The following is a 115,343-nucleotide window of genomic DNA, read 5'->3' on the forward strand; positions in this document are numbered from 1 at the left end:
GCCCTTGGGCCATGGCCACTGCCATCACCAGTTCCAGCTGCGCGACGCCACGTTGCAGGTGGCAGCCGGAGAGTTTGTCGGGTTGATCGGGCCCAACGGTAGCGGCAAGACCAGCCTGTTGCGCTGCGCCTATCGCTTCAGCCGGCCGGAACATGGGGAGATCAAACTCGAGCATCACAATCTCTGGAAACAGTCCTCGCGCTGGTGCGCCCAACGCATCGCCGTGGTGTTGCAGGAGTTTCCCGACGCCTTTGGCCTGACGGTGGAAGAAGTTGTCGCCATGGGCCGCACGCCCCACAAGGGCCTGTTCGACGGCGACAATCATGAAGACCGGCGCCTGGTGCTCCAGGCTTTGCAATCAGCGGGACTCGATGGCTTTGGCGATCACGCATTCTCGACGCTGTCAGGCGGAGAAAAACAGCGGGTAATCCTCGCCCGGGCACTGGCCCAACAACCGCAGTTGTTGATTCTGGATGAACCGACCAATCACCTCGACCCACGTTACCAACTGCAACTGCTGCAATTGATCAAACGCCTGGGTATCGGCACCCTCGCCAGCATCCACGACCTGAACCTGGCCGCCGCGTTCTGTGATCGCCTGTATGTGATCGAACACGGACGGATCGTCGCCAGCGGCACGCCCAAGGATGTCCTGACCCCCGCACTGCTGCGTGAGGTGTTCGGCGTTGAAGCGCTGGTGGACGAACATCCGCTGGCCGGCTGCCCACGAATCACTTGGATAACCCAACCATGACCTTGCGCTTCCTGCTGCTCCTTGCGCTGTTGCCCGGCAGCGCCCATGCGTTGGCCGAGGCCACTCGCTACCCGTTGACGATCCAGAGTTGCAACCGCCAAGTGGTGTTCCACGAGGCGCCCCGGCACGCCGTCAGCCATGACATCAACATGACCCAGATGATGCTCGCCCTGGGCCTCAAGCCACGCATGGTCGGCTACAGCGGTATCAGTGGCTGGAAATCGGTGACGTCGGACATGGCGAAGATCCTCGATGGCCTGCCGGAACTGGCCGCCAAGTATCCCTCGGTGGAAACCTTGCTCAATGCCGACGTCGATTTTTTCTTTGCCGGTTGGGACTACGGCATGCGGGTGGGCGGCGACCTGACGCCGCAAACTCTGCAGCCGCTGGGCATCAATGTCTACGAACTGACCGAGTCCTGCGCGTTCGTGATGAAGCGCCCGGCGGCCACGCTGGAGGACACCTACAACGACCTGCGCAACCTCGGCAAGATCTTCGACGTGCAGGATCGCGCCGATGGGCTGATCGCGACGATGCAGGCCCAGGTGGCCGAAGTCCGCCAGCACCTGCCGTCCGAACGTCCTCGGGTATTCCTCTACGACAGCGGCGAGGATCGAGCGATGACATCCGGGCGACTGGGCATGCCCCAGGCGCTGATCGACGCAGCGGGCGGGCGCAACATCCTCGACGACGTGGAAACCAGTTGGACCCGGGTCAACTGGGAGAACGTGGTGGAGCGCAACCCCGAGGTAATCGTGATCGTCGACTATGGCGAAACCACCGCCGAGCAGAAGCAGCAGTTCCTTTTGGATAATCCGGCACTGCAATCGGTGGATGCGATCAAGCATCGGCGCTTCATCGTGATCCCCTATGTACAGGCCACGCCGGGCATCGATAACGTGCTGGCGGTGCAAACCCTGGCGAAGGGTTTGCACCGCCAATGAACACTCGTCGCTATGGCGCGCTGTTGATCTTGCTCGGCGTGATGCTGCTCGTGTCGTGCGTGGTGTCCCTGGGCTTCGGGCCGGCGCGGGTGCCGGTGGGCGTGGTCTGGGACGTCCTGTTGAACAAGGTTTTCGGCGTGGGCGACGTCTATTGGACGCCGGGGCAGGAGCACATCGTCTGGCTGATCCGCGTACCGCGCCTGCTGCTTGGCGCCCTGGTGGGTGCGGGGCTGGCGTTGATCGGTGCGGTGCTGCAAGCGGTCACGCGCAATCCGCTCGCCGATCCGCATCTTCTCGGCGTGACGTCCGGCGCGACCCTGGGTGCGGTCATCGTGGTGCTGCATGTCGGCGAAATCATTGGCCTGCTCACCTTGCCCCTCGCCGCCTTCATCGGTGCATTGCTGAGCATGTTGCTGGTGTTGGCCATCGCCGCTCGCCAGGGTCGCCTGGAAAGTGATCGCCTGCTGCTGTGCGGCGTCGCGGTGTCGTTTGTGATGATGGCGGCGGCCAACCTGCTGTTGTTCCTCGGTGATCATCGCGCCAGTTCGGCGGTGATGTTCTGGATGCTCGGCGGCTTGGGCCTGGCGCGCTGGGAACTGCTGGCCGTGCCGGCCGCCAGCGTGGTGCTGGGACTGGTGTTGCTGCTGGGCATGGCCCGCCCGTTGAACGCGCTGATGGCGGGCGAGCAGACCGCCGTGACCCTGGGGCTGAACGCGGCGAAGGTGCGGTTGTGGATCTTCCTGATCGCGTCCTTGATGACCGGCGTACTGGTCTCCATCAGCGGCTCGATTGGTTTCGTCGGGCTGATGGTCCCGCACATCGCACGACGCCTGGTGGGCGCCGAGCATCGTCGGCTGCTGCCAGCCTGCGTATTGCTCGGCAGCCTGTTCCTGGTGTGGGTGGACGTGGCGGCCCGCACGCTGATCGCGCCGGAGGACTTGCCGATTGGAGTCGCTACCGCAGCTATTGGTGGACTGTTTTTCATCGGCTTGATGCGCCGACGATAAAAGCAGACTGACTCCCTCGCCACAGGTGGGTGTTCACAAGCAAGGTATCCAGGCTCTTCGCGCACGCCCCAATGTGGCGCGCCTCCTCGCACCAAGCCCCACATTGCGTTCGCTCATGGTGCATCGCCTCACATCGGTCCAGCGTCGACCCCGCATTTCCAAGCCTTTCCCCAACCGGGCACACCCCTTGCAAAAGCGCCTTCAGCGTCTGCATCTGCCATCCAGAAAAACACCAAGACCACGGAGATCGCACCATGAAGCGTCGTAGCTTGATCAAGGCTTTTACACTCTCGGCAAGCATTGCCGCGATGGGCATGGCCTGGTCCGTCCAGGCCGCCGAGACCATCAAGGTCGGCATCCTGCATTCGCTGTCCGGCACCATGGCGATCTCCGAGACGTCCCTCAAGGACATGGCGCTGATGACCATCGATGAGATCAACGCCAAGGGTGGAGTGAATGGCAAGAAGCTTGAAGCGGTGGTCGTGGACCCGGCATCGAACTGGCCGCTATTCGCTGAAAAGGGCCGCCAGTTGCTGACCCAGGACGAGGTCGCCGTAGTGTTCGGCTGCTGGACGTCGGTGTCGCGAAAATCGGTGTTGCCGGTGTTCGAAGAACTCAATGGCTTGCTGTTCTACCCGGTGCAATACGAAGGTGAAGAGATGTCGCCGAACGTGTTCTACACCGGCGCCGCGCCGAACCAGCAGGCGATTCCGGCGGTGGAATACCTGATGAGCGAAGAAGGCGGCAGCGCCAAGCGTTACTTCCTGCTCGGCACCGACTACGTCTACCCGCGCACCACCAACAAGATCCTGCGTTCGTTCCTGCACTCCAAAGGCGTGGCGGACAAGGACATCGAAGAGGTCTACACCCCGTTCGGCCACAGCGATTACCAGACCATCGTGGCGAACATCAAGAAGTTCTCGGCCGGCGGCAAGACTGCCGTCATCTCCACGGTCAACGGCGACTCCAACGTGCCGTTCTATAAAGAACTGGCGAACCAGGGCCTGAAGGCCACCGACGTGCCAGTCGTGGCGTTCTCGGTGGGCGAAGAGGAACTGCGCGGCATCGACACCAAGCCACTGGTGGGCAACCTGGCGGCGTGGAACTACTTCGAGTCGGTGGATAACCCGGCGAACAAGAAATTCGTCGACGCCTGGAAAGCCTACGCCAAGGCCAAGAACCTGCCGGGCGCCGACAAAGCCGTGACCAACGACCCGATGGAAGCCACCTACGTCGGTATCCACATGTGGGCCCAAGCGGTGGAAAAAGCCAAGTCCACCGATGTCGATAAAGTCCGCGAAGCCCTGGCCGGCCAGACCTTCGCCGCGCCGTCGGGCTACACCCTGACCATGGACAAGACCAACCATCACCTGCACAAGCCGGTGATGATCGGCGAGATCCAGGCCGACGGTCAGTTCAATGTGGTCTGGCAGACCGAAGGGCCGATCCGCGCCCAGCCATGGAGCCCGTTCATCTCCGGCAACGACAAGAAGCCTGACTATGCGGTGAAGAGCAACTGAGGCTTCTCCACACCGGCTGATCGTTCCCACGTTCTGTGTGGGAGCGATCAAATACGCAAGGCCTAGCATATGCCCACCGCCCTTTACCGCCTCATCCTCGCCCTGGCATTGCTGTTGCCATTGGCGGCCCACGCAGGCGACGCCGAAGACTTCGTCGCCGCCAATCCAACCCAGCAGGCCAAGCTCCTGGAGGCCTGGGCGGCGCAGCCTGACCCGGCGCGTGTCGAGCTGATCAACGCTTTGCAGCAAGGCCAGTTGACCGTCGACGGCCAACCCAAAACCCTGCGCCTGAACAACCGCTTGCGTGGGCTGATCGAAACCGCCCTCGCCAGCCACCAGCTGCTCGCCGTCGATGCCGGCGTACGCATGGTCGCCGCGCAGCAACTGCAAAAAAGCGCCCGCCCGGCGCAACTGGCCTTCCTCGACCGGCAACTGGCCGGCGAGCAGGACGAAGACGTACACGCCGCCCTGAGCCTGGCCCTGGCCAACCTGCAACTGGTGGATACCAACCCGTCCGTGCGCCTGGCCGCCGTCCGGCTGCTGGGGGAAACCGGCGATCCGCTGGCCCGCACCCGCCTCGAAGGTTTGCTAGAACCGGGCGTCGAAACCGATGCCGCCGTGCGCACCGCGGCTGAAACCAGCCTCGGCCAGGTCAAGCGCAAACTGCTGATCGGCGAACTGTTGGGCCAAGCCTTCAGCGGCATGTCCCTGGGCTCGATCCTGCTGCTCGCCGCCCTCGGCCTGGCGATCACCTTCGGCCTGCTGGGGGTGATCAACATGGCCCACGGCGAAATGCTCATGCTCGGCGCGTATTCCACGTATGTGGTGCAGATGCTGTTCCAGCGCTTCGCCTCGAACGCCATCGAGTTCTACCCGTTGATCGCCCTGCCGGTGGCGTTCTTCATCACTGCGGCCATCGGCATGGCCCTGGAACGCACGGTGCTTCGCCACCTCTACGGACGCCCGCTGGAAACCCTGCTCGCCACGTGGGGCATCAGCCTGATGCTGATCCAACTGGTGCGCCTGGTGTTCGGCGCGCAGAACGTCGAAGTCGCCAACCCGGCCTGGCTGTCGGGCGGGATCCAGGTGTTGCCGAATCTGGTGCTGCCGTACAACCGCATCGTGATCATCGCCTTCGCGCTGTTCGTGGTGGTGCTGACCTGGCTGTTGCTGAACAAGACACGCCTGGGCCTGAACGTGCGCGCCGTGACCCAGAACCGCAACATGGCCGCCTGCTGCGGCGTGCCGACCGGGCGCGTGGACATGCTCGCCTTCGGCCTCGGCTCGGGCATCGCCGGGCTTGGCGGCGTGGCCCTGAGCCAGATCGGCAACGTCGGCCCGGACCTGGGCCAGAGCTACATCATCGACTCGTTCCTGGTGGTGGTGCTCGGCGGCGTCGGCCAACTCGCCGGCAGTGTGTTCGCCGCGTTCGGCCTGGGCATCGCCAACAAGATCCTCGAACCGCAGATCGGCGCCGTGCTCGGCAAGATCCTGATCCTCGCGCTGATCATTCTGTTCATCCAGAAGCGTCCGCAAGGCCTCTTCGCGCTCAAAGGACGGGTAATCGACTGATGAACCAGCCCCTGATGCTCACGGCCACGCAAAAGGCCGGCCCCAAAGTTACGCTCATCCTCGGTGCGGTGATTCTGGCCGTGCTGTTGAGCCTGCCGTTGCTGTCGCTGTTGGCGGCGGACAATCCGCTGCACGTCTCGGCCTACACCTTGACCCTGGTGGGCAAGATTCTCTGCTACGCCATCGTCGCCCTGGCGCTGGACCTGGTCTGGGGCTACGCCGGTTTGCTCTCCCTGGGCCACGGCCTGTTCTTCGCCCTGGGCGGCTACGCCATGGGCATGTACCTGATGCGCCAGGCTGCGGGCGATGGCTTGCCGGCGTTCATGACTTTCTTGTCGTGGACTGAACTGCCCTGGTACTGGGCCGGCACCGACAGTTTCCTCTGGGCGCTGTGCCTGGTGGTGCTGGCGCCGGGTTTGCTCGCGCTGGTGTTCGGCTTCTTCGCCTTCCGCTCGCGGATCAAGGGCGTGTATTTCTCGATCATGACCCAGGCGCTGACGTTCGCCGGGATGCTGCTGTTTTTCCGCAACGAAACCGGGTTCGGCGGCAACAACGGCTTCACCAATTTCCGTTCGATCCTGGGCTTTGGCATCACCGAGCCGGGCACCCGGGCGGTGTTGTTTTTCGCCACGGTGTTGCTGCTGGTGGCGAGCCTGTTCATCGGCTGGCGCCTGGCCCGCAGCAAGTTCGGCCGGGTACTGACCGCCCTGCGCGACGCCGAAAACCGCCTGATGTTCTGCGGCTACGATCCCCGTGGTTTCAAGCTGTTCGTCTGGGTGTTGAGCGCGGTGTTGTGCGGCCTGGCCGGCGCGTTGTACGTGCCGCAGGTGGGCATCATCAACCCCAGCGAAATGTCGCCGACCAACTCCATCGAAGCCGCGGTGTGGGTGGCCCTCGGCGGGCGCGGCACGTTGATCGGGCCGCTGCTGGGAGCCGGTGTGGTCAATGGCATGAAGAGCTGGTTCACCGTAGCGTTTCCTGAGTACTGGCTGTTTTTCCTTGGGGCCCTGTTCATCGTTGTGACGCTGTACCTGCCTAAAGGCGTGATCGGGCTGCTGAAGAAAAGGGGCGAAGAATGAGAATCACACCTACAGCGGATTTCATGCTCGAACCCATTCTGGAGCCCAACAAGGACCAAGGCAGCAGCCGCGATGCGATCGGCCTCGGCCAGGCGGCCGGCGTGGGCCTGAACACCCGCCACGGCACCATCCTGACCCTGGAAGACATCAGCGTCAGCTTCGACGGCTTCAAGGCGCTGAACGATCTGAACCTGTACATCGGCGTCGGCGAATTGCGCTGCATCATCGGCCCCAACGGCGCCGGCAAGACCACCCTGATGGATGTGATCACCGGCAAGACCCGGCCCAGCCACGGCAAGGCCTGGTTCGGCGAAACCCTGGACCTGACCAGCATGAGCGAAGTGCAAATCGCCCAGGCCGGTATCGGCCGCAAGTTCCAGAAGCCGACGGTGTTCGAAGCCTTGAGCGTGTTCGAAAACCTGGAACTGGCGCTCAAGACCGACAAATCGGTGTGGGCCAGCCTGCGGGCAAAACTGAACGGCGAGCAGCACGACCGTATCAACGAAGTGCTCGATACTATTGGCCTCACCACCTCGGTCAATCGCGCCGCCGGTCTCTTGTCCCACGGGCAGAAGCAGTTCCTGGAGATCGGCATGCTGCTGGTGCAAGACCCGCAACTGCTGCTGCTCGACGAACCGGTGGCGGGCATGACCGACGCCGAGACCGAGTTTACCGCCGAGCTGTTCAAGTCCCTGGCGGGCAAGCATTCGCTGATGGTGGTGGAGCACGATATGGGTTTTGTCGGGGCGATTGCCGACCATGTCACCGTGTTGCACCAAGGCAGTGTGCTGGCCGAGGGGTCGCTGGAACAGGTGCAGGCCGATGAGCGAGTGATTGGGGTGTATTTGGGCCGATGAATCGGCCAGCGCCAAGCCGCAAGCTTCAAGCTGCAAGCTAAAAACAAAGCCGTGCACCGTCCCGCTCTTACTTGCAGCTTGAAGCTCACCACTTGAAGCTTAAAAAAGGAATTCCAATGCTACAAGTCCAACACCTTCACCAGTACTACGGCGGTAGCCACATCCTGCGGGGCCTGTCGTTCGACGCCAAGGTCGGCGAGGTAACCTGCCTGTTGGGGCGCAACGGCGTGGGCAAGACCACCCTGCTCAAGTGCCTGATGGGCCTGTTGCCGGCCAAGGAAGGCGCGGTGAATTGGGAAGGCAAGGCCATCACTGGGTTCAAGCCGCACCAACGGGTCCACGCAGGCATTGCCTACGTGCCTCAGGGCCGGGAAATTTTCGGCCGGCTGACGGTGGAAGAAAACCTGCTGATGGGCCTCTCGCGTTTTCCCGGCTCCGAGGCCAAGGAAGTGCCGGCGTTCATCTACGAATTGTTCCCGGTACTGCTGCAAATGCAGCAACGCCGTGGCGGCGACTTGTCCGGTGGCCAGCAACAGCAGCTCGCCATTGGCCGGGCCCTGGCCAGCCGTCCACGCCTGCTGATTCTCGACGAGCCCACCGAAGGCATCCAGCCGTCAGTGATCAAGGAAATCGGCGTGGTGATCAAGAAACTGGCCGCCCGTGGCGACATGGCGATCTTGCTGGTGGAGCAGTTCTACGACTTCGCCGCCGAGCTGGCCGATCAATACCTGGTGATGTCCCGGGGCGAGATCGTGCAGCAGGGGCGCGGAGAAAATATGGCAGCCGAGGGTGTGCGCGGACTGGTTACCATCTAGTCTGTAGCGTCACGACAATAATCAGAAATCATGAATCTACCTGTCTCGCCCTCAGCCTTGTTCACCCCCAGCTGGCATGCCGAACTGGAACTGGGCTATGCCCGATTCGGCGACTGCACACGCCCGGTCCAGCGCCGTCACAAAGGCCCGCTGCGGGTGCAAAAGCATTTGTATGCCGAAGGGCCCGAGGTGTGCCAGCACATCATCGTGCACCCGCCCGGCGGGATTGCCGGCGGCGATCGGCTGGACATCTCGGCCCACGTCGGCGCCGGTGCCTGGGCGCAACTGACCAGCCCCGGCGCGGCCAAGTGGTACCGCGCCACCGGCCCGGCGTACCAGCAACTGAAGCTGAGCGTAGCGCCCGGCGCAACCCTGGAATGGCTGCCCCAGGAAACCATCGTGTTCAGCGCGGCCCAGGCGGAACTCAGCACCGACATCGACCTGCAGGGTGACGCCCGGTTGTTCTACTGGGACATGGTTGCCCTCGGCCGGCCGGCCAGTCACGAGCGCTTCGATCTCGGGCACTTTCAATCGCGCCTGGATATCCGCCGCGACGGCCAGTTGTTGTGGCACGAGCGCCAGCGCATCGTCGGCGACGACGGCTTGCTCGACTCGCCCATCGGGCTGGGTGGCGACCCGGTGTTCGCCACGTTGCTGGTGACCGGCGAGATCGACGGCGAACTGCTGGGGCAATGCCGATCCCTGGGCCATGCCGTGCGCGGCGACCTGACGCAATTACCCGGCCTGCTCGTGGCACGTTGCCTGGCGAGCGAGGCGTTACTCGCGCGGGGATGGTTGATTCAATTGTGGCGTTTGCTCAGGCCGGCGCTGTTGGGAAGAGAGGCCATGCCGCCAAGAATCTGGAGCACGTGAATCTGCTTTCCCACAGTGGAATGTATTTACCGCAAAAACTTTATCTGCCCTTACTGGATTGCACATGGACCTGACCCCACGCGAAAAAGACAAGCTGCTGATCTTCACCGCCGGCCTCGTCGCCGAGCGGCGCCTGGCTCGTGGCCTGAAGCTCAACTATCCGGAAGCCATGGCCTACATCTCCGCCGCGCTGCTCGAAGGTGCCCGTGACGGCCAGACCGTGGCCGAACTGATGCACTACGGCACTAAGCTGCTGAGTCGCGAACAGGTCATGGAAGGCATCCCGGAAATGATCCCGGAGATCCAGGTCGAGGCGACGTTTCCCGACGGCACCAAACTGGTCACCGTCCACCAACCCATCGCCTGAGGCCGCGGCATGACTTATCACACTCGTGACGCCCGCACTGCCGACCTGCCGGCGATCCGTGACATCTACAACGATGCGGTCCTCAACACCACGGCGATCTGGAACGAACAGGCCGTCGACCTGGGCAATCGCCAGGCCTGGTTCAGCGCCCGGCAAGCCCAGGGCTATCCGGTGCTGGTGGCCGTCGACGCCGAGGACAATGTGCTCGGCTATGCTTCATTCGGCGACTGGCGGCCGTTCGACGGTTTCCGCCACACCGTGGAGCATTCGGTGTACGTCTGCCGCGATCAACGTGGCAATGGCCTCGGCCCGCTGCTGATGAGTGCGCTGATCGAGCGCGCCAGGGCTGGCGGCAAACACGTCATGGTCGCCGCCATCGAGAGCGGCAACGCGGCGTCGATTCGCCTGCATGAGCGAGCCGGTTTTGCCATCACCGGGCAGATGCCCCAGGTGGGCACCAAGTTCGGTCGCTGGCTGGACCTGACCTTCATGCAGTTGGTCCTCAATCCCGGGGCGCCACCGCCCGCCATCGACAAGGAGTGATACCGATGAACGCCGCCCAGTTGCGACGAGTCCACGCTGAAAGCTTCGCGCATTACCGCCAGGGCTTGATTGATCTGCTGCTCGACGCCGTGGGCTATGGCGCCAGTGTGGGGTTCATGGCCGACCTCGATGCCGACCAGGCCCGCGCCTATTTCGACGAGGTCCAGGCCAGCCTCGACCAGGGCGATCTGCTGCTCTGGGTGGTGGTCAAGGACGAGCAGGTGCAGGCCAGCGTCCAGCTCGCCCTGTGCCAGAAACCCAACGGCCTGAACCGCGCCGAAGTGCAAAAGCTGCTGGTACGTGGCGACGCCCGTCGCCGAGGCCTGGGCCAGCAATTGATGAACGCCTTGGAGCTCGGTGCCCGCCAGTACAAACGTGGCCTGCTGTACCTCGACACCGAGGCCGGCTCCGAGGCCGAGTCGTTCTACCGCGCCATGGGCTACACCCGCGTCGGTGAACTGCCCGACTACTGCCAGAGCCCAGACGGGACCTACACCCCTACCGCCATCTACTACAAAATTTTGGGGCAACCGCAATGATCCCAGGTCAGTACCAGATAGCACCCGGCGACATCGAGCTCAACGTCGGCCGCCGGACCCTTACGCTGAAAGTCGCCAACAGCGGTGATCGGCCGATCCAGGTCGGCTCGCACTATCACTTTTTCGAAACCAACGACGCCCTGGCCTTCGACCGCGCCGCCAGCCGAGGCATGCGCCTGAACATCCCGGCCGGCACGGCGGTGCGCTTCGAACCGGGCCAGAGCCGGGAAGTCGAGCTTGTCGAACTGGCCGGGTTGCGGCGGGTTTATGGGTTCGCCGGGCGAGTCATGGGCAGCTTGTGAATGACTTCAGCTGCAAGTTTCTAGCTGCAAGCTGCAAGAAAAAGCACTTCGCGGCGCTCCCACAATTTTGTTTTTACTTGAGGCTTGCAGCTTGAAGCTTGCGGCTCAGTTCCGAGGACCGAGGAAATGAAAATCAGTCGTCAGGCCTACGCCGACATGTTCGGCCCCACCGTCGGCGACAAGGTCCGCCTGGCCGATACCGAGTTGTGGATCGAAGTGGAAAAGGACTTCACCACCTACGGCGAAGAAGTGAAATTCGGCGGCGGCAAGGTGATTCGCGACGGCATGGGCCAGAGCCAGTTGCTGGCCGCCGAAGTCGTCGACACGCTGATCACCAACGCGCTGATCATCGACCACTGGGGCATCGTCAAGGCCGATGTCGGCCTCAAGGACGGTCGTATCGCCGCCATCGGCAAGGCCGGCAACCCGGACATCCAGCCCGATGTGACCATCGCCATCGGCGCCAGCACCGAAGTGATCGCCGGCGAAGGCATGATCCTCACGGCGGGTGGCATCGACACCCACATCCACTTCATCTGCCCGCAGCAGATCGAAGAAGCGCTGATGAGCGGCGTCACCACCATGATCGGCGGCGGCACGGGCCCCGCCACCGGAACCAACGCCACCACCTGCACCTCCGGGCCGTGGCACCTGGCGCGTATGCTCCAGGCCGCCGATGCCTTCCCGATGAACATCGGCTTCACCGGCAAGGGCAACGCCAGCCTGCCGGAGCCGTTGATCGAGCAGGTCAAGGCCGGCGCCATCGGCCTGAAGTTGCACGAAGACTGGGGCACCACGCCGGCGGCCATCGACAACTGCCTGAGCGTCGCCGATCAATACGACGTGCAGGTGGCGATCCACACCGACACCCTCAACGAGTCGGGCTTCGTCGAAACCACCCTGGCCGCGTTCAAGGGTCGCACCATCCACACCTACCACACCGAAGGCGCCGGTGGCGGCCATGCGCCGGACATCATCAAGGCCTGCGGTTTCCCCAATGTGCTGCCCAGCTCCACCAACCCGACCCGGCCGTTCACCCGCAACACCATCGATGAGCACCTCGACATGTTGATGGTCTGTCATCACCTGGACCCGAGCATCGCCGAAGACGTGGCCTTCGCCGAAAGCCGCATCCGCCGCGAGACCATCGCTGCCGAAGACATCCTCCATGATCTGGGCGCGTTCTCGATGATCAGCTCCGACAGCCAGGCCATGGGCCGTGTCGGCGAGGTCATCACGCGCACCTGGCAGACCGCCGACAAGATGAAAAAGCAGCGCGGCGCCCTGCCCGGTGATGGCGCCGACAACGACAATTTCCGCATCAAACGCTACATCGCCAAGTACACCATCAACCCGGCGATCACCCATGGCATCAGCCATGAAGTGGGTTCCATCGAAGTGGGCAAATGGGCTGACCTGGTGCTGTGGCGCCCGGCGTTTTTTGGCGTCAAGCCGACGTTGATCCTCAAGGGCGGGGCGATTGCCGCCAGCCTGATGGGCGACGCCAACGCCTCGATCCCGACGCCGCAACCGGTGCACTACCGACCGATGTTCGCCAGCTTTGGCGGCTCGCGGCATGCCACCAGCCTGACCTTCATCAGCCAGGCGGCTGCCGAGGCGGGGCTGCCGGAGCAATTGGGATTGAAGAAGCGGATCGCCGTGGTCAAGGGTTGCCGCGACGTGCAGAAAACCGACCTGATCCACAACGACTACCAGCCGAGCATCGACGTCGACCCGCAGACTTATCAGGTCAAGGCCGACGGCGTGTTGCTGTGGTGTGAACCGGCAGATGTGTTGCCGATGGCGCAGCGGTATTTTCTGTTTTGAACAACACAATTTTGTGGCGAAGGTGCTTCTGTGGCGAGGGGATAAATCCCCTCGCCACAAATAAGTCCCTCGCCACAGGGTTTTATTACTTCCTGAAATGACCGGGCTGGCCCAGCTTACAGATCGGTACTCTCCACCGGCGCATCCAGTTCTTTTTGCGTCAGCGACTGGATCAGTTCCGCTTCCTTGACCTTATGCTGCAAGCCCAGCGCATCGGATTGGCTCACGTAGTCCGATTCCTCCAGGGTGCCGGCGGCTCTTGCCTCGTCCAGTTCGATCTGGCTGTGGATCAGGGTGTCGTCCAGTGCCTGGAAGGTCGCCGCATTCTGCTGCCTCAAATAGTCGATCCAGAAATCGCGCCCCACGATCGACTGCAATTGTTGAGGGGAATCGTCCAAGGCCAGGACCTTGGCCGCCGCTGCGTCGAGCATGGTGCTCGTGACCTGGGCCATGTGGACAAAACGTCCGTCCGTGGGTTGCCCTGGCAGTTCCAGTCGTTCCTTCAGGCCGACACGGTAGGCCAGGCGGACCTCGACTTCCTCTATCTTCTGGATCAGACGGGCTTTTTCCCTGGCCGGGAGCCAGGCTTTGGCATTGATCGCATCGCGGCGCCCTTGAATATCCTGCAGTGCAATGCGCTCCACTTCGTCGAGACGAAACAGGCCCTTGGCGAGCCGGATCAGCGTGGCGCTCTCATCCGCCCCAACCGTCTGGCTCCTGGCGTTGTGGATCATCAACTTGATTTCCAGGTAACTGAACGACAACGAAGCGCGATCCTCGCAGGCCGGCGCGCCGGCCAGGTCGAATAATTCACGGCGCAAATCCGTCGAGGCACTCATCGCCTCCAGCATCTGCCAGACTCGAGCTTGCAGGTCTGGATAGTTTTCCTGGCCCTGATAGGACTCGACCAATCGATTCAACAGCTCAAAAAATTCACCGGATTGCGGTTCGCCTTTCAGGCTTTGCCATAACGCCCTCTTCGCTTCCAACTGTTCGGCGGGCAAATTGCGCGACCATTGCTCGACAGCGGAAAGTGAAGCCTCCCCAGAAGCACCAAACGCCATGGGCCTGCGCAACGCGGCCCATTCGGGATGCGTCTGCCAGAGATTCGTCCAGTAGTCATTCAGGCGTTGCACCGCCGCCGCGCTCAACGGATTGCCCTGAAGAAAAGTGACGCTGTTGAGGCGTGCCACGACCTGGGCATCCGCCGTTGGAGGCTCGATCAAACGGTCAGGTACGTCGGTCAACTGATTGTCGCGTAAATCGAGGATTTCCAGTGGCTGCTCATCCAGGCCGACGGGCCAGGTGTCGATCCCGGTTTCCTTGAGCCCCAGCGCCCGCAGGTCGGGCATGGCGCTGAAATCCGGCAGACGGCCCAGCGGGTTGCGATCCAGGTTGAGGATCTTCATTTTCGTAAGCCCGCGCAGAATCTCGATACTTCGAGGTGTCAGGCTGATCTGGTTCGATTTCAAATAGAGTCTGCTCACGCCCTTCATCGTCTCCAGCGCCTGTGGCAGGTCGGTGAACCTATTGCGCGACAAGCTCAACCAACGAAGAGCAGGGAAGCGGGTCAGGAAACTGTTGCAGGCTTGTTGCGACAGTCTCATGTCGCTCATTTCCAGCGAGGCTACATGGCTGAAGTCGGCCGACAGTTCAGGCAACGCCCCGACATTGTGCCGACTCACATCGAGCATGTATCCAACCCGGTCGCCATCCACCGTCGTAACGACCCGCGTCTGGCGCCTCCAACACCGCTTGATCTGCTCAGCCACCGCGCGCTTCACACCGGAGGGCACCACCTCGATATGATCGTCATCCACGGCGCGCATGACATTGGAAGCGACCCAGCGGTCCAGGTCGTGACGCAGCGTATCGAACTCGAGCTTGCGACGTTGAAGCTCCGCTACCGCACCATCACCCAATGACCGCAACAACGTCTGGATCTCTCTTCTCGTGTAATCCGGATACAGATCCAGGACCCGACGTTCCGGCGAAGGGCCAAGCCCCAGTCGTTCCCGCCAGCCGCTCATCGGGTAGCCGTACCGACCCGATGACAGGTGCATGGGCGACTGGAAGAACGGCTTGATCGGCGGCATTTTCAGTACTTGCGCCAGCGATTCCCGCGCCAGGGGAGCGGAACCGACAGCCTGCTTCAGAAGACCGGCCTGATGGACCGACGGCCGCCCCATGGCCAGGCGCTCGGCATCCGGCAGGGCATGCTGCAAGGCAGTGTAGACATCGCCCCAACGACTCAGATCGTTACCAACATTGTCGTAGGACTTGTAGAGCCCTTCACGCTTGACCACGATCTTGGGCTGCGTCGAGGCCTGCGGTCCGATGCTGTCAATGAGGGCACCTACCGAACTGTCACTGCGCAGTTCGATACGCACCGTGTCGCTCCAACCCGGCAGGGTCTTGAGGGTCGCCAGCACCAGGCGAGGCGTATCCGCCGTAGCCAGGGTCTCGTGATACAAGCCCTCATAGGCCCGGTTCAGACGCACCGTTCGCTGGAAATGGCGCAGCTCTTCGGCGATGCGTAGCGCAATGGGTTTGGTCTGGGTCGCATCGCTCAGGCGCCACTTGGCCATCTGCTGGAGTTCCTCGGCGCTGGCATGGCTCACGATCAGATCGATGGCCGCCGCCGGCACCGAGGGAAAGCGGGATTTGATCAGCGTCACCCGCGGGTCGCTGGAAATATCGTCCTTGGCGTAATGATCGTTGAACAGCTGGGCCTTTTCACGCACCGCCACTTCGGCGAGTTTTTTCCTGAACTGCTGGATACGGGCCGCCATGTTCGTCTTGGCAATGGCCGGGCTCGTATCGGCCAGCAGATCGCTGCCAGTCGCGTCCACGGCCTCGATCAGGTTCTTGGGAAACGACGAGGTGTGGACTTTCGTGTCGGCGATGATGACCTCTCGAACGGCCGCCCCATTGACCGAACCCGGATACTCCCAAAGGGCCTTGCCTGAACGATCGATCACCTTGAGTTTCAATCCGTCTGGCCACGGGCCGTAGCCGGTGAGCAGGTGCAGCTGGGTCATCGGATCGGCTTGTTCGAAGTGCAGCGGGTCTTCGCTTTGCAGGTGGGCAATGAACTGGTCCACTCGACGGGCGATGTTGAAGCGCTTGATGGTGTCGGCCAGCCATGCCGACGGCGGCTGGCCTTCAGCGTGCAGCTGTCGCAGCGCGTCCTCGGAGGTGCCGCTGGCAATGCGGATTTGCTCAAGCTCGGCGTCGCTGAAATCCTTGACGCCATGTCCCAAGCAACGCATCAGCGTCGCGCCGTCCCAAGCCCGTGGCCGTTCCAGTTCATGGCTCCACGCGCCGCTGCCGTTGTGCGTGAGTTCGGGTTGATAGGCATCGGGCCTGGATGGGTGGCGAATGCGAAAACGACGGGTTGCCGGATTCTCCTGCGCCTCGTAATAACGCCCGTCCAGCGCCACCAAGTCGCGGCCACCGACCCGGTGCAGGCCTTGTGCATCGGGAACCGAGGTCGCCTGTGGCCGCAGATCGCTCGCGTAGGGGCTCAGGCTGGGGCGCCACAAACGTGATTCGCCATTGGCCAACCGGACCGGTTCCAGCTGACTGACCGTGCTCGACCATTGGATATGCGGCAGCACTGCCGCGCCCGTGGCAACGAAGGCCGTGTTGAGGGCCACGCTGGAAAAATGCGCCCACATTTCCCGGGTCTCGCCCCGCTCGAACGCTTCGATGCTTTCGAACGCCTCGTTCAACATCTGCACCGCGCCTATCGCCAGCATCAGTGGCCCAAGTCCTGGCACCACGAAGGCGGCCAGGTTGAACACGTCGACGACCGCACTCAGGTAGCTGGCCAGCCGCGCCAGCCGCGCATTCCGGTCTTCTTCCCCGGTCGGGATCGCCACCGCGCGGGCGTCCATCCGAATTTTCTGGATCTGCGCCAGACGCAGCGTTTCCCACAATGAGCCCATGATGGCCACGTCGTCCATCGGCAGCGCCGGCAGTTTCGCCTTGAGTGGGTAATCGACCTCATCATCCTCCTGCCCGGAGGGTTGATAGAGGTGATTGAACTGCTTGAAGAACTCCCCCTGTTGGCGCACCGGCACGAATCGACTGAAGAAGCGTCGGTAATCGATCCCGTGCAGGCATCGCCGCAGCTCGGCCATGAATTCGCCACTGGAGGTGTATTCCTTGAGCGGGTGCTCGGGATCGCCCGGCAGGTAGGCTAAGACCCTCTCCACCCGACTACTATTCTGGCGGTCGGGACCGATCAGCAGAGGACCGACCAGCGTGCTACCGAACACTTTCAGCGAGGTGAACGTCACCGCTCGCCCATCGAGCTTGATCGCAGACTGGTCGCCGACCATATGCCGCAGCATTTGGTAGGCGGCCGGACTGATGTCGCCCTTGGCCCGGGCCACCTCGGTGCAAAGCGCCAATTGCTGTTTATGATGATCACGCAGTTGACGGTCCAACCGGCTACGAGCTTCGCTGTCGGCGGGTTGGACGATGGCGTCGATGTGTTCTTGATACTGGCGCCCCAGGTCCAATGTGCGGCACAGCTGGGCAAACGCTTCAGGTGCGATCGGCAGCGCCCCGGCGCGAAAGGCGTTCGCGGTGGGAACAACCTCGCCATCATAAAATGGACGTTCGGTGGTGATCAGGCTGCAATCGTCACAGTCGGACTTGAGCGTTTCGTCAGGCTCGAAATTGGCCAGCGCGGCTTCCAACAGCGACGAACCGTGGTACTCGTAGCGATCAACATGACTGCCAGCGTTTTCCACTACAAACGCGCCAAGCAGATCCCCCCGGCTGCTACGCTCGTACTTGCGGACGAAATAGACCTGGTTGACGTCCAGCGTACGTTTGAATGCTTTCTTGATCGCCTGGCTGAGCAACGGCTCGGCAAAGGCCCGGATATCCTGGATATCGCCCAACACATCGTCGATCTGGTTCAGGATTTCGCGGTAGCGGGAATGATTGTTCTTGAGGCGGGTTCTGGTTTCGTGGTCGGCCTTCACGTACCAATCAGGCAATTTCTCGAGCGCATGGTCGCTCAGCTCCTGCTGGCGTTGCACGATGGCACCGCTGTACCAACCGGGAATACGGGATTTGAGCAGGTCGAAATACTCGCCCTGGGGAATGGCGAGACGGGGGGTGAAGCCTGGCATATCGGGTCATCCTTGACGATGGAAAACCCGAGCCTATTCCCTGCGTCAGCGATGAGTGCGGTATCTATTTATCGCTTTTTCAGGTTTTTGCCTGTCCAGGCCCGATGCGGTGGGCAGCGCTGTCAGCCCACCCAGCGACCCAGTTGCTGGCGCAGCCGACGGTTCTCGGCGCGCAATTGCTGGACTTCTTCCAGCAGGTCCAGCGCCAGGGCGACGCCTTCCCATTCCAGGTCCAGGTCTTGCCGCAGCTTCGCGGCACGCTTGGCCAGGGTCAGTTCGTAATCGGTAAAACGCCAATCCGTCGGAGCCGCGCCGTGGGGTTCGAGGATGCCATGCTCGACGATTTCGATCACATGGACATCGGCCAGGGCGGCGGCTTCGCAGAATTCCACCAGGTTCAGTTCAATGATCGGGTTGTTCATGATCTGCTTCTCCCAATGCTTTAACTGTCGAGTCTAGCCAGGATTGTGGCAAGTCTGACTGTGGCGAGGGAGCTTGCTCCCGCTCGGCTGCGCAGCAGTCGTAAAAATCTGCCAACCGGTTTTTACTGGCGCTCCGTGTCGAATGTTTTGGGGCTGCTTCGCAGCCCAGCGGGAGCAAGCTCCCTCGCCACAGGGGTTGTTCACAAGCCGTTCATCACTGATCAGAAATTCTCCCGCGGATCGAACGCGGCTTTCTTCGCCAGTTCTGCCCACAGCGTCTTGACTGCTTCGTCGCTGGCCTTGGGCATCACGGCCTTGAGCTGCACGAACAGGTAGCCGCGCTCGCCGGCCTTGTTGCGCAAGCCGTGGCCCTTGGCGCGCATGCGCTGGCCGTTCTGGCTGCCGGCCGGGACCTTGAGGTTGATCTTGCCGGTGAGGGTCGGCACCGCCACTTCGGTGCCCAGCGCCAATTCCCACGGAGCCAGCGGCAAGGTGATGATCAGGTCCAGGCCTTCGACGTCGAACTTGGGGTGCGGGGCGAAACGAATGGTCAGGTACAAATCGCCGTTGGCGCCACCACCGACACCTGGCGCACCCTGGCCCTTGAGGCGGATGCGTTCGCCGTCGGTCACCCCCAGCGGGATCTTCACGTTCAGGCTCTTGCTGGTGTTGCTGACGTGCTGGCCCGCGGCGTTGTACTGAGGCACCTGGAAAGTGACCTTCTTCGACTCGTTCGACAGGGTCTCTTCCAGGAAAATCGGTAGTTCCATTTCCACGTCTTGCCCTCGACGGCCGGCGCTGCGACCTGACTGTCCGCCGCCGAAACCCGGCCCGCGATTACCGAAAATCGAACTGAAGAAGTCCGAGAAGTCCCCCGTGTCCTGGCCGCCGCCAAAACCGCCACGGCTCTGCCAACCCGGCGGCCCCTGGAACGGCTGGCCGTGCTGGCCGTAGCGGCGCAAGTCGTCGTACTCGGCGCGCTTGTCGGCGCTTTTCAGCGCTTCATAGGCTTCGGAGACGTCCTTGAACTTGGTCTCGGCGTCCTTTTCCTTGCTCACATCCGGGTGGTACTTGCGCGCCAGCTTGCGGTAGGCAGCCTTGATCGTGCTGTCGTCCGCCGTTGGCTCGACACCCAGGATCTTGTAATAGTCTTTGAAATCCATCTAAGCATCACCATCCGTTATCGATGTCGCACCGCCACGCACAGCATGCCCGGATAACCGGACAGCGGGTTGACCGACCTCAAGATTGGGACCGGGCGGCACGTCAGAAGTTTATCGGCAGCTGGTGGCGGTTCATGCGTCCGCCCTGTGCTGCCAGTCATGCCAGCAAGTTTGGGGGTGTGAAGCCGTCTTTCAAGGCCAGTGCTTGCGAATTAGCGGACAATCGGCCTTCGAATCCGCCTCGCACTGACATACACTGCGCGGCCGTTTTTTCAACTGGAACCCGAAAGACATGAAAAACGCATCCCCGGCCCGTGCCTGCGGCATCGACTTCGGCACGTCCAACTCCACCGTCGGCTGGCTGCGCCCCGGCATGGAAACGTTGATCGCGCTGGAGGACGACAAGATCACCCTGCCCTCGGTGGTCTTCTTCAATTTCGAGGAGCGTCGCCCGGTGTACGGCCGCCTGGCGCTGCACGAATACCTGGAAGGCTATGAAGGCCGGCTGATGCGTTCACTCAAGAGCCTGTTGGGCTCCAAGCTGATCAAGCAGGACACTAGCGTGCTCGGCACGGCGATGCCCTTCAAGGATCTGCTGGGGTTGTTCATCGGCCAGTTGAAGCAACGTGCCGAAGCCACCGCCGGTCGGGAATTCGAAGAAGTGGTGCTGGGCCGTCCGGTGTTTTTCGTCGACGACGATGAAATGGCTGACCAGGAAGCGGAAAACACCTTGGTAGACGTCGCCCGAGCCATTGGTTTCAAGGAAGTCTCCTTCCAGTACGAGCCCATTGCGGCGGCCTTCGATTATGAGTCGACCATCGAGAAAGAAGAGTTGGTGCTGATCGTCGACATTGGCGGCGGTACCTCGGACTTTTCCCTGGTGCGCCTGTCCCCCGAGCGCCGCATGCACGACAACCGTCACGCCGACATCCTCGCCACCGGTGGCGTACACATCGGCGGGACCGATTTCGACAAACAACTCAGCCTGCAAGGCCTGATGCCGCTGTTTGGCTACGGCAGCCGGATGAAAAGCGGCGCCTACATGCCCACCAGCCACCACATGAACCTGGCGACCTGGCACACCATCAACGCGGTGTACTCGCAAAAATCCACCCTGGCCCTGGCTAGCATGCGCTACGACATTGAAGACACCGGCGGCATCGACCGGCTGTTCAAGCTGATCGACCAGCGTGCCGGGCACTGGTTGGCGATGGAAGTGGAGGAAACCAAGATCCAGTTGACCCACGCCGACCAACGCCATGTCGCGCTGGACCGCATCGAGCCGGGCCTGAGCGTGGACCTGAGCCGGGCGCTGTTCGAATCAGCCATCGACGGCTTGCTGGAGCGGGTGCGCGGCAGCGTCACGCAGTTGCTCAACGATGCCAACGTGCGGGTCGATCAAGTCGACACGGTGTTCTTCACCGGCGGCTCCAGTGGCATCCCGGCGCTGCGCAACAGCGTCTCGGCCATGCTGCCCCAGGCGCGGCATGTGGAAGGCAACATCTTCGGCAGTATTGGCAGTGGCTTGGCGATCGAGGCGATGAAGCGTTATGGGTGAGAAGCAGCTTTGAGCTTGGAGCTGCAAGCTGCAAGTAAGAGCAGTCGGGCGGCGCGGCTGGCTTGAAGCTTGAAGCTTGAAGCTCAAAGCTCAAAGCTCAAAGCTCAAAGCTCAAAGCTCAAAGCTCAAAGCTCAAAGCTCAAAGCTCAAAGCTCAAAGCTTGAAGCTTGAAGCTTGAAGCTCAAAGCTTACAGCTGCCCCCCTACACCATCCCCACCTGCTTCAACTCGCTCTTGAGATACGCGTAGTAGATCGGTCCTGCCACCACTCCCGGCAGGCCGAACGCGGCTTCGAAGACCAGCATCGCCATGAGCAATTCCCAGGACTTGGCGCTGATCTGTCCGCCGACGATACGGGCATTGAGGAAATATTCGAGCTTGTGGATCACGATCAGGTAGCCCAGCGCGGCCATCGCCACCCAGATCGACAGCGACAAGGCGACGATGGTGATCAGCGTATTGGACATCAGGTTGCCGATGACCGGCAGCAGCCCCAGCAGGAACGTCATCACGATCAGGGTCTTGGTCAACGGTAGCTGGATGCCGAACAGCGGCAGCACCACCGCCAGGAAAATCCCGGTGAAGAAGGTGTTGAGCAGGGAGATCTTGATCTGCGCAAATACGATGTTGCGAAACGCCTTGACCAGCAGGTTCAGGCGATCGAACAGCGCGGCGGCCAGGGGTTTGCGCTTGGTCAGGTCGGGGATGCGCTGCAAGGCGACGATGGCGCCCAGCACCATGCCGATCAGCAGCGTTACGAACATGTGGGCCGCGTCCTTGCCCACCAGCTGCAAGTCGCTCAGGTGCTTGCTCATCCAGTCACCAATCGCCACCCGGAACTCGGCGGCGCTGGCCGGCAGATAGGCGTCGATGAAGGGCGGCAATTGCCCACGGGCGCGGTCCACCACGCCCATGAATTTATCCAGGGAAGCCCCAGGGTTCTCCGCTTCATGCAGCAGGAAACTGAAGGCACCGGCGAAAATCAGGCTGAGTACACTGACCACCAGCGTTCCCAGCAGCGCCACCGCCACCCAACGGGCGCGCCGGCCTTCGATCAATCGTTGCAGCTGCGGCGTGAGCATGTTGACCAGCTCGAACACCAGCAACCCGGCCAACAGGCTCGGCAACAGGCGCAGCGGCAGCACCAGCAACAACCCACCAAAAATGATCACCCAACTGATCACCAACAACACATGACGCTGAGAAAACGTTGGCATACAGCCCCAGAACAAAACGAGCGTGAAAGGATCGGCAGTCTGCCAGCGTTCGGCGGGCAGCACTAGGCATTGTATCGGCCGACCTTGGTCGGGGTTCAGGTGTTTTTCTGCCTCATGGACGCAGAACAATTCCAGATTTTATTTTTTCTTCAGGCATTCACTCATGAAGGTCTTGCGAGCATCGCCCTTCAAGGCCTGGGTGGTGGCCGTGGCGTTGCAGGTCTTCATGCGCTCCTGCGGCGTGCTCGGTTCGGCGGCGACCGGAGTGGCCTTCAGGCAGTTGCTCATGAAAGCTTTGCGTTCGTCGCCCTTGAGGGCCTTGGCAGTCGCGTCGGCATTGCAGGTGGTCATCTTGGTCTGTTGGGCCGTGGCGGCGAAGCCCTGGGAACACAACAGCAAACCGATCATCAACAAGGGTATGCGCAGCATCTTCATGGTGTTTCTCCTGGTTGCCGCCCGAGGAGGACGGCGATGAGGTGCAGTGTAGACAAAGCCCGTTACACCTTTCCAGATCGACTCTCGTGTCGCTGCTCGCGCTGAAGTCGCTAATGCAGCCCGGCGGCTAAACGCCGGCTGCCTTCAATCGTTCGGCATGCTCGACAAACAAGCGAATGGGTTCCGCGCCCTTGCCCACCAACCCCAGCGACTGATTGACGATGTCGAAATGGTCCAGCGGGTAGTCATCGCGGATGACCGTGCCCAAGTGCGAGCTGTAGCGTCCGACCATCCCGTCGCACTGCCCCGCCTCGCGCACGAAGGTGCGAGCAAACAACCGGCAACTGCGGTTCGTCCCGTCGAACAGGTTGCGCCCTTTATCGGTCTTGCCCGGCTGCAAGGTCCCGGACCAGGAGTAATAACGCACGCCACCGACTTCTTCCGGCCCCTGCCCACCCCAGGTTTGTGGTAACCCCTGTGGATAACGCTCGTTGAACAGTGCTACCCCGGCGGTTGTCAGCGAGGCATGGGAGGCTTGAATGTCGACCGGCAGTTTTGGCCCGCGATAACCGCTGTCCAGCAAGCTCATCATTGCGTTGATCAACCGCAACAAGGCGCTGAGCAATCGTCCTTTGGCGCTGTCGGCCGGGTAGTGGGTGTGCAGGTAATCCGCCAGTTCGGAACCGTGGTTGGTGCCGGCCACCGAGGTGACTGACGCGACCAGGTCCGGGCGCCTGGCGGCGACGTAGCGAGCAGTGAGAGCGCCCTGGCTGTGGCCGATCAGGTTGACCTTCTGCGCGCCGGTGTTCCGCAGGATTTCCTCGATTCGCGCCAAAAGCTGCTCGCCACGCACCTCGGAGGAATGCAGCGGCGAAACCTTCACCGCAACCACCACGGCCCCGCCTCGGCGCAGCGCCGCGACGATGCCATACCAGTACGGATACAACACCAGGCGAATGAAACCGAGCATGCCTGGAACCAGCACCAGCGGGTAGCGAGTGGCACAGCGCTGCGACATGGCGACATCCTTGAGGTCAAGAGTGGTCAGCATCGGTATCGATGATGACCAGTCTATGACACCCGGGTCACTTCAGCCTGCGCTGAATCCAGGACCCGGCGCTGGATGCCTCTCAGAATGTCCGCGCCAGCGCCAACAACCGCTGCTCGGCCTCGGCATAGGAACGGGCAAAGCTGTGCTCCGCCGACTCTTCTCCTTCGGCGGCCACCACCGTCACATCGCTGATGCCGATAAATCCCAGGACGGTACGCAGCCACGTGTCGGCGTGGTTCATGGCCTCCAGTTGACCACCGGGACCAAAGCCGAAATCGCCACGACTGGTCACGATCAAAGCCTTCTTGCCCAACACCAACGGTTCGTATTGCGAGACGCCGTTATCCAGGCGGTGATTGAACGTCAGGCCGATGCGCACGATCTGGTCGATCCAGGCCTTTATCCCACTGGGCACGCCGAAGTTATGCATGGGCGCGCTGATCACCAACCGCTCGTGGGCCATCAGCTCCGCCACCAAGGTGTCGCTCAAGGCCAGGTCGGCCCGCATGGTCAGCGGCCGTGCCTGCGGCTCGGGGTGGAACGCTGCCGCGATAAAGGCTTCGTTGACTGGCGCAATGACCGTTCGGCCGACTTCGCGGCGGGTCGCTTGGGACTGTGGATTGACGCCCTGCCAGGCGCTTATGAAAGCTTCTGCCAGACGCCGGGAATGGGACCGCTCACCGCGAGGACTGCCCTGCACCACAAGAATTGTGCTCATCTGTATAACCTCATCGTCAACTACAATTCGAACTGCTTGTAGCTTTAAGCTTGAAGCTCACAACTGCTTTCATTCAAATGAGCGTTAATGCACCTGGATGAGTTTTTCTCATTCATTGGAGATTACTGATGTTTGCCACCTTGCCCCTCAACGCCCTGCGCGCCTTTGAATCCGCCGCACGGCTGCTCAGTTTCAAGGCGGCGGCCCAGGAGCTTTCGGTCACACCGACGGCGGTTTCCCATCAGATCCGCTCGCTGGAAACCTGGCTGGGCTTGTCGTTGTTCGAACGATTGCCCCGCCAGGTACGACTCACCGAAGGCGGGCAACGCTTGTTCCATAGCCTTCACGGCGCCTTGCTGGAAGTCGCGCAAAGCGTGGATACCTTGCGCCCACAACGCAGCACCAGCCACCTGACGATTTCCACCACGGCCGCATTTGCCGCCCTATGGCTGGTGCCACGCCTGGGCCGGTTTTATGCGCGCCATCCGAGCATCAACGTAAGGCTGGACACCCACTGCGAAGTCATCGACCTGCATCAGGACGCCAGCGTGGACATGGTGGTGCGCTACACCCTGGACAACTATTCGAACCTGTACGGCCTATGCCTGTTCGACGAGCGCTTCGGCGTCTATGGCTCGCCCGAGCAAGTAGCGCTGGCAGCCGCGCAGCCGCCGACGCTGATCGGCGTACGTTGGCACAACTCCAAGCTGTACGCCCACGGCTGGGATACGTGGTGTGCCCAGGCAGGCGAAACCTGGCTGAGCCGCCAACCGTGCATGCGTGAATACGATGAAGAGCACTACGCCTTGCAAGCGGCCATTGCCGGACAAGGGCTGGTACTGGCGAGCAACATACTGGCGTCCGAAAGCGTCGCCAGCGGCCTGTTGGTGGGCTATCGCCCGCAGGTCCAGGTCAACGGCGCAGGCTACAGCGCGCTCTGCGTCCCTGGCCGTGAACGCCATCCGCCGGTGCGGGCTTTTTTCCAGTGGGTGGAAGAAGAAGCGCGCATGACCGGGCACGCCCTGAAAAATTCGGTAAAACTTTTCCAGGATCGGGTCACTCAGAATTAGAGCGATCGCGCCTACAGAGCGTGACGCCTAACCGGATCAGCCTCCAGGAGAACGAGATGAGCGACATGCACTTATCCGACGTCACGACCCTGCGCGAACGCGCGCGGCAAAATGTCCAGAATGGCGCGGTCACCGAAGGCTACAACGCCGATCGCCAGGAGATCATCCGCCTGCTCAACGAAGCATTGGCTACCGAACTGGTGTGTGTGCTGCGCTACAAGCGCCACTACTTCATGGCCACCGGCCTTAAGGCCAGCGTGGCGGCCAGTGAATTTCTCGAACACGCCAACCAGGAAAACGAACACGCCGACAAACTCGCCGAGCGCATCGTGCAATTGGGCGGCGAGCCGGAGTTCAACCCCGACCTGTTGACCCGGCACTCCCATGCCCAATACGTGGCGGGCAACACCCTCAAGGAAATGGTGTTCGAGGACTTGGTCGCTGAACGGATCGCCGTCGACAGCTACCGGGAAATCATCCAGTACATCGGTGACAAAGACCCGACCACGCGGCGTATTTTCGAAGACATCCTGGCTCAGGAAGAAGAGCACGCCGATGATATGGCCGATATCCTGGCCGACCTGTAATCGCTAGCGGGTTGGCTTGACCGTCACCGGCGCCTTGCCCGCTTTCATCTGCTCCAGCAGCGGCGCGCACTGGTTCGGCTCGCCGCCGCTGGGCGCCACCAACGCCAGCAACCCGGCCGCTGGCGCGGCGATTACACCCAAGGCCACCATCCCCGCCCCGCGCAGCATCAGCGGTACGGCCTTGACCCCCGCGGCGGGCTTGGCAAAGGTCCCGCGCACGTACAACGGTGAGCGCAGGGATATCAATCGCCAGCCTTTGGACTCCGGGGTGATGGTCAGGTCCAACTGCTCGGTGGCCATGTTCGCCGTGCCGTCGATGTAGATAATCGCGTTCTCGGTATCGAATACGAACAGCCGCGTTGTCGCCAGGCCGGTCTTGATGTCGAAGTCCGCCGCCGCGCAGTTGATCTTCACTTCCTTGTCGCCGAAGACTTTACCTACCACGTAATTGCCGACGTTGAGTCCGGCCAGTTCCATCAACTCCCGACTGATAGCGCCATCATTGATGAGCATCTTCAGCGTGCCATTGGACGTCCCCAGCAGGGCCGCGACCGAGTTACCGCGCCCGGAGAGATCGGCGTCGCCATTGAGCTCGCCGAAACTGGTTTTCATCGGCTCGAAGCCGGGAAATAGCTGCTTGAGCTTGAAGCCTCGCGCCGTCAACTTCGCCCGGCCTTCGAGCGGCTGGGTGTGGCCATTGAGGCGAATCTGCGCATCGAGCCGACCGCCGGCCACGCCAAAGCGCAGGGGCTCGAGGCTCAGTTGACCGTCGTTGAGCACCAGGTGCGTGTAGAGGTCGTTAAAGGGCAACTGCTCGCTGTGGACAATGCGCTTGCCGGTGAACTCCACGTCGGCGTCCATCACGCCCCAGCGTTCGGTGCGGAACTCCTCTACCGGCAAGACCTTGTCGGACGGTTGCTTGCTGGCGCCGCCCCGGGCTTTTTGTTCAGTGTTGGAGTCAGCACCGATCAGCGGTGCCAAATCGCTGAACAACAGCTGATTGGAGACCAACGCGCCGCTGAGTTTCGGTCGGGGCTGACTCGCGACATAGGCCAGGTCGCCATGGATATCGCTGTCGCCGATCTTGCCGTTGAACGCCTCATAGCGAAATTGCGCGCCGTCCGGCTCGTGGAGCTTGGCGATCAATCGACCGTCGGTGGCGTAGGGCGGCGAATCCGGCAGGGTGACGCCGGTCAGTGGATAAAGGTTGGCCAGGCTGTTGCCTGCCAGCTTCAAGCGCAGGTCAAGGGCGCCGAGGTTCTTCGGGTCAGTGAGAGTGCCGGCCAGTTCGATGCGGGTGTCGGCGATCTTTGCCTGGGCCTGCAACGGGAATGGTTGCGACGCATCCTGTAAGGCCAGCAGTCCGCCAACCTTGCCGGAACCGCTGAGCGCCTGGCCGTGGTACTGCCCGTCAACCTTGAAGGCGAAGGCATAATCCTGCGCCGCAGCGCCCTGCTCCCGGACTTTTTTCGCGGTTTTCTCGCCAACGATGTCGCTGAACGGAATCGGCTTGCCCAGCGGATCGATCAGCAGGTCGAGCCGGGTCTTGAGCGTCTGGTCATCGAGAACGACATGGCCCTTGTCGAAACCGATGGCGCCAATGTCCACCACCCAATTGGACGGCTCGGCCTGTGGGTCCTTTGGATCGAATTGAAACGTCCAGTTGGCGCGCCCGTCGGCCAGGCGCTGCAGATTGGCGTTGGGTTCAGTCAGGTCGATGCGCGGAATCTCCACCCGTTGGGCCAGCAGGGCCAAAGGCGAAATGCGCAATTCAACGCGCTTGAGCGTGGCCATTTGCGGTGTCTTCGACCAGTCCGGGTTGCCCAGGGTCAAGTCTTCGGCCACGACATGGGGCCAGGGCATCCACGCTCGCCACCGGCCTTCGGTTAGCTCGCGCCGCCACACCACCGCCAGGTTGCCATTGATTGCAAACGGACGATGCAACTCCTCGGACACCTTGGCGTTGAGCGCGGGCTTGATGCGGTTCCAGTCGAACAATGCAAGGAACAACACCAGCACCGCCAGCAGAACGACGAGGCAGGCAAGGCCCCAAGCAAGGATTTTCGAGGTGCGCGTCATGCACAAGGCTCCTGATGACAAACCAGCGTCCGGACCGCGACGCCTGGGCAACACGAACCTGGACCGGCTCGCTGCATAAATGATTGGACTGGCGAAACGGCCGACAGGTTTACCACCATGCGCAAAGAACGGCACGAAAAAACACTCCGGATCCTGACCAGGTCGTCAGCTACCTGTTACCGGCACCGCGCTATTGCGGGGCGCAAGTGAGTACAAACTACCCACTCTAGAGCAAAACGGCCCCTCCAAAAGGCCCGTTCTAGAGCCTTTCCGTCGAACAATCAATTCTGTTGATTATTACCATTGCGTTTATGAACTTTTATATCGACTTATCGAGAGTAGCATTGCCCTCGTACCCACTTTTTAGCCCTTCCGAGGAGCACCGATCATGAAACGCCAATTACTGATGAGCCTGTCCCTTTCACTGCTGGCCTCTACGGCTTTCGCCCTGCCAGCCTCCGAACAAGCCACACCCCAGGTCAAGGATAGCCAGTCTGTCTATAGCCAAACCGTAGCCGAAGGTGGTCGTGACCGCCTGGAAGAAAAAGGCTTGGTCGAGGACGGTTATGACCGCACCAAGCAGAATGATACCTTTGCAGCTGACGGTTCCGACCGTACTCCCGGCCAGACCCTCGCCGAAGACGGTTCTTCGCGCACTCCACAAGGTCAAACCCTGGCAGCTGACGGCTCCGACCGCACTCCAGGCCAAACCTTGGCGGCTGACGGGTCCGACCGCACTCCAGGCCAAACCTTGGCGGCTGACGGCTCCGACCGCACCCCAGGCCAAACCTTGGCGGCTGACGGCTCCGACCGCACCCCAGGCCAAACCTTGGCGGCTGACGGCTCCGACCGCACCCCAGGCCAAACCTTGGCGGCTGACGGCTCCGACCGCACCCCAGGCCAAACCTTGGCGGCTGACGGCTCCGACCGCACCCCAGGCCAAACCTTGGCGGCTGACGGCTCCGACCGCACCCCAGGCCAAACCCTCGCCGAAGGCGGTGGTGATCGCGTGATCGAACGCAACAGCACAGTGAGCTGAGCCCATGGTGGCCCGGAAAAAAGCCCGATTCCTTGAATCGGGCTTTTGACTTTTCAAGCCCCTCGTTTTCCAGCCTGAACCCCCTCTACCGTTCGACGACGGCAAAGCCGATTTGCTAGAGTGCATCGCTCCCATGACTCGGAAGTCAGTCTTGCGATGCTGCCCCGCGCCGAACAGAAACAACAGACCCGAAATGCCCTGATGGACGCAGCCCGCCATTTGATGGAGTGCGGCAGGGGATTTGGCAGCCTGAGCCTGCGCGAAGTCGCCAAGGCGGCGGGCATCGTGCCCACCGGGTTCTATCGACACTTCGATGACATGGACCAACTGGGCCTGGCGCTCGTCAGTGAAGTCGGCCAGACCTTTCGCGCGACCATCCGGCTGGTGCGCCACAATGAATTCGTCATGGGCGGCATCATCGATGCGTCGGTGCGGATCTTTCTCGACGTGGTCCACGCCAACCGCTCACAGTTCCTGTTCCTGGCCCGCGAGCAGTACGGTGGTTCACAGCCGGTACGCCAAGCCATCGCAAGACTGCGCGAGGACATCAGCTCGGACCTGACCGCCGACCTGGCGCTCATGCCGAAACTGCAGCACCTGGACCTGGCGGGGCTGAACGTGATGGCCGACCTCATCGTCAAAAGCGTCTTCGCGACGTTGCCGGACATCATCGACCCGCCCGCCGAAGCCCTGCCCGAACACCTCACCCCCCAAGCGAAGATTACCCAGCAATTGCGATTCATCTTCATTGGTCTCAAGCACTGGCGTGGGTTGGGCAGTACTGAATAACTGTCCGCATGCTTCCTCTGGGGGAGCGAGCCTGCTCGCGATGGCGGAGTTGACCAACCCTCTCGCTCCATCAGACATTCAAATCAAAAAATCGCAGCTTTCGGCAGCCGCTAGGCAATTTCTGTAGGAGCTGCCGACCGCTGTGATCTTTCGGTGCTTTTTCCCCGCCAAACCCTCGGACATTTCCTTCAATACGCCGGGCTGTTCATGAACTAGGCAGCGCTTTCGAGCGCCGCTAACCTCTATTCGTCATCGCAAAAAACGGTGACACGGACGTGCAAGTCCGGATTGGTACGCAATTGGTTATGGCTATTGACCGAGCATTTTTTTATGCTCGCGTCCGTTATGGCAATTGTGCGTGGGAGACCTTCGGGTTTGCCGGCGGTACCAGACCGGTCTTGCACACCTACGCACAGTTGCCACCTCTTCGAATGCAAGCGAAAGGATGTCGACCCAAACTCTGGTACATAGATATGGTCAAGCATTCACCGAATCCCCCGCAAAACGAACACAAATCCCGCGTCGAAAAACTCGAAGAAAAACGCCTCGAAGACGCCACCAACCGCGCCCTCGACTACTACCTGAAACCCCAGCCCGCCCCTTTGCCGGAACCCGACAAAGACCAGCTCTTCATCGTCTCCCCGCACATCGACACCGAAACCCTGCTCGCCAACGCCTCCGAAGACCTGCTGTCGATCAGCACCATCGCCGCCGACCTGGCCGACGACATCGACGAATCACGCCGCTGCATCGCCCTGGCAATCAGCCGCATGGCCGATGGAGTTCAGTTGTTGGTCGAGCGGGCATTGGATCATCTGGAGACCAAGGAGATGGCGGCGCCTGGCGCCAAGGGATACGCTTTGTTTTGATGCAAGCTGACCCGACGCCCCAAGCGAAGATGACCCAGCAATTACGGTTCATCTTCATTGGCCTCAAGCATTGGCAAGGGTTGGGCAGTACTGAATAACTGTCAGCATGCCTGCTCGCGATGATGGCGTCGGGTCAGTCAGCATTTGATGTTAATGATGCGCCGCTATCGCGAGCAGGCTCGCTGCCACAATGTCTTTTTATACCAGCCGCAAAATGGTGCACACCATCGCGATACGCACCAACATGGCACGCGACCTGGCCCATCGTGAAACGCCATCCCCAGATATTTCCTACGCCCTCTTCGATTGGCAAGCCCCTTGCTCTAAACACAGCATTGTTCATTGCTGGAAGCACTCCAATGCTGGTGATCCACCGCAGAATCGCCGCCCAATCGCACTGGGACGCCGAGTTGCACCTGACCTTCGATGCCCGCAGTAAAAGCCGCCTGCGCTGTTTCAGTGCCGAGGGTGAAGATGTGGGTCTGTTTTTGGAGCGAGGTCAGCCGCCGCTTTATGACGGTGAATACTTGCGAGCCGAAGATGAGCGCATCGTGCGCGTCTGCGCACGCCCCGAACAGTTGCTGCACGTCACCTGCGCCAGTGCGTTCGAACTGACCCGCGCGGCTTACCACCTGGGCAATCGCCATGTGGCGCTGCAAGTGGGCGACGGCTGGCTGCGCCTGCTGGACGACTACGTGCTCAAGGCGATGCTTGAACAACTCGGCGCCAGCGTCGAGGCCATCGAAGCGCCGTTCCAGCCCGAACACGGCGCCTATGGCGGCGGTCATCACCATTCCCGGCACGGCGATGAAGACTTCAACTACGCGCCGCGCCTGCATCAGTTCGGCGTGCGCACATGAATCCGGCCTGGGCGCTGCTGCGTCTGGCCAGCCCACAACTGCCGATCGGCGGCTACAGCTATTCACAAGGGCTGGAAATGGCCGTCGACAATGGCCAGGTCAAGACGCCTGACGATGCTCGCCGCTGGATCAGCGATCAAATGCTGCTGAACCTGGCGCGCTTCGAAGCGCCCTTGCTGCTGGCCCATTGCACCGCGGCGGCGGCCAACGATTGGGAGGCGCTGCTACGACTGTGTGGAGAGCACCGCGCCAGTCGGGAAACCCGCGAGCTCTATCAGGAGAGCCGGCAAATGGGCTACTCGTTGCAGCAATTGCTCGTTGGCTTGCCGGAGCTCGACAGCGCGGCACGGGGCTTTCTTGAACAGCTCAGTCTTGAACAGCTCAGCCTCGAACAGCGCAGCGAACCGCACCTGGCTCTGGGCTGGGCCCTGGCCGCCCGCGCGTGGCGCATCGAGCCGCAGGACGCCCTCGCCGCCTGGCTCTGGAGCTGGCTGGAAAATCAATTGGCGGTGCTGATGAAGACTTTGCCGCTGGGCCAGCAATCCGCCCAGCGCCTGACCAGCGAACTGTTGCCGTTGCTGCAGCAGGCCCAGCAGATCGCCTCGACCATCGACCCCGAACATTACGGCAGCGCCGCGTTTGGCCTTTCCCTGGCGTGCATGGCCCATGAGCGCCAGTACAGCCGCCTGTTCCGTTCCTAGGAGATACACATGAACACACAACCTCTGCGCGTTGGCATTGGCGGCCCGGTGGGATCCGGCAAAACCGCGCTCACCCTGGCCCTCTGCCTGGCCTTGCGCGATCGCTACAACCTGGCGGTAGTGACTAATGACATCTACACCCGCGAAGACGCCGACTTCCTGGTGCGCAACGAAGCCCTCGCGCCGGAGCGGATCATCGGCGTGGAAACTGGCGGCTGCCCGCACACGGCAATCCGCGAAGACGCGTCGATCAATCTCGAAGCGGTGGACCAGTTGAACCGGCGCTTTCCCGGGCTGGACCTGATCCTGGTTGAATCAGGTGGCGACAACCTGTCGGCGACCTTCAGCCCGGAACTGTCGGACCTGACGATCTATGTGATCGACGTGTCGGCCGGCGACAAGCTGCCGCGCAAGGGCGGACCGGGCATCTGCAAATCCGACTTGCTGGTGATCAACAAGATCGACCTGGCGCCGCTGGTGGGCGCCTCGCTGGAATTGATGAACAGCGACACCCAGCGGATGCGCAACGGCAAGCCTTTCGTGTTCAGCAACCAGAAAACCGGCCAGGGCCTGGAGGACATCATCGCCTTTATCGAGCGCCAGGGCCTGCTGACCGCCGCGTGAACATTTTCACTTTCAACAAGGAAGCTTTCTCCATGACATTCAAACGCACCCTCGCCGCCCTCGCTTTGCTGCTAAGCCCCGCGCTGGCATTCGCCCACCCGGGCCACGGCGATAACGGCCTGATCGCCGGGCTGGGCCACCCCATCGGCGGGCTCGATCATCTGTTGGCGATGCTGGCGGTGGGCTTGTGGGCCGCGCAACAACAAGGCGCGGCGCGCTGGGCGCTGCCGTGCACGTTCGTCGGCACAATGTTGTTCGGCGGCCTGCTGGGCTTCGAGGGCCAGGCTCTGCCTGCGCTGGAAAGCGGTATCGCGGCATCTGTATTGGCCCTGGGCCTGGCGGTGGCGCTGGCGGTGCGTCCTCCATTGAGTCTGGCGGTGGCAGCGACGGCATTGTTCGCGCTGTTCCACGGCGTGGCCCATGGCCTGGAGCTACCTCACATGTCGAGTCCGTGGGCTTATGCGATCGGTTTCGTCGCGGCAACGGCGGCACTGCATGGCGCGGGTTTCGCCCTGGTGCGGGTATTGCCACGGGCGGCCGCGCCCTTGGTGCGCTTGGCCGGAGCGGCTTCGGCGGCGGCTGGGGTTTGGTTGTTGGCAGGCTGACGCCTGCACGACCTTTATCGTGGGCAGGCTTGCTCGCGATATGGGTCGTGCAGGCGCATCTCTACGAAGTCGACCACTCTGCTACCATGTCGCGCAATCGCTCCCCAGCCGTGACGACGTTCGCCAATGCCTGATGCTTCCCGCCCTGCTCACCCGCCTGAATTGACTGCCCTGTTCACCACGGTGCAGAGGCATTTTCACGACGTGATCGTGCCCATGTGGCTAGGCCCGGGCTGGAATGCCGAGTTGGCATTGCCCTACGAATCCCTCGATTCCCAGCACACGCCGCTGCCGCCGCAACGTTACCGGGCCATGGCCTGTGCACGACAGTTGTATGTGTTCGCCAGCCTGATCGGAGAAGTACCGGATGCCGAAGAGCGGGCCGCTGCGTTGTTCCGCTCGCTGCAACGGCATTTCCATGATGCCGAACATGGCGGCTGGTTCTACAGCATCGATCCGCAGGGCGCGCCGCTGGATACCGGCAAGGATCTCTACACCCACGCCTTCATCCTCTTCGCCTGCGCTCACTACTGGAGCAAGGTTCGCGAGCCGCTGGTGGAGTCCACGTTGAATGCGGCGCTGGAAGTGATCACGCAACGCTTCGCCACCGGCGACGGGCTTTACGAAGCCAACCTGGGGCGAGACTGGGGGAGCCGCCAGTCCGGCCCGCTGCAAAACCCGCTGATGCACCTGGCAGAAGCGCTCCTCGCGACACTGTCGGTTCGCGACGATGCCAACGTGCGCCAGGCGTTGCTGGGCCTGTGCGATGGAATGTCCAAGCACTTCGTGCACCCTGGGCAGAAAGTCATCATGGAAAAACCGCTCAAGGCTGTGGATAACTGGTTCGAACCGGGCCACCAGTTTGAATGGTATTTCCTGCTGGCCTCATCGCCCTTGCTGCGTGATGGAAAACTGCAAACCGCGCTGGAGCGCAGCTTCAGCCACACCGAACAACTTGGCGTGGAGCCGCAGTCGGGCGCGGTGTGCGCCATGCTTGGCCTGGAGCCACAGGGGCCCGCGCGTGACGCCACCCAACGCATCTGGGCCCAGGCCGAGTATTTGCGCGCACTTACATTGCGTCCGGGAAGCGAAGGGCCTTTGTTGCGCCAGTTACAGGCGTTGCAGGAGCATTTCCTGCACCCCCAAGGCTGGAACGAATGCCTCGACGCCGGTGGCAACATCAGCCGCCGGGACATGCCGTCCACCACGCCGTATCACCTGCTGACCTGCTACCGCGGGCTGGCTGACTACCTGGCTTGACCTTAACCTGTGGCGAGGGAGCTTGCTCCCGCTGGGCCGCGCAGCGGTCCCAGAAAACTTACGACTGCTTCGCAGTCGAGCGGGAGCAAGCTCCCTCGCCACAAGAGCTCATCTGTTCAACTCGACGTAACGCCAGCGGTCAGGCCTTGTTGCGCTCGATGGCGAACCCGGCCCAGGTCTGGCTCACCGGCATCAATTCAAGGCTGTTGATGTTGATGTGCGCCGGCGCGTTGAGCACCCAGTAAATAGTCTCGGCGATGTCCTGCGGCTGGATCGGCTCGGCGCCGGCGTAGGTCGCGTTGTAGCGTTCCTGATCGCCGCCAAAACGCACCAGGGAAAATTCGCTTTCACACAAACCCGGCTCGATATTGCTCACCCGCACGCCCGTACCTTGCAGGTCGCAGCGCAGGTTCAAGGAGAACTGTTTGACGAACGCCTTGCTCGCACCGTACACGTGGCTGCCTGGGTACGGATAGTTACCGGCAATGGAGCCCAGGTTTACGATCCCGGCTCCACGTCCATGGGCGATCAGGCGCGGCAGCAACAGGCGCGTGCTGTAGATCAGGCCTTTCACGTTGGTGTCGACCATGGTGTCCCAATCATCGAGGTCGCACTTGGGCGCTGGGTCGACCCCCAGGGCCAGGCCGGCGTTGTTGATCAACCCGCGCAATTTGGCGAAGGACGGCGGCAGGTTGGCGATGGCGTCTTCCATGCCCTTGCGATCGCGCACGTCCACCACCAGCCCGTGGACTTCGGTCTGCTTCGATAACTCGGCGCAGAGTGCATCAAGGCGTTCTTCACGACGCCCGGTCAGCACCAGTTTCCAACCCGCCTCGGCAAAACGACGGGCACAGGCTTCACCGAAACCGGACGTCGCGCCAGTGATAAACAGGGTGTCAGACATGGTGTTCTCCTTGCTTGGGCTCAAAGCCATTGAATGGAAATCGGCCCACAGCATGCCCGGCCTGGCCCGCCAGGGGCAAGGCTTGAACACGTGCTTTTGGCGGCGACGGTGCTCAAAAAACAACCAGGTCTCTCGGAGCCTTGCCAAACAAGGGCTGCAGCGGGTTGCGCGCACCTTATCCACAGGCAGGTCCACAATAATCGGGGGCAAGTCCAAACACTGGAGGCCGCTGTGCATAAGGCTTTGCGGGCAATTTGGAAATTTTTTTCGCTTGACCGGGCAAGTCAGGTTGTGCAGCGCAGTTTCTCTGCTATAAGCCAAGGCTTGATAGCGCGATGGCTCCAAGCCAGCAACGACGGCACTCAGCGCGGTCTTTCCAGAGTTTAGTCACAGACTTATCCACAGGCTTGCGCACCGGCTATCGAGGCACTTCTGCCGCGCAGAAAACTGTTGACAATAGCCACTCCCGCTTGCGCAAAAACGCCTGATCAAAAAACGATCATACCGCTGAAAGCCACGCAGACAAAGGCTTACAGCCAGCTACTCCCACCTTACCCACAGCCGGCTCCACAGCAAACGGGGACAAGTCAAAACTGTGACAAAACAACTGTTTGCGGTGACTTTATGTCGCGGTTTCACAAGGGTTCAGGATTGTTTTCCACAATTGCCGAAGATGCCCAAAGGCTGGATCTGGGGGATAAAAAAACCGGCGATCACTCGCCGGTTTTTCATCGCAGCATCAACTCAATGCCCGCCCAGGTACGCGTTGCGCACCTCCTCGTTGGCGAGCAGTTCCTTGCCGGTGCCGGTCAGGCGGATTTCGCCGTTGACCATCACATAGGCCCGGTCCGACAGCTTGAGGGCGTGATTGGCATTCTGTTCCACCAGGAAGATGGTCATCCCGGTGGAGGCCAGTTCACGCAGGGTCGCGAAGATCTGTTTTACCACGATCGGCGCCAGCCCCAGACTCGGCTCATCGAGCAGCAACAACTTGGGCCGACTCATCAATGCCCGGGCGATGGCGAGCATTTGCTGCTCGCCGCCGGACATGGTCATGGCCCGCTGGTTGCGCCGTTCCTTGAGACGCGGGAACAGCTCAAACATGCGCTGCATGTCTTCGCTGGCGTATTTGTCACCGATAGGGATGGTGCCCATCAGCAGGTTTTCCTCGACGGTCATGTCGGGAAATACCCGGCGGCCTTCAGGTGACTGCGCGATGCCGTTGGACGCAATGTAGTGCGACGACTTCTGGGTGATGTCCACGCCCTGGTAGATGATCTGCCCGCCTGCCGCACGCGGCTGGCCGAATATCGACATCAGCAGCGTGGACTTGCCGGCCCCGTTGGAGCCGATCAGGCTCACCGTCTCGCCTTCGCCAATGTGCATGGACACTTTCTTCAGGGCCTGGATCGGCCCGTAGAACACGTCCAGCTCCTTGAGTTCGAGGATAGGTCCACTCATACCAATTCCTCTTCATCGGCACCCAGGTAAGCCGCGATCACCTTCGGATCGTTGCGAATTGCCTCGGGACCGCCCTCGGCGATCACGTTGCCGTGGTCCAGCACCACGATGTGGTCGGAAATGCTCATTACCATGCCCATGTCGTGTTCGATCAGCACCACGGTCAGATCGTGCTCGTCGCGCAGCAGCCGGATCATCGCGCTCAGCGCTTCGGTTTCCTGAGGGTTGAGGCCAGCCGCTGGTTCGTCGAGGCAGATGATCTGCGGACGGGTGCACATCGCCCGGGCGATTTCCAGGCGGCGCTGCTGGCCGTAGGAAAGCTCACCGGCCAGGCGGTTGGCGCAGTCCACCAGGTCGACCACTTCCAGCCAGTAGAAGGCGTGGTCCAAGGCATCGCTTTCCGCCTTGCGGTAGCCCTTGGTGTTGAGGATGCCCGCCACCAGGCTGCGGTTGACCCACATGTGCTGGGCCACCAGCAGGTTTTCCAGCACCGACATTTCCTTGAACAGGCGAATGTTCTGGAACGTACGCGCCAGGCCCGCGCGATTCACCAGATGGGTGCCACCGAACATCTTGTAGTACAGCCGGCTGGCGAAAGACTTTGGCGAGACGAAGTCGGTCGGGCGAAACGCTTCGCCCAACAGCTTGATGACGTCGGTTTGCTCGCCGCGCACGCTGAGCTCGATCTTGCCGCCCGAAGCCTTGTAGAAACCGGTCAGGCAGTTGAAGACCGTGGTCTTGCCCGCACCGTTGGGGCCGATCAGGGCGAAGATCGAGTTGCGCTTGACCTGCAGGCTGACATCGCTGAGGGCCTTGATGCCGCCGAACTGCATCATCAGGTTTTCAACTTTGAGTACGACTTCGCTCATGGCGCTACCCCCTTGCGCGGCGTCACACCGGTACGGCTGATACGAATCAGGCCACGCGGGCGCCAGATCATCATCAACACCATCAGCAGGCCGAACAGCAGAACTCGATATTCAGAGAAGCTGCGTAGCAGTTCCGGTGTGATGGTAAGAACAAAGGCGGCGATGACCACCCCCACCGTCGACCCCATGCCTCCCAGTACTACAATCGCCAGGATCAGCGCCGACTCGAAGAAAGTGAACGACGTCGGGTTGACGAAGCCTTGGTAACTGGCAAAGAACACACCCGCCAAGCCGGCGGTCGAAGCTCCGATGGTGAACGCAGAAAGCTTGACCAGTACATGGTTCAGGCCCATGGAGCGGCAGGCGATTTCATCTTCGCGTAGGGCTTCCCAGGCGCGGCCGACCGGCATCCGGGTCAGGCGGTGCTTGATGTAGAGCACCAGCAGCACCGTGATGAACAGCACGATGTAGATGAACAGGAATTTGAAATTAGGGTTGTAATCGATACCGAAGAACTCGTGGAAAGGTACGCCTCCGTCCCTCGCAATCTTGCGGAACTCCAAGCCAAGGAAGGTAGGCCAAGGCACTTGCATACCATTCGGCCCACCCGTAAACGACAGCCAGTTGTTGAGCACCAACCGGATGATCTCGCCGAACCCCAGGGTCACGATGGCCAGGTAGTCACCGTGCATTCGTAACACCGGGAATCCCAATATGCACCCCGCCATCGCCGCCGCAATGGCCGCCAGCGGCAATACGGTCCAGAAACCCAGCCCCAGGTATTGGTAGCCCAGCGCCAGGCCATAGGCACCAATTGCGTAGAACGCCACGTAACCCAGGTCGAGCAACCCGGCCAAGCCCACCACAATGTTCAGGCCCAGGCCCAGCAGCACGTAGATCAAGCCGAGGATGACCACCGTGAGCACGTACTTGTTGGCGAAAAACGGGAACACGATAGCAATCACGATCAGCGCGGGGATGATCCAGCGCAGGCGCGACTTGTAGTCTGGCGGCAACACGTGCACGCCGGAGCCGGTGCTTTCGAAACCCTGGAGGATCTTCAGTCCCTTGGGGGTTTGCAGGAACAGGCTCAGGGCAAAGCGCCCGACCATCACGATCGCCACCAGCCAGCCGACACGGGCCGGTTGCAGGTTGAAGCTGTAGCCGTCGAGCACCACGCCGACGATCGGCCCGAACACGATCAGCGAGATCAGGCCGGCCAGGATCGCGTCGATGACGCTCTTTTTAATATCAAGCGGTTTATTGGCAGCAGACATACTTATACCTTCGCCACGAGTGGGCGACCCAGCAGGCCTTGGGGACGGAAGATCAGAATCAGCACCAGCAGCGAGAAACTGAACACGTCTTTGTAGTCGGAGTTGATCAGACCGGCGAACAGCGACTCGGAGATCCCGAGGATGATCCCGCCGAGCATTGCCCCAGGCAGGGAGCCGATGCCGCCGAGTACCGCCGCGGTGAACGCCTTGATGCCGATGATGAAGCCAGCATAGAAGTCGAACGTGCCGTAGTTCATGGTGATCAGTACACCGGCCAGGGCCGCCATGGCCGCACCGATGATGAACACGTAGGAAATCACCCGGTCGGTGTTGATCCCGAGGATGGAGGCCATCTTGCGGTCTTGCTGGGTAGCGCGGCACATGCGGCCGAGCTTGGTGTACTTGATGATGTAGGTCAGCAGCGCCATGCCGGCGAATGCGGCAATCAGGATGAAGATCTTGGTGTAGGTGAGCTGCACGAAGCCGGTACCGATGTCGACGCGCATGGCGCCTTCGAGCAGTGTCGGCACACCCTGTTGGCGGGCGCCCTGGCTGATCTGCGCGTAGTTCTGCAGGATCAGCGAGATGCCGATGGCGCTGATCAGTGGTGCCAGTCGGGTGGAGTTGCGCAGGGGTTTGTAGGCGACGCGTTCGATGACCCAGCCGTATACCCCGGTGACCACGACCGTGAACACGAGGGTGCCAAGAATCATTAGCGGAAAGGATTCAATACCGAAGTAAGCCAGCAGAGCCAGACTGATTGCCGCGAGGTAAGCGGAAATCATGTAAACCTCGCCGTGGGCGAAGTTGATCATGCCGATGATGCCATAGACCATTGTGTAGCCGATGGCGATCAGACCATAGACCGACCCGAGGGTCAGGCCATTGATCAGTTGCTGCAGGAAAATACCATCCATAACGCAATCTCACGCAGTGAGAACCTGCACACCCAGGGCGTGCGGCTCTTCTAAGGAAAATACAGATTTACGTCGGAGCAATGCCAGGCGCGACCAGTGCTCCCTGTAGAAACCGGACTTGGCCGGGACCTACAGGGATTTGATCGATCGCTTCAGCCCTTACTTCTGTTTTTCCAGCTGGTGATACTTGCCATCCTTGTCCCACTGGTAGACCACGTAGTCGGAGACTTTCAGGTCGCCTTTGGTGTCCCATTCCTTCTTGCCCATCACGGTCTGGACCGGGTTGGCCTTGAGCCACTTGGCCGCATCTTCGCCCTTGTTGGACTTGGCGCCATTGAACCCGGCAGCCAAGGTCTGCACTGAAGCGTAGGCGTAGAGGGTGTAGCCTTCAGGTTCGGTGCCCTTGGCGCGGAATGCGTCTACCACGGCCTTGCTGTCTGGCAGCAGGCGCGGGTCGGCGCCGAAGGTCATGTACACGCCATCGACGTACTGCGGGCCGCCGGCGGTGGTGACCAGTTCGTCAGTCACGATGCCGTCGTCGGACATGAATTTCACGTCTTTCAGGCCCTGCTCGCGCAGCTGGCGTACCAGCGGACCGGCTTCCGGATGCAGGCCGCCGAAGTAGACCACGTCGGCACCGGCCGAACGGATCTTGGTCACCACGGCACTGAAGTCTTTTTCACCACGGGTCAGGCCTTCGTACAGCACAGGGGTCACGCCACGCTTGGCCAACTGTGCCTTGGTTGCATCCGCCAGGCCTTGGCCATAGGTGTCCTTGTCATGCAGGACTACGACTTTCTTGCCCTTGAGCACATCGACGATGTAGTCGCCGGCAACGATACCTTGCTGGTCGTCACGACCGCACATGCGGAACATCGCGCTCAGGCCGCGCTCGGTCACCTGGGGATTTGTGGAGCCAGGCGTGATGGCGATGATGCCGGCTTCATCGTAGACCTCGGAGGCCGGGATGGTGGAGGAAGAGCAGAAGTGACCGACCACGCCGGCCACCTTGTCCTGGTCAGCAAGGCGGTTGGCAACGGCCACGGCCTGCTTCGGTTCGCACGCATCATCGCCAGCCACCAGTACGATTTTCTCGCCGTTCACGCCGCCCTTGGCATTGATCTCGTCTGCCGCCGCTTGCGCACCCTTCATGTACTGCTCGCCAAATGCCGCGTTGGCGCCTGTCATGGGACCCGCTACGCCGATCTTGATGTCGGCCTGGGCAAACGCAGAAACACCCAACGCAGTTGCCACTGCGAGGGCCAGAAAGCCTTTCTTGTAAAACGTCTGGGACATGAGGTGGTGCTCCAAGGTTTTTTTTAGTTGGCACTGCGACTTCACTTCACTGAAAAGCTAAGAGCAAGGGGCGTGCCATCGGTTTTTTATTCTGAAAAAAGTCGCTGCTTTATTGTTATTTCGACTGTTTCGGGCCCTTTTTCACAGGGCGTGCAACCGTCTAAACCGCACGAGGTGCAACCTTTTCTAAACGTAGGTGAAACCCTCCATGAGCCATCATTGCAACCACCACACTAAACGGCGTGCAACCACTGTGTAACAACCTGCGTCACCTAACTGCACACTGTCGGTGCGCGGCTGCTACAACCCGCACCATAACAGGCTAGCCGCTGGACTGGAAAACGCCGCTGTTCGTAACACTTTTCAACAATCAGATGACGATCCGCAAGCACTGGCCCGCGTGATACAGCGAAAATCCCGTTTCATACAGACAGCTGCGCAGACCAACGCCAGCCAAAGGTTGCATCGGCGCAAAGGGGATCGGCAACGCCTTGGCATCGCCGTGGCACAGGTAGTCGGCAAAGGCCTTGCCGACCACGGTGCCGGTGGTCACGCCGCGACCGTTATAGCCAGTGACCGCCACCAGGCCGGGCGCCGGCTCGAACAGGCGCATCAGATGGTCGGGCGTGAAGGCGATGCAGCCGGTCCAGGTGCATTCCCACTCCACCGACTTGAGGTACGGGAAATAATGCTGCTGCACTCGGTCGGCCCAGGCCTTGAGGAACCAGGTCGGTTTGCGGTTGCCGTTGCCCAGGCTGCCCAGCAGCAAACGACCGTCCTCGTCCCGACGAATGCTGCTCAACACCTGGCGGGTGTCCCACGAGCCCTGCCCTCCCGGCAAAATGCGCCGGGCGGCCTCGTCGGTCAGCGGGACAGAAGCGACCTGATAGTAATAACCGGGGAAAAAGTTGCGCCGCAACTCGGTCCAATCACCCTCGGTATAGGCATTGGAAGCAATTACGACTTGCTCGGCCAGCACCGAACCCTGGGCCGTCTGCACCGACCACCGCTGGCCCTGGCGCTCCAGGCGCGTGACGGGCGAATGATCGAAAAGTTGGCCACCCAGTTTTTTCGCGGCATCGGCCAGCCCGCTGGTATAGGCCATGGGGTTGAGCGTGCCGGCGCGGCGGTCGAGCAATGCCGCAGCGATCTTGTCAGTGCCGGTGGCTTCGACGCAGGCTTGGCCGGTCAGCAATTCTACCGGGGCGCCACGGCGCTTCCATTGTGCTTCGCGACTGCGCAAATCCGCCTCGCCCCGGGCGTTATGGGCCATGTGCAGCGTGCCTTCGCGGCGCAGCTGGCAGTCGATGTTGTATTTGTCGATGAGGCTGAACACCAAGGCCGGCGCGGCCCCAAGCATGCGATTAAGCTGGCTGCCCACGGCTTCGCCGAACCCGGCCTCGATGTCATCTGGCGGGATCCACATCCCGGCATTCACCAATCCCACGTTGCGCCCCGATCCACCATGTCCGGCCCGATGAGCTTCCAGCACCGCAACGCGCTTGCCCTGCTCCAACAGGTGCACCGCCGCCGACAACCCGGTAAAGCCCGCGCCGATGACGCACACGTCCACCGTGACTTCGCCCTTGAGCGAGGCGTTGTCGGGCCGTTGTGGCGTCAGTATTTCCCACAGACATTCTTCGCGTAACGGCATTGCCGGCTCCTGGTCAGGAGCAGCTGCAAGCGACAAGCCACAAGCCGCAAGCTGGTTTGGCTTGTGGCTTGCAGCTTGCCGCTTGCCGCTGCTCAATCGAATGTAATTCCCTGCGCCAACGGCAACTCCAGCGAATAGTTCACGGTATTGGTCTGGCGGCGCATGTAGGCACGCCACGCGTCGGAGCCGGATTCACGGCCGCCGCCGGTTTCTTTCTCGCCGCCGAACGCTCCGCCGATCTCCGCGCCGCTCGGGCCGATGTTGACATTGGCGATCCCGCAATCGCTGCCCACGGCCGACATGAACTGCTCGGCTTCACGCACATCGGTGGTGAAAATGCACGACGACAGGCCTTGTGGCACCGAATTGTTCAGGTGCAGCGCTTCGGCGAAGTCCTTGTAGCCGACCACGTAGAGGATCGGCGCGAAGGTTTCGTGACGCACCACGTCGCTTTGCTCCGGCATCTCGACGATGGCGGGCGAGACGTAATAGGCATTCGCAAATTGGTCTTCGAGTTGGCGCTTGCCGCCAAACACTCGCCCGCCTTCGCTCAACGCCTGCTCCAGCGCGTCCTGCATGTTCTCGAAGCTCTGCTTGTCGATCAGCGGCCCGACCAGATTGCCTTCCAGCGGATGACCGATGCGCACTTTCGAATAGGCCGCCTTGAGACGGGTAACGATCTCTTCCTTCACCGATTCATGGGCGATCAACCGGCGCAGCGTGGTGCAACGCTGGCCCGCAGTGCCGACGGCGCTGAAGAGGATGGCACGCACGGCCATATCCAGGTCGGCGCTCGGAGCCAGGACCATCGCGTTGTTGCCGCCCAGTTCGAGGATGCTGCGGGCAAACCGCGCTGCGACTTTCGGCGCGACCTCGCGGCCCATGCGCGTGCTGCCGGTGGCGCTGATCAGCGCAACGCGCGGGTCGTCGACCAGCGCTTCGCCGGCATCACGCCCACCGATGATCACCTGGCTCAGGTACGGTGGGGCATCGGCAAAGTTGCTCAGCACACGCTCGAACAGTGCCTGGCACGCCAGGGCGGTCAGCGGGGTTTTCTCGGAAGGTTTCCAGATCACCGGGTTACCGCACACCAGCGCGAGGGTGGTGTTCCAAGCCCAGACCGCCACGGGAAAGTTGAACGCGCTGATCACTCCAACCACGCCCAGCGGGTGCCAGGTTTCACGCATGTGGTGGCCAGGACGCTCGGACGCAATGGTCAAGCCGTACAACTGGCGGGACAGGCCGACAGCGAAATCGCAGATGTCGATCATCTCCTGCACTTCACCCAGGCCTTCCTGGGTGATCTTGCCGGCTTCCCACGACACCAGCTCGCCGAGGTCGGCCTTGTACTCACGCAACAGGTCGCCAAACTGACGCACCAGCTCGCCGCGCCGTGGCGCCGGCACTTTGCGCCACAGGTCAAAGGCATGCTCCGCGCGGCTGACCTGCTGCTCGACTTCAGCGGCGCCTTCCCAATTCACGGCGCCGATGCGACTGCCATCGATGGGCGAGTGCACGGGCTGTGTGCCGTTCTGGTACAAGGCCGGGTTGACGCCCAGACGATCAAGCAATGCAGCAACCATGGGTAAATTCCTCAAGCGAGAGACAAAAGTGGGCAGCCGGACGATCACGGCTGATCAGGCCTGTAGTTGTAGCTGGCCCGAGACTTGCCAACAAACGACCTTTAAGCGAGATATCATTCCGTTTATTCATGCTGGCCGTTACCGGATAAGCAGAGCAACAAGAAATAAGGGCTGATCATGCTCAATAAACGCTATTTGCCATCGATTACAGCGCTACAGTGCTTCGAAGCGGTGACCCGTCACCTGAGCTTTACCCGCGCCGCCGAAGAGCTGAACCTGACCCAGAGCGCCGTCAGCAAACAGGTCGCGCAGCTTGAAGAACTGTTGCAGCACCTGCTGTTTCGGCGCGTGCGCCGACGCCTGCAACTGACACCGGCAGGAAACTTGTATTTGGGGGAGGTGCGAAAAATCCTCACCCAGGTTGAGATGTCGACCCATTACCTGCGCTCCTACGGTGGCGACACCGAAGTCCTGCGGGTCTCCACGCCTCCGACCTTCGGCGCCCGCTGGCTGGTTCCGCGGCTCAAGGGCTGGCGCCTGCGGCATCCGTCGATTCATCTGGACTTGTGCAGCGAGCACGAGGCCGACGACTTGCAGCAAGGGCGCAGCGACCTGGCGTTCTACTTCGGCCAGGGCTCCCGACCGGGAACCGAATCGTTGAAACTGTTCGGCGAAGAGTTGGTGCCGGTCTGCGCGCCAGGCAGCCTGCCGGACCGGCCCTTCACCGACCCGACGCAACTGGCCGACCTGGTGCTGCTGCAAAACGCCTCGCGTCCGCAAGCCTGGCACGACTGGTTCGACAGCCAGGGCTACCACACCGAACACAGCTACCACGGGCCGCGCTTCGAAACCTTCTACATGTGCATTCGTGCCGCCCAGGTCGGCTGCGGCGTGGCCCTGTTGCCAAAATTCCTGGTGGAAGAAGAGCTCGCCGACGGCAAACTGGTCATCCCTTGGCAACATGCGATGCCCAGCGCCAGTGCCTATTACCTGTCCTATCCGGAACATGCAGCGGATGTGCCCAAAGTACGACTGTTCGTGGAGTGGATGCTGGAGCAGATCGATAGCCCTGATGCGCCGCCATAGCGAAAGTTGCCCCCCGTGGCGAGGGAGCTTGCTCCCGCTGGGCTGCGCAGCGGCCCTAAAAAATTCTGTCAGATGAAAAATTCTGCGTCTGCTTCGCAGCCGAGCGGGAGCAAGCTCCCTCGCCACAAAAGACCCGCAAACGCTAAAAAATACTGGCAATAACCATCACGGTTATGCGCCACTAGCCCCTCCACCCCAACTGCCGTACGCCGCTGCCGCCGCAGCTATCTGTCTGGAGATTCCCGTTATGAGCGAGAGTGTATTTGCCGATCGCATCGTGCAGAACCTGCTCGACACCGATTTCTACAAACTGACGATGATGCAGGCGGTGCTGCACAACTACCCCAACGTCGAAGTCGAGTGGGAGTTTCGTTGCCGCAACAGCGAGGACCTGCGTCCGTACCTGGCGGAGATCCGCTTCCAGATCGAGCGCCTGGCCGAGCTGAACCTGAGCGCCGACCAGCTGAGTTTCCTCGAGCGCATCAGCTTCCTGAAGCCGGATTTCCTCAGGTTCCTGGGGCTGTTTCGTTTCAACCTGCGGTACGTGCACACCGGCATCGAAAACGGCGAGTTGTTCATCCGTCTACGCGGGCCTTGGCTGCACGTCATCCTGTTCGAGGTGCCGTTGCTGGCCATCGTCAGCGAGGTGCGCAATCGCTATCGCTACCGTGAGATCGTCCTGGAACAGGCGCGGGAGCAGCTTTATCGCAAGTTCGACTGGCTGGCCGCCAACGCCAGCGCCGACGAATTGTCCGAGCTGCAGGTAGCCGATTTCGGCACTCGACGCAGGTTTTCCTACCGAGTCCAGGAGGAAGTGGTGAACGTGCTCAAGCACGATTTCCCGGGGCGCTTCGTCGGCACCAGCAACGTGCACCTGTCCCGGGAGCTCGACATGAAACCCTTGGGCACCATGGCCCACGAGTGGATCATGGCCCACCAGCAACTGGGCCCGCGGCTGATCGACAGCCAGATCGCCGCGCTTGATTGCTGGGTTCGCGAATACCGCGGCCTGCTGGGTATCGCGCTAACCGACTGCATCACCATGGACGCCTTCTTGAAGGACTTCGATCTGTTCTTCGCCAAGCTGTTCGACGGTTTGCGCCATGACTCAGGGGATCCTGTCATCTGGGCGGAAAAAGCCATTGCGCACTACCACAAGCTGGGCATCGACCCGATGAGCAAGACGCTGGTGTTCTCCGACAGCCTGACATTACCCAAATGCCTGGATATTTTCCGTGCCTTGCGTGGTCGCATTAATGTGAGCTTCGGTATCGGCACCAACCTGACCTGTGACATTCCAGGCGTGGAGCCGATGAGCATCGTGCTTAAAATGATCAGCTGTGACGGGCAACCCGTGGCCAAGATTTCAGACGAGCCCGGCAAGACCCACTGCAAGGATCCGAATTTCGTCGCCTACATGCGACATGTTTTCCAAGTACCTGCCGCCCATTAAGGCACATCAAGCAAGGAGTGAATTCATGCAAGCCGTACAGCGTGAGATTGCTGAACAGCTCAAGGTCCAGCCACCGTTCGCCGATGACGCCGCCCTCAAGGCCGAAATCGCTCGCCGGGTGGGTTTCATTCAGGACTGCCTCGTCAACTCAGGGCTCAAGAGCCTGGTGCTGGGGATCAGCGGCGGGGTCGACTCGTTGACCGCTGGCCTGCTGGCCCAACGTGCCGTGCGCGAGCTTCGGGAAAAAACCGGCAATGCGGCATACAAGTTCGTCGCCGTGCGCCTGCCGTATGAAACCCAGTTCGACGAGCACGAAGCCCAAGCCTGCGTCGACTTCATCGAGCCGGACGAGCGTCATACCGTCAACATCGGCCCCGCGGTCAAAGCCTTGGCAAAAGAAGTCCTGGCATTCGAAGGCAAGGCCCCGGGTTCACGGGACTTCGTGCTGGGCAATACCAAGGCGCGGATGCGCATGGTGGCGCAATACACCATCGCCGGCGCGGAACAAGGCCTGGTGATCGGCACCGATCATGCGGCCGAGGCAGTCATGGGTTTCTTCACCAAGTTTGGTGATGGCGCCTGTGACCTAGCCCCGCTGAGCGGCCTGGTGAAAAACCAGGTCCGGGCCATCGCCCGTGACTTTGGCGCGCCAGAATCGCTGGTGGAAAAAGTCCCGACCGCTGATCTGGAAGACCTGTCCCCGGGCAAGCCGGACGAAGCGGCCCATGGCGTGACCTACGGCGAGATTGACGCCTTCCTGCATGGGCAACCCATTCGCGAAGAGGCGGCCAGGATCATTTGCGACACCTATCGCAAGACCGAGCACAAGCGGGTGATGCCTTACGCCCCATGACCGGACGCCCGCTCCCTTAGGGCTGTTTCGCCCAAAAAAAGCGCCCTGCATGGGGGCGCTTTTTTGTGTCTGAAAGGTCGGTTACTTCAGGGTAACAGTGCCTTTCATCATCGAGATATGGCCTGGGAACGAGCAGAAGAAACCGTACTTATCGCCGCCAGCCAGTTTCGAAACATCGAAGGTCACCGAGTCCTTTTCCTTGGCGCCGATAAGCTTGGTGTGGGCGATGATACGAGCATCACCTTCCTTCAGGTAATCCTTGTCGATGCCTGCCGCCAGGCCGTCAGTGGCGATCGGCTGCATGTCGGCCTCTTTGCTCAGCACCCAGTTATGGCCCATGACGTTTTTCGGCAAGCTGCCCGAATGGGTCAGTTCCACGGTAAATGTCTTGCAGCTCTTGTCGATCTCGATGGCCTTGGTGCTGAAGGACATCTGGTCGGTCGAGTCGATCGTGGTCTTGCACTCCGCTGCCATCAGTTGGCTGCTGGCCAGCGTCAACAGGGATACTGCAACAAGTTTGGCAAACATCGTGAATCTCCAAGGCATGGTTAACAAAATTCCGTCAAAGGGGAAGACTGCCTGAATTTGAGACAAGTTCCTATGACCTGAGTCAAAGATTGTATACAACTTAAGCCTATCAGCCTGATGGACATAATCAACCAGCCAGAAGTCTGACTCGCCCCTATGATCAGCGTCATCACCTCTTTGGAGCGCCCCTCATGAACCTCAACAGCCTGCTGTGCAGCTTGCTCGCCGCCTACGCCTGCGGCGCCAGTGGCACCTATGAAAAACCTCGCCGCGAGGTTTAATTCCTTTGCGCAATAAAGGACAGTTATCATGGAAAACCGCTGGGGCTGCTGGAAGTGAACGGTTTCTGCAGCAAACTCACCGGTTTTCTCGATCATATCGTCGGCGAGGGCTTCGTCCGCGCGCCCCATCGTGACATGCTGCAACTGAGCGAATCAGCGCACAATCTGCTCGACGCACTGGACGAATGGCAACCGTCGGTGCAACCAAAATGGGCCGAGCAAAAACCCAGCTAACGGCTCGACCCCGATACAGGGCAGAATACGCGCCGCTCAACCTCACCTTCGACCCCAGAGGATCGCCCATGGCTAAACCCAATTATTCCTTCGCCAAACGTCAGAGAGACTTGGCCAAGGAGCAGAAGAAAGAGGAAAAGCTTCAGCGCAAGAAAGCTACAGCTGAAGAGGAAGCCGCAGCACTGAACCCGGATACCGAAGGCGAAGTGACGGCAGAAGACGATGTTGATGCACCGAAAGACCAGGCGCCTGACGCCTGAGACCCTCAGTTCTGTGTCCAGGGCCGGCCGCCTCGCTGCCGGCCCTCACAGCTCCAGCGCCTTGATAATCGACAGGCGATAACCCACCGGCATGTTCTCCGGCAATGGCCCGGCTCGAACAGCCCGATCTCCTTGTGTTCATGACTGAACGTCGGCACGAAACCGCCCGGATTTCAGGACATTGGATCACGACTCCAACGGCATCACCGTCACTCGTACTTCGGGGTCGTGGGTACCGCCCCCCAGGATCACCCCGCGCAACGGCGACACATCGGAAAAATCCCGGCCCCAGGCCAGGGTGATGTGTTCCAGGGCCGGCTGCACATTGTTGGTCGGGTCGAAGTCCACCCAACCCAATACCGGACAGAACACCGAAACCCAGGCGTGAGAAGCGTCGGCGCCAATCAACCGCGCCTGGCCGGGTGGCGGCTGGGTCAGCAGGTAGCCGCTGACGTAACGCGCCGCCAGCCCACGGGAGCGTACGCAAGCCAGCATCAAGTGGGCGAAGTCCTGGCACACACCCCGGCGTCGCTCCAGCACTTCCACCAACGGCGTCGCCACTTGGGTGGCCTCCGCATCGAAGGTGAACTCTTCGAAAATCTTTTCCATCAGCGCGCGGACGCCCACCATCAAAGGTCGTCCCAGCGGAAAACAGCTCTCGGAAAACTCGACGAAATTGCGCTTGAGGTGCACATAGGGTGACTCGAAACGGTAGCGGCAGGCGTCCAGCAGCGGCGCCGGAAGTGGCCGACCGCTGTAGGTCAGCAGGTTGCGGGTCGACTCCCAGGCGGGGGACAGGCTGAAATCCAGGTTGGGCCGTGCCAGCACTTCGACGCTCAGGCGGGCATTGACCAACAATTCGTCATGGGGTCGCTCGAAGGCCAGTCGGGTCAGCGGATTGCCGAACACATCCTGTTCATCGCGCCGGGTGGTCGGCTGCGGACTGATCAGCAACTGCTGTTCGGTGCAACGCTGCCAGTCACAGGGTCGCGGCCACAGGTGGGCAAGTTGCTGGGCCAGGGACACCGGGCTGTCGTAGTGATAATGGGTATCGTGGAGAATCTGGTAACGGGCGTTCATCAGACGGACACCGTGCGCTGGCTGACATCATCGACGTGAGCAAAATGGCGCAACGCCAAGCGATCGGAAACCTGTCCGCTGACATCGGCCACTTCCTGCAACAGATCGGCCAGTCCATCAAGAGCGGCGCGCAGGCTGGCCTCGCCGAACAGGGGATTCTCCAGGCAGCGCAGGTCAAAGCGTGACAGGCGCGTCACCAGCTCCGGCAATGCGGTTTCCCGCGGTGCGCCGAAATCATCGTTCAGGCGTTTAAGGGTGCGTGCCACCAATTTCAATTGGAAGAGCACTGCGTGGGGGTTCTGTTCGTCCAGCAACAACAGATCGAGCACTGGAATCAACTGCGCCACCGCTAAGTAACGCGAGCGGTACGTGATGCTACTGTTACCCAACTCCAGCAACCACTCCAACCCGGCCTGATCGAAAACCGCCTCGCCCCGCAAGAATGCCGCCAGGCTGCTGCTAAGAAAATGCAGGCGCTCCAGGCGTCGACCGATCATCAGGAAGCGCCAGCCCTCGTCACGGGTCATGTCGTCCAGGGCGAAACCGGACAACGCGGCCAACGACATTACCAATCGATTGAGAAAATCCAGCAGCTCGCCAAAGTCCGGTTCGCTGGTCTCCAGCTCTGCGGCTTCGCGCTGCAATTCCACCAGCGCCTGCCAGTTCTCCCGGGAGAGTTTGCCGCGTACCTGTGAGGCAGCCCACTGCAAGCGCTGCAAGTTGGAGCGCAGGCTGAACGACCAGTCATCCCCCAGCAGCGCCGCCAGCAGGCGCTCGGGCAGCTCGCCCTCCTCCGGCAGCAGCATCAGGCTCTCGCCCAGCGACACTGCCGATAGCAGGGCCTGCGGGTCGTCGCCATCGACATAGCGCGCCAGCATGATCCGCAGCAGGCGCGCGCTGTCGTCGCAACGTTCGCAGTAACGGCCAAACCAGAACAGGTTTTCCACCACTCGGGATGGCAGGTACGGATCGCGTCGCACCAGGTCGTGGACGCCGACGGTCCGCTGGGCCTTCCACTGTTCGCCACCCGATGCGTGTTCACCCAGGATCCAGGTGTCCTTGCTGGCACCACCGCGTTGCATCGACACCACTTCGGCGTCGGCCTCGGCGGCCACGCGGGTCAGGCCACCTGGCAGGACCCGATAATCATCTTTCCCGGACACGGCATACACGCGCATGCCGATGGCCCGGGGCTGGATCCGCCCGTCTTCGGCCTGCCAGACTGGCGCCTGGGACAGTTGCGCCAGCTCCTGAGCGACGTAGGCATAGGGTCGCGCCTGCATGCGCGCCGCCAGTTGGCCGCGCTGCTGCTCGCTCAGGTCACGGCCGAACACCGGCGCGAAGCTCTGGGACGGAAACGCAGGCTTGATCAGCAACTGAGGCAGCTTTTCCAAGGCCTGGGCCAGCACTGGCGGCTCACCACACCACCAGGTGGCGATGGACGGCAACATCAGTTCCTCGCCGAACAGATACTGGTTGATCTTCGGCAGGAATCCCAGGAGCCCCGGCGATTCCAGCACGCCACTGCCCAAGGCATTGGCCACCAACACCCGTCCTTGGCGCACCGCTTCCAGCAGGCCCGGCACGCCAAGGGCAGAATCGGTGCGCAGCTCCAGCGGATCGCAGAAATCGTCATCGAGGCGCCGCATGATTGCGTGGACCCGTCGTAGCCCGCTGAGGGTCTTGAGATAGACCGTGGCATCCCGAACAGTCAGGTCGCCACCTTCCACCAGTGGATAGCCAAGCTGGCGCGCCAGATAGAGATGTTCGAAATAACTTTCGTTGAACCGGCCGGGCGTCAACAGCACCACCAACGGTGGCTCGCCATCGCAGGGGGCCTGCCGGGCGAGGGTTTCCTGCAAGGTGCGGAAGAAACCGGACAGGTGCTTTACCTTCAGGTCGCGATACAGGTCCGGAAACGCCCGGGAGACGATCATGCGATTTTCCAACGCATAACCAGCCCCTGAAGGCGCCTGGGTACGATCCGCAGTGACCCACCAGCGACCGTCGGGCGTACGCGCCAGGTCCACGGCATACAGGTGCAGAAAATCGCCATCGGGTGGGGCAATGCCCTGGCACGGCCAGAGGAAATTGTTGTGTCCGAACACCAGCTCCGCTGGCAACAGTCCCTCGCTGATCAGCCGCTGCGACCCGTACAGGTCGGCCAGCACCGCATTGAGCAAGCGTGCCCGTTGGGCGATCCCGGCCGACAGTAGCTTCCATTCCTGGGCATCGATGACGTGGGGCAGCAGGTCCAGCTCCCACGGCCGATCAGCGCCCTTCGGGTCCGCGTAGACGTTGTAGGTGACGCCGTTCTCCTGGATCTGCCTGGCCAGCAGTGCTTGACGCTGGACCAGTTGGGCCGGCGTGCTGCGCTGCAACTGGTCCAGCAGCCGCCGCCAGTGCGCACGCACGGCGCCGCTGCCATCCAGCAACTCGTGATAAGTACCCGTTGTCAGCGGGTAACGGTCAAGCAGGTCAGGCATGGAAAGCTCGGCAGTACGGCAAGGAAAGGTGAGACTAGCGCAGGCGCATGAGGCCCGGATAGGTGTGTTTTGTGTTTGATCCGGCCTGGTTTTCAGACTGCAATCATCGTGGCGAGGGAGCTTGCTCCCGCTGGGCTGCGCAGCGGCCCCAAAAATTTACGGTCGCTGCGCAACCGAGCGGGAGCAAGCTCCCTCGCCACGGTCTGGTTAATTTTTCAACGCGGCCTTAAAACGTCGCAGATCGAGAGTGAGCGCAAACTCGTCATCCACCGCCAGGCTGGGTATCGGAAGTTTCCCAGGCGTGTGTCCGATCCGGAAGAAACGCGCCATCCGCCGGCTCTCCGCTTCGTTGGCGTTCACCGGCAGGCTGTCGTAGTTGCGCCCGCCCGGATGCGCCACGTGATATTGGCATCCGCCCAGCGAACGCTGCATCCAGGTGTCGAGTAGATCGAAGACCAGCGGCGCATGGACCGGGATGGTCGGTTGCAGGCAATTGCTCGGTTGCCACGCGCGAAAACGCACCCCGGCGACGAACTCGCCCACCCGACCGGTGGGTTGCAAGGGAACCGGCACGCCATTGCAAGTCAGCAGGTACCGTTGCGGGGCCAGGCCGCTGAGCTTGATCTGCAAGCGTTCCAGGGACGAATCCACATAGCGCACCGTGCCGCCTACCGCCCCCTCTTCCCCCAGCACATGCCAAGGCTCCAGCGCCTGACGCAACTGCAGCTCGATGCCGTTGACCGCATAATCGCCGACCTTTGGAAACCGGAACTCCAAGTGCGCGGCGAACCACTCGGCGCGCAGCGGATAACCGGCGACATTGAGCTCGGCGATGACGTCAGCGAAATCCTGCTCGATGAAATGCGGGAGCAAGAAGCGGTCATGCAGCTCAGTGCCCCAGCGTGCCAGCTTGGCCGGCGCGTAGGGCTCGCGCCAGAACCGCGCGACCAATGCCCGCAACAGCAATTGCTGGGTCAGGCTCATGCGGGCGTGAGGCGGCATTTCGAAAGCGCGCAATTCCAACAGGCCGAGTCGCCCGGTGGCACCGTCCGGAGAATAGAGCTTGTCGATGCAGAATTCGGCGCGGTGGGTATTGCCCGTCACATCGATCAGCAGGTTGCGCAGCAACCGATCCACCAGCCAGGGCGCACACGCTTCGCCGGGCTCGGGCATTTGCGCGAAGGCGATTTCCAGTTCGTACAGCGAGTCGTTGCGCGCTTCGTCCACGCGGGGCGCCTGGGATGTCGGGCCGATGAACAAGCCGGAAAACAGGTAGGACAACGACGGGTGGTTGTGCCAGTAGCTGATCAGGCTGCGCAGCAAGTCGGGACGGCGCAGGAAAGGTGAGTCAGCCGGCGTCGCGCCTCCGAGGACGAAATGGTTACCGCCACCGGTGCCTGTGTGCCGGCCATCGATCAGGAATTTCTCGGTGGTCAGTCGGTTCAGCCGCGCTTGCTCGTACAGAAATTCGGTGCGCTCGACCAACTCATCCCAAGTTGCCGACGGCTGTACGTTGACCTCGATGACGCCTGGGTCCGGCGTGATGCGCAAATTGCTCAGGCGCGGATCGCTCGGCGGCTCGTAGCCCTCCAACAGGACCGGGCAATTGAGCTCCTCGGCCGTCGCCTCGATTGCGCTGACCAACTCCAGATAATCCTCGACCCGCTCCAGCGGCGGCATGAACAGATACAGGCGTCCTTCCCTGGCCTCGGCACACAAAGCGGTGCGGGTCAGCCAATCGGCCGATTCGTCGATCTTCGGCGCGCGCTCCTGCTCCAGCGCCGGCTCGCCGTGATCGGCCAGGTGCGAAGTGTCGGGCAACTCGGGCAAATCCTGATTCGGGTCGGTGGGATGGATGAACGGGTATTCAGCCGCCGTCACCCACGGCTGGGACGCCAGTGGCAGGCGATAGCCCAGGGGAGAATCGCCCGGTACCAACCTGCAATGGTTGTCGCGCAGGTACCATCGGCCGCTCTGCCATTGATTGCCCTTCGCGGTGCGAGCCAGTGGCAGGACCTGGCCGATTACCTTGTCCAATCCTTGATTGAAGACCTTGCGCAACCGTGCCCGCTCCAAAGGTTCTTCCAGCCGAGAATCTTCGGCCGTCACGTTCGAAGGCAACGTGCCTTCGCGCCAGAGGTAATAAAAATTATCTTCGTAGGCCGCAAACACGAATCGCGCGGGAATGTTCAAGCGTTCGGCGACGCTCGCCAGGAAACGTCCAGCGAGTTCGCCATCGGCGCCGTAGTCCTGCTGCTCGTCGGCAATCAACGCGTCGTTACGCCAGATCGGCACCCCGTCACGGCGCCAGTAGCAATTGAGCGACCAGCGCGGCAATTGCTCGCCGGGGTACCACTTGCCCTGGCCGAAGTGCACCAGCCCCTGGGGCGCGTAGTGCGCGCGCATACGCTGGAAAAGCTCGGCGGAGAGCCGGCGCTTGTCTGGTCCCAGCGCGGCGGTATTCCACTCGGCGCCGTCCGGGTCGTCGATGGAGACGAAGGTCGGCTCACCGCCCATGGTCAGGCGCACATCGCCCTCCAGCAGGTCGGCATCGATCTGTCGGCCCAGCGCCTGGATCTCGAACCATTGCGCTTCGGTGTATGGCTTGGTCACCCGCGGCGCCTCCCAGATGCGCTCGACGGACATTTCGTGGCTGAATTCGGACTCGCAAGGCTCCACCAGGCCACTGATCGGTGCAGCCGAGGACGGATCGGGACTGCACGCCAATGGGATGTGTCCTTCGCCGGCGAACAACCCGGACGTGGCATCCAGGCCAATCCAGCCGGCCCCCGGCAAATAGACTTCGCACCAGGCATGCAGGTCGGTGAAATCGACTTCCGTACCGGATGGGCCGTCGAGGCTTTTCACGTCGGCGGTCAGTTGGATCAGGTAACCGGAAACAAAACGCGCCGCCAGCCCCAGGTGACGCAACAGCTGTACCAGCAACCAGGCCGAGTCGCGGCAGGAGCCGGACGCATGCTCCAAGGTGTGCTCCGGCGTCTGTACGCCGGGCTCCATGCGGATCAGGTAACTGATGTCTTCGCTCAGGCGCTGGTTCAACGCCACCAGGAAATCCACCGCCGGCAGCGGGGTGCGGTCGATGCCGTCCAGATACGCCTGGAACCTGGGCGTCAGCGGCAGTTTTTCCAGATAAGGCGTCAGCTCATGCTTTTCGTCGGGGGCGTAGGTAAACGGAATTTTTTCAGCGTAGGGCTCGAGGAAAAAATCGAACGGATTGAACACCGCCATTTCGGCGACCAGATCGACTTCGACCCGCAGCTCAGCGGTTTTTTCCGGAAACACCAGTCGCGCCAGGTAGTTGCCCTGAGGATCCTGCTGCCAGTTGATAAAGTGCTGGTCGGGCGAGACCCTCAGCGCATACGAAAGTATCCGCGTGCGGCTATGGGGGGCCGGGCGCAGGCGGACGATCTGCGGGCCGAGCTCGACGGCGCGCTCGTAGCGGTAATGCGTGACATGGTGCAAAGCGACATGGATCGACACGGCGTGCCTCCTGCGGAGCCTGGGCGTTATCGAAAGCGGCGCAAGACTTATGCCATGCAGGCAGGTCGGACACTTTCTACTTCTACTCAAGGCAGTAGAGCACTAAAACCGCGCGATGCCTGTATTGATCTGCACAGGCCGCACATAAATGCGGCGCAGGCGCCGGCGGATCGACTCAGCGGCGCGGGCGCGAGGCTTTGGCGGACTTGATGATGCGTTCGCGTTGGTGGCGGATCTCCACGAGCTTGCCGCGCATTTCTCGGTGTCGCTTGCTGTTGAGTAACAGCAATCCCAGCAAGGGAAACAACAATCCAGTTATATAGGCGATGGGGTGCGGGTTATAGCCGTAGGTGGGAAGGACAGTGAAAAGGCACACCAGATAGAACACAACAATGCTACGAACACCCCAAGTTCGTCCTCTGATCATGACGAAATGACTCAACGCCAAAAGCAGGGATAGCATCAAGGCAATCAGAAAAGAATATTTTCCCCGTTCAGGATCGCCTCGAAAATAAGTACTTGAGGCCAATGAAATCGAAGCGGACAAGGCAAAACAGGCTAGAAAGAAAGCGCAGATGAAGGTCGGGAAATAGCGCGCAAGGAACGCGTTCAATGAATGCTTGCGATCCATTATTCAATTTCCTCATACAGCCCCACGGCGATGGTCTTCAGATTTCCAGACAAGCTACTGCCCGTCAGGCCGATAGCAGCCCCCAGAGAATCGCGAATCTGGGTCACGGTTGCATGGTTAATCTGAGTGGCCGTGAAACGCTTTGCTAGCGTCCCAGAACGTTGTCGAAGCTTTAACAATTTATTCGTCAGGCTTGGGTCCTTCAGCGTCAACAATTCTTTGGTCAATGCCTTTCGTTGTTGTCGGGTCAAACCTTTTGAAAGCTCATACCAACTTTTGCCGGTCGAGACTTTCCTGGCTTGCAGAAGTTTGAGCGTGGTTAACGTAGACGCTCCAGCCCCCAACAGCGATGCAGCATCCAGCACAGGCATCGCGTAGCGATACCAATCCTCACTGTCCATATCATCGTTAGCTGATGGATCGTTGAGCTCGTTGTACGTTCGCATGCCTCCAACCACGCACTGTGCCGTGCTCGCGGAGGCGGCAGTGACCCCAATGGCTGTGACGACCAAGCTAGCCCCAGCAGTAAACGGAACTGCGATAGTGCCACTGAACACCACAATCCATCCCAAAATGGCGCCAGCACAGGATAACGTCGTATTGACGGCCTCCCCTACCAAGCGAGACTCACGCGGGTTGTTCGTTACCTGGTCAGCAAACTGAGCCGGTGCAATATATTTCTGCGCCTCGCGCAAGATGATCCGCTTGGGCTTGATGCTGCAAATTGGCTTGAACTCACGCAACGTCACTACGTTGAATTCAGCGTCGATGTACACCACACCCGCGCCGACAATGCCCGGATCGGCATCAATGGCAGCGAACAGGCGCGGCAGGTTGATCAGGCTTTCGATGCGGCGGCGGGCCATCATCTGGGAGATGCTGTTGTCCATGCCGATGCCCGGCAAAGGAGTACTCATATGAATCGTCCTTGAGAATCGATGGGTGAGACTTTAATTGTCTGTGTGGGCCCCACAGGGTATCGGGATCGACACTGAAACCCGTGGCGAGGGAGCTTGCTCCCGCTGGGCGGCGAAGCAGTCCCAAATGAACTGGCGCAATCTTTCAGGCAGACCGCGCCAGCCGGTTTACGACGGCTTCGCCGCCGAGCGGGAGCAAGCTCCCTCGCCACAAAGGCTGTGTCCGGTTTGATTGCACTTAATTGACTGACATCGCCGGTCGCCACGATAACAAACGGCCAGCACCCTCGCTAGAAAGCAAAACGCCAGCACTCAAGGCTGGCGTTCTACGTTGTAGCTCTGGCGATCAGCGCGGCACGACTGGCTTGCGTGCGGGCTTGGGTCCTTTGCCCTTCGCCGCGTCTTTGCGCTCCTTGGCGGCCTGCTGGTTGCGGGCAAACGCGGCGGCCTTGGCTTGTTCGCGCTTGTCCCAAGGATTGCCGCCGTCGCTCGCGCGCGGTGGCAAACCGGTGTGCTGGGTCAGGATCTTGGTGGTTTCCTTGGCTACCTTGTGGCTGCCGGCTGGCGTCGAGTTCTTGCGACGAGCGCTCTGGTAGCTGTCGGTCGCCGGCTGGTGCAGCGGGATCAACTGGTTCTTGCCCGGCCCGATCAGGTCGGCGCGGCCCATGCGGGTCAATGCCTCGCGCAGCATCGGCCAGCCTTTCGGGTCGTGATAACGCAAGAAGGCCTTATGCAGGCGGCGTTGCTCCTCGCTCTTGACGATAGTCACCGCATCACTCTTGTAGGTGACCTTGCGCAGCGGGTTCTTGCCCGAGTGGTACATGGCGGTGGCGGTGGCCATTGGAGACGGATAGAACGCCTGCACTTGGTCGGCCCGGAAGCCATTGCCCTTGAGCCACAGCGCCAAGTTCATCATGTCTTCGTCGGTGGTGCCCGGGTGGGCCGCGATGAAGTACGGAATCAGGTACTGCTCTTTCCCGGCTTCCTTGGAGTACTTCTCGAACATCCGCTTGAATTTGTCATAGCTGCCAATGCCCGGCTTCATCATCTGGTTGAGCGGACCTTCCTCGGTATGCTCCGGCGCGATTTTCAAGTAGCCGCCGACGTGGTGGGTCACCAGCTCCTTGACGTATTCCGGCGATTCGACCGCCAGGTCGTAGCGCAGGCCGGAGGCAATCAAAATCTTCTTCACCCCTGGCAGTGCCCGTGCGCTGCGGTACAGCTGGATCAACGAAGAGTGGTCGGTGTTCAGGTTCGGGCAGATGCCAGGGAACACGCAGGACGGCTTGCGGCACGCGGATTCAATTTCTGGGCTCTTGCAGGCGATGCGATACATGTTCGCGGTCGGGCCGCCGAGGTCGGAAATGACCCCGGTGAAGCCCGGGACCTTGTCGCGGATCTCTTCGATCTCGCGAATGATCGACTCTTCGGAACGGTTCTGGATGATTCGGCCTTCGTGCTCGGTGATCGAGCAGAAGGTGCAGCCGCCAAAGCAGCCACGCATGATGTTCACCGAGAAACGGATCATCTCGTAGGCCGGGATCTTCTCCTTGCCGTATGCCGGATGGGGGATACGTGCGTAAGGCATGCCGAACACGTAGTCCATTTCTTCGGTGGTCATCGGAATGGGCGGCGGGTTGAACCAGACGTCGACGTCGCCGTGCTTCTGTACCAAGGCGCGGGCGTTACCCGGGTTGGTTTCCAAGTGCAGCACGCGGTTGGCGTGGGCGTAGAGCACCGCGTCGCCACGAACCTTTTCCACCGACGGCAGGCGAATCACGGTCTTGTCGCGGGTCATTCTCGGGCTGGCCAGGATTTGCACGACCTTGGCTTCGCTCGGGTCCTCGACCTGCCCCTTCTCCTGCTCGATGGCGCAGGCTTGGGTATCTTGGGTGTTGACGTACGGGTTGATGATCTTGTCGATCTTGCCCGGACGGTCGATGCGCGTGGAATCGACTTCGTACCAGCCTTGCGGCGTGTCACGGCGGATAAACGCGGTGCCGCGCACATCGGTGATGTCTTCGATCTTGTGGCCATAGGACAGCCGCTGGGCGACTTCGACAATCGCCCGCTCGGCGTTGCCATAGAGCAGGATGTCGGCGCAGGCGTCGATCAGGATCGAGTTGCGCACCCGGTCCTGCCAGTAATCGTAATGGGCGATGCGGCGCAGGGAGGCTTCGATGCCGCCGAGTACGATCGGCACGTGCTTGTAGGCTTCCTTGCAGCGCTGGCTATAGACCAGGCTCGCACGGTCCGGCCGCTTGCCGGCCAGGCCACCTGGCGTGTAGGCGTCATCGGAGCGGATTTTCTTGTCGGCGGTGTAGCGGTTGATCATCGAGTCCATGTTGCCGGCCGCGACGCCGAAGAACAGGTTGGGCTCGCCGAGCTTCATGAAGTCGTCTTTGGACTGCCAGTTCGGCTGGGCAATGATCCCGACGCGAAAGCCTTGGGCTTCCAACAGCCGGCCGATGATCGCCATGCCGAACGACGGGTGATCGACGTAGGCATCACCGGTCACGATGATGATGTCGCACGAATCCCAGCCAAGCTGATCCATCTCCTCCCTGCTCATCGGCAGGAATGGCGCTGGCCCGAAACATTCGGCCCAGTACTTGGGATAGTCAAATAACGGCTTGGCTGCTTGCATGTCGATGACCGGTATAGAAGATGAAAAATCGCGGGCGCGGAATATAGCACAAAATTTGACCAATTGTGGCGAGGGAGCTTGCTCCCTCGCCACAAAGGCGGATTAAGCGGATAGGTTATTCGTCGTCATCAAAATTGTAGCTGCCCGGCGCCAGGTTCTCGAAGCGCGTGTACTTGCCTATAAACGCCAGGCGGATGAAACCAATCGGACCGTTCCGCTGCTTGCCGATGATGATTTCGGCGATGCCCTTGTGCTCCGTTTCCGGGTGATACACCTCGTCACGGTAAACGAACATGATGACGTCGGCGTCCTGCTCGATCGCTCCGGATTCCCGCAAGTCGGAGTTCACCGGGCGCTTGTTCGGGCGCTGTTCCAGGGAACGGTTCAACTGCGAAAGGGCAACGACTGGGCAGTTGAATTCCTTGGCCAAGGCCTTGAGGGAACGGGAAATCTCGGAAATCTCGTTGGTGCGGTTGTCGCCGCTAGAGCCGGGGATCTGCATCAACTGCAGGTAGTCGATCATGATCAGCCCGACCTCGCCGTGCTCACGCACCAGGCGGCGGGTTCGGGCGCGCATCTCCGACGGACTGATACCTGCGGTATCGTCGATGAACAGCTTGCGGTCGTTGAGCAGGTTCACCGCCGAGGTGAGGCGCGGCCAATCGTCGTCTTCCAGCTGGCCGGAACGGACCTTGGTCTGGTCGATACGCCCAAGGGACGAGAGCATACGCATGATCAGCGATTCGCCTGGCATCTCGAGGGAGTACACCAACACAGCCTTTTCACTGCGCAGCACGGCGTTTTCCACCAAGTTCATCGCAAAAGTGGTCTTACCCATGGATGGACGGCCGGCGACGATGATCAGGTCGGATGGCTGCAGGCCGCTGGTTTTCTCGTCGAGGTCGGTGTAGCCGGTGGACAGGCCGGTAATGGCGTTGTCAGTGTTGAACAAGGTGTCGATGCGGTCGATGGCCTTGGTCAGCAGGTCGTTGACGCTGACCGGGCCACCGGTTTTTGGCCGGGCCTCGGCGATCTGGAAAATCTGCCGCTCGGCTTCGTCGAGAATCTCAGCGGCGGTGCGACCTTCCGGGTTGAACGCACTGTCGGCAATCTCAGTGCTGATGCCGATCAACTGGCGCAAGGTCGCCCGCTCGCGCACGATCTGGGCGTAGGCCTTGATGTTGGCGACCGACGGCGTGTTTTTCGCCAGTTCGCCGAGGTAACCGAGGCCGCCGACCTGGGATGTCTGGCCTTCCTTGTCCAATTGCTCGGCCAGGGTCACGACGTCGATCGGCATGTTCTGATCGGCCAACTTGGCGATCGCACGGAAAATCAGCCGGTGGTCATGCCGATAGAAATCGCCGTCGGAGACTTGATCGAGCACACGTTCCCAGGCGTTGTTGTCCAGCATCAGGCCACCGAGCACGGCCTGTTCGGCCTCGATGGAATGCGGAGGCACCTTCAGGGCAGCGGTTTGCAGATCGTATTGCTCGGGGGCGGTGATTTCGTTCATGGCCACGTCTGGTTATGAAAATCAGGAATTGCAGAAAGACAAAGGGCACGACCTGTAGACAGGATCGTGCCCGATGTTACCGACAAGCACCCGAGGGTACCAGCCGACAGGTGTTGCTTAAGCTGCTACCACGACAACGCGTACGGTGGCTTCAACTTCGGCGTGCAAGTGCACGGCTACGTCGAATTCGCCTACGTTGCGGATGGTGCCGTTCGGCAAACGAACTTCGCTTTTCGCCACTTCAACGCCAGAGGCGGTCAGTGCGTCAGCGATGTCGTGAGTACCGATCGAACCGAACAGCTTGCCTTCGTCGCCAGCGGTGGCAGTGATGGTCACTTCCAGCTCGGCCAGTTGGGCAGCACGGCTTTCAGCCGATGCCTTACGGTCTGCGGCGGCTTTTTCCAGCTCAGCGCGACGCTCTTCGAACGCAGCCAGGTTGGCAGCGGTCGCAGCGGTGGCTTTGCCGAAAGGCAGCAGGTAGTTACGGCCGTAACCAGCCTTAACGTTTACTTTATCGCCCAGGTTGCCCAGGTTGGCGATTTTTTCCAGAAGGATCAGTTGCATGTGAAAATCCTCTAACTTTTAACCTTCACCGTTCGCGTTGTCGGCGTCTTTCGGCGCCATACGACCGCGAAAATCAATCAGGCTGTCGACGATGGCCAGGACCACCAGCAACGGATAGATCAGCTGCATGAACAGCAACAACGTGACGTACAACCCCACCAGCCAGAACCTGGCCAGTCGCTTTTGCGCCACCAGCCCGTGAATCAGGGCCAGTGCGGCGAACACCAGCGGTACACTGCACAACGGCGTGAGCATGGCCATCTGCGGACCGAAGTTCGGCCCCAGAAGCATGCCCGCCAGCAGCAACATCGCCAGTCCAAGCGGGAAGCGGATGGCGCGAAACTCGCGACCAAAACCACCCGGGTTATACAACAACGCCTGCCAGTAGCGCCCGATAACCAGGCTCAGCACACTGACGATCTGCAACAAGGCCGCAATCAGGCCGGTCAGGACGGGGGCGATCAGGGACGCGAAACGCGCCTGCTCCTCTACCGACATCTTCTGGTAGAGATCACCGAGCGCCTCGGGCAGGATTTTTATCAAAGCCTGCGACAGCATCTCGATCTGGGGTGCGAAAGCCACCCCGAGCACCACTGAAAACACCACGCCTATCGCTATGCTGACCAGCAGCACGCGGTTCCAGGATTCGCTGGCGCGCAATACCAACGCCAGCGCCGAAGACCCCAGCAACACCATGAGTGCGCGCGGGTCAGCGGAATACATCCACCAGAGCAAAGCCGGCAGAAGCCCCAGAGCAAGAACGCCCAAGGCGTCCTTCAATCCGCGCCGCAGGAGTACAAGACTACCCGCGGCAGCACCCAACCAGTACAACAACGGCAATGCCGCACATCCAGCCACTACCAGAGTGGCCTGCACACGTCCCCGCATGATGAAGTCAGCTAAGGCGCGCATGCATTCAATCCCTTACCACTTGTCGACTGCCCGGTCTCAGCGGCCGTGGCTGTCGGTGTAGGCCAGCAGGGCCAGGAAGCGGGCGCGCTTGATAGCGGTGGCCAGCTGACGCTGATAACGAGCTTTGGTACCGGTGATGCGGCTTGGAACGATTTTGCCGGTCTCGGATACGTAGGCTTTCAGAGTGTTGAGATCTTTGTAATCGATCTCCTTCACGTCTTCAGCGGTGAAGCGGCAGAATTTACGACGACGGAAGAAACGTGCCATGTGATTGGCTCCTTAAAAGGTCCGTGGATTACTCGTCAGCGTTATCGCTGTTGTCGCTGTCGCTATCGCTGTCATCGCCTTCGGCGCTGTCAGAGTGCTCAGGACGGTCGCGACGCTCACGGCGCTCACTGCGGTTTTCTTCAGCCTTGAGCATCTCGGATTGGCCGGTGACGGCTTCTTCGCGACGGATGACCAGGTTACGGATCACTGCATCGTTGTAGCGGAAGTTGTCTTCCAGCTCGGCCAGGGCCTTGCCAGTGCACTCAACGTTCAGCATCACGTAGTGAGCCTTGTGAACATTGTTGATTGCGTAGGCCAGTTGACGACGGCCCCAATCTTCCAGACGGTGGATTTTGCCGCCGTCTTCTTCGATCAGCTTGGTGTAACGCTCAACCATGCCGCCGACTTGCTCGCTTTGATCCGGGTGGACCAAAAAGATGATTTCGTAATGACGCATGAATGCTCCTTACGGGTTGTAGCCTGCCGCTCAAAAACGGTCAGACAAGGAGTGAATGACACTTATGGACTTGAGGACGCTAGACACATAAGTGCCTGCCATCACAGCAAGGGGCGCAATTGTAGAGAAGGGCTCAAGGCGGCGCAAGGCAAATGAACAGCCGCAAGCAGCGAGCGACAAGCGGCAAGCTGATACCGCGATCAGCTCTGAACTTGCCGCTTGAAGCTTACAACTTGCGCGAAGCGGCTGTTTTGACGCCACGCTGGCGCTGGGCCTCGAACAGGCAGACACCGGTCGCGACCGAAACGTTGAGGCTGCTGACGCTGCCGGCCATCGGCAGCTTCACCAGGTAGTCGCAATGCTCACGAGTCAGGCGACGCATGCCCTTGCCTTCGGCCCCCATGATCAGGATGGTCGGGCCCGTCAGGTCCTGGTCATAAATGCTGACTTCGGCCTCGCCCGCCGTGCCCACGACCCACAAGCCGCGTTGCTGGAGTTTCTCCAGGGTGCGCGCCAGGTTGGTCACAGCCACCAATGGAATCACTTCCGCCGCGCCGCAAGCGACTTTACGCACCACGGGCGTCAACGTCGCCGACTTGTCCTTGGGCACGATCACCGCCAGCACGCCGGCGGCATCTGCCGAACGCAGGCAGGCACCGAGGTTGTGGGGGTCGGTCACACCGTCCAGCACCAGCAACAGGGGCGCGCCTTCGGTTCGGTCGAGCAGCTCGTCGAGCATCGCTTCGCCCCAGACCTGGCTCGGGCTGACTTCAGCCACGACGCCCTGGTGCACGCCTTCGACCCAGGCGTCCATCTCACGACGCTCAGCCTGGCCGACCGCCACGCGATTTTCGCCGGCCAATTCAATCAGGGTCTGCACCCGCGGATCGCTACGCCCCTCCGCCAACCAGATCTGCTTGACCCGCTTGGGGTGGTGACGCAGCAGCGCCTCCACGGCATGCACGCCGTAGATTTTCTCCAACTGACTCATGACTTGGCCTTGGGTTTACGCGCCCCGCCACTCTTGGCTGGGGCCGAGCCTGCTTTCGGCGGGCCTTTACGATGCTTGCTCGGTTTGCTGGTCGCCTTGTCCGGGGCCGACCTTGCGGCCTTTCCCCCAGACGACGCTTTACCGCCGTTCTTGGCTTCGGTCAGCAACGCCTGCTTCATTTCACGACTTTTGCGCAGCTCGGCGTTTTTCGCCGCTGCATCGCTCGGGCGATAGGCTTCGGCGGCCTTCTCCTTGGCCGGACCGCGACGCCCGGACTTGGACGGTGCCGGTTCGGCGGCGGTCTTGGCCGCAGGCGTCGCGGTTTCGGCACCGCGCTTCTTGCGACCAATCGGCGCGCTGATGGTTTTCTCGGCCATTTCGAAGTCGATCTTGCGCTCGTCAAGGTCGACGCGCATCACGCGCACTTCAACGGTGTCGCCAAGACGGAAGCTGCGGCCAGTGCGCTCGCCCGCCAGGCGGTGATGCACGGGGTCGAAGTGGTAATAGTCGCCTGGCAGCGCGGTGACGTGCACCAAGCCTTCGACGTAGATATCGGTCAGTTCGACGAACAGGCCAAAACCGGTCACGGCGGTGATCACGCCCGGGAACGATTCACCCACGCGATCCTTCATGTACTCGCACTTGAGCCAGTTCACTACGTCGCGAGTCGCTTCGTCGGCACGCCGCTCACTCATCGAGCACTGCTCGCCGAGCTGCTCCAGGGCTGCTTCGTCGTACGGATAGATGCGCGCCTTGGGAATGGTCATCGCGCCGGCACGCTTGACGTGCGGAGTGTCCATCTTCGAATGGATGACGCTGCGGATCGCCCGGTGCGTGAGCAGGTCGGGATAACGACGGATCGGCGACGTGAAGTGGGTATAGGCTTCGTAATTCAGGCCGAAGTGGCCTTGGTTATCGGCGCTGTACACCGCCTGGCTCAGGGAACGCAGCATGACGGTCTGGATCAGGTGGAAGTCCGGGCGATCCTTGATACTGGCCAGCAGGGCTTGGTAATCCTTCGGCGAAGGGCCGTCCTTGCCTTTGTGCAGGGACAGGCCCAGCTCACCGAGGAACGCTCGCAGTTTTTCCAGGCGCTCAGGCGGCGGACCGTCATGGACCCGGTACAGCGCAGGAATCTCGTGCTTTTTCAGGAATTCAGCGGTAGCCACGTTGGCCGCTAGCATGCATTCCTCGATCAGCTTGTGTGCATCGTTGCGAACGGTCGGACGGATTTCGGCGATCTTGCGCTCGGAGCCGAAGATGATCCGGGTTTCCTGGGTTTCGAAATCGATCGCGCCCCGCACATGACGTGCCGCCAGCAACACCTTGTACAGCGAATAAAGCTGCTTGAGATGCGGCACCACATCGGTGTACTCGCCACGCAGCTTGCGCGACTCGGCCAGCTTCGGCGTTTCCAGCATCGCGCTGACCTTGTTGTAGGTCAGGCGGGCGTGGGAGTGAATCACCGCTTCATAGAAGCAATAGTCGGTCATCTCGCCGGACTTGGAGATGGTCATCTCGCAAACCATAGCCAGGCGATCGACTTGCGGGTTCAGCGAGCACAGCCCATTGGACAGTTGCTCTGGCAGCATCGGCACCACGCGCTCGGGGAAGTACACCGAGTTGCCGCGCACCTGGGCTTCGGCGTCCAGCGCCGAGCCGAGCTTCACGTAGCTGGAGACGTCGGCAATCGCCACGTACAATTTCCAGCCACCGGAGAACAGGCGCAACTTGCCTGGCCTGGCTTCGCAGTAGACGGCATCGTCGAAGTCCCGTGCGTCTTCGCCATCGATCGTCACGAACGGCAAGTGGCGCAAGTCGATGCGCTTCTCCTTGTCTTTGTCCTCGACTTCCGGCTTGAGCTTGGCGGCCTCTTTCAGGACCGCCTCAGGCCAGACGTGGGGAATGTCGTATGTGCGCAGGGCAACGTCGATCTCCATGCCCGGCGCCATGTAGTTACCGACCACTTCCACGATATCGCCTTGAGGCTGGAAGCGCGGGGTCGGCCAGTGGGTAATCTTTACTTCGACGAACTGACCGACCTGAGCGTTGGCGTTGCGGCCCGGAGTGACCAGGACTTCCTGCTGGATTTTCGGGTTGTCCGGAATGACAAAACCGATACCGCCTTCTTCGAAATAGCGGCCGACGACTGTTTCGTGGGCGCGGGACACCACTTCAACGATCACGCCTTCGCGGCGCCCACGACGGTCCAGGCCGGATACGCGGGCCAGTGCACGGTCACCATCGAACACCAGGCGCATCTGCGCCGGACTCATGAACAGATCGTCGCTGCCATCGTCCGGAATCAGGAAGCCGAAGCCATCACGGTGGCCAGCGATGCGGCCCAGGATCAAATCGAGCTTGTCGACCGGGGCATAGGTGCCACGCCGGGTATAGATCAGTTGAGCATCGCGCTCCATGGCACGCAGACGGCGGCGCAGGGCTTCGAGCTGATCCTCGGTGGTCAGGCCAAACTCTTCGACCAGTTGCTCGCGGCTAGCAGGCGACCCCCGATCGGCGAGGTGCGCCAGGATCAGTTCGCGGCTAGGAATAGGGTTTTCATATTTTTCCGCTTCACGAGCGGCCTCGGGATCGAGGGACTGCCAATCGGCCATTAGAGAGTTTTCACCTTGTCTATATGCGGGTTAGTTTGGCATAGGCGTAATGAAACGGGAAATTTCAAGCGTCAGATGCCTTTTCTAAAGTCTTTTGACCGACCTTTAAAGCCCCGGATCGCACCGCTCGTGAAATTTAACGGTTTTTTTGCTCGCAGGGGTTTACAGTTAAAAACACGCTCCGTATAGTGCGCGCCATCGACGACAACACATGTTGTCGATACTGCCCAGATGGTGAAATTGGTAGACACGCCAGCTTCAGGTGCTGGTGACCGCAAGGTCGTGGAAGTTCGAGTCTTCTTCTGGGCACCAATTCAAAGCTTCGAGGTTTCGTGCCTTGAGCCTCTCAAAAACCCGCGAAAGCGGGTTTTTGCGTTTCGCCCCACTGGCTTTCCGTTTTGGCAATTATCAAAACAAAAACAGGGGTTTACAGATCAAAACGCGCTCCGTATAGTGCGCCACATCAACAGCGGCAACGCTGAAGATGCTGCCCAGATGGTGAAATTGGTAGACACGCCAGCTTCAGGTGCTGGTGACCGCAAGGTCGTGGAAGTTCGAGTCTTCTTCTGGGCACCAATTCAAGCTTCAAGGTTTCTAGCCTTGAGCCTCTCAAAAACCCGCGAAAGCGGGTTTTTGCGTTTCCGGGCTTAGCGCCCCCCTCCCTGACAATCTGCCAGACAAACCAGACTCCCCACTTATCGTCAAGACGCACATGAGAAACAATATCGTTTATCATTGTTACAAGTTTTTGCTACACGACAGTGAGGAACCCCGCGAATGATGTTTCGAACCACCCTGCGCCGCACCCTGGCCTTCACCCTGCTCAGCCTGACCCTCGCCACGCCCCTCACCGAAGCCGCCAACAAAGTGGAGCTGACCCTCTACAACGGCCAGCACAAAGAAGTCGGCGACGAACTGGCCAAGGCCTTCGAAGCCAAGACCGGTATCCACGTCAACGTGCGCAAGGGCAGCAGCAACCAGCTCGCCAGCCAAGTGGTCGAAGAAGGTGAGCGCTCCCCAGCCGATGTGATCTACACCGAAGAATCGCCGCCGCTGAACAAACTCGGCGAGCAAGGCTTGTTGGCGAAGATCGACGACGCCACCCTCAACGTACTGCCCAAGGACTATGTGGCCCGCGATGGCGCCTGGATGGGCGTGACCGCCCGCGTGCGCGTGGTCGCCTACAACCCCAAGCTGATCGACGAAAAAGACCTGCCGAAAACCGTCCTCGATTTCGCCCAGCCGCAATGGCAGGGCAAGGTCGGCTTCGTACCGACCAGCGGTGCGTTCCAGGAACAAGCCGTCGCCATTATCAAATTGCATGGCAAGGAAGCAGCCGAAGAATGGCTCACCGGGCTGCGCGCGTTCGGCAAGGTCTACAGCAACAACATGGTTGCCCTCAAGGCCGTGGAGAACGGCGAAGTGGCAACCGTGCTAGTGAACAATTACTACTGGTTCGCCCTGCAGCGGGAAAAAGGCCAGCTCGACTCCAGACTGCACTATTTCACTGGCGGCGACGCCGGCGGCCTGGTCACCGTCTCCAGCGCAGCTGCGCTCAAATCCAGCAAACACCCCAAGGAAGCCCAACAATTGCTCGCCTACATGGCCAGTGAAGAAGGCCAGCGCGTGATCACCCAGACGTCCGCCGAATACCCGCTGCACAAGGGCATGACGTCGGATCGCGGCCTCAAGCCTTTCAATGAGCTCGAACCACCGAAAGTCACCCCGGCCGACCTTGGCAACGCCGAAGAGGCACTGGAGCTGGAACGTGAAGTCGGCCTGAACTGATGACGCCTTCGCTGACTGCCGGCAATTACGTTCCACGACGCAAGCGCCCGTCGATTGGGTTGCTGCTTCCCGTCTTGCTGCTGGTGCTGCTGAGTGCTCTGCCGCTGCTGTACGTCACCGCAAAAGCCTGGCAAGCCGGCTGGACCGAGGCGCTGCATCTGCTATGGCGACCGTACGTGTTCGGCCTGCTGCGCAATACCCTGGCGCTGATGATCGGCGTCACGCTGGCCTGCGGCGTCATCGGCCTGTCCCTGGCCTGGCTGCTGGAGCGCAGCAACCTGCCGGGCCGCCGGGCCTGGGGCGTCATTCTGTGCCTGCCGTTCGCGGTGCCAGCGTTTGTCAGCAGCTTCACCTGGGTCTCCCTCAGCGCCCAATTCGAGGGACTGGGCGGGGCGATCCTGGTGATGACCCTGTCCAAATACCCGCTGATCTTTCTTCCCGTGGCAGCAACCCTGCGCAACCTCGACCCCTCCCTCGAAGAGTCCGCGCGCACCTTGGGGCAGAATCGCTGGGGCGTGTTCTTTCGCGTCACCTTGCCGCTGCTCTGGCCTTCGCTGCTGGCTGGCTCATTGCTGATTGCCCTGCACATGCTGGTGGAGTTCGGCGCGCTGTCGATCATCGGCCTGCAGACCTTTACCACAGCGATTTATCAGCAATTCGAGCTGGAATTCAGTAACGCCAATGCCGCCATGCTGTCGGCCGTGTTGTTGGCGCTGTGCCTGGTCCTGCTGTGGCTGGAGTTGCGAGTGCGCGGTAGGGGCCGTCATGTGCGCACCGGACAGGGCGCGGCGCGACAGCCCGAGCAAGTGCGACTCGGCGCCTGGGCAGTACCCGGTCAGTTGTATTGCCTGGCATTGACGGTCATTGGCAGCGGTATTCCGCTGGGGATGTTGGCGTACTGGCTGGCGGTGGGTACTTCCGCCGCATTTCCGGTGGCCGAAATCGGCGAGGCGCTGCTGTCATCGCTGGCGCTTTCACTTGGCGGCGCTGCGCTCTGCCTGATACTGGCGGTGCCGGTCGGCCTGCTCGTGGTACGTCATAAGGGTCGCCTGGCGCTATGGGCCGAACGCCTGCCCTACTTGCTGCACGCCCTGCCAGGGCTGGTGATCGCCCTGAGCCTGGTGTATTTCGCCCTGCATTATGTACCGGCGCTGTACCAGACTTCAGGTCTGCTGCTGATTGCCTATGCGCTGCTGTTCCTGCCGCTGGCCCAAGCGCCGGTGCGTACCGCGCTGAACAAGGCTGCGCCGCAGCTGGAAGAGGCCGCGCGAACATTGGGAGCTTCGTCGTTCAGCGCGTTCCGTCGCGTGACCCTGCCGATCATCTTCCCGGCGCTGGGTGCGGCGTTCGCGCTGGTGTTCCTGGATGCGATGAAAGAGTTGACCGCCACGCTGCTGCTCAGCCCCACCAGGCTCAACACCTTGGCAACAGCCGTATGGGCACATACCTCAAATGTTGAGTTCGCAGCAGCTGCGCCTTATGCGGCGCTATTGATCCTGGTGTCGGGGCTGCCGGTTTATCTGCTGACGACGCGGATGTATCTGAGCCGCTGAAACGGCCATCGCAAGCAAGCTCGCGCCACAAGACAACCCTGTGGGCGAGCTTGCCTGCGAAAGGCCAGGGCAGGCTTTTCGATCAAGCTCTGAACTGCCCCAGGCTCGCTTTCAACTGCGCCGCCAAGCTGTCCAGCACCTTGCCGCTGGCAGTGGTCTCGACCACGGCCTGGGCGGCTTTTTCGGCCTGGACATGAATGGTTTCCACTCGGCTGCGCACCGCTTGCGCGCCTTGGGCTTGATGCGCCGCTGCCTGGGTCGCCAGGCCGATGGCCGCATGGACCTGCTCGACGGAGGCCTGCACCGACTGCTGCAACCGCGCGCTGTCACGCAGCACCAACAAACCCTCGCTGGCCTGGCGCCCGGCCTGGCCAATCGCAGCCACTGCTTCACGCGCACCCTGTTGCAAGGCCACGATATGGGCCTGGATGTCGCCGGTCGAACTCTGGGTCTTGCTCGCCAGCGCCCGCACCTCATCCGCCACCACCGCGAACCCACGTCCGGTTTCCCCGGCCCGCGCCGCCTCGATGGCGGCGTTCAAGGCCAGTAGGTTGGTTTGCTCGGCGATACCATGAATCACGGTCAGCACCACTTCGATCTGCTCGCTCTGCTGGGCCAGCCGCTCAATGACTTTCGCCCCGGTGTCGACCTGCCCGGCCAACGCCTCGATCAAACCACCCACCTTGGCCGAGGTACGGGTGTTTTCGTCGGTAGCCTTGCGAATCTCCACCACCTGCTGCAAGGCCGCCTGCATTGCATGGCTTTCCGACTGCGCTTCGTCGGCCATTTGCGACAGCGCCCGCAGGCTCTCGGCCACTTCATCACGCTGCATCCCCGCGGCCTTGTCGGCACCGGAGTTGCGCAAGGTCATCGCGCCAATTTCCTGGCCAGTGCGCTGGGCCACGTCCCCGGCTTCGCGGACGATCGGTTGCAACTTGTCGACGAAGCGATTGACCGCCGAAGCCATGTCGCCGATTTCGTCCTTGCTGTTGATCTGCACACGCTTGGTCAGGTCGCCCTCACCCGCCGCCAGGTCGTTCATCGCAGCAATCAATAACTTCAAGCGATTGACCACCCGGCGCCCCAGGACCACAGCCAGCAACACCAGCACGCCAAAGCCCACCAGCGCCAGGCCCAGGCCGATACGCCAGCGCAAGGTTCCTGCGGCCTCTTGCACGGTAGCGGCGGTGTTGGTCTGCATTTGCGTAGCGGTAGCCTGCGCCGAACCCAGGCGGCCGCGCATGGCGGCGGCGCTGTCGGCAGCGGCTCCCTTGAGGCTGTCGCCCACCAGTTGGTCGCTGCTGGCAATCAACGCAGCAAAGCGTTGGTCGAGGGCCTTCAGATCGGTCTCGACGGAGGCCGTCGACACACCCATCAATACCTTGCCGATTTCCACGCCGTTGGGGTTGATCGAAGCTTCGAGGTAATACACGGACGGATCGTTCTTCGCCGCATCCAGCACTTTGTCCAGCGCTCGCTCGCCCTTGCCCTTTTCCAGCAAGGCCTTGTTGATCGGGTTCTCGCGGTTCAGCTAGCGCGTAAGGTGTTCACCGGCGGCGTCGTCATAAATGACAAACAGCACGTTGGGATTGCGCTGCGCCCGGCGGGCGAATTCAGACAGGGTCGGCACGTCGCTGTCCCACATGGCGCGGGGAGCGACCGAAGCAAGAAGCTGCGCCATATCATTGGCGGACTCCTTGAGGCTTTTCTCCAGCGTCGTGCGCAATTGCGCCTGCTCGTCTTTCAATCGCGTGGACAAACCGGCGGTAAGGCGTTGCCGGGTGCTGGCCGACAAGCTGTCCAGGCTTGAGGTGACTTCACGCCCGGCCTGCTCCAGTTCACCAGACAATTTTTGACTGTCGCCCCCCAGCCGAGCGTTTAGATCGGCCTCCAGCGCGGTGACCGTGCTTCGGGTCAGCGCAACGGCGACCAGCACTTGCACCAAAAGGGCGATACCGAGAGTAACGAACACGGGCCGCAGCAGACGGCTTTGTAACAGTGAGAGAACGGCCGACACAGGAGAATCCCTCTACTAACGCCATTAATTTGATAGCACTCGTATAGATGTGCCGGTAATGGAGTTGCATAGCAAGTGTCGTGCCGCACGGACGGCAGAAACGACAAAGGACCCTAACGAGGGTCCTTTGTGTTTTACATCAACGGCTTATCAGCCGAATGGATGACGCAGAACGATGGTTTCGTTACGGTCCGGCCCCGTCGAAATAATGTCGATCGGCGCACCGACCAACTCTTCGACACGCTTGATGTAGTTGCGAGCCGCTACAGGCAGCTCTTCCAAGGTCTTGGCGCCTACGGTCGATTCGGTCCAGCCTGGCATCTGCTCATACACCGGCTCGAGGCCGATGTAGCTGTCAGCGTCGGTCGGTGCGTCGATGACAGCGCCGTCCTGGTTCTTGTAGCCCACGCAGATATTGATGGTTTCCAGCCCGTCCAGTACGTCCAGCTTGGTCAGGCACAGGCCCGAGATGCTGTTGACGTCGATGGCGCGACGCAGGATGACGGCATCGAACCAGCCGCAACGACGGGCGCGACCGGTGGTAGCGCCGAACTCATGGCCGCGCTTGGCCAGGAAGGCACCGACATCGTCGAACAGCTCAGTCGGGAACGGACCCGAGCCGACGCGCGTGGTGTAGGCCTTGGTGATGCCCAGGATGTAGTCCAGGTACATCGGGCCAAAACCCGAACCGGTGGCGATGCCGCCCGCGGTGGTGTTGGAGCTGGTGACGTACGGGTAGGTGCCGTGGTCGATGTCCAGCAACGAGCCCTGGGCGCCTTCGAACATGATGTCCTTGCCGGCGCGGCGCAACTCGTGCAGCTCGGCGGTGACGTCGAGCATCATCGGCTTGAGCAGCTCGGCGTACTCCATGCACTCGTCCAGGGTCTTCTGGAAGTCGATGGCCGGCTCTTTGTAATAGTTGACCAGGACAAAGTTGTGGTAGTCCAGCAACTCGCCCAGCTTGGCGGCGAAACGCTCGCGGTGGAACAGATCGCCGATGCGCAGGCCGCGACGGGCGACCTTGTCTTCGTAGGCCGGGCCGATGCCGCGACCGGTGGTGCCGATCTTCAGCTCGCCACGCGCCTTTTCACGGGCCTGGTCCAGCGCAACGTGATAGGACAGGATCAGCGGGCAGGACGGGCTGATACGCAGGCGCTCGCGCACCGGCACGCCCTTCTCTTCCAGCTTGATGATTTCCCGCAGCAGGGCGTCGGGCGCAACCACCACACCGTTGCCGATCAGGCACTGCACACCTTCGCGCAATACGCCCGACGGGATCAGGTGCAGGACGGTTTTCTCACCGTCGATCACCAACGTGTGACCAGCGTTGTGGCCACCTTGGTAGCGCACTACGGCGGCAGCATGTTCGGTCAGCAGATCAACGATCTTGCCTTTGCCCTCATCACCCCACTGGGTGCCCAGGACTACGACATTCTTACCCATAACACTTGTCCTCATTCGCGCAAACTTGGTGCCGGCTGATGGCCGGCAGGAAAACTCAAGAAGCCAGCGGCAATACTTGCCAAAGCCCGTTCTGCTGAATCAATTGCCGGTCGCAGTCCGCTTCACGGGCGGCGGCCAAAGGTTGCCCAGGCAAGGCCTGGACAACACGCTGCCCCTCACTGCGCAACTGGCAGACCGTCTGCCAGAGTGCCGCATCCGTACTGTCAGGCATCCAGATACCGCCAGACGGTAGCTCGATTTCAGCACGCCCCAGGGTCACCAGGGTTTTCAAATCGGTAGAAAAACCGGTCGCCGGACGGGCGCGACCAAAGTCAGCACCGATGTCGTCGTAGCGACCGCCCTGGGCGATGGACTGGCCAACACCCGGCACGAACACGGCGAACACCACGCCGGTGTGATAGTGATAACCGCGCAACTCGCCCAGGTCGAAATACAGCGGCAACTCGGGGAAGCGCACCGACAAACGATCGGCAATCGCCAGCAAATCGTCCAGTGCCGCCAACACCGGCGCCGGCGCACGGGCCAAGCGTTCACGGGCCGCAGCCAACACTTCACGGCCGCCGCACAGATCCACCAACGCACGCAACATGCCGGATAACTCGGTCGGCAGGCCTTCGGTCAGGCTGACAACTTCGTCGATGGCCTTGCGCTGCAGCGCGTCGAACAACTGCTGCTCCACTTCGCCGGACAAACCGGCCGCACGGGCCAGGCCACGATAAATGCCGACATGCCCGAGGTCCATGTGGATATCCGGCACGTCAGCCAGTTGCAGCATAGCCAACATCAGGCTGATGACTTCTACGTCACTGCTCGGGCTGGCGTCGCCATACAGCTCGGCGCCCAGCTGGATAGGACTGCGCGAAGACGACAAGGCACGCGGCTGGGCATGCAGGACGCTGCCGGCGTAGCACAGCCGGCTGGGGCCTTCGCGGCGCAGGGTGTGGGCGTCGATGCGCGCCACTTGCGGCGTGATGTCGGCACGAAAGCCCATCTGCCTGCCCGATTGAGGATCGATAACCTTGAAGGTGCGCAGGTCCAGGTCCTGGCCCGCGCCGGTCAGCAGGGATTCCAGGTACTCGATATGCGGGGTAACGACGAATTCGTAACCCCAGCTCTGGAACAGATCCAACACCTGCCGACGCGCAACTTCAATACGCGCAGCTTCCGGCGGCAGTACTTCTTCGATGCCATCTGGCAGCAGCCAGCGGTCTACCGTTGCCATTACGCCATTCCCCTATGGTCCGGGCGGCCAGCCTCAGGCTGGCCTTGAGTGAAGCAGAAAATGCCGGCGCCATGCGAAGATCCGCAAACCACGCGCAAGGGCGACGTGACGAATGGCCCTGGATCGGCCTCGCCAAGCACTTTCCTCGAAAAACCTGTCGAGTCGTTCAACCCGACGCCTGCACCTATAACCGCAATCAAACGTGCAGACGCAAAAAAGCCGGGAATTTCCCGGCTGCCGCATCATACACACGTTTTCCGAAAGGATCACCCCGCCCGACGTTTTAGCCGCCGGGCGGAGTGCTTCAGGTCAACGTCGCATCAAGGCTTGGACTTTTCCAGGTAGTGGAAGAAGTCACTGCTTGGGTCGAGGACCAAGACGTCGGATTTGTTCGCGAAGCTTTCACGGTAGGCACGCAGGCTACGGTAGAACGCGTAGAACTCCTGATCCTGACCATAAGCCTTGGAGTAGATCGAAGCGGCCTGGGCATCACCATCACCACGGACCTCTTCCGATTCACGATAGGCTTCTGCCAGTAGCACGCGGCGTTGGCGATCGGCGTCGGCACGGATGCCTTCCGCCAGCTCGTTACCCTTGGCGCGGTGCTCGCGAGCTTCACGCTCACGCTCGGTGCTCATGCGCTCGAACACGCTGCGGTTCACTTCCTTCGGCAGGTCGATGGCCTTGACCCGGACATCGACGACTTCGATACCCAGCTCTTTTTCCGCCATCGCGTTCAGCGAACGGGTGATGTCAGCCATGAGCGCATCACGCTCACCGGACACCACTTCGTGCAGGGTGCGCTTACCGAACTGGTCCCGCAGGCCCGATTCCAGACGACGTGACAGACGCTCGTCGGCGATCTGCTTGAGGCCGGAGGTCGCGGTGTAGAAACGCTCGGCATCCTTCACGCGCCACTTGGCGTAGGCGTCGACCATCACCGCTTTCTTTTCCAACGTCAGGAAACGCTGCGTCGGTGCATCCAACGTCATCAGGCGAGCGTCGAACTTGCGCACCTTGTTGACGTAAGGCACTTTCACATGCAGCCCCGGCTGGACATCAGCCTGGACCACGCGACCGAATTGCAGCAACACCGCCCGCTCGGTCTGAGCCACGATGTAGAAGCAGTTCCAGGCAGCGATCGCCACGACGACACCGACAATAAGGGCGATCAGCGATTTATTGCTCATCAGCGACTCTCCCTGGTACGTGCTTGCTGTTGCTGCAGATCCGCCGCCGCGCGTGCATTGGCTTCATTGCTGGCGGCTGCCGCGCTGGTCGGCGGCGTGCTGGTGTTGCGACCGCTCTCGACCATCTTGTCCAACGGCAAGTACAGCAGATTGCTCTGGCCGTTCTTGTTGCCGGTCACGAGGACCTTGCTGGTGTTGCTGAAGACTTCCTGCATGGTGTCCAGGTACAGACGCTGGCGGGTCACTTCAGGGGCCTTGCGATATTCGGCTACCAGTTTGGTGAAGCGATCAGCCTCACCCTTGGCGCGGGAGACCACTTCGTCGCGATAACCGTTGGCATCCTCGATGATGCGCTGGGCCTGACCACGGGCTTCCGGCACGACGCCATTGGCATAGGTTTCAGCCTGGTTGCGCGAACGCTGCTCGTCTTCACGGGCACGGATCACGTCGTCGAAGGCTTCCTGGACTTCACGCGGTGCCGCTGCGCTCTGCACGTTGACCTGGGTAACGGTGATACCGGTGCGATAGGTGTCGAGGAAGCGCTGCAGGCGTTCCTTGATTTCGCTGGCCATCAGTTCACGACCTTCAGTCAGCACCTGGTCCATGGCAGTGGAACCCACCACGTGGCGCAAGGCACTTTCGGTCGCGTGCTGCAGGCTGATCTCCGGCTGGTCGACGTTCAGCACGAAGTCCTGCAGGTTGGTGATCTTGTACTGCACGGTCAGCGGCACCTCGACGATGTTCTCGTCTTCGGTCAGCATCTGGCCCTGCTTGGTGTAGGCACGCTCACGCGTGACGTTCTCCATGTACTTCTGATCGATCGGTGGGAAGTAGATGTTCAGGCCCGGGCCTACGGTTTCGTAGTACTTGCCAAAGCGCAGCACCACGGCCTGCTCCTGCTCGTCCACGACATAGACCGCGCTGTACAGCCAGACAGCCGCGAGCACGACAAGACCGATGCCGAGCAGGCCGAAACCTCCACTCTTGCCCGGACGGCTGCCGCCATCGTCACCGCGTTTCTTACCACCACCGAACAAACCGTTCAGGCTTTCCTGCAGCTTGCGGAAGGCCTCGTCGAGATCCGGTGGTCCCTTGCGGTCGCCGTTGTTACGACGCTTGCCGCCCCAGGGATCCTGGTTATTCGAGTTGCCACCCGGCTCATTCCAAGCCATAGCGCTCTCCATCTGATAAAGCAAAGACGCGCCCACGGCGCGCCGGCCAATGCTACAGAATGCCTGACACAGCTTTCTCAGGCTTTTATTGCAAAGTGTGTTGCTCGATGAATTCCATCGGTTGCAGCCCTTCACGACTGACCAACCGGTTCAGTTCCGCCCGAGGCAGGCGAACGGCCAGCAGGCAGACGCCATCTTCATCATGTTCTTCTTTCTGCACCGCGCCCAACTCGAAGAACTGGGCACGCAGCCGGGCAAAACGCTGCGGCAGCTTCAGGGTGCCGACGAACAAGTCATCGCCCAGCAGCTCCGCCACGGCCTGCTTGAGCAGGTCCAGGCCACTGCCATCACGAGCTGACAGCCAGACCCGTTGCGGCTTGCCGTCGGCATCACGCTGGATCTGCGGCTCCACGCCCTCGAGCAAATCGAGTTTGTTGTATACCTCGAGGATCGGCAAGTCCTGGGCCCCGATCTCGCCCAGCACGATCATTACCTGCTCGATCTGCAGCATCCGGTCCGGCTCGGCGGCATCGATCACGTGCAGCAGCAGGTCGGAGTTGCTCGACTCTTCGAGCGTAGCCCGGAAAGCCTCGACGAGTTTATGCGGCAGGTGACGGATGAAGCCCACGGTGTCGGCCAGCACGATCGGCCCGAGGTCAGCCAGGTCGAGCCGGCGCAAGGTCGGGTCGAGCGTGGCAAACAACTGGTCGGCGGCGTAGACGTCGGATTGAGTGACGTTGTTGAACAAGGTCGATTTGCCGGCGTTGGTATAACCCACCAGTGAAACCGTCGGGATGTCCGCCCGCTTGCGACCACGACGCGACTGCTCGCGCTGGCTGCGGACTTTTTCCAACCGCCCCTTGATCTGGCGCAGGCGAACCCGCAACAGGCGCCGGTCGGTTTCCAGCTGGGTTTCACCCGGACCACGGAGGCCGATCCCGCCTTTCTGGCGCTCAAGGTGAGTCCAGCCGCGGACCAGCCGCGTACTCATGTGTTCAAGCTGGGCCAGTTCGACCTGGAGCTTGCCTTCATGGGTACGTGCGCGTTGGGCGAAGATGTCGAGAATCAGCCCTGTGCGGTCGATTACGCGGCACTCGAAGACACGTTCGAGGTTGCGCTCCTGACTGGGCGTAAGGATGTGATTGAAAATCACCAGATCGATGTGCTCGGCCTTGACCAGGTCGCGCAACTCCTCGACCTTGCCACTGCCGACCAGGAACTTGGCGGTTGGCCGATGACGCGGCACGTTGACAAACGCGACGGTCTCGGCTCCGGCCGAAATTGCCAATTCCTGAAACTCCTGCGGATCTTCGCGCGCCTCAGGGTCCTGTCCTTCCAAGTGAACGAGAATAGTCCGCTCACCACCACCGTGGCGCTCAAAGAACAAAGGAGGCTCCTATCAAGCGTTACCCGGTTCAGCGTCACCGCCTTCGGATTCGGTTGCACTAGGCAGACGAATCGGGCGAACCGGTACTACTGTCGAGATAGCGTGTTTGTAGACCATTTGGCTGACGGTGTTCTTCAGCAGGATGACGAACTGGTCGAAAGACTCGATCGTGCCTTGCAGTTTGATCCCGTTGACCAGATAGATGGACACCCCAACTTTTTCTTTACGTAAAGTGTTCAAGTAAGGGTCTTGTAGCGAATGCCCTTTTGACATGTGCCGCACTCCTTTAAGGATCAATTATAAAAATCGGAATCAGATGGCTTGGGCCGTCACACCCCCAAGGATAGACGGCAATTGCAAGGACTCAGCTCAATATGGAGATGGTCCCAAGGTATTTCAAGGCGCGTGGCAGATTGTCGCAATCAAGGCTGTCGAGCCAATGCAAGTCAGTCCAGCTGCGCAGCCAGGTGAACTGGCGCTTTGCCAATTGGCGCGTGGCGATAATTCCGCGCTCGCGCATCTCGGCTGACGTCAGCTTGCCGTCCAGGTAGTCCCAGACTTGTCGATAACCTACCGCACGTATAGACGGCAACCCGGCATGCAGGTCACTTCGCTCACGCAGGGCTACGACCTCGTCTATGAATCCCTGTTCCAGCATCAATGTGAATCTTTGTTCAATTCGCCGATGCAGCACTTGCCGGTCCGCCGGAGCGATGGCCAGATTTGCGACAGTATAGGGCAATTGTTGCAGTCCCGAAGCGGCTGCTTCAGTACTTTGCGCAGATTGTCGCTGCCTGAGTGCCGTCATGCTCTGGCCGCTGACCCGATAAACCTCCAGGGCCCGGCTCAGCCGCTGCGGGTCATTGGGGTGAATACGCGCCGCCGATTCCGGGTCGATGACCGCCAATTGCTCATGGAGGGCTTGCCAGCCAAGGCGCGCGGCTTCTTCTTCGATCTGCGCGCGCACTTGCGGGTCGGCCGCCGGCATGTCCGCCAGCCCCTCGACCAGGGCCTTGTAATACAGCATGGTGCCGCCCACCAGCAGCGGGATCTTGCCCCGCGCGGTGATGTCGGCCATGGCCTGGAGCGCATCGCGACGGAAATCGGCCGCCGAGTAGGCTTCGACCGGGTCCAGGATGTCGATCAGGCGATGGGGAAATTCGGCCAGCAGTTCTTTTAACGGCTTGGCGGTGCCGATATCCATGCCGCGGTAGACCAACGCCGAATCGACGCTGATCAACTCGCAGGGCAGGACTTTGGTCAGTTCAATGGCCAGGTCGGTCTTGCCAGCGGCCGTCGGCCCCATCAGGAAAATCGCGGGAGGGAGCTGGTTCATCAACGACCGCGCAAAAACAGTTTATCCAGGTCATCCAGGCCCAGCTGGGTCCAGGTCGGCCGGCCATGGTTGCATTGGCCGCTGCGTTCGGTGTTTTCCATGTCCCGCAGCAGGCCGTTCATTTCCGGCAGGGCCAAGCGCCGGTTGGCGCGGATCGCGCCGTGGCAGGCCATGGTGCCGAGCAATTCGTTCAGGTGCGCCTGGATCCGATCACTGGTGCCGTACTCCATCAGGTCCGCCAGCACGTCGCTGACCAGCCGATTGGCCTCGGCCTGCTTCAACAAGGCCGGGATCTGCCGGATCGCCAGGGTTTCCGGCCCCAGCCGCTGCAACTCGAAGCCCAGGCGCTGGAACCAGGCCACATGCTCTTCGGCGCAATCGGCTTCGCGCTGGCTGACCGCCAGGGATTCGGGCACCAACAGCGGTTGCCCGCTCAGGCCTTCGCTGGCCATGGCGATTTTCAGCCGCTCGTACATGATCCGCTCATGGGCGGCGTGCATGTCTACCAGGACCAGGCCTTGGGCATTTTCCGAAAGGATGTAAATGCCTTTGAGCTGCGCGAGGGCATAGCCCAGTGGCGGGATGTCGCCCTGGCCGTCGGGCAGCGCCGCAGCGCCGGCTTCCGGCAAGGGCTTGAAGAACTCGCGATAGGCCGCCTGTGCCTCGGCTGCCGGCACGTTCGATTGCGGGCGCGGGGTGTACTGATACTGATAGCCGCTGCCGGCACCGTTGCCGGCCGTGTTGTAGCTCGGCTGTGGCTGGGGTTGCTCCAGCAGCGCATTAGCGGCCAGGCGCATCTCGCCCTGAGGCCCGAATTCGCCAGCATCCAGCCCCGTTGGCCGGACCATGCCCGCCACTGCCGCAGGCGCCGCGAGTTGATCTTCCGGACGCACGTCGCCCAGCGCCCGGTGCAAGGTGCCGTAGAGGAAATCGTGGACCATGCGTCCATCACGGAAACGCACTTCGTGCTTGGTCGGATGGACGTTGACGTCCACCACCGAAGGGTCGACCTCGAAAAACAATACAAAAGTCGGATGCCGTCCGTTGAACAACACATCGCGATACGCCTGGCGCACCGCGTGGGCCACCAGTTTGTCGCGCACCGCACGGCCATTCACGTAGAAATACTGCAAGTCCGCCTGGCTGCGGGAGAACGTCGGCAACCCGACCCAGCCCCACAGGTGCAGGCCATTGCGCTCCACCTCGATAGGCAATGCCTGTTCCAGGAAACCCGCACCGCACACCGCGCCGACACGTCGGGCGCGGGCCGCGTCATCGTGAGCCTCGTGCAGGCTGAGGATGGTCTTGCCGTTGTGGCGCAGGTGGAACGCCACGTCAAAACGCGCCAGGGCCAGGCGCTTGATGACTTCCTGCAGGTGGTCGAATTCAGTCTTCTCGGCCTTGAGAAACTTGCGCCGGGCCGGGGTATTGAAGAACAGGTCGCGCACTTCCACCGACGTGCCCACCGGATGGGCGGCGGGCTGGACGCGAGAGGCCATGTCGCGGCCTTCGGTCTCGACCTGCCAGGCCTGCTCGGCGTCGCGGGTGCGAGAAGTGAGGGTCAGGCGCGACACGGAGCTGATGGAGGCCAGGGCCTCGCCACGAAACCCCAGGCTCATGACCCGTTCCAGGTCTTCGAGGTCGCGAATCTTGCTGGTGGCGTGGCGGGCCAGGGCCAGCGGCAAATCGTCGCAAGGAATGCCGCCACCGTCATCGCGTACCCGCAGCAACTTGACGCCGCCCTGCTCGACATCGACATCGATGCGCTTGGCCCCGGAGTCGAGGCTGTTTTCCAGCAGCTCCTTGATGACCGAGGCCGGGCGTTCGACCACCTCGCCGGCGGCAATCTGGTTCGCCAGCCTAGGACTGAGCAGTTCGATGCGGGCGGTGCTGCCGATCACTTCGTCACTCATTGCTTGGCCGCCACTTCATTGCCCGGAATGGTCAGGGTCTGGCCGATCTTGAGCTCGTCACTCTTGAGATTGTTGGCGCTGCGCAAGGTGGCGGGCGACACCTGGTAACGCACGGCAATCATGGCCAGGGTTTCGCCAGGATTGACCCGGTGATCCCGCGGGCCTTGGGCGATCTTGCCGGAGTCGCGCAGCCAGGCGATGTAGGTGCCCGGCGGCGGATTCTGCTGGAAGAACTGCCGCACGCCGCTGCTGATGGATCGGGCCAGGGCCTGCTGATGGCTCGCAGACGACAGTTTCGAGGCTTCGTTGGCGTTGGAGATGAACCCGGTCTCCACCAGGATCGACGGGATGTCCGGCGACTTGAGCACCATGAACCCAGCCTGTTCGACGCGCTGCTTGTGCAGCGGCGTGACGCGCCCGATATTGCTCAGGACCTTCTGGCCGACGTTCAGGCTGGAGGTCAACGAGGCGGTCATCGACAAGTCGAGCAACACACCCGCGAGCATCCGGTCCTTGTCGTCGAGGCTGACATTGCCCGCACCGCCAATCAGGTCGGAGCGGTTTTCGCTGTCGGCCAGCCAGCGAGCAGTCTCAGAAGTTGCGCCGCGGTCGGACAGGGCAAACACCGAGGCCCCGAATGCGGCTTTCGAAGGCGCGGCGTCGGCGTGGATCGAGACAAACAGGTCGGCGCCTTTCTTGCGGGCGATTTCCGTGCGGCCGCGCAAGGGGATGAAATAGTCGCCGGTGCGGGTCAGTTCGGCGCGAAAACCTTTCATGCCATTGATCTGGCGCTGCAATTCGCGGGCGATCGAGAGCACCACGTCTTTTTCACGCTGCCCACGCGAACCCGAGGCGCCCGGGTCCTCGCCACCGTGGCCGGCGTCGATCACGACAATGATGTCGCGCTTGCCAGCAGGCGCTGGCGGGAGCTTGAGCGCAGGCTCGGTCGGCGTCACCGGAACGGCAGGCACCGTGGCGACTTTCGTCGGTGGCGGTGGTGCTGGCGCGGCGTCCGCCGGGTTATCGAACAGATCCACCACCAACCGGTTGCCGTACTGGGCGTTAGGCGCGAGGGTGAAACTCTTGGGCGTCACGGCCTGTTTCAGGTCGATGACCACCCGCAGGTCGGTCGGCGTACGCTGGGCCGAGCGCATCGCGGTAATCGGCGTATTGGCGGTGGGCACGTTCAACGGCGCGCCGAGGGACGCCCCATTGATGTCGATCACCAGGCGATCCGGCGCGGTCAGGGTGAATACGCTGTGTTGCACCGGGCCTGTCAGGTCGAACACCAACCTTGTATTGTCCGGCGCCCGCCAAAGGCGAACGCTGTTGACCTTTGTCTCAGCCACAGCATCGACGGCCAGTGCCGTAAGCAACAGTCCTACGACAGCAACCACCGCGCGAAAGCGCATACCAAACCCCATCATCAATTAGTTTTCCAATGCCAAAGCGGCACACCACGACTCGCCACGCGAGCCCTGCGGAGACAGTTTCACCGAACGCGGGCCATTCTGCGCGCCAATGGTAATGGTCAGGTCAGGCTTTGGCAAAAAGCCTGCACCCTTGCGGGGCCATTCGATCAGGCACAAGGCGTCGTCTTCGAAATAATCACGGATGCCGAGGAACTCCAATTCTTCGGGGTCCACCAGCCGATACAGGTCGAAATGAAAGGCGCGGATGTCACCGATTTCGTAGGGCTCGACCAAGGTAAACGTCGGGCTCTTGACTGACCCGACGTGGCCGAGACCGCGGATGATGCCACGGGACAAGGTGGTTTTCCCCGCCCCGAGGTCGCCTTCAAGAAAAATCAGGCCGTGGCCGGCGGTGATCTGCGCGATGCGGGCGCCCAATTGTGTCATGGCTTGTTCGTCCGCCACGTACAGGGTTACTTCAGACACGGTGAATGCTCCTCCAATAACTGACGAATGACCGGAATCAGGTCGGTCGCCACCAATCCCCGCGCCCGTTGACCGGCTTGCGCACCGGCGTTGGCGTGCAACCAGACCGCCAGGCAGGCCGCGTCGAAGCCTTCCAGGCCCTGGGCCAGCAAGGCGCCGACCACGCCGGCCAATACATCTCCCAGGCCAGCCGTGGCCATGGCCGGATGACCCTGGCGGCAAACGGCCAGGCGACCGTCCGGGCTGGCAATCAGGCTGCCGGCGCCCTTGAGGATCACGGTGGCTGTATATTTTTTGCTCAACGCATGGGCGGCGGCCGGACGATCGGCCTGCACCTGGAAGGTGGAGATCCCCAGCAATCGCGCCGCCTCGCCCGGGTGTGGGGTGATGACGCAATGCCCGGGCAGGCTTACCGCGCCACTGCTCAACAGGTTCAGCGCATCGGCATCCCAAACCTGCGGCAACGGCGCATTGGCCGCCGCCGAGAGCAGGCTGCGCCCCCAAGCGGCCTGGCCCAGGCCCGGCCCGACCACCAGCACGCTGGCCTGCTTGAGTAGGCCCATCAGCTGGTTCGCCGAATGGGTGCCTTGCACCATGACTTCCGGCAAACGCGCCAGGACGCAGGTCACATGCTCGCTGCGCGTCGCCATGGAAATCATGCCCGCGCCGCAGCGCAGGGCGCTTTCGGCGCTCATCTGGATCGCGCCGCCGAAGCCCCGGTCGCCGCCGATCAACAACACATGACCGAACTTGCCTTTGTGGGAGGTGGGCGCGCGAGGCGTCAGACGTGGCAGATTGCGCGGCAGGAGCAATCGAGCATCGACCGGCGCCGATTCAACGATGTCCGGGTTCGCGTGCAAGTCATTGAAAAACAACTCGCCGACCCGGTCCGCTGCATCACCCGTGAACAGGCCGAGCTTCAGGCCGATGAAAGTCACGGTCAGGTCAGCGGTCACTGCAGTGCCCAGCACTCGACCGGTATCGGCACACAATCCCGAGGGGATATCCACAGCAGCGACCGGCAGGCCACTGACATTGATGGTATCGATGGCCCGCACATAAGGCTCGCGCACATCACCACTCAGCCCCGTGCCGAGCAGTGCGTCGAGCAATACACCCCGCAACTCGCATTCGTCCGTCCAGGGTTCTACTGGCACACCAACCGCCACGGCTTCGGCGTGGGCATTGGCGGCATCACCGAGCAAACGCCGGGGCTCACCCACCGCCAGCACTCGGACCGACCTGCCGGCGCGCCGGGCCAGGGTCGCGACCAGGTAGCCATCGCCGGCGTTGTTGCCATGGCCGGCCAGCACGGTCAGCTCGCTGGCCTCGGGCCAGCGCCGGACAATGGCTCGCCAGGTGGCACGGGCGGCGCGCTGCATCAATTCGAAGCCGCTGGTGCCCGCCGCGATCAGTTGTGCGTCGAGGGCCCGGACCTGCGCGGCACTGTACAGCGCGTCGGGAAAATCATCTTTAGTCTGCGGCATGCGTCTTCGGGCTCCGATGTCTGGCAGAATTATACGCATCTCAGCTCCGGTTTCTCTCGCCTCATGCCTGCCATTCCCACCGATCTTGCCACTCTCGCCCAATCCATCAAGGACTGGGGCCGCGAGCTGGGTTTCCAGCAGGTCGGCATCAGCGGCCTGGACCTCGCCGAGCATGAACAGCACCTGCAACGCTGGCTCGAGGCCGGTTACCATGGCGAAATGGACTACATGGGCGCCCACGGCAGCAAGCGCTCGCATCCAGAAGAATTGGTGCCCGGCACCTTGCGCGTGGTGTCCCTGCGCATGGATTACCTGCCAGGCGACACGCAAATGGCGCAACGGCTTGCCCAACCGGAAAAAGCCTACGTCTCGCGTTATGCGTTGGGCCGCGATTACCACAAATTGATCCGTAAACGCGTGCAGCAACTGGCAGAAAAAATCCAGGCGGCCATTGGCCCCTTTGGCTATCGCGCGTTCGTCGATAGCGCGCCAGTGCTGGAAAAAGCCATCGCCGAACAGGCCGGGCTGGGTTGGATCGGCAAAAACACCCTGGTGCTGAACCGCAAAGCCGGCAGCTATTTCTTCCTGAGCGAACTGTTCGTCGATCTCCCGCTGCCAGTGGACCCGCCCCACGCCAGCGAACATTGCGGAAAATGTACCGCCTGCCTGGATATCTGTCCTACCAACGCATTCATCGGTCCTTACATACTGGATGCACGGCGGTGTATTTCCTACCTCACTATCGAGCTGAAAAATGCCATCCCTGAGGACCTGCGGCCGTTGATCGGCAATCGGGTGTTCGGCTGTGACGACTGCCAGATCGTCTGCCCGTGGAACCGCTTCGCCCGGCCGTCGGGTGAAGGCGACTTCAAGCCCCGTCACAACCTGGACAATGCCGAACTGGCCGAGTTGTTCATGTGGGACGAGGACAAGTTCCTCAGCAGCACCGAGGGTTCGCCACTGCGCCGCGCCGGTTACGAACGCTGGCTGCGCAACCTGGCGGTGGGGCTCGGGAACGCGCCTACGACGATACCGGTAATGGAAGCGTTGAAGGCGCGACGGGGCTATCCGTCAGCCTTGGTGCAGGAACATGTGGAATGGGCGTTGCGCCAGCACGCCGAGCGTCAGACTTCGTCGTTATAGACGAACTTGGGCATTTCCCAGTGGAAGCGGATTGCCAGGAGCCGCAGCAGGAAACCGCCAAACAGCGTGATGAGGATCGACTGTTCGCTGGGCAGTTGCAGGAAGACGCATAACAAATAGCACCACGCGGCGGCAAACGAGACGCTGGCATAAAGCTCACGGCGGAAGATCAGCGGGATATCGTTGCAGAAAATGTCCCGGAGGATGCCGCCGAACACTCCTGTTATTACGCCGCTGACCGACGCCACCAACATGCCGTGCCCCATCTCCAGCGCGGTCATGCACCCAATCAAGGTGAACGCCACCAGGCCCACGGCGTCGAGCACCAGGAACAGTGAGCGCAAGTGACGCATCCAGCGCGCCAGGAATACCGTCAGCATGGCGGCCGCGGTGGTCAGCACCAGATATTCCGGATGCTTGACCCAGGTCAGCGGGTAGTGCCCTAGCAGCACGTCCCGCACAGAGCCGCCACCCAGCGCCGTGATGCAGGCGATCAACACCACGCCGAACCAGTCCATGCCCCGTCGCCCGGCAGACAGCGCGCCGGTCATGGCTTCGGCGGTTATGGCGATCAGATACAGCATCAGCAGCATGATGGCGGTCCTTGCAGGAAGGCGCGCAGTCTAGCCAGTTTGGGCTGGCACCAAAAGAGGGCAGCGCCTACCTGTCCAACACAGATAAATCCCCTCACCACAAGAGCGCACTGCGTACCTGATCAGAACTTGATGAAATGCTTGCGGTAATGCTGCAACTCGGCAATGGACTCGCGAATGTCATCCAGGGCCAGGTGCGTGCTGCCTTTCTGGAAGCTGTCGCGGACCTCGGGGGCCCAGCGGGCGGCCAGCTCCTTGAGGGTCGAGACGTCCAGGTTGCGATAGTGGAAATAGCTTTCCAACGATTTCATGTGGGTATACAGGAAGCGCCGGTCCTGACAGATGCTGTTGCCGCAGATCGGCGATTTGCCCCTCGGCACCCATTGCTCGAGGAAGGCGATGGTCTGGGCTTCCGCCTCGGCCATGCTGATCTTGCTGTCGCGCACCCGCTGGGTCAGGCCCGAACCACCGTGCTGGCGGGTGTTCCACTCGTCCATGCCGGCCAGGATCTCATCGCTGTGATGGATAGCGATTACCGGGCCTTCGGCCAAGGTGTTGAGATCGCTGTCGGTGACGATGGTGGCCATTTCGATGATGACGTCGGTGTCCGGGTTCAGACCGGTCATTTCCAGGTCGATCCAGATGAGGTTTTGCGGGTTTTGCATGGGAAAGCTCCTCGGCGTAGCTGCGCAGTTTAGCCTAGGCAGCCCCCGGGGCGTGCTAAACTCGCCGCCGTTTTACCCTATTCGCTGCATTTCTTCATACGGAACACCCATGGCCAAACGCCAACTCAATCGTCGTCAGAACTGGCGCATCGAAAAGATCCAGGGTGAGCGCGCCGCCCGCGCCGCCAAACGCGAATCCAGCGCTGTCGAAGCCTTGGAAGGCGGTGACCTGGGCCCGGAACAGACCGGGCTGGTGATCGCGCACTTCGGTGTGCAGGTCGAGGTCGAGGCCAAGGAAGGCGAATTGGCCGGCCAGGTTTTCCGTTGCCACTTGCGCGCCAACCTGCCGGCGCTGGTGACCGGCGACCAGGTCGTCTGGCGCGCCGGCAACCAGGGCATCGGCGTAATCGTCGCGCAATTGCCGCGCCACACCGAGCTGTGCCGTCCGGACAGCCGAGGCCAACTCAAGCCGGTGGCCGCCAACGTCGACATGATCGTCATCGTGTTCGCCCCGCTGCCCGAGCCTCATGCCAACCTGATCGACCGCTACCTGGTGGCAGCCGAGCACGCCGGCATCCGTCCGTTGCTGTTGCTCAACAAGTTCGACCTGATCGACGAACACAATGCCCCGGCGCTCAATGCGCTGCTGTCGGTCTATCGGGACCTGGGTTACCCGGTGCTGGAAGTCTCGGCTCATCACGGCAACGGCATGGAGCAACTTCAGCAGCAACTGGATGGGCGCATCAGCGTGTTCGTCGGCCAGTCCGGCGTCGGCAAGTCTTCGCTGGTCAACAGCTTGCTGCCGGACGTCGAGACCCGCGTCGGGCCGTTGTCCGAGCTGTCCGGCCAAGGCACCCACACCACCACCACCGCGCGGCTGTTCCACTTCCCCGGTGGCGGTGAGTTGATCGACTCGCCGGGTATCCGTGAATTCGGCCTGGGGCATGTCAGCCGGAGCGATGTCGAGGCCGGGTTCATCGAGTTCAACGAGCTGATCGGCACCTGCCGCTTCCGTGATTGCAAGCACGACCGCGAGCCCGGTTGTGCCCTGCTCAAGGCACTGGAAGAAGGTCGCGTGCATCAGCAGCGGATGAACAGCTACCGCTCGATCATCGCCAGCCTGCCGGAAAGCAGTTACTGAACGGCACGCAATATCAAGCCGATCACTCTTGTGGCGAGGGAGCTTGCTCCCGCTGGACTGCGAAGCAGGCCCCACAGTCTCCAGCCAGACCGAGTTGTCCGGCCTTGCGACTGCTGCGCAGCCGAGCGGGAGCAAGCTCCCTCGCCACAAAAGCAAGCAAGCCTCGAGTGAAAGGTAGCCCAACAAAAAGCCGACAATGATGTCGGCTTTTTTATTGGGTCACTGCGCTGGCGGTTCCGCCGGTTTCGGCGCGGCGTCGTCGAACAGGTTCAGGCGCTCGCGCAACTCATGGGCCTGCACCGGCTGCTGGTCCGCTGGCAGCGCGTTCGGATCAGCCGCTGCGGCAGGCGTCACGGGTGCAGTGGGCACTTCACCCGGCGCGCCTTCGCTTTGAGCTGGGTCTGGCGCCGGATCGTCGGTCTGCGAACCTTCGATGGCTTTCTGCGCCTTCTTGGTCAACACCACGATATCAATCCGCCGGTTGACCGGGTTGAACGGTTCCTTGCGATCGAACAGCGCCGAGGACGCGTAACCGACGACCCGCGCCACTTGCTCGTCCGGGTAGCTGCCCGCCACCAGGGCGCGCCGCGCTGCGTTGGCCCGGTTGGCCGACAGCTCCCAGTTACCAAAGTCGCCTTTGCCGACAAAAGGCTTGGCATCGGTGTGACCGCTGATACTGATCTTGTTCGGCACCGCTTTGATGGTGTCGGCCATGGCCAGCAGGATGTCTTCGAAATACGGTTTCAGCCGCGCGCTGCCCGAGTCGAACATCGGCCGGTTATCGGCGTCCATGATCTGGATGCGCAGGCCGTTCGGGGTAATCTCGAAGAGGATTTGGTCCTTGAATTTCTGCAGTTCCGGGTTCTCTTCGACCTTGTTCTGCAATTCTTGCAGCAGCAACTCCAGGCGCTCCCGCTCGACCTGCTCGGCCATGCCTTCGGCCTCATTGGCGTCGACAGTCGCCTTGTCGGGCTGAGGCTGCGACTTGACCTCGGGGTTGAGCGTATTTTCCGGCGCGAGGACGGGCGAGCCGCCCAGATCGATGATGTACGGCGTGCCGCTCTCGGAAAAACCGACCGGATCCTTGAAGTACCCGGCGATGGCGATCTTCTGTTCCGGGGTCGCGGTGGACAGCAGCCACAGCACCAGGAAGAACGCCATCATCGCCGTCGCGAAGTCGGCAAAGGCGATTTTCCAGGCACCACCATGGTGTCCGCCGGCAATGCGCTTGATGCGCTTAACGATGATCGGCTGATTATTTTCCATTGCTTAGCGACCGCGAACCGCTTGTTCCAGCTCGGCGAAGCTTGGACGATGCGCCGGGTACAGGACCTTGCGACCGAACTCCACCGCCAGGGATGGCGGCATGCCCGAGGCGGAGGCCACGAGCGAGGCCTTGATGGCCTCGTAGACATTGAGCTCTTCCTTGGCGTCGTGGGCCAGGGAATGGGCCAGCGGGCCGAAGAAGCCATAGGCGGCCAGAATACCGAAGAACGTACCTACCAGCGCCGCACCTACGTGCAGGCCGATGGACGCCTGGTCGCCCTCTCCCAGGGACGCCATGGTCACCACGATACCCAATACCGCCGCGACGATACCGAAACCGGGCATGCCGTCGGCGATGCCGTTGACCGCGTGCGATGGATGCTCCAGATCTTCCTTGAGGCTATACAGCTCCATGTCGAACAGGCCTTCGAGCTCATGGGGCGCCATGTTGCCGGACGACATGATGCGCAGGTAATCACAGATGAACGCGGTCATGCGCTCATCCTTCAGTACGGTGGGGTACTTGGCAAAGATCGGGCTGGAGGCGGCATCTTCGATATCGCCTTCAATCGCCATCATGCCTTCACGGCGGCTTTTGTTGAGGATCTCGTAAACCAGCCCCAGCACTTCCAGGTAGAAGGTGTGGCTGAAACGCGAGCCGAACATGCTCAAGGATTTCTTGAGCACGTGCATGGTCATATAGCCAGGGTTGGCCTGCAGGAAAGCGCCAAGGGCCGCACCGCCAATGATCAATACCTCGAAAGGTTGGACCAGGGCTGCGATCTTGCCATGGGAGAGCACGTATCCGCCGAGCACGCTCGCGAACACGACAATGATGCCGATAATTTTAGCCATAGGTAGAAAGTACTTATTTAAGTCGGGTTCAAGGTCACATTCGGAAGCTGAAAAATCTCTTCTTCTACTTATCGGCGAAACTGCGCCAGACTATAGCCAGTTCTGGCGAAAAGCCAATTTTGCCCCGTTCCGGGCGTTGATACCTCATGTGAAGATCGCGTCTAGTCATGGCTAACGAAACGAAGGTTCCAACTCCGCGACCCGCCACGCTCGAAGGCTGGGTAAAGCTGCTCGAAGGCGTCCACTTGCCGGTGCCCCAGGCCAGTCATGACCTGGTCTGCAAGGCTATTGCCGACAGCCGCCGCTCGCTACGCGACATCGCCGAATTGATGCAGGGCAGCCCCGCGCTGGCCCTGAGTGTCATCCGCGAGGCTAACCATCACACCCACGGCACCCTGGCGGAACCGGCGGAAAATCTCGAAGTGGCGATCAACCGCCTGGGTCTCAAGCGCACCGAAGAGTTGCTTGCCCGCCTGCCCTCGTTGCCGGAGCATCAGATTCCTGTAGCCCTGCGCCAACTGCAATTGATCAGCCAGCACGCCACGCAGCAGGCCAACGGTTTTTTTGCCAACCGCCTGGCTCGGCTGTGGCAGGACATTCATTGGGGCAGCCTGTTGTTTCTCTCGCCGCTCTGGCCATTGGCGCTGACTCACCCGCGGCTGCTGGGTGAGTGGGAGTTGCGGGTGATCCATAAAGGCCAACCGGCCGATCAGGTCGAGCGCGAGCTGTTCGGCGTCGGCCTGTTGCAAATCTGCCTGGCGCTGGTAGAACGGTGGCGCCTGCCGGCGTGGGTGATGCAGGGCTATCGCCTGCTGCTCAACGAGCGCCGCGAACTAATAAAAGTGCTGCGCATTGCGCGCGACAGCGATCACCCGCTACGCCAGCAGAATCGGCTCGACGACGACCCAACCCTGCGGCGCTGGCTTAACCAGCCCGCCAATACCGTGTTGCTGGCCAACGGCCTGGCGCTGGCGGCGCAACAGGCTTGGGACAGCCCGTCTAGCGCTCGTTGGCAGTACCTCACAAGCCTGTATCTGCAAATGCCAATGGACGAGCTCCAGCAGCAGCTTCATCAACAAGCTGTCACCAGCGCCCGCCAAAACACCCTGCCAGACCTCTGGCATCCGGCCGTGGCGTTGATCTGGCCCTGGGGCAGCCGCCGCGTCCACCCGGGCTTGCTCCCGGCCGCGCCGCCCAGCGCCGAAGACCTGACCCAATGGCGCAAGCAATGCGCCGCGCTGTTGGTGGAACCCAGCCCCTTCAGCAATGCCATGCATTTGACGACCTCGGCCCGCAACGCTCTGGTGGCGTGCGGAATGCGCCGGGTAATGATCTTGATGGCCGACCGCAGCCAGACCAGTGTGCGCGTGCATCAGACCGCCGGCCTGCCCAAAGAGGCGGCGGCGATGAGTTTCTCCATCAGCCAGAGCAAGGTCCTGCAGCGACTGCTGGCCCAGCAGGCCCAGGTTCGCCTGAACCCGGAGAACAATGCCCAGTATTGGGCTTTGCTGCCGCCGGGCCTGCGCAGCCTGTTCAAGGGCGAGCACTTGCTGTTGCGCTCACTGACCTGCAACGGCCGGGTGATCATGCTGGTCGCGGTGGACCAGGGTGGCGGGCCGTTCTCGGACGTGACCGTACAGGCCTTCGGCAAAACCTCGCAATGCATCGAAAGGGCGCTGCATACCTTTACCAACCGTGGTCGCTGAACTTGCTACAATCCTTTCCCTTTGCGCCCCAGGAGGCCTCACATGCCTGACTTCTCTGGCTTGCCTTTGGTCATCGAGCCGAGCGAACTGCTCCCGCGCCTCGACACTCCGAACCTGATTCTGGTGGACCTGACCAGCGCCGCCCGCTACAGCACCGGGCATATTCCTGGCGCGTATTTCGTCGACCCCAAGCGCACCCAGCTTGGCCAACCCCCGGCGCCAGGCCTGTTGCCGGCCAAAGCGGACCTTGAGGCGCTGTTCGGTGAACTTGGACACACCCCCGGTGCGGTCTACGTGGTGTACGACGACGAAGGCGGCGGCTGGGCCGGACGTTTTATCTGGCTGCTGGACGTGATCGGCCACTCGAACTACCACTACCTCGATGGCGGTGTGCTGTCCTGGCTGGACGAGGGCCTGCCAGTCTCCGCTGAAGTCCCGGCGACAGTCGCGGGCTCGGTAAGCCTGACCCTGCACGAAGCCCCCACCGCTACCCGCGAATATTTGCAAAGCCGCCTGGGCGCCAGCGACCTGGCAATCTGGGATGCACGCGGCCCGCTCGAATATTCCGGCGAAAAAGTCGTTGCGGCCAGGGGCGGACACATCCCTGGAGCAGTCAACTTTGAATGGACCGCAGGCATGGACCCGGCGCGCAACCTGCGTATCCGCAAGGACATGCCGCAAATACTCGAACAACTGGGCATTACGCCTGACAAAGAAGTCATCACCCACTGCCAGACTCACCACCGCTCTGGCTTCACCTATCTGGTGGCCAAGGCGCTCGGTTATCCGCGAGTCAAAGGCTATGCCGGTTCCTGGGGCGAATGGGGCAACCGCCCTGACACTCCTATCGAGCTTTGAAGATTTTTAAGGACACTTAATGAAAAACCGCTTGTTCATCCTCTCCCAGTACCTGCTGCCGCACCATTTGCTGTCACGGCTGGCCGGCTGCATCGCCGAGTGCCGAGTGCACTGGTTCAAGAATGCCTTCACGGCCTGGTTCGCCAAGCGCTACCAGGTGGACATGTCCCAGGCTCTGGTGGAAGACCTGACGGCTTACGAGCACTTCAATGCCTTCTTTACTCGCGCTCTGAAAGAGGGCGCGCGCCCTCTGGACGAAACCCCCGGCGCGATTCTCAGCCCTGCCGATGGCGCCGTTAGCCAGCTCGGCCCGATCGAGCATGGCCGGGTGTTCCAGGCCAAGGGCCACAGCTTCAGTGTGCTGGAGCTGCTGGGCGGTGAGGCGGCCAACGCGGCGCCGTTCATGGGCGGCGATTTCGCTACCATCTACCTGTCGCCCAAGGATTATCACCGCGTGCACATGCCGCTGGCCGGCACTTTGCGGGAAATGGTCTACATCCCCGGCCGAATCTTCTCGGTCAACCAGACCACTGCCGAAAACGTTCCGGAACTGTTTGCCCGTAACGAGCGCGTCGCCTGCATTTTCGACACCGAACGCGGCCCGATGGCCGTGGTGCTGGTGGGTGCAATGATCGTGGCGTCCATCGAGACGGTCTGGGCCGGCCTGGTGACACCGCCCAAGCGCGAACTCAAGACCTTCCGTTACGACGAAGCCGCCCGTGCGCCGATTCATCTGGAAAAAGGCGCCGAGCTGGGCCGCTTCAAACTGGGTTCGACCGCTATCGTGCTGTTCGGGCCGGATCAAGTGAAGTGGACCGAAGACCTGGTAGCCGGCTCGCCGGTGCAGATGGGCCAAGGCTTGGCGCTGCCCAAAGCCTGATTCATCGGCCAGGTGGGGGCGAGGCCTGTCGCTCCCACTTGGCACCCGACATCGGACGCGCCTTTTCGCCCATAACTGCTAGAGTTGGAAACATCCCCTTCATTTCCCGCCGGAGCCTGCCCACGGCATGAATGAGACCAGCCCTCTCCAGCTACTGCGTGTTTCGACACCGACCCAGTCGCGCCTGTCCTTTTGCGATGCCACGCCTCGCGACCTCAAGCGTTGGATTGCCAACCTGCCCAAGGCCAACATCGGCGAAACCGCCCGCCTGTTGTATCAGGCGCTCGGCGAGCTGAACCAGCTGCTCACCCCCAGCGACAATCGCCTGCAACTGCTCGAACTGCTGCGGCCCGAGGTTTATTACGTTTGCAAGCACCTGGAGCGACACTTCCTGCAGCAGGCCATTGTGCTGGACGACCGCTCGCGCAAGATCGTCAACCTGTGCCAGGCCCTGCAAACCCATCTGGCGATGGGTTACAAGCAAATAGTCGTACGCCTCTCACCCAAGTTCAGCAAGGATCGGGCGCGCCTGCTCGGCACCGCAGTGCAACGGGCGCTACATGCCCTCGACGGCAACCTGTTGCGCGCCAGCCAGCTGTACAGCCCGGTACCCGAGGGGCTTTGGCTTGATTTGCACCAGCTGTACCGGATCGCCTGCCAGCACAAGCTGCAGCACCTGAGCGTCAGCGATGAGCTGGCCAGCCAGGTTCATCAGTTGAGCGCCGAGCAGACCTACGTCGTCGCCCTGCTGCTAGGCGCCTCGCGCAGCAATCAGTTGCGCCAGAGCCAGATCGCGCGACTGGCCGAGGTCCTGGAATCGTGGAGCCAGTGGGTCAAGCTGGACCCGCTCGCCAGCGCCGCCACCAGCCTTTTCGCCGTCGCACCGCAACTGGATGTCGGACCGCGGTATCGCTCCAAATTTCGCGCCGAGCAGCAACCTGGCCTGCTGGGTTTCGAACTTGAACCGTTGGTACGCGCGATCACCGCCCATCTGGCGCAGCCTGTCGAATCATCGCTGCCAGTGCCCGCCGGCATGAGTGCCGACACCCTGCACCACCTGCAAGCCGCCTGGGGCGAGGCCGCCGAGCGCAGCTTCCAGCGCACCGAGGGCAACGGAACACTGACGTTGTGCGTGGGCATGAGCGCGCTGCACTACTACCTTGGAGGGGAGCGCTCCTTCAGCGAAATCCTAAAGAATCCAGCGACACGCAAGGCCCGGTTCGAGCCCTCGACGACCAGGAAAAACGACACTTGGAGCCAGGCCTTCGACGCCGCACCAGCCGGTGACAGCGAGCTGCTGCCCTACGAAGAAATCGAGTACCCGGTCAATCCGGCAGATGACGACAGTACCAGCTCCGACAATCAGCATCACTTTCCAACTTACGACCTGCCAATCATCAACCACAGCCCGGGCGGTTACTGCCTTGGCTGGCCGAAAGAGGTGCCGGAACAATTGCAGGCCGGGGAGATGATCGGCATTCGTGACGCCAACGATCAGACCTGGAGCATCGCCGTGGTGCGCTGGATCCGCCAGGTACGCAATGGCGCCATGCAGATGGGCATCGAGCTGGTCGCGCCCCACGCCCAGCCTTGCGGCCTGCAACTGCTCCGCGAACAGAGCGACCAGGGACATTACCTGCGGGGATTGCTACTGCCGGAAATCAGCGCGATCGACCTGCCGCCCACCATGATCGCTCCGCGCCTACCCTTCCAAGAGGGCCAACAGGTATTGATCAATGCCAACGGACAGGAAAGGCGGGCCTCGCTGGACCGGCGCGTGACCAGCACCCACAGCTTCAATCAGTTTGCTTATCACCCTGAAGACTCAGGCACTGGTGAGGATGGCAGTGACAAGGAAGGCGATTTTGATTCGCTGTGGAAGTCACTCTAAAAAACGACTGATCCCGCGGCGAGGGAGCTTGCTCCCTCGCCACAAGAGCGTATGCCCTGGAAAATGATGCAGGGTTCAAACCTGCCCGTCACGATCCCTGAAGCCCAGCAGATACAACACCCCATCCAACCCCAAGGTTGAAATCGCCTGCCTGGCCGACTGCTTGACCAGCGGCTTGGCCCGGAACGCCACGCCGAGGCCGGCGATGGCCAGCATCGGCAGATCGTTGGCTCCGTCACCTACGGCGATGGTCTGCTCCAGGCGCAGGCCTTCCTTGGCGGCCAGTTCCCGCAGCAGATCCGCCTTGCGCTGGGCATCGACGATCGGCTCGACCGCCACGCCGGTCACCTTGCCGTCCACCACTTCCAGCTCGTTGGCGAACACGTAGTCGATACCGAGCTTGGCCTGCAACTGCTTGGCGAAATACGTGAAGCCGCCCGACAGAATCGCGGTCTTGTAGCCCAGGCGCTTGAGTTCGGCGAACAGGGTTTCGGCTCCCTCGGTCAGGCGCAGGGAAGCGCCGATGGAATCCAGCACGCTCACATCCAGGCCTTGCAGCAGCGCCAGGCGCTCCTTGAAGCTGGCCCGGAAATCCAGCTCGCCGGCCATGGCCCGCTCGGTGATGGCCGACACCTTGTCGCCGACGCCGGCAGCCTTGGCCAACTCGTCGATCACTTCGGCTTCGATCAGCGTCGAGTCCATGTCGAACACCGCCAGGCGGCGGTTACGGCGAAACAGCGAATCTTCCTGGAACGCGATGTCGACGTTCAGCTCCTGGGCCACGCTGAGGAATTCAGCACGCAACGCCTGGGGATCGGCAGGTTCGCCGCGCACGGAAAACTCGATGCAGCCCTTGCCTTGGTCGGCCGGGGTATCGAGCGGCATGCGCCCGGACAGCCGGTCGATGTGGTCGATGTTCAGGCCATATTTCGCCGTGATCGAACTGACGCGCTGCAATTGCTCGGCGGTGACTTTGCGAGTCAACAGCGTCACGATGTGCCGTTTTTTGCCCTGCCCGGCTACCCAGTTTTGGTAATCGGCTTCCGATACCGGGGTGAAACGCACCTGCTGGTCAAGCTTGTAGGCGGTAAACAGGATGTCCTTGAGCACCGACTTGCCCTGCTCGGTATCCGGGATTTCAACCAGGATGCCGAACGACAGCGTGTCGTGGATCACCGCCTGACCAATGTCGAGAATGTTCACACCACCCTGGGCCAGAACGCCGGTAATGGCCGCAGTCAGACCCGGACGGTCGCTGCCAGTGATGTTTATCAGGACGATTTCGCGCAAGGCGCACCCCCGCAGGTGGAAAAAAAACCGCATTCTACCCACATTCAGTGACCATCGGGCACCGCCAGTGCTTTGCCGGTCATGGGGCTATCGCTATACTGCGCGTCAATTTCACGGACAAAGAGCCGAGCTCAGTGAACCGGCCCACGCCAGTCAAAACCGACAATTTCTTTCTGCTGATCTTCCGTGCACTGCGCCATCGCCGCGTGCCGATTGCATTACGCATTGCCAGCCATAACGTGATCCTGGTCGCCCTGGCCCTGGTCATCTATGCCTGCGTGATGGGTTTGCAGTTCAAGCAGGCCATGCACGAGCAGGCGGATGCCCTGGGCGAAAGCCTGACCACCCAGACCGCCACGTCCGCCACCGAGTTGCTGGTGTCCAACGACATCCTCAGCCTCAACGTGCTGCTCAACAACCTGACCAAGAACAAACTGGTCGCCCACGCCGCCATCTACAGCGTGGACAACCGCATCCTGGCGGAGGCCGGCCAGCGTCCCAAGCCGGGCTTGCTGGGTGAAACCGGTGGCATGTACCAGAGCAAGATCACGTTCCAGGACGTGACCGCCGGGCAATTGCGCATCAGCCTGGACATGGATCAGTTCCAGCAGCCGATGACCATCAGCCTGCAGAGCATGGGCATTCTCAGCGCGATATTGTTGGCACTGGCACTGGCCTTGAGCCTGCGCCTGGGACGGCATATCTCTACGCCGCTGCTGCAATTGCGCGTCTGGCTGCGGGACATCGATGAACACACACCCGCGACCCAGCGCCAGGACGAAATTGGCGACCTGGCCCGGCAACTCCACGCCAGTTTCGCGCCGGAGCCTGAGCCCGTGCCGGAGCCCGAAGACGTCGACTACGTCGATGAGGACGATGCCGAGCCGGGATTTGAAGTGCGCAACCTGCGCGACCCTGGCTTTGACGAAAGTGCGCCGATGCCTGCTTCCCGCCCTGTGCCGCGTCATGTGGTGCGTACGGTTGAAGACGATGAAGACGACGATGCCTTCGCCGACTTGCGAGACGAAACGGTCGCCGGCGCGCCTCAACCGATCGCCCGCCCTGTCGCCTCGAACCTGCCACAGCACAGCGCCGTACTAGCCGTTCAACTGGGCGCCCAGGATCAATTGCGACGCCTGCCCCAGGCCCGCCTGAAGGAACTGCTCGAACGTTATCGCGACTGCCTCGACCAGGCGGCATCGCTTTATCAGGGCGAACTGCACACCCTGAACGACGGCAGCACACTGATGCTGTTCCACACCGAGGACAGCGGCGACGACTACCTGACCAATGCCATCTGCTGCGGTGAATTGTTGCGGGCATTGGGTCATCAGTTGCAGATCGAGGTTGCCGACAGTGGCATCACCCTGCAGTTGCAACTAGGCCTGACCCTCGGCGACAGCCTGTTCGGCCTGAGCCAGATCGACTTGCTGTTGACCGAAACAGCCCAGGACGCACTGGCCCTCTCCCAACACAGCCGCAACCTGCTGCTGGTGGAGCGCAAGATCAACGACGACGCCCTGATCCGCCAGCGCGCGCGTATCCGCCCCATCGCCAGCCCCGAAGGCGCCTGCTGTGTAGAGCGATTGATGGAGCCTTATCCATCGATGCTGGAGCGGCAACTGGCGCGAATGCATGAGCGCCAGGCCTGAGCCTCGGCATCTGAAATAACGAAGCCCGCGGACGAGTGATCGTCCGCGGGCTTTTTATATAAACGACAAAGCCCGCATCAATGCTGGCTTTGTGCTGTATCCGGTCCGGCTATCAGAACCTGAACACTTCCATGTCCGTACGAATCGGCAAGGCCATGGGAATCTTGTCCTTTTCCTTTTCTACCGGTTTTGCTGGGGCGGGAGCAGCCTTGCGTGGGACCTCTGCGATAGGCGGCTGGTTGGCCAGCGGCTTGAGCGACACGGACAACTGCTCGGCCAGGCGCTGCAAGAGCACGCCTTGTGCCTGGACCTGCGCAGCAGTGGAGCCCACGTGCGGTTCTTGCAGATGAACAATGCGGTTTTCGCGAACCTTGCCGCGACGGTCGATCAGTCGCCACTGGGCATCGAGGACCGCTGGCTGGGATTCGCCTGAGTCCAGCCGGGTAATCGACAGCAGGACCTGAACATCTGGGGAGAATCCCTGGGTGGCGGGGGCCAGCACTACGCGCTGACTGTCCAAATGGCCCGCAATCTGGCGCAGCAACAACTGATCGATGTCGGAAGACAAGCTGCCAGCCCAGCGTCCGTCCGTGGCGGCCTGCAGGCTGCCGTCTGGCTGGCGTTGCAACAGGGTTTCACGCTGAAGGTAATCGGCAATCAGCACCGGGCCGAGCAATACGGCCATGCCCGCGCTTTGCGCAGGCATGGCCGGAGTACCGCTGTCCAGTTGGTACAGCGACACCGGTTGATTGATGCTGCAGCCCGCCAGGCCAAGCAGGCCGGCGAGCCAAAAAATAGGAAGGCGCAGAGCAGTCATCGTCTCGTCCAGGTGGCGGCCACAAGGCTTACCACAGTGAAAAATACTCGGTCATTATGAAGAACGCTCGGCCACGCCGGCGCTTGAAAGGGCCTATCATCCGTGAATATGCGTCCCGACTCCAGCGCCAAAGTACCGATCTGCGGGTTTTAATCGCAGACCGAGCCCTCTAGTACGCTTAATTGAGGTTTTCGACGAGCAGCGCATCCACCCGCTGAAAACCCCTCGGAAGCTTGTTGCCCCGCCGACCGCGTTCACCCTTGTAATGCTCAAGATCGTCCGCCTTCAAAGATAGCGTCCGCTTTCCTGCCTGAAGCACAAGCGTGGCACCCTCGGGAATCACTGCAATATCCGTGACATATTCCTCGCGACTCGCCACCCGTTCGCCGGAAATACCGATAATCTTGTTGCCTTTGCCTTTCCCCAGCTGTGGCAGGTCGCTGATCTTGAACACCAGCAACCGCCCCTCGGTCGTCACCGAGGCCAGCCAATTGTTCTCGCGGTCGCAGACCAGACGCGGCGCAATGACCTTGGCGTTGTTCGGCAGGCTCAACAGCGCCTTGCCCGCCTTGTTCTTGGCTTGCAGGTCCTCACCCTTGACGACGAACCCGTAACCGGCGTCCGACGCGATAACGTATAGCCCGTCATCATCAGGCATCAGCACGCATTCAAAAGTTGCACCCGGCGGTGGAGTTAATCGTCCGGTAAGCGGTTCGCCCTGGCCGCGAGCCGAAGGCAAGGTATGGGCCGGCACCGAATAACTGCGCCCGGTTGAATCGATGAACACCGCAAACTGGTTTGAGCGCCCAGGCGCCAAGGCCTTGAAACCATCTCCAGCCTTGTAGGAAAGCCCGGCAGCGTCAATATCGTGCCCCTTGGCGGAGCGCACCCAACCTTTTTCCGACAGCACAACCGTCACTTTCTCGTTCGGCAACAGATCATGTTCGGTCAGTGCCTTGGCTTCGGCGCGCTCGACGATAGGCGAGCGGCGGTCGTCACCGTAGGTTTCGGCGTCCTTGAGCAGTTCGGTGCGTACCAGTTTCTTGAGCTTGGCTTCGCTGCCCAGCAGGGCTTGCAGCTTGGCCTGTTCCTTGAGCAATTCATCCTGCTCGGCCCGCAGCTTCATTTCTTCCAGGCGCGCCAACTGCCGCAGTCGGGTATCGAGAATGTAGTCGGCCTGGATTTCGCTCAGGGCGAAACGCTCGATCAGGCTGGCCTTGGGGTGCTCCTCGGTACGGATAATGTGGATCACTTCATCCAGGTTGAGGTAGGCAATCAGCAAACCATCCAACAGGTGCAAGCGGCGCTCGACTTTGTCCAGGCGAAATTGCAAGCGCCGGCGCACGGTCTTGACCCGGAATTCCAGCCATTCCACCAGCAATGCCCGCAGGTTTTTCAGCTGTGGCTTGCCGTCCAGGCCGATGATGTTGATGTTGACCCGGTAGCTGGACTCCAGGTCAGTGCTGGCGAACAGGTGCTGCATCAGCGCGTCGTGGTCGACCCGGCTATTGACCGGAATAATCACCAGGCGACACGGGTTCTCGTGGTCGGACTCGTCACGCAGGTCAGCAACTTGCGGCGCCTTCGATGGCTTCGCCTGCATCATCGCGGCAATCTGCTCCATCACCTTGGCCCCGGAAACCTGATGGGGCAGCGACGTGACAATGATGTCGCCGTCTTCGATGTGATAAACAGCACGCATGCGCACCGAACCACGGCCGGTCTCGTAGATTTTCAGCAGATCGGCGCGGGGAGTGATGATTTCCGCTTCGGTCGGGTAGTCCGGGCCTTGGATATGCTCGCAGAGCTGCTCCACGGTGGCTTTTGGCTCGTCCAACAGGCGCACGCAGGCCGTGGCCACCTCCCGCAGGTTGTGCGGCGGCACATCGGTGGCCATGCCCACGGCGATGCCAGTCGTGCCATTGAGAAGGATATTCGGCAAACGTGCCGGCAAAACCAAGGGTTCGTCGAGGGTTCCGTCGAAGTTCGGCCCCCAATCCGCGGTGCCCTGGCCCAGTTCGCTGAGCAGCACCTCGGAATAGCGCGACAGCCGCGCCTCGGTATAACGCATGGCCGCGAAGGACTTGGGATCGTCCGGCGCACCCCAGTTACCCTGCCCGTCCACCAACGTGTAGCGATAGCTGAACGGCTGGGCCATCAGCACCATGGCTTCGTAGCAAGCCGAATCGCCGTGGGGGTGGAATTTACCGAGCACGTCACCGACGGTCCGCGCCGACTTCTTGTGCTTGGAGTCAGCGTCCAGCCCCAACTCGCTCATGGCGTAGATGATCCGTCGCTGAACCGGCTTGAGACCGTCGCCGATGTGCGGCAAGGCGCGGTCCATGATCACGTACATGGAGTAATTGAGGTAGGCATTTTCGGTGAAGTCAGCCAGCGACCGGCGTTCTACGCCGTCTAAGCTGTCTGCAAGAATGTCGCTCATGCGGGCCTCATCAGTTCGTTGTCTGGCGCAACAGCATGGTGCCGTCGCGCTGGGTAAATTCAAGTTTGTTCAGGGCGCTCATGCCCAGTAGCACCTGCGTGCCACCCAGGCCTGGCGCCACCAGGGCGCGGACATCGCGCAAGACGATGTCACCCAATTGCAGCCGGTCGATGCGGGTGCGATAACCTTCGCTCAATCCGTTGGCGGTGCTCAATGTCACGCCAAAACCTTTTTCCAGCTTCAGCCGCTCGGCCAGTTCCTGCGGGACCGCCACATCGGTGGCCCCGGTGTCGAGCATGAAATCCACCGGCTGGCCGTTGATCTGGCCGCTGGCGACAAAATGCCCCTGTTTATTGCCGACCAGCTTCACCTCGATAAATCCTTCGCCCTTTTGCGAATACACCTCGGTGTTGGGATTGTGCTCGCGCTGCTCCCACTGGGCGAAAAACCGCGTCGCCAGAAACAGCGCCGCGCACCAAGCCACGATCATCAGCACCCGGCCGGCGCGCTTGCCCGGCGGTTGCTGGCTCATGGCGTGGCGCTCCAGCCACCCGTCGGCGCGGCAAAACGCCAGACGATCGGCCGCGTTTCGCCGTCGGCGCGCTTGCCATTATTGTTATCCAGGCCGATCCACACGCCACCTGCGTCCACTACCAGCGCTTCGGCCAGGCCGAAGGGCTGTGGATAAAGACGCTCACCCTTCAGCGCCTCGGCGGCGAATGACCAGCAGCGCTCGACCTTGGCGGTCTGCGGGTCACGCCGGCAGACCTGATAGGCGTTTCGCTCCAGGGTAAACAGCTTGCCGTCGAACAATGACAGATCGGCGAAATCCCGCGACACCGCCTTCGGCTTGGAAAACTGCTCGGGCTGCATTTGCTTTCCCGCTTCGCTCAGCAACACACAATTGCCATCGCAATCCCATACTGTCTGCTGACGCTTGATCAATAACAGCCCCCGACGCTCGCGTTCGGCCGCCAGCCATAGCTGGTCGCCGGCGGGGCTCACGGCCAGGCCTTCTAACAGCGCGTTGAAATGCAATAGCATACCGCTGCCCCGGGCCTGACGGATCAAGGTCGGGGCGATTTTCAGCCAGGACGCCGCCCCGGTTGGCGGAACGAGCAGCACGGCGGCATGGGACTCGCTGACCACGTAGCGATTGCCAGCGTTGTCGCAGCTGATGCCTTCGAAATCCAGCTCGCCACCGCGCAGAAACGACGCCGCCCACGTCCGCGAGCTCAAGCCCAAGGGCAAACCGCTGTCCGGCACCTGCGGCACTTCGATAGCCACCGCTTCAGCCTGCCAAACCGACGCATCGTCGGGTTTGAGGCGGTAGATTTGGTCATCGTCGCGATCGGACACGGTCCACATCTCGCTGCCGCACAGCGCAAGCCCGGACAGGTTGCCGCCGCGCAGGCCATCGACGGCGTGCTCGGACAGCAGCTTCAATTCCGGCACGGGCCCTGCAACTACCACCCCCGTCCACAGCAAAAGCGCCAGGGCGAACCCGTTGCGCATCAGGCCAGGACCTCGGCCAGGTCCCCTTTGGATTCGAGCCAGGATTTGCGATCGCCGGCGCGTTTCTTCGCCAGCAACATATCCATCATTTCCGAGGTCGCCTCGAAATCATCCAAGGTCAACTGCACCAGACGGCGGGTGTTCGGGTCCATGGTGGTTTCACGCAGCTGCGGCGGGTTCATCTCGCCCAGGCCCTTGAATCGGGTGACCTGCGGTTTGCCACGTTTCTTCTCGGCCACCAGGCGATCGAGGATGCCGTCGCGCTCGGCTTCGTCCAAGGCGTAGTAGATTTCCTTGCCCAGGTCGATGCGATACAGCGGAGGCATCGCCACATAGACATGACCGGCGTCCACCAGCGGACGGAAGTGCTGGACGAACAACGCACACAGCAAAGTGGCGATGTGCAGGCCGTCGGAGTCGGCGTCGGCGAGGATACAGATCTTGCCGTAGCGCAACTGGCTCATGTCTGCGGCGCCCGGATCGACACCGATGGCCACCGCGATGTTATGCACTTCCTGGCTGGCCAGCACTTCGCTGCCGTCCACTTCCCAGGTGTTGAGGATCTTGCCCCGCAGCGGCAGAATCGCCTGGAACTCCTTGTCCCGCGCCTGCTTGGCCGAACCGCCGGCGGAGTCACCTTCCACCAGGAACAGCTCGGAACGCATCGGGTCCTGCCCGGCGCAATCGGCGAGCTTGCCCGGCAACGCCGGCCCTTGGGTGATGCGCTTGCGCTCGACCTTCTTGCTGGCCTTGAGACGACGGCCGGCGTTGTTGATCGCCAGCTCCGCCAGGGCCAGGCCGGTCTCAGGGTTGGCGTTGAGCCACAGGCTGAACGCATCCTTGACCACGCCGGAGACAAACGCCGCCGCCTCGCGGGACGACAGGCGTTCCTTGGTCTGGCCGGAAAATTGCGGTTCCTGCATCTTCATCGACAGGACAAAGGCGATGCGTTCCCAGACGTCTTCCGGCGCCAGCTTCACACCGCGGGGCAGCAGGTTGCGGAACTCGCAGAATTCGCGCATGGCGTCGAGCAGGCCTTGGCGCAGCCCGTTGACATGAGTACCGCCCTGAGCCGTAGGGATCAGGTTGACGTAGCTTTCCTGGACGCTTTCGCCGCCTTCGGGCAGCCACAGCAGCGCCCAATCCACCGCTTCCTTGTTACCGGCCAGGCTGCCGCAGAACGGCTCGTTGGGCAGACGCTCGAAACCGTTGACCGCGTCCATCAGGTAGGAGCGCAGGCCGTCTTCGTAATGCCATTCGACTTTCTCGCCGGTGGCCTTGTCCTCGAAACTGACCAACAGCCCCGGGCACAACACGGCCTTGGCCTTGAGCACGTGCTTGAGGCGGCTGACGGAAAACTTCGGCGAATCGAAATACTTCGGGTCCGGGGCGAAATACACACTGGTCCCGGTGTTGCGCTTGCCGACGGTGCCGACCACTTCCAGCTCGGTGGCCTTGTAGCCGTCGGCGAACGTCATCTGGTATTCATTGCCGTCACGCTTGACCCGCACCCGCACCTGGGTCGACAACGCGTTGACCACGGAAATACCCACCCCGTGCAGACCGCCGGAGAACTGGTAGTTCTTGTTGGAAAACTTGCCGCCGGCGTGGAGCTTGGTGAGGATCAGCTCGACGCCCGACACGCCTTCTTCAGGGTGAATGTCCACCGGCATGCCGCGACCGTCGTCGCTGACTTCCAGGGAGTGATCGGCATGCAGGATGACCTGCACCGACTTCGCATGCCCGGCCAAGGCTTCGTCGACGCTGTTGTCGATGACTTCCTGGGCGAGGTGGTTCGGCCGACTGGTGTCGGTGTACATGCCGGGGCGCTTGCGCACCGGGTCGAGGCCCGAGAGGACTTCGATGGCGTCTGCGTTATAAGAGCTAGCGCTGGGAGTGGCCATGGGGTCTCGTCGTCAGTGTTCAATGAAAAAGGGGCGATGGCTCACAGCGACGTGAAGTCGATCGCCTGGTACAAATCGGCGCCAATACCGGCAAAACTCAACAGTGCCGGCAACTGCTGGGCAAAGCCTTGGAAACTGTGGTCGCCGCCGGCCTGGATGCGCAAGGCACAGGCGCGGTAATACTGCTGGGCGTGGCGATAATCCAGCGTTTCGTCACCGGTTTGCAACCATACCTGAAACCGCTGCGGATCCCGGGGCGCCGGCACTTCCAGCTCGGCCAGGGCCGTCACGTGGTCGTGGGTCAATTTCCAGGTTTCGTCGGTGTATAAATTCTTCTGCGTGCCCAGGTAGCCGTCGAACATCCGATGCGGGCTCACGGCAGGATTGACCAACAGGGCCTTGAGGCCGTGGCGTTCGGCCAAGTGAGTCGCATAGTAGCCGCCGAGCGAGCTGCCGACCAGCAGCGGGCGCCCCAGTTCTGTAATCGCCTGCTCCAGCTGACCGATGGCCTGGCGGGGGTGGTGGTGCAAGGCGGGCACCTGCAGTTGGTCGCTGAGGCCCAGGCGTGCCATCACTTGCGTCAACTGGCTGGCCTTGGTTGACGCTGGGGCGCTGTTGAAGCCGTGGATATAAAGGATCGAACCCGACATTGCCGACTCCCTGGGTGTTGGGCAAAGGCCGGAGTTTACAGGGAGTTTGACGTGGTTTGGGGATGATATGACTGGCATTGGGATAAACACGAAACCCTGTGGCGAGGGGATTTATCCCCGCTGGGCGCCCTCAGGGCCGGCGTATCTCTTACGGACCGGGTACATATCCATTGCTGCGGTAACGGCGGCTTATGGTTTCGCCCTTACGGCGAGTCACTTTCGAAAGGCACGAAAGTAACCAAAGTGCCTTTGCCCCACCACTCGGCACCTCGCCTAGGCTCGGTGTGCCCTCACTCCGGCATTGCTCCGTGGGCCCGCCGCGAAGGACCATCCATGGTCCAGCGCGGCTATCCCGGCATCCATGCCGGGATGCCCACTGCGCAATACCTGCGTTCGGCCAGCGTGGTTAATGGGGCGCCGAGATCAACGTCCACCGCGAGGCGGCCTTATAGCCGACCTGGTTTTAGTGGGATTGCGTTTCTCCTGTGAGAGCGAGCGTTCTCGCTACTGTGCGCGGTGTGCGGTGTGGTCAGGGTTTTATATTGACGTCGTCCAGCATCCGATTCGCCAACAAAGCGCCCAGCTCGATCAGTTGCTGAATGCCAAGGGCAACATGGCGTCGCGAGCCTTTCAGGTCGAAGGCTAGGTCGCTGACCATCGCATCGGCTGAAGCCAGGGTTTCGCTGAGGTTGGCCAGCAGGCTTTCGGTGTCGACGCCGTCCACTACAGTGAACAGTTGGCCTGTGGGCTGTTTCTTTTTGGCTTGAGGTTTGGGGTCAAGATAGTGGTCGATGGCGCGTTTGGCGGCTTCATCGAGTTCTTGGGGATCGGTTTCAGGGGGATTGGGTGTGGCTTTGAACATGATGCAGCTCCTCTAACGTAGTGGAACCGCCATCTCCCGTTTCCAGGCGAGAGGGTGGCAGCTATGCGCGGGCTGGAAAAACCGGAGTGAAGGAGCAAAACCCGGCAGACTCGAAAGTCTCCCGCGCACAGCCGCCATAACGCAGAACTGCACACGCAAAAAAGCGATGCAGTATCTCATGTGACGCGCTGTTGCACCCTCACTTATCGGGTTTCCAGGCCCGGCCGCTGAATTTGCAGCGACAGGAAAAGACTAACGACAACCCTTCCCACCCGGCAACCGCCAGAACTCGTCGGAAAAGTCAGCTTGAATCAGAAAGCATGTCCGAGCATTCCTACAAAGCATGATCGGCTATCAGCCATCCCAAACAGCCTCACTGAAGGAACACGCCCTCCCCCAAACCAGGTCGGCTCTAAGGCCGCCTCGAGGTGGACGTTGATCTCGGCGCCCCGTTAACCACGATGGCCGAACGCAGGCATTGTGGAGTGGGTATCCCGGCATGGATGCCGGGATAGCCGCGCTGGGCCATGGATGGCCCTTCGCGGCGGGCCCACGGAGCAATGCCGGAGTGAGGGCATGCCGAGCCTAAGCGAGGCACCGAGTGGTGGGGCAAAGGCACTTTGGTTACTTTCGTGCCTTTCGAAAGTGACCCGCTGTAAAAGCGGAACCATGAGTGGCCGCTACCGCAGCAATGGATATGTACCCGTAACCATAAGCAGCCGTTACCGCAGCAACGGATATGTACACAAAAACTCAGTAGCCGTTGGCCCCATAATCCGGGATGAAAGCAAACCCAACCACCCGCTCAACCCCCGTCTCCAACCGCCCATCAGGCAAAAGCCGCAACCACCGATACCCCGGCGCCTGCGAGCCCACCGCGAAATCCTCACTCCCCGGCTCAAACTGAATACACGTCGAAGGCGAAGCCAACAACCGAACCCCCTCGCGCACCCGGTCGATCTCCTGATGCACATGCCCCCACAACACCGCCCGCACCTGCGGAAACCGATCCAACACCGCAAACAACGCCTCAGGATTACGCAACCCGATCGGCTCCATCCAAGCACAGCCAATCGAAACAGGATGATGATGCAGGCACACCAGATGATGCCGCTCCGGCGCCTCGCTCAGCGCATTGGCCAACAGAATCAACTGCTCCTCGGCCAAAAACCCCGGCACCGAACCTGGCACGGCCGAATCGAGCATCGTCACCCGCCAATTGCCAATGTCCACCACCGGATCGAGCAACGTGCTCTTGACCGCCGCCTCAAGCATCACCCGTGGCTCATCATGGTTGCCCGGAATCCACCGCGCCGGCGCATCGATTCGCGCAGTCAGCTGCCGAAACGCCGCGTAGGACTCCAGCGTACCGTCCTGGGACAAATCACCAGTGGCAAGCATCAAGTCGATGTCCGGCTGCTGCCTGAGCACCAGGTCGACGACCTCGCGCAGGCTGTCGCGGGTATTCATGCCCAGCAACGAGGCATTAGCCTCGGCGAACAAATGGCTGTCGGACAGTTGGACCAGCAGCGCCGCATCGGCATTGGTCAAGCTGGATACGCTCGGCAAATCGCTCTCTCCCAGGCGCAATCACGCCGTTGCATGAAGCGGCAATTATGCTGGGGGATGATCGAAAGGGGAAATCCGCGAACCGGAACCGGTTCACAACTACCGAACGACTTCGAACTCGTGGCCCAGCGCCAGGCAATGACTCAGCCACTCACCCAGGAACAGGTTCAACTGGGCTTTTTCGTCCGGCTGGTGCATTGACGCATTTGGATAAGGATAGATGCCACGAAAGCGTCGTGCATGTTCGGCGCTGACGACTTCGGCCATGCGCGCATCGTGATAGACCTGCACTTCCAGTTGCGGCACTGGTAACCAGGGCAGGCTGTGTTCCTGACGCACTTGCAACGTGGTGGTGTAGGGACAGGTCTGCAGCACTTCCAGGGCCAGCACGCCGAGCATCTGGTCGCCGTGGGTCACGGCGATTCGGCGCGGCGCCGGGTCGTTGCGCATGTCCGGCAACAAGCGCATCAGGCGGGCATAGTTGGCCTCGCAAGCGGCCTGCAACCCCACCAGATCGACGCGATAACGATCGCGCAGCTTGTTCAGGACCATAGCCCCCTCACTTCATCGCGGTTCAAGGCCAACCATTGCAAGGCAATGATGCTGGCCGCGTTGCAGATACGTCCGTCGCGCACTGCTTGCAGCGCGTCTTCGAAAGCCCAGGTCTTTACGCGGATATCTTCGCCTTCATCCTCCAGTCCATGCAGGCCGCCTGCCCCAGCGCTGTCGCAACGCCCCAGGTAAAGGTGCACGAACTCATCGCTGCCACCCGGCGAGGGAAAATATTTGGTCATCGGCCAGAGCGCAGCGAAGACAAGCCCAGCTTCCTCCTCAGCTTCGCGATGAGCAACTTCTTCCGGCTGCTCATCCTTGTCGATCAGGCCTGCCACCAGTTCCACCAGCCAAGGGTTGTCAGTCTTGCCCACGGCGCCTACGCGAAACTGTTCGATCAGCACCACTTCGTCGCGTTGCGGGTCATAGGGCAATACGCACACTGCGTCATGGCGAACGAACAGTTCTCGGCTGATTTCACGGCTCATGCCACCGGCGAACAACTCGTGGCGCAGGTGCACGCGGTCAAGTTTGTAGAAACCCTTGAAGCAGCTCTCGCGCTTGACGATGTCCACCGCGCTCGGTGTGGCATTGGCAAAATCAGTCATGACAGTCCTCGTTTACAGTGGATCGATGCGAGGTTCCAGCCTCGGCTTCGCGCCATCCTAACGCGCCCGTACCGTTTGATGCAGCCCCTTTCCATTCATCGAGATAGACGGCAGGAGGTGAAACAACTCTAATGAGCTTAGTGGCGAACTGATTGCCCTGCTGACAGTCGAAGCGGGTAACTTTTTGCCTTTTCCCTGTTTCACGAAGGACGCCCATGTCGCTTTTCAAGATTGCTTCGCTGGCCGCCATTGCCCTGACCCTGGGCGCTTGCCAAAGCCTGTTCCAGCCCAATTACCGCGCACCGCTGGAGACCACTCGCGATGCGTCGGAGCAGCTGCAGCCTGGCTGCGCCAGTGCCGACTGCCCGCTGGTCAATATCGACACCTTGCGCTTTCCCGCCGAGCCCGCGCTGGACAGCATCATCGAGAAACGCTTGCTGCAAATGACCCGCACCTCACCGGACGCTCCGGCAGCGCCGACGCTGGCGGCCTATCGCGAACAGTTTTTGCGCACCGCCGCACCGCGCAACAGCAGCTATTTGCAGGCCAAGGTACGCGAGCAACATGACGGCCTGGTGATCATCGAACTGTCCAGCTACCTGGACACCGGCGGTGCGCACGGCACACCGGGGCGCGGCTTCATCAACTATTCGCGCCCGCAACACAAAGTGCTGACGCTGTCGGACATGCTGTTGCCGGGCCAGGAAGAAGCGTTTTGGAAAGCCGCCCAGGTCGCCCACAACAGTTGGCTGATCAGCACCAAGCTGGATCAGGAACCCGAGTTCCTCAAGCAGTGGTCCTTCCAGAAAACCCCACACATCGCGCTGACCTACGGCGGGGTGATCCTCAAGTACGAAGTGAGCACCATCGCGCCGTACGCCCTGGGCCACATCGAGTTGAAGATCGCCTATCCACGCCTCAACGGCATCCTCAAGCCCGAGCTGTTTCCCGGCCGTAGTTGAAAGCCCGACCCAACAGCAGTTGCAGCAACCCTGCCAGGATCAACGACGGCAGGGTCGCGCCAATGTCCGGATAGAAATTGGCCAGCAAGTGATACGTGCTCACCCCACCCAGCCAAGCCAACAATGCCGGCCAGCGCAACGCGGCTGATACCACTTGGCTGCTGCGTTTACGCAGGATGAAGTGATCCACCAACACCACGCCGAACAACGGCGCGAACACCGAGCCGATCAGCAACAGGAAGTTCTGGTACTGCGCCAACGGCGCGAAGCAGGCGATCAAGGTGCAGATGACGCCAATCGCCAAGGCCAGGTGCTCGACCTTCAACCCTGACAGCATGCCGCTGGACACCGCCGCCGAGTGGATGTCGGCGAAGGCGTTTTCCGACTCGTCCAACAGAATCAGCAGCAGTGGGATGCCCAGTCCGGCGCCGGCCAGGGCCAGCAGCAATGCGTTGACTTCGCCGCTCGGCGCGAATGCCAGAGTGTAGGCGACGCCCAGGCTCATCAGCCAGAAGTTACCGATGAAGAAGCCCACGGCCGTACCGCCGAAGACATTCTTGGCGCGTTTGCCGAAGCGCGAGTAGTCGGCGATCAGCGGCAACCAAGACAGCGGCATCGCAATGGCGATGTCGAACCCCACCGCCAGCGGCATCGAGCCGTCGCCCGCCTGGGCCCAGAGTGCCGCCAGGTCAGCCTTGGCGAACAGGTTCCAAGTCAGCCAGATGCACGCGGCCAACAGCAGCCAGATGCCCCATTTACGCAGGACCTTGCGCACAAAGGTCAGCGGCCCGCTGACGGCAAGCAGGGTCGCCAGGGCGCCGAAAAACAGCGTCCACAGCAGCGGGTTCGAGCCCAGGCTGCCTTCGCTGAAGGCCCGGGCGCCGAGCAGGCTGGCGGCGTCGCGCATGACAATGATTTCGAACGAGCCCCAACCGATCAGTTGCAACAGGTTCAACACCGCCGGCACGCTCGCACCCTTGCCACCCAGGCTCAGCTTGAGGGCGGCCATGGCCGACAGGCCGGTGTCACTGCCGATCACCCCGACCGCCGCCAGCAACAGGACGCCCACCAGCGTACCGAGGAATATCGCCAGCAACGAACCACTCAGGCCCAGGCCCGGCGCGAGCAAGGCGCCGACCTGCAAGACCATCAGGCCGATGCCGAGGGAGAACCACAGGGAAAACAGATCGCGGGCGCCGAAGACGCGTTTGTCGGTGGGGACCGCGATGTCGGGGGAATAGGTGTTCAAGAGAAGGATCTCGGTGAGAACGGGTTGCAAGCTGCAAGCTGCAAGCCTCAAGAAAAAGCAGGTCGCGCTTTTGCTTCTAACTTGCAGCTTGCCGCTTGGAGCTTGCCGCTTAAAAAGGGTTACAAGCTGCAAGCCTCAAGAAAAAGCAGGTCGCGCTTTTGCTTCTAACTTGCAGCTTGCCGCTTGGAGCTTGCCGCTTAAACTTTCTTATAAAGCTGACTACCTTCCTGCTTGAACCGCTCAGCCTGCTCCGCCAGGCCCTGGGCGACATCGACATCCACCGCTTCAATGCGCTGGTTGGCCGCGTACTCGCGCACTTCCTGGGTGATTTTCATCGAGCAGAATTTCGGCCCGCACATTGAGCAGAAATGCGCCACCTTGGCCGAGTCCTTCGGCAGGGTTTCGTCGTGGTACGAACGGGCGGTGTCCGGGTCCAGGCCGAGGTTGAACTGGTCTTCCCAGCGGAACTCGAAACGCGCCTTGCTCAAGGCGTTGTCGCGGATCTGCGCGCCGGGATGGCCTTTCGCGAGATCGGCAGCATGCGCGGCGATCTTGTAGGTGATGATCCCGGTCTTGACGTCATCCTTGTTCGGCAAGCCGAGGTGTTCCTTCGGCGTGACGTAGCAAAGCATGGCGCAACCGAACCAGCCGATCATCGCCGCACCGATACCGGAGGTGATGTGGTCGTAGCCCGGCGCGATGTCGGTGGTCAGCGGGCCGAGGGTGTAGAACGGCGCCTCGTCGCAGCACTCGAGCTGCTTGTCCATGTTCTCCTTGATCAACTGCATCGGCACGTGGCCGGGGCCTTCGATCATGCATTGCACGTCGTGCTTCCAGGCGATCTTGGTCAGCTCGCCGAGGGTTTCCAGCTCGCCGAATTGCGCTGCGTCGTTGGCGTCGGCAATCGAGCCCGGACGCAGGCCATCGCCCAGCGAGAAGCTGACGTCGTAGGCCTTCATGATTTCGCAGATGTCTTCGAAGTGGGTGTAGAGGAAGTTTTCCTTGTGATGCGCCAGGCACCACTTGGCCATGATCGAGCCGCCACGGGACACGATACCGGTCACCCGTTTGGCGGTCAGCGGCACATAGCGCAACAGCACGCCGGCGTGGATGGTGAAGTAGTCGACGCCCTGCTCGGCCTGTTCGATGAGCGTGTCGCGAAACAGCTCCCAGGTCAGGTCTTCGGCGGCGCCGCCGACTTTTTCCAGGGCTTGGTAGATCGGCACGGTGCCGATCGGCACGGGCGAGTTGCGGATGATCCACTCGCGGGTTTCATGGATGTGCTTGCCGGTGGACAGGTCCATGACCGTGTCCGAACCCCAGCGGATGCCCCAGGTCAGCTTCGCCACTTCTTCTTCGATGGACGAACCCAGCGCACTGTTGCCGATGTTGCCGTTGATCTTCACCAGGAAG

General features: G+C 61.4%; 96 protein-coding genes, 2 tRNA genes and 4 pseudogenes (2 of these 102 running past the window's edge). 43 read left to right on the forward strand and 59 right to left on the reverse strand.

Translation table 11 applies throughout. The annotated features are described in order from the left end of the window. From J3P82_RS22930 to ureC, 14 genes are all read left to right on the forward strand, one after another. Positions 1-754, forward strand: the 3' portion of a protein-coding gene (locus J3P82_RS22930) for an ABC transporter ATP-binding protein (RefSeq protein WP_434558800.1). The gene continues 35 nt to the left of window position 1, outside the view; only the last 754 of its 789 coding nucleotides appear in the window; the start codon falls outside the window, past its left edge; the stop codon is at positions 752-754. Then, on the forward strand, positions 751-1,698 hold the full coding sequence (locus tag J3P82_RS22935) for an ABC transporter substrate-binding protein (RefSeq protein ID WP_434558801.1): 948 nt from the start codon (positions 751-753) through the stop codon (positions 1,696-1,698). Before J3P82_RS22930 ends, J3P82_RS22935 begins: the two co-directional genes overlap by 4 nt. Beyond that, positions 1,695-2,705, forward strand: coding sequence for a FecCD family ABC transporter permease (locus J3P82_RS22940; protein ID WP_434558802.1), 1,011 nt, complete (start codon positions 1,695-1,697; stop codon positions 2,703-2,705). The genes J3P82_RS22935 and J3P82_RS22940 overlap by 4 nt, the downstream gene beginning before the upstream one ends. Before the next feature lie 254 nt (positions 2,706-2,959). Then, the gene (urtA, locus tag J3P82_RS22945) at positions 2,960-4,225 is read left to right on the forward strand and encodes an urea ABC transporter substrate-binding protein (protein ID WP_434558803.1); all 1,266 of its coding nucleotides are present in this window, start codon (positions 2,960-2,962) and stop codon (positions 4,223-4,225) included. Positions 4,226-4,294: 69 nt separating this feature from the next. After that, positions 4,295-5,797: an urea ABC transporter permease subunit UrtB gene (gene urtB / locus J3P82_RS22950; protein WP_434558804.1), complete on the forward strand. Its 1,503-nt coding sequence runs from the start codon at positions 4,295-4,297 to the stop codon at positions 5,795-5,797. Further along, the gene (gene urtC, locus J3P82_RS22955; protein WP_434558805.1) at positions 5,797-6,876 is read left to right on the forward strand and encodes an urea ABC transporter permease subunit UrtC; all 1,080 of its coding nucleotides are present in this window, start codon (positions 5,797-5,799) and stop codon (positions 6,874-6,876) included. Before urtB ends, urtC begins: the two co-directional genes overlap by 1 nt. Beyond that, positions 6,873-7,733 carry an urea ABC transporter ATP-binding protein UrtD gene (gene urtD, locus J3P82_RS22960; protein WP_434558806.1) on the forward strand — a complete coding sequence of 287 codons (861 nt, stop codon included), beginning with the start codon at positions 6,873-6,875 and terminating at the stop codon, positions 7,731-7,733. The genes urtC and urtD overlap by 4 nt, the downstream gene beginning before the upstream one ends. A gap of 116 nt (positions 7,734-7,849) precedes the next feature. Further along, on the forward strand, positions 7,850-8,548 hold the full coding sequence (urtE, locus tag J3P82_RS22965) for an urea ABC transporter ATP-binding subunit UrtE (RefSeq protein ID WP_434558807.1): 699 nt from the start codon (positions 7,850-7,852) through the stop codon (positions 8,546-8,548). 30 nt (positions 8,549-8,578) lie between these two features. After that, positions 8,579-9,421, forward strand: a complete 843-nt coding sequence (locus J3P82_RS22970) for an urease accessory protein UreD (protein ID WP_434558808.1) — start codon at positions 8,579-8,581, stop codon at positions 9,419-9,421. A 64-nt stretch (positions 9,422-9,485) separates the two neighbouring features. Continuing rightward, the gene (locus J3P82_RS22975) at positions 9,486-9,788 is read left to right on the forward strand and encodes an urease subunit gamma (RefSeq protein ID WP_434558809.1); all 303 of its coding nucleotides are present in this window, start codon (positions 9,486-9,488) and stop codon (positions 9,786-9,788) included. 9 nt (positions 9,789-9,797) lie between these two features. Continuing rightward, positions 9,798-10,331: a GNAT family N-acetyltransferase gene (locus J3P82_RS22980; RefSeq protein ID WP_434558810.1), complete on the forward strand. Its 534-nt coding sequence runs from the start codon at positions 9,798-9,800 to the stop codon at positions 10,329-10,331. 5 nt (positions 10,332-10,336) lie between these two features. Beyond that, the gene (locus J3P82_RS22985) at positions 10,337-10,870 is read left to right on the forward strand and encodes a GNAT family N-acetyltransferase (RefSeq protein ID WP_434558811.1); all 534 of its coding nucleotides are present in this window, start codon (positions 10,337-10,339) and stop codon (positions 10,868-10,870) included. Beyond that, on the forward strand, positions 10,867-11,172 hold the full coding sequence (locus J3P82_RS22990) for an urease subunit beta (protein ID WP_434558812.1): 306 nt from the start codon (positions 10,867-10,869) through the stop codon (positions 11,170-11,172). Before J3P82_RS22985 ends, J3P82_RS22990 begins: the two co-directional genes overlap by 4 nt. Before the next feature lie 126 nt (positions 11,173-11,298). Next, positions 11,299-12,999, forward strand: a complete 1,701-nt coding sequence (gene ureC, locus J3P82_RS22995) for an urease subunit alpha (RefSeq protein ID WP_434558813.1) — start codon at positions 11,299-11,301, stop codon at positions 12,997-12,999. 116 nt (positions 13,000-13,115) lie between these two features. On the opposite strand, the gene J3P82_RS23000 is transcribed toward ureC, so the two are convergent. From J3P82_RS23000 to J3P82_RS23010, 3 genes are all read right to left on the reverse strand, one after another. Further along, positions 13,116-18,149 (reverse strand): NEL-type E3 ubiquitin ligase domain-containing protein, encoded by a 5,034-nt coding sequence (locus J3P82_RS23000; RefSeq protein ID WP_434558814.1) that lies wholly within the window; start codon positions 18,147-18,149, stop codon positions 13,116-13,118. 122 nt (positions 18,150-18,271) lie between these two features. Further along, positions 18,272-18,571 (reverse strand): chaperone modulator CbpM, encoded by a 300-nt coding sequence (locus tag J3P82_RS23005; RefSeq protein ID WP_434558815.1) that lies wholly within the window; start codon positions 18,569-18,571, stop codon positions 18,272-18,274. Positions 18,572-18,792: 221 nt separating this feature from the next. Further along, a complete protein-coding gene (locus tag J3P82_RS23010; protein ID WP_434558816.1) occupies positions 18,793-19,734 on the reverse strand; it encodes a DnaJ C-terminal domain-containing protein in 942 nt (313 codons plus the stop codon). A gap of 292 nt (positions 19,735-20,026) precedes the next feature. Here J3P82_RS23010 and J3P82_RS23015 point away from each other — a divergent pair, with 292 nt between their 5' ends. Beyond that, complete coding sequence (locus J3P82_RS23015) at positions 20,027-21,292, forward strand: Hsp70 family protein (protein ID WP_434558817.1); 1,266 nt, start codon at positions 20,027-20,029, stop codon at positions 21,290-21,292. A 202-nt stretch (positions 21,293-21,494) separates the two neighbouring features. Here J3P82_RS23015 and J3P82_RS23020 read toward each other — a convergent pair whose 3' ends face one another. From J3P82_RS23020 to J3P82_RS23035, 4 genes are all read right to left on the reverse strand, one after another. Then, positions 21,495-22,508: an AI-2E family transporter gene (locus J3P82_RS23020; protein ID WP_186610775.1), complete on the reverse strand. Its 1,014-nt coding sequence runs from the start codon at positions 22,506-22,508 to the stop codon at positions 21,495-21,497. Positions 22,509-22,646: 138 nt separating this feature from the next. Then, the gene (locus tag J3P82_RS23025; protein WP_434558818.1) at positions 22,647-22,943 is read right to left on the reverse strand and encodes a PsiF family protein; all 297 of its coding nucleotides are present in this window, start codon (positions 22,941-22,943) and stop codon (positions 22,647-22,649) included. A 127-nt stretch (positions 22,944-23,070) separates the two neighbouring features. Further along, on the reverse strand, positions 23,071-23,961 hold the full coding sequence (locus tag J3P82_RS23030; RefSeq protein WP_434558819.1) for an alpha/beta fold hydrolase: 891 nt from the start codon (positions 23,959-23,961) through the stop codon (positions 23,071-23,073). Positions 23,962-24,073: 112 nt separating this feature from the next. Continuing rightward, complete coding sequence (locus tag J3P82_RS23035; RefSeq protein ID WP_434558820.1) at positions 24,074-24,712, reverse strand: FMN-dependent NADH-azoreductase; 639 nt, start codon at positions 24,710-24,712, stop codon at positions 24,074-24,076. A 128-nt stretch (positions 24,713-24,840) separates the two neighbouring features. On the opposite strand from J3P82_RS23035, the gene J3P82_RS23040 reads away from it, so the two are divergent. Together J3P82_RS23040 and J3P82_RS23045 are read left to right on the forward strand one after the other, a co-directional pair. Further along, a complete protein-coding gene (locus tag J3P82_RS23040; protein WP_434558821.1) occupies positions 24,841-25,782 on the forward strand; it encodes a LysR substrate-binding domain-containing protein in 942 nt (313 codons plus the stop codon). 56 nt (positions 25,783-25,838) lie between these two features. Beyond that, a complete protein-coding gene (locus J3P82_RS23045) occupies positions 25,839-26,369 on the forward strand; it encodes a ferritin-like domain-containing protein (RefSeq protein ID WP_186610770.1) in 531 nt (176 codons plus the stop codon). A gap of 3 nt (positions 26,370-26,372) precedes the next feature. On the opposite strand, the gene J3P82_RS23050 is transcribed toward J3P82_RS23045, so the two are convergent. Further along, entirely contained in the window at positions 26,373-28,448 is a 2,076-nt protein-coding gene (locus J3P82_RS23050) for an AsmA family protein (protein WP_434558822.1), read from the reverse strand. A gap of 388 nt (positions 28,449-28,836) precedes the next feature. On the opposite strand from J3P82_RS23050, the pseudogene J3P82_RS23055 reads away from it, so the two are divergent. The 9 genes and pseudogenes from J3P82_RS23055 to J3P82_RS23095 all read left to right on the forward strand — a co-directional run. Further along, a pseudogene (locus tag J3P82_RS23055) lies at positions 28,837-29,340 on the forward strand (hypothetical protein); the annotation flags it as partial. A 303-nt stretch (positions 29,341-29,643) separates the two neighbouring features. Beyond that, a complete protein-coding gene (locus tag J3P82_RS23060) occupies positions 29,644-30,276 on the forward strand; it encodes a TetR family transcriptional regulator (RefSeq protein ID WP_186610767.1) in 633 nt (210 codons plus the stop codon). Between the two features lie 473 nt (positions 30,277-30,749). Next, positions 30,750-31,145: a DUF6124 family protein gene (locus J3P82_RS23065; RefSeq protein WP_434558823.1), complete on the forward strand. Its 396-nt coding sequence runs from the start codon at positions 30,750-30,752 to the stop codon at positions 31,143-31,145. Between the two features lie 14 nt (positions 31,146-31,159). Next, positions 31,160-31,243 (forward strand): annotated as a pseudogene (locus J3P82_RS23070) (TetR family transcriptional regulator); the annotation flags it as partial. 261 nt (positions 31,244-31,504) lie between these two features. Next, positions 31,505-32,005 carry an urease accessory protein UreE gene (ureE, locus tag J3P82_RS23075; RefSeq protein ID WP_434558824.1) on the forward strand — a complete coding sequence of 167 codons (501 nt, stop codon included), beginning with the start codon at positions 31,505-31,507 and terminating at the stop codon, positions 32,003-32,005. Next, the gene (locus J3P82_RS23080) at positions 32,002-32,706 is read left to right on the forward strand and encodes an urease accessory protein UreF (RefSeq protein WP_434558826.1); all 705 of its coding nucleotides are present in this window, start codon (positions 32,002-32,004) and stop codon (positions 32,704-32,706) included. The genes ureE and J3P82_RS23080 overlap by 4 nt, the downstream gene beginning before the upstream one ends. 9 nt (positions 32,707-32,715) lie before the next feature. Next, positions 32,716-33,330, forward strand: coding sequence for an urease accessory protein UreG (gene ureG / locus J3P82_RS23085; protein WP_186638549.1), 615 nt, complete (start codon positions 32,716-32,718; stop codon positions 33,328-33,330). Positions 33,331-33,362: 32 nt separating this feature from the next. After that, positions 33,363-33,935, forward strand: coding sequence for a HupE/UreJ family protein (locus J3P82_RS23090; RefSeq protein WP_434558827.1), 573 nt, complete (start codon positions 33,363-33,365; stop codon positions 33,933-33,935). Between the two features lie 126 nt (positions 33,936-34,061). Beyond that, a complete protein-coding gene (locus tag J3P82_RS23095) occupies positions 34,062-35,195 on the forward strand; it encodes an AGE family epimerase/isomerase (RefSeq protein ID WP_434558829.1) in 1,134 nt (377 codons plus the stop codon). Between the two features lie 139 nt (positions 35,196-35,334). Here the strand turns inward: J3P82_RS23095 and J3P82_RS23100 are convergent, their stop codons facing one another. From J3P82_RS23100 to amaB, 8 genes are all read right to left on the reverse strand, one after another. Further along, positions 35,335-36,099, reverse strand: coding sequence for an SDR family oxidoreductase (locus tag J3P82_RS23100; RefSeq protein WP_434558831.1), 765 nt, complete (start codon positions 36,097-36,099; stop codon positions 35,335-35,337). Between the two features lie 744 nt (positions 36,100-36,843). Then, positions 36,844-37,560, reverse strand: coding sequence for an ABC transporter ATP-binding protein (locus tag J3P82_RS23105; protein WP_186638545.1), 717 nt, complete (start codon positions 37,558-37,560; stop codon positions 36,844-36,846). Further along, on the reverse strand, positions 37,557-38,429 hold the full coding sequence (locus J3P82_RS23110) for an ABC transporter ATP-binding protein (RefSeq protein ID WP_186610758.1): 873 nt from the start codon (positions 38,427-38,429) through the stop codon (positions 37,557-37,559). Before J3P82_RS23110 ends, J3P82_RS23105 begins: the two co-directional genes overlap by 4 nt. Then, entirely contained in the window at positions 38,426-39,706 is a 1,281-nt protein-coding gene (gene livM, locus J3P82_RS23115) for a high-affinity branched-chain amino acid ABC transporter permease LivM (protein WP_434558833.1), read from the reverse strand. Before livM ends, J3P82_RS23110 begins: the two co-directional genes overlap by 4 nt. Positions 39,707-39,708: 2 nt before the next feature. Next, the gene (locus J3P82_RS23120) at positions 39,709-40,623 is read right to left on the reverse strand and encodes an ABC transporter permease subunit (protein ID WP_434558835.1); all 915 of its coding nucleotides are present in this window, start codon (positions 40,621-40,623) and stop codon (positions 39,709-39,711) included. A 159-nt stretch (positions 40,624-40,782) separates the two neighbouring features. After that, positions 40,783-41,919 (reverse strand): ABC transporter substrate-binding protein, encoded by a 1,137-nt coding sequence (locus J3P82_RS23125; RefSeq protein ID WP_434558837.1) that lies wholly within the window; start codon positions 41,917-41,919, stop codon positions 40,783-40,785. Positions 41,920-42,289: 370 nt separating this feature from the next. Beyond that, positions 42,290-43,573, reverse strand: a complete 1,284-nt coding sequence (amaA, locus tag J3P82_RS23130) for an L-pipecolate oxidase (RefSeq protein ID WP_434558839.1) — start codon at positions 43,571-43,573, stop codon at positions 42,290-42,292. A 92-nt stretch (positions 43,574-43,665) separates the two neighbouring features. Continuing rightward, entirely contained in the window at positions 43,666-45,156 is a 1,491-nt protein-coding gene (gene amaB / locus J3P82_RS23135) for an L-piperidine-6-carboxylate dehydrogenase (protein ID WP_434558841.1), read from the reverse strand. A 177-nt stretch (positions 45,157-45,333) separates the two neighbouring features. On the opposite strand from amaB, the gene J3P82_RS23140 reads away from it, so the two are divergent. The 3 genes from J3P82_RS23140 to nadE all read left to right on the forward strand — a co-directional run bounded on the left by J3P82_RS23140 (position 45,334) and on the right by nadE (position 48,548). Next, entirely contained in the window at positions 45,334-46,242 is a 909-nt protein-coding gene (locus J3P82_RS23140) for a LysR family transcriptional regulator (protein ID WP_434558843.1), read from the forward strand. Between the two features lie 247 nt (positions 46,243-46,489). Next, a complete protein-coding gene (pncB, locus tag J3P82_RS23145) occupies positions 46,490-47,695 on the forward strand; it encodes a nicotinate phosphoribosyltransferase (protein ID WP_434558845.1) in 1,206 nt (401 codons plus the stop codon). Positions 47,696-47,720: 25 nt separating this feature from the next. Then, entirely contained in the window at positions 47,721-48,548 is an 828-nt protein-coding gene (gene nadE, locus J3P82_RS23150; protein WP_434558847.1) for an ammonia-dependent NAD(+) synthetase, read from the forward strand. 81 nt (positions 48,549-48,629) lie between these two features. On the opposite strand, the gene azu is transcribed toward nadE, so the two are convergent. Next, positions 48,630-49,076, reverse strand: a complete 447-nt coding sequence (gene azu, locus J3P82_RS23155; RefSeq protein ID WP_434558849.1) for an azurin — start codon at positions 49,074-49,076, stop codon at positions 48,630-48,632. A gap of 305 nt (positions 49,077-49,381) precedes the next feature. Here azu and J3P82_RS23160 point away from each other — a divergent pair. Together J3P82_RS23160 and J3P82_RS23165 are read left to right on the forward strand one after the other, a co-directional pair. Continuing rightward, positions 49,382-49,591 (forward strand): annotated as a pseudogene (locus tag J3P82_RS23160) (LOG family protein); the annotation flags it as partial. A gap of 68 nt (positions 49,592-49,659) precedes the next feature. Continuing rightward, a complete protein-coding gene (locus J3P82_RS23165; RefSeq protein WP_186610748.1) occupies positions 49,660-49,851 on the forward strand; it encodes a hypothetical protein in 192 nt (63 codons plus the stop codon). 186 nt (positions 49,852-50,037) lie between these two features. Here the strand turns inward: J3P82_RS23165 and J3P82_RS23170 are convergent, their stop codons facing one another. The 13 genes from J3P82_RS23170 to rnr form a co-directional block, all read right to left on the reverse strand. Continuing rightward, on the reverse strand, positions 50,038-50,931 hold the full coding sequence (locus tag J3P82_RS23170; protein ID WP_434558851.1) for a transglutaminase family protein: 894 nt from the start codon (positions 50,929-50,931) through the stop codon (positions 50,038-50,040). Then, on the reverse strand, positions 50,931-53,417 hold the full coding sequence (locus J3P82_RS23175; protein WP_434558853.1) for a circularly permuted type 2 ATP-grasp protein: 2,487 nt from the start codon (positions 53,415-53,417) through the stop codon (positions 50,931-50,933). Before J3P82_RS23175 ends, J3P82_RS23170 begins: the two co-directional genes overlap by 1 nt. Before the next feature lie 207 nt (positions 53,418-53,624). After that, the gene (locus tag J3P82_RS23180) at positions 53,625-56,918 is read right to left on the reverse strand and encodes a DUF2126 domain-containing protein (protein ID WP_434558855.1); all 3,294 of its coding nucleotides are present in this window, start codon (positions 56,916-56,918) and stop codon (positions 53,625-53,627) included. A 175-nt stretch (positions 56,919-57,093) separates the two neighbouring features. Continuing rightward, the gene (locus J3P82_RS23185; RefSeq protein ID WP_434558857.1) at positions 57,094-57,549 is read right to left on the reverse strand and encodes a hypothetical protein; all 456 of its coding nucleotides are present in this window, start codon (positions 57,547-57,549) and stop codon (positions 57,094-57,096) included. After that, positions 57,549-58,466, reverse strand: a complete 918-nt coding sequence (locus tag J3P82_RS23190; protein ID WP_434558859.1) for an NAD synthetase — start codon at positions 58,464-58,466, stop codon at positions 57,549-57,551. Before J3P82_RS23190 ends, J3P82_RS23185 begins: the two co-directional genes overlap by 1 nt. 346 nt (positions 58,467-58,812) lie before the next feature. Further along, positions 58,813-61,113 carry a YgiQ family radical SAM protein gene (locus tag J3P82_RS23195; RefSeq protein ID WP_434558861.1) on the reverse strand — a complete coding sequence of 767 codons (2,301 nt, stop codon included), beginning with the start codon at positions 61,111-61,113 and terminating at the stop codon, positions 58,813-58,815. 115 nt (positions 61,114-61,228) lie between these two features. Next, a complete protein-coding gene (gene dnaB, locus J3P82_RS23200; protein ID WP_014336312.1) occupies positions 61,229-62,626 on the reverse strand; it encodes a replicative DNA helicase in 1,398 nt (465 codons plus the stop codon). Between the two features lie 117 nt (positions 62,627-62,743). Continuing rightward, positions 62,744-63,190, reverse strand: a complete 447-nt coding sequence (gene rplI / locus J3P82_RS23205; protein ID WP_003186385.1) for a 50S ribosomal protein L9 — start codon at positions 63,188-63,190, stop codon at positions 62,744-62,746. Between the two features lie 18 nt (positions 63,191-63,208). Then, the gene (locus J3P82_RS23210; RefSeq protein WP_186610740.1) at positions 63,209-64,102 is read right to left on the reverse strand and encodes a hypothetical protein; all 894 of its coding nucleotides are present in this window, start codon (positions 64,100-64,102) and stop codon (positions 63,209-63,211) included. A gap of 36 nt (positions 64,103-64,138) precedes the next feature. Beyond that, on the reverse strand, positions 64,139-64,369 hold the full coding sequence (gene rpsR, locus J3P82_RS23215) for a 30S ribosomal protein S18 (RefSeq protein ID WP_002551829.1): 231 nt from the start codon (positions 64,367-64,369) through the stop codon (positions 64,139-64,141). 28 nt (positions 64,370-64,397) lie between these two features. Next, complete coding sequence (gene rpsF, locus J3P82_RS23220) at positions 64,398-64,826, reverse strand: 30S ribosomal protein S6 (protein WP_025211554.1); 429 nt, start codon at positions 64,824-64,826, stop codon at positions 64,398-64,400. Between the two features lie 226 nt (positions 64,827-65,052). Then, positions 65,053-65,817, reverse strand: coding sequence for a 23S rRNA (guanosine(2251)-2'-O)-methyltransferase RlmB (gene rlmB, locus J3P82_RS23225; RefSeq protein WP_434558863.1), 765 nt, complete (start codon positions 65,815-65,817; stop codon positions 65,053-65,055). Then, a complete protein-coding gene (gene rnr, locus J3P82_RS23230) occupies positions 65,814-68,432 on the reverse strand; it encodes a ribonuclease R (RefSeq protein ID WP_434558865.1) in 2,619 nt (872 codons plus the stop codon). Before rnr ends, rlmB begins: the two co-directional genes overlap by 4 nt. Positions 68,433-68,657: 225 nt before the next feature. Here rnr and J3P82_RS23235 point away from each other — a divergent pair. The 4 genes from J3P82_RS23235 to J3P82_RS23250 all read left to right on the forward strand — a co-directional run bounded on the left by J3P82_RS23235 (position 68,658) and on the right by J3P82_RS23250 (position 71,773). Then, positions 68,658-68,744 (forward strand) — tRNA-Leu (locus J3P82_RS23235). 177 nt (positions 68,745-68,921) lie between these two features. Further along, positions 68,922-69,008 (forward strand) — tRNA-Leu (locus J3P82_RS23240). 201 nt (positions 69,009-69,209) lie between these two features. Then, entirely contained in the window at positions 69,210-70,220 is a 1,011-nt protein-coding gene (locus J3P82_RS23245) for an extracellular solute-binding protein (RefSeq protein ID WP_434558867.1), read from the forward strand. Next, entirely contained in the window at positions 70,220-71,773 is a 1,554-nt protein-coding gene (locus J3P82_RS23250) for an ABC transporter permease (protein WP_434558869.1), read from the forward strand. Before J3P82_RS23245 ends, J3P82_RS23250 begins: the two co-directional genes overlap by 1 nt. 82 nt (positions 71,774-71,855) lie before the next feature. On the opposite strand, the pseudogene J3P82_RS23255 reads toward J3P82_RS23250, so the two are convergent. From J3P82_RS23255 to J3P82_RS23310, 12 genes and pseudogenes are all read right to left on the reverse strand, one after another. Next, a pseudogene (locus tag J3P82_RS23255) lies at positions 71,856-73,790 on the reverse strand (methyl-accepting chemotaxis protein). Between the two features lie 150 nt (positions 73,791-73,940). After that, positions 73,941-75,233, reverse strand: coding sequence for an adenylosuccinate synthase (locus tag J3P82_RS23260; protein WP_039592540.1), 1,293 nt, complete (start codon positions 75,231-75,233; stop codon positions 73,941-73,943). A gap of 55 nt (positions 75,234-75,288) precedes the next feature. Then, positions 75,289-76,476, reverse strand: a complete 1,188-nt coding sequence (locus tag J3P82_RS23265) for an ATP phosphoribosyltransferase regulatory subunit (RefSeq protein WP_434558871.1) — start codon at positions 76,474-76,476, stop codon at positions 75,289-75,291. A 320-nt stretch (positions 76,477-76,796) separates the two neighbouring features. After that, positions 76,797-77,666 (reverse strand): protease modulator HflC, encoded by an 870-nt coding sequence (hflC, locus tag J3P82_RS23270; protein ID WP_018610083.1) that lies wholly within the window; start codon positions 77,664-77,666, stop codon positions 76,797-76,799. Continuing rightward, positions 77,666-78,838 carry an FtsH protease activity modulator HflK gene (gene hflK / locus J3P82_RS23275; protein WP_186615632.1) on the reverse strand — a complete coding sequence of 391 codons (1,173 nt, stop codon included), beginning with the start codon at positions 78,836-78,838 and terminating at the stop codon, positions 77,666-77,668. The genes hflC and hflK overlap by 1 nt, the downstream gene beginning before the upstream one ends. An 85-nt stretch (positions 78,839-78,923) precedes the next feature. Then, positions 78,924-80,225, reverse strand: a complete 1,302-nt coding sequence (hflX, locus tag J3P82_RS23280; RefSeq protein WP_434558873.1) for a ribosome rescue GTPase HflX — start codon at positions 80,223-80,225, stop codon at positions 78,924-78,926. Positions 80,226-80,237: 12 nt separating this feature from the next. Further along, entirely contained in the window at positions 80,238-80,498 is a 261-nt protein-coding gene (gene hfq / locus J3P82_RS23285; protein WP_003186419.1) for an RNA chaperone Hfq, read from the reverse strand. A 91-nt stretch (positions 80,499-80,589) separates the two neighbouring features. Next, entirely contained in the window at positions 80,590-81,561 is a 972-nt protein-coding gene (gene miaA / locus J3P82_RS23290; RefSeq protein ID WP_434558875.1) for a tRNA (adenosine(37)-N6)-dimethylallyltransferase MiaA, read from the reverse strand. Then, positions 81,561-83,474 (reverse strand): DNA mismatch repair endonuclease MutL, encoded by a 1,914-nt coding sequence (gene mutL, locus J3P82_RS23295; protein ID WP_434558877.1) that lies wholly within the window; start codon positions 83,472-83,474, stop codon positions 81,561-81,563. The genes miaA and mutL overlap by 1 nt, the downstream gene beginning before the upstream one ends. Beyond that, on the reverse strand, positions 83,471-84,901 hold the full coding sequence (locus J3P82_RS23300) for an N-acetylmuramoyl-L-alanine amidase (protein ID WP_434558879.1): 1,431 nt from the start codon (positions 84,899-84,901) through the stop codon (positions 83,471-83,473). The genes mutL and J3P82_RS23300 overlap by 4 nt, the downstream gene beginning before the upstream one ends. 3 nt (positions 84,902-84,904) lie before the next feature. Next, complete coding sequence (gene tsaE, locus J3P82_RS23305) at positions 84,905-85,372, reverse strand: tRNA (adenosine(37)-N6)-threonylcarbamoyltransferase complex ATPase subunit type 1 TsaE (RefSeq protein WP_434558881.1); 468 nt, start codon at positions 85,370-85,372, stop codon at positions 84,905-84,907. After that, entirely contained in the window at positions 85,360-86,859 is a 1,500-nt protein-coding gene (locus J3P82_RS23310) for an NAD(P)H-hydrate dehydratase (protein ID WP_434558883.1), read from the reverse strand. Before J3P82_RS23310 ends, tsaE begins: the two co-directional genes overlap by 13 nt. Before the next feature lie 63 nt (positions 86,860-86,922). Here J3P82_RS23310 and queG point away from each other — a divergent pair, with 63 nt between their 5' ends. Next, positions 86,923-88,002, forward strand: a complete 1,080-nt coding sequence (gene queG / locus J3P82_RS23315) for a tRNA epoxyqueuosine(34) reductase QueG (RefSeq protein WP_434558885.1) — start codon at positions 86,923-86,925, stop codon at positions 88,000-88,002. On the opposite strand, the gene J3P82_RS23320 is transcribed toward queG, so the two are convergent. Both J3P82_RS23320 and orn read right to left on the reverse strand, forming a co-directional pair. After that, positions 87,984-88,598, reverse strand: a complete 615-nt coding sequence (locus J3P82_RS23320; protein WP_186615643.1) for a TRIC cation channel family protein — start codon at positions 88,596-88,598, stop codon at positions 87,984-87,986. The two genes, queG and J3P82_RS23320, sit on opposite strands and share 19 nt — an antisense overlap. A 119-nt stretch (positions 88,599-88,717) precedes the next feature. After that, complete coding sequence (orn, locus tag J3P82_RS23325) at positions 88,718-89,260, reverse strand: oligoribonuclease (protein ID WP_186615618.1); 543 nt, start codon at positions 89,258-89,260, stop codon at positions 88,718-88,720. 109 nt (positions 89,261-89,369) lie between these two features. On the opposite strand from orn, the gene rsgA reads away from it, so the two are divergent. Further along, positions 89,370-90,401: a small ribosomal subunit biogenesis GTPase RsgA gene (gene rsgA, locus J3P82_RS23330; RefSeq protein ID WP_434558887.1), complete on the forward strand. Its 1,032-nt coding sequence runs from the start codon at positions 89,370-89,372 to the stop codon at positions 90,399-90,401. Between the two features lie 219 nt (positions 90,402-90,620). On the opposite strand, the gene motB is transcribed toward rsgA, so the two are convergent. Then, positions 90,621-91,667, reverse strand: a complete 1,047-nt coding sequence (gene motB, locus J3P82_RS23335) for a flagellar motor protein MotB (protein WP_434558889.1) — start codon at positions 91,665-91,667, stop codon at positions 90,621-90,623. A 3-nt stretch (positions 91,668-91,670) separates the two neighbouring features. Continuing rightward, positions 91,671-92,522, reverse strand: a complete 852-nt coding sequence (motA, locus tag J3P82_RS23340) for a flagellar motor stator protein MotA (protein WP_434558891.1) — start codon at positions 92,520-92,522, stop codon at positions 91,671-91,673. A 167-nt stretch (positions 92,523-92,689) separates the two neighbouring features. Between motA and J3P82_RS23345 the strand changes: the two genes are divergently transcribed. The 4 genes from J3P82_RS23345 (at position 92,690) to J3P82_RS23360 (ending at position 97,857) form a co-directional block, all read left to right on the forward strand. Then, positions 92,690-94,228, forward strand: coding sequence for an HDOD domain-containing protein (locus tag J3P82_RS23345; protein WP_434558893.1), 1,539 nt, complete (start codon positions 92,690-92,692; stop codon positions 94,226-94,228). Between the two features lie 42 nt (positions 94,229-94,270). Continuing rightward, entirely contained in the window at positions 94,271-95,086 is an 816-nt protein-coding gene (locus J3P82_RS23350) for a rhodanese-like domain-containing protein (RefSeq protein WP_434558895.1), read from the forward strand. A 19-nt stretch (positions 95,087-95,105) separates the two neighbouring features. Then, entirely contained in the window at positions 95,106-95,966 is an 861-nt protein-coding gene (gene asd, locus J3P82_RS23355) for an archaetidylserine decarboxylase (protein WP_434558897.1), read from the forward strand. 127 nt (positions 95,967-96,093) lie between these two features. Continuing rightward, complete coding sequence (locus J3P82_RS23360) at positions 96,094-97,857, forward strand: molecular chaperone (RefSeq protein WP_434558899.1); 1,764 nt, start codon at positions 96,094-96,096, stop codon at positions 97,855-97,857. A gap of 75 nt (positions 97,858-97,932) precedes the next feature. Here J3P82_RS23360 and serB read toward each other — a convergent pair whose 3' ends face one another. After that, positions 97,933-99,147 (reverse strand): phosphoserine phosphatase SerB, encoded by a 1,215-nt coding sequence (gene serB, locus J3P82_RS23365; RefSeq protein ID WP_186638451.1) that lies wholly within the window; start codon positions 99,145-99,147, stop codon positions 97,933-97,935. A gap of 134 nt (positions 99,148-99,281) precedes the next feature. On the opposite strand from serB, the gene J3P82_RS23370 reads away from it, so the two are divergent. Continuing rightward, positions 99,282-100,799: an AhpA/YtjB family protein gene (locus J3P82_RS23370; RefSeq protein WP_434558901.1), complete on the forward strand. Its 1,518-nt coding sequence runs from the start codon at positions 99,282-99,284 to the stop codon at positions 100,797-100,799. A 112-nt stretch (positions 100,800-100,911) separates the two neighbouring features. Here J3P82_RS23370 and J3P82_RS23375 read toward each other — a convergent pair whose 3' ends face one another. The 10 genes from J3P82_RS23375 to J3P82_RS23420 form a co-directional block, all read right to left on the reverse strand. Then, positions 100,912-101,616 (reverse strand): PqiC family protein, encoded by a 705-nt coding sequence (locus J3P82_RS23375; RefSeq protein ID WP_434558903.1) that lies wholly within the window; start codon positions 101,614-101,616, stop codon positions 100,912-100,914. Between the two features lie 178 nt (positions 101,617-101,794). Beyond that, positions 101,795-104,059: a DNA topoisomerase IV subunit A gene (gene parC / locus J3P82_RS23380; RefSeq protein ID WP_434558905.1), complete on the reverse strand. Its 2,265-nt coding sequence runs from the start codon at positions 104,057-104,059 to the stop codon at positions 101,795-101,797. Positions 104,060-104,069: 10 nt separating this feature from the next. After that, on the reverse strand, positions 104,070-104,591 hold the full coding sequence (locus tag J3P82_RS23385) for a retropepsin-like aspartic protease family protein (protein ID WP_186645264.1): 522 nt from the start codon (positions 104,589-104,591) through the stop codon (positions 104,070-104,072). Further along, on the reverse strand, positions 104,588-105,574 hold the full coding sequence (locus J3P82_RS23390; protein ID WP_434558907.1) for an esterase-like activity of phytase family protein: 987 nt from the start codon (positions 105,572-105,574) through the stop codon (positions 104,588-104,590). The genes J3P82_RS23385 and J3P82_RS23390 overlap by 4 nt, the downstream gene beginning before the upstream one ends. Further along, positions 105,574-107,478, reverse strand: coding sequence for a DNA topoisomerase IV subunit B (parE, locus tag J3P82_RS23395; protein ID WP_434558909.1), 1,905 nt, complete (start codon positions 107,476-107,478; stop codon positions 105,574-105,576). The genes J3P82_RS23390 and parE overlap by 1 nt, the downstream gene beginning before the upstream one ends. Before the next feature lie 41 nt (positions 107,479-107,519). Continuing rightward, positions 107,520-108,128 carry a YqiA/YcfP family alpha/beta fold hydrolase gene (locus J3P82_RS23400; RefSeq protein WP_434558911.1) on the reverse strand — a complete coding sequence of 203 codons (609 nt, stop codon included), beginning with the start codon at positions 108,126-108,128 and terminating at the stop codon, positions 107,520-107,522. 529 nt (positions 108,129-108,657) lie between these two features. Continuing rightward, positions 108,658-108,990, reverse strand: a complete 333-nt coding sequence (locus tag J3P82_RS23405) for a DUF6124 family protein (RefSeq protein ID WP_434558913.1) — start codon at positions 108,988-108,990, stop codon at positions 108,658-108,660. A 753-nt stretch (positions 108,991-109,743) separates the two neighbouring features. After that, a complete protein-coding gene (gene cpdA / locus J3P82_RS23410; protein WP_434558915.1) occupies positions 109,744-110,559 on the reverse strand; it encodes a 3',5'-cyclic-AMP phosphodiesterase in 816 nt (271 codons plus the stop codon). 99 nt (positions 110,560-110,658) lie between these two features. Continuing rightward, positions 110,659-111,111 carry a DUF1249 domain-containing protein gene (locus tag J3P82_RS23415; RefSeq protein WP_003186471.1) on the reverse strand — a complete coding sequence of 151 codons (453 nt, stop codon included), beginning with the start codon at positions 111,109-111,111 and terminating at the stop codon, positions 110,659-110,661. Next, entirely contained in the window at positions 111,102-111,719 is a 618-nt protein-coding gene (locus J3P82_RS23420; RefSeq protein ID WP_434558917.1) for an NUDIX domain-containing protein, read from the reverse strand. The genes J3P82_RS23415 and J3P82_RS23420 overlap by 10 nt, the downstream gene beginning before the upstream one ends. 215 nt (positions 111,720-111,934) lie before the next feature. Between J3P82_RS23420 and J3P82_RS23425 the strand changes: the two genes are divergently transcribed. Continuing rightward, entirely contained in the window at positions 111,935-112,681 is a 747-nt protein-coding gene (locus tag J3P82_RS23425; protein WP_434558919.1) for a DUF3298 domain-containing protein, read from the forward strand. Here J3P82_RS23425 and cytX read toward each other — a convergent pair. Both cytX and thiC read right to left on the reverse strand, forming a co-directional pair. Next, positions 112,650-113,930, reverse strand: coding sequence for a putative hydroxymethylpyrimidine transporter CytX (gene cytX / locus J3P82_RS23430; RefSeq protein WP_434558921.1), 1,281 nt, complete (start codon positions 113,928-113,930; stop codon positions 112,650-112,652). The genes J3P82_RS23425 and cytX overlap by 32 nt on opposite strands. A 197-nt stretch (positions 113,931-114,127) precedes the next feature. Beyond that, positions 114,128-115,343: the 3' portion of a phosphomethylpyrimidine synthase ThiC gene (gene thiC, locus J3P82_RS23435; RefSeq protein WP_434558923.1), read on the reverse strand. It continues 674 nt past the right edge of the window; only the last 1,216 of its 1,890 coding nucleotides appear in the window; the start codon falls outside the window, past its right edge; its stop codon occupies positions 114,128-114,130.

It is taken from the genome of Pseudomonas sp. Z4-20 (genome assembly GCF_051131955.1).
Classification (GTDB): Bacteria; Pseudomonadota; Gammaproteobacteria; order Pseudomonadales; family Pseudomonadaceae; genus Aquipseudomonas; species Aquipseudomonas marvdashtae.

Coding starts and splice junctions, on each gene's coding strand:
- J3P82_RS22935 (WP_434558801.1), top strand. CDS start 751: ATGACCTTGCGCTTCCTGCTGCTCCTTGCGCTGTTGCCCGGCAGCGCC.
- J3P82_RS22940 (WP_434558802.1), top strand. CDS start 1,695: ATGAACACTCGTCGCTATGGCGCGCTGTTGATCTTGCTCGGCGTGATG.
- urtA (WP_434558803.1), top strand. CDS start 2,960: ATGAAGCGTCGTAGCTTGATCAAGGCTTTTACACTCTCGGCAAGCATT.
- urtB (WP_434558804.1), top strand. CDS start 4,295: ATGCCCACCGCCCTTTACCGCCTCATCCTCGCCCTGGCATTGCTGTTG.
- urtC (WP_434558805.1), top strand. CDS start 5,797: ATGAACCAGCCCCTGATGCTCACGGCCACGCAAAAGGCCGGCCCCAAA.
- urtD (WP_434558806.1), top strand. CDS start 6,873: ATGAGAATCACACCTACAGCGGATTTCATGCTCGAACCCATTCTGGAG.
- urtE (WP_434558807.1), top strand. CDS start 7,850: ATGCTACAAGTCCAACACCTTCACCAGTACTACGGCGGTAGCCACATC.
- J3P82_RS22970 (WP_434558808.1), top strand. CDS start 8,579: ATGAATCTACCTGTCTCGCCCTCAGCCTTGTTCACCCCCAGCTGGCAT.
- J3P82_RS22975 (WP_434558809.1), top strand. CDS start 9,486: ATGGACCTGACCCCACGCGAAAAAGACAAGCTGCTGATCTTCACCGCC.
- J3P82_RS22980 (WP_434558810.1), top strand. CDS start 9,798: ATGACTTATCACACTCGTGACGCCCGCACTGCCGACCTGCCGGCGATC.
- J3P82_RS22985 (WP_434558811.1), top strand. CDS start 10,337: ATGAACGCCGCCCAGTTGCGACGAGTCCACGCTGAAAGCTTCGCGCAT.
- J3P82_RS22990 (WP_434558812.1), top strand. CDS start 10,867: ATGATCCCAGGTCAGTACCAGATAGCACCCGGCGACATCGAGCTCAAC.
- ureC (WP_434558813.1), top strand. CDS start 11,299: ATGAAAATCAGTCGTCAGGCCTACGCCGACATGTTCGGCCCCACCGTC.
- J3P82_RS23000 (WP_434558814.1), bottom strand. CDS start 18,149: ATGCCAGGCTTCACCCCCCGTCTCGCCATTCCCCAGGGCGAGTATTTC.
- J3P82_RS23005 (WP_434558815.1), bottom strand. CDS start 18,571: ATGAACAACCCGATCATTGAACTGAACCTGGTGGAATTCTGCGAAGCC.
- J3P82_RS23010 (WP_434558816.1), bottom strand. CDS start 19,734: ATGGATTTCAAAGACTATTACAAGATCCTGGGTGTCGAGCCAACGGCG.
- J3P82_RS23015 (WP_434558817.1), top strand. CDS start 20,027: ATGAAAAACGCATCCCCGGCCCGTGCCTGCGGCATCGACTTCGGCACG.
- J3P82_RS23020 (WP_186610775.1), bottom strand. CDS start 22,508: ATGCCAACGTTTTCTCAGCGTCATGTGTTGTTGGTGATCAGTTGGGTG.
- J3P82_RS23025 (WP_434558818.1), bottom strand. CDS start 22,943: ATGAAGATGCTGCGCATACCCTTGTTGATGATCGGTTTGCTGTTGTGT.
- J3P82_RS23030 (WP_434558819.1), bottom strand. CDS start 23,961: ATGTCGCAGCGCTGTGCCACTCGCTACCCGCTGGTGCTGGTTCCAGGC.
- J3P82_RS23035 (WP_434558820.1), bottom strand. CDS start 24,712: ATGAGCACAATTCTTGTGGTGCAGGGCAGTCCTCGCGGTGAGCGGTCC.
- J3P82_RS23040 (WP_434558821.1), top strand. CDS start 24,841: ATGTTTGCCACCTTGCCCCTCAACGCCCTGCGCGCCTTTGAATCCGCC.
- J3P82_RS23045 (WP_186610770.1), top strand. CDS start 25,839: ATGAGCGACATGCACTTATCCGACGTCACGACCCTGCGCGAACGCGCG.
- J3P82_RS23050 (WP_434558822.1), bottom strand. CDS start 28,448: ATGACGCGCACCTCGAAAATCCTTGCTTGGGGCCTTGCCTGCCTCGTC.
- J3P82_RS23060 (WP_186610767.1), top strand. CDS start 29,644: ATGCTGCCCCGCGCCGAACAGAAACAACAGACCCGAAATGCCCTGATG.
- J3P82_RS23065 (WP_434558823.1), top strand. CDS start 30,750: ATGGTCAAGCATTCACCGAATCCCCCGCAAAACGAACACAAATCCCGC.
- ureE (WP_434558824.1), top strand. CDS start 31,505: ATGCTGGTGATCCACCGCAGAATCGCCGCCCAATCGCACTGGGACGCC.
- J3P82_RS23080 (WP_434558826.1), top strand. CDS start 32,002: ATGAATCCGGCCTGGGCGCTGCTGCGTCTGGCCAGCCCACAACTGCCG.
- ureG (WP_186638549.1), top strand. CDS start 32,716: ATGAACACACAACCTCTGCGCGTTGGCATTGGCGGCCCGGTGGGATCC.
- J3P82_RS23090 (WP_434558827.1), top strand. CDS start 33,363: ATGACATTCAAACGCACCCTCGCCGCCCTCGCTTTGCTGCTAAGCCCC.
- J3P82_RS23095 (WP_434558829.1), top strand. CDS start 34,062: ATGCCTGATGCTTCCCGCCCTGCTCACCCGCCTGAATTGACTGCCCTG.
- J3P82_RS23100 (WP_434558831.1), bottom strand. CDS start 36,099: ATGTCTGACACCCTGTTTATCACTGGCGCGACGTCCGGTTTCGGTGAA.
- J3P82_RS23105 (WP_186638545.1), bottom strand. CDS start 37,560: ATGAGTGGACCTATCCTCGAACTCAAGGAGCTGGACGTGTTCTACGGG.
- J3P82_RS23110 (WP_186610758.1), bottom strand. CDS start 38,429: ATGAGCGAAGTCGTACTCAAAGTTGAAAACCTGATGATGCAGTTCGGC.
- livM (WP_434558833.1), bottom strand. CDS start 39,706: ATGTCTGCTGCCAATAAACCGCTTGATATTAAAAAGAGCGTCATCGAC.
- J3P82_RS23120 (WP_434558835.1), bottom strand. CDS start 40,623: ATGGATGGTATTTTCCTGCAGCAACTGATCAATGGCCTGACCCTCGGG.
- J3P82_RS23125 (WP_434558837.1), bottom strand. CDS start 41,919: ATGTCCCAGACGTTTTACAAGAAAGGCTTTCTGGCCCTCGCAGTGGCA.
- amaA (WP_434558839.1), bottom strand. CDS start 43,573: ATGCCGTTACGCGAAGAATGTCTGTGGGAAATACTGACGCCACAACGG.
- amaB (WP_434558841.1), bottom strand. CDS start 45,156: ATGGTTGCTGCATTGCTTGATCGTCTGGGCGTCAACCCGGCCTTGTAC.
- J3P82_RS23140 (WP_434558843.1), top strand. CDS start 45,334: ATGCTCAATAAACGCTATTTGCCATCGATTACAGCGCTACAGTGCTTC.
- pncB (WP_434558845.1), top strand. CDS start 46,490: ATGAGCGAGAGTGTATTTGCCGATCGCATCGTGCAGAACCTGCTCGAC.
- nadE (WP_434558847.1), top strand. CDS start 47,721: ATGCAAGCCGTACAGCGTGAGATTGCTGAACAGCTCAAGGTCCAGCCA.
- azu (WP_434558849.1), bottom strand. CDS start 49,076: ATGTTTGCCAAACTTGTTGCAGTATCCCTGTTGACGCTGGCCAGCAGC.
- J3P82_RS23165 (WP_186610748.1), top strand. CDS start 49,660: ATGGCTAAACCCAATTATTCCTTCGCCAAACGTCAGAGAGACTTGGCC.
- J3P82_RS23170 (WP_434558851.1), bottom strand. CDS start 50,931: ATGAACGCCCGTTACCAGATTCTCCACGATACCCATTATCACTACGAC.
- J3P82_RS23175 (WP_434558853.1), bottom strand. CDS start 53,417: ATGCCTGACCTGCTTGACCGTTACCCGCTGACAACGGGTACTTATCAC.
- J3P82_RS23185 (WP_434558857.1), bottom strand. CDS start 57,549: ATGGATCGCAAGCATTCATTGAACGCGTTCCTTGCGCGCTATTTCCCG.
- J3P82_RS23190 (WP_434558859.1), bottom strand. CDS start 58,466: ATGAGTACTCCTTTGCCGGGCATCGGCATGGACAACAGCATCTCCCAG.
- J3P82_RS23195 (WP_434558861.1), bottom strand. CDS start 61,113: ATGCAAGCAGCCAAGCCGTTATTTGACTATCCCAAGTACTGGGCCGAA.
- dnaB (WP_014336312.1), bottom strand. CDS start 62,626: ATGAACGAAATCACCGCCCCCGAGCAATACGATCTGCAAACCGCTGCC.
- rplI (WP_003186385.1), bottom strand. CDS start 63,190: ATGCAACTGATCCTTCTGGAAAAAATCGCCAACCTGGGCAACCTGGGC.
- J3P82_RS23210 (WP_186610740.1), bottom strand. CDS start 64,102: ATGCGCGCCTTAGCTGACTTCATCATGCGGGGACGTGTGCAGGCCACT.
- rpsR (WP_002551829.1), bottom strand. CDS start 64,369: ATGGCACGTTTCTTCCGTCGTCGTAAATTCTGCCGCTTCACCGCTGAA.
- rpsF (WP_025211554.1), bottom strand. CDS start 64,826: ATGCGTCATTACGAAATCATCTTTTTGGTCCACCCGGATCAAAGCGAG.
- rlmB (WP_434558863.1), bottom strand. CDS start 65,817: ATGAGTCAGTTGGAGAAAATCTACGGCGTGCATGCCGTGGAGGCGCTG.
- rnr (WP_434558865.1), bottom strand. CDS start 68,432: ATGGCCGATTGGCAGTCCCTCGATCCCGAGGCCGCTCGTGAAGCGGAA.
- J3P82_RS23245 (WP_434558867.1), top strand. CDS start 69,210: ATGATGTTTCGAACCACCCTGCGCCGCACCCTGGCCTTCACCCTGCTC.
- J3P82_RS23250 (WP_434558869.1), top strand. CDS start 70,220: ATGACGCCTTCGCTGACTGCCGGCAATTACGTTCCACGACGCAAGCGC.
- J3P82_RS23260 (WP_039592540.1), bottom strand. CDS start 75,233: ATGGGTAAGAATGTCGTAGTCCTGGGCACCCAGTGGGGTGATGAGGGC.
- J3P82_RS23265 (WP_434558871.1), bottom strand. CDS start 76,476: ATGGCAACGGTAGACCGCTGGCTGCTGCCAGATGGCATCGAAGAAGTA.
- hflC (WP_018610083.1), bottom strand. CDS start 77,666: ATGAGCAATAAATCGCTGATCGCCCTTATTGTCGGTGTCGTCGTGGCG.
- hflK (WP_186615632.1), bottom strand. CDS start 78,838: ATGGCTTGGAATGAGCCGGGTGGCAACTCGAATAACCAGGATCCCTGG.
- hfq (WP_003186419.1), bottom strand. CDS start 80,498: ATGTCAAAAGGGCATTCGCTACAAGACCCTTACTTGAACACTTTACGT.
- miaA (WP_434558875.1), bottom strand. CDS start 81,561: ATGAACCAGCTCCCTCCCGCGATTTTCCTGATGGGGCCGACGGCCGCT.
- mutL (WP_434558877.1), bottom strand. CDS start 83,474: ATGAGTGACGAAGTGATCGGCAGCACCGCCCGCATCGAACTGCTCAGT.
- J3P82_RS23300 (WP_434558879.1), bottom strand. CDS start 84,901: ATGATGGGGTTTGGTATGCGCTTTCGCGCGGTGGTTGCTGTCGTAGGA.
- J3P82_RS23310 (WP_434558883.1), bottom strand. CDS start 86,859: ATGCCGCAGACTAAAGATGATTTTCCCGACGCGCTGTACAGTGCCGCG.
- queG (WP_434558885.1), top strand. CDS start 86,923: ATGCCTGCCATTCCCACCGATCTTGCCACTCTCGCCCAATCCATCAAG.
- orn (WP_186615618.1), bottom strand. CDS start 89,260: ATGCAAAACCCGCAAAACCTCATCTGGATCGACCTGGAAATGACCGGT.
- rsgA (WP_434558887.1), top strand. CDS start 89,370: ATGGCCAAACGCCAACTCAATCGTCGTCAGAACTGGCGCATCGAAAAG.
- motB (WP_434558889.1), bottom strand. CDS start 91,667: ATGGAAAATAATCAGCCGATCATCGTTAAGCGCATCAAGCGCATTGCC.
- motA (WP_434558891.1), bottom strand. CDS start 92,522: ATGGCTAAAATTATCGGCATCATTGTCGTGTTCGCGAGCGTGCTCGGC.
- J3P82_RS23345 (WP_434558893.1), top strand. CDS start 92,690: ATGGCTAACGAAACGAAGGTTCCAACTCCGCGACCCGCCACGCTCGAA.
- J3P82_RS23350 (WP_434558895.1), top strand. CDS start 94,271: ATGCCTGACTTCTCTGGCTTGCCTTTGGTCATCGAGCCGAGCGAACTG.
- asd (WP_434558897.1), top strand. CDS start 95,106: ATGAAAAACCGCTTGTTCATCCTCTCCCAGTACCTGCTGCCGCACCAT.
- J3P82_RS23360 (WP_434558899.1), top strand. CDS start 96,094: ATGAATGAGACCAGCCCTCTCCAGCTACTGCGTGTTTCGACACCGACC.
- J3P82_RS23375 (WP_434558903.1), bottom strand. CDS start 101,616: ATGACTGCTCTGCGCCTTCCTATTTTTTGGCTCGCCGGCCTGCTTGGC.
- parC (WP_434558905.1), bottom strand. CDS start 104,059: ATGAGCGACATTCTTGCAGACAGCTTAGACGGCGTAGAACGCCGGTCG.
- J3P82_RS23385 (WP_186645264.1), bottom strand. CDS start 104,591: ATGAGCCAGCAACCGCCGGGCAAGCGCGCCGGCCGGGTGCTGATGATC.
- J3P82_RS23390 (WP_434558907.1), bottom strand. CDS start 105,574: ATGCGCAACGGGTTCGCCCTGGCGCTTTTGCTGTGGACGGGGGTGGTA.
- parE (WP_434558909.1), bottom strand. CDS start 107,478: ATGGCCACTCCCAGCGCTAGCTCTTATAACGCAGACGCCATCGAAGTC.
- J3P82_RS23400 (WP_434558911.1), bottom strand. CDS start 108,128: ATGTCGGGTTCGATCCTTTATATCCACGGCTTCAACAGCGCCCCAGCG.
- J3P82_RS23405 (WP_434558913.1), bottom strand. CDS start 108,990: ATGTTCAAAGCCACACCCAATCCCCCTGAAACCGATCCCCAAGAACTC.
- J3P82_RS23415 (WP_003186471.1), bottom strand. CDS start 111,111: ATGGTCCTGAACAAGCTGCGCGATCGTTATCGCGTCGATCTGGTGGGG.
- J3P82_RS23420 (WP_434558917.1), bottom strand. CDS start 111,719: ATGACTGATTTTGCCAATGCCACACCGAGCGCGGTGGACATCGTCAAG.
- J3P82_RS23425 (WP_434558919.1), top strand. CDS start 111,935: ATGTCGCTTTTCAAGATTGCTTCGCTGGCCGCCATTGCCCTGACCCTG.